Source organism: Ralstonia sp. 1138, from assembly GCF_040544795.1.
In the GTDB taxonomy this organism is placed as follows: domain Bacteria; phylum Pseudomonadota; class Gammaproteobacteria; order Burkholderiales; family Burkholderiaceae; genus Ralstonia; species Ralstonia flatus.
Genome location: NZ_JBEPKQ010000001.1, coordinates 1483904 through 1595659 on the forward strand (window position 1 = coordinate 1483904; position 111756 = coordinate 1595659).

At 65.3% G+C, this 111756-nt stretch carries 112 protein-coding genes (2 of these 112 only partly in view); 68 read left to right on the forward strand and 44 right to left on the reverse strand.

The features are described 5' to 3' along the window. Positions 1-562, reverse strand: the 5' portion of a protein-coding gene (locus tag ABIC76_RS06525; RefSeq protein ID WP_354533375.1) for a DedA family protein/thiosulfate sulfurtransferase GlpE. It extends 416 nt beyond the left edge of the window; only the first 562 of its 978 coding nucleotides appear in the window; it begins with the start codon at positions 560-562; its stop codon lies beyond the left edge, outside the window. Between the two features lie 167 nt (positions 563-729). On the opposite strand from ABIC76_RS06525, the gene ABIC76_RS06530 reads away from it, so the two are divergent. Next, entirely contained in the window at positions 730-1266 is a 537-nt protein-coding gene (locus ABIC76_RS06530) for a GNAT family N-acetyltransferase (protein WP_102065390.1), read from the forward strand. A gap of 298 nt (positions 1267-1564) precedes the next feature. Here the strand turns inward: ABIC76_RS06530 and ABIC76_RS06535 are convergent, their stop codons facing one another. Then, complete coding sequence (locus tag ABIC76_RS06535) at positions 1565-2350, reverse strand: S24 family peptidase (protein WP_180815206.1); 786 nt, start codon at positions 2348-2350, stop codon at positions 1565-1567. Between the two features lie 183 nt (positions 2351-2533). Here ABIC76_RS06535 and ABIC76_RS06540 point away from each other — a divergent pair, with 183 nt between their 5' ends. From ABIC76_RS06540 to ABIC76_RS06635, 20 genes are all read left to right on the forward strand, one after another. Beyond that, a complete protein-coding gene (locus ABIC76_RS06540) occupies positions 2534-2830 on the forward strand; it encodes a hypothetical protein (protein ID WP_037026685.1) in 297 nt (98 codons plus the stop codon). 116 nt (positions 2831-2946) lie between these two features. Then, positions 2947-3390, forward strand: a complete 444-nt coding sequence (locus tag ABIC76_RS06545) for a hypothetical protein (protein ID WP_354533377.1) — start codon at positions 2947-2949, stop codon at positions 3388-3390. 346 nt (positions 3391-3736) lie between these two features. Beyond that, the gene (locus ABIC76_RS06550) at positions 3737-4573 is read left to right on the forward strand and encodes a hypothetical protein (protein WP_354533378.1); all 837 of its coding nucleotides are present in this window, start codon (positions 3737-3739) and stop codon (positions 4571-4573) included. Positions 4574-4722: 149 nt separating this feature from the next. Continuing rightward, complete coding sequence (locus ABIC76_RS06555) at positions 4723-6255, forward strand: phage tail protein (protein ID WP_102065386.1); 1533 nt, start codon at positions 4723-4725, stop codon at positions 6253-6255. A gap of 84 nt (positions 6256-6339) precedes the next feature. Continuing rightward, positions 6340-6771, forward strand: coding sequence for a hypothetical protein (locus ABIC76_RS06560; RefSeq protein WP_027679910.1), 432 nt, complete (start codon positions 6340-6342; stop codon positions 6769-6771). Continuing rightward, positions 6771-7130, forward strand: a complete 360-nt coding sequence (locus ABIC76_RS06565) for a hypothetical protein (protein ID WP_147215490.1) — start codon at positions 6771-6773, stop codon at positions 7128-7130. The genes ABIC76_RS06560 and ABIC76_RS06565 overlap by 1 nt, the downstream gene beginning before the upstream one ends. A 32-nt stretch (positions 7131-7162) precedes the next feature. Next, complete coding sequence (locus ABIC76_RS06570; RefSeq protein ID WP_257878166.1) at positions 7163-7297, forward strand: hypothetical protein; 135 nt, start codon at positions 7163-7165, stop codon at positions 7295-7297. Beyond that, entirely contained in the window at positions 7294-7698 is a 405-nt protein-coding gene (locus ABIC76_RS06575; RefSeq protein ID WP_316890701.1) for a hypothetical protein, read from the forward strand. Before ABIC76_RS06570 ends, ABIC76_RS06575 begins: the two co-directional genes overlap by 4 nt. A gap of 34 nt (positions 7699-7732) precedes the next feature. Beyond that, complete coding sequence (locus ABIC76_RS06580) at positions 7733-9688, forward strand: phage tail tape measure protein (protein WP_354533379.1); 1956 nt, start codon at positions 7733-7735, stop codon at positions 9686-9688. A gap of 6 nt (positions 9689-9694) precedes the next feature. Then, positions 9695-10657 (forward strand): hypothetical protein, encoded by a 963-nt coding sequence (locus ABIC76_RS06585; RefSeq protein WP_316890705.1) that lies wholly within the window; start codon positions 9695-9697, stop codon positions 10655-10657. 50 nt (positions 10658-10707) lie between these two features. Further along, entirely contained in the window at positions 10708-11799 is a 1092-nt protein-coding gene (locus ABIC76_RS06590; protein WP_354533380.1) for a phage late control D family protein, read from the forward strand. Beyond that, on the forward strand, positions 11796-12464 hold the full coding sequence (locus ABIC76_RS06595; protein WP_316890707.1) for a phage baseplate assembly protein V: 669 nt from the start codon (positions 11796-11798) through the stop codon (positions 12462-12464). Before ABIC76_RS06590 ends, ABIC76_RS06595 begins: the two co-directional genes overlap by 4 nt. After that, a complete protein-coding gene (locus ABIC76_RS06600) occupies positions 12461-12841 on the forward strand; it encodes a phage tail protein (RefSeq protein ID WP_102065379.1) in 381 nt (126 codons plus the stop codon). Before ABIC76_RS06595 ends, ABIC76_RS06600 begins: the two co-directional genes overlap by 4 nt. Beyond that, complete coding sequence (locus ABIC76_RS06605) at positions 12838-13977, forward strand: baseplate J/gp47 family protein (RefSeq protein WP_354533381.1); 1140 nt, start codon at positions 12838-12840, stop codon at positions 13975-13977. Before ABIC76_RS06600 ends, ABIC76_RS06605 begins: the two co-directional genes overlap by 4 nt. Continuing rightward, entirely contained in the window at positions 13977-14645 is a 669-nt protein-coding gene (locus tag ABIC76_RS06610; protein WP_316890710.1) for a UCP028438 family phage-derived protein, read from the forward strand. The genes ABIC76_RS06605 and ABIC76_RS06610 overlap by 1 nt, the downstream gene beginning before the upstream one ends. A 71-nt stretch (positions 14646-14716) precedes the next feature. Then, entirely contained in the window at positions 14717-16387 is a 1671-nt protein-coding gene (locus ABIC76_RS06615; protein ID WP_354533382.1) for a gp53-like domain-containing protein, read from the forward strand. Positions 16388-16397: 10 nt separating this feature from the next. Further along, positions 16398-16964, forward strand: coding sequence for a DUF4376 domain-containing protein (locus ABIC76_RS06620; RefSeq protein WP_354533383.1), 567 nt, complete (start codon positions 16398-16400; stop codon positions 16962-16964). 62 nt (positions 16965-17026) lie between these two features. Continuing rightward, entirely contained in the window at positions 17027-17437 is a 411-nt protein-coding gene (locus ABIC76_RS06625; RefSeq protein ID WP_260803273.1) for a hypothetical protein, read from the forward strand. Further along, positions 17430-17993 (forward strand): glycoside hydrolase family 19 protein, encoded by a 564-nt coding sequence (locus ABIC76_RS06630; protein ID WP_354533384.1) that lies wholly within the window; start codon positions 17430-17432, stop codon positions 17991-17993. Before ABIC76_RS06625 ends, ABIC76_RS06630 begins: the two co-directional genes overlap by 8 nt. Then, positions 17993-18505 carry a hypothetical protein gene (locus ABIC76_RS06635; protein WP_354533385.1) on the forward strand — a complete coding sequence of 171 codons (513 nt, stop codon included), beginning with the start codon at positions 17993-17995 and terminating at the stop codon, positions 18503-18505. The genes ABIC76_RS06630 and ABIC76_RS06635 overlap by 1 nt, the downstream gene beginning before the upstream one ends. A gap of 44 nt (positions 18506-18549) precedes the next feature. Here ABIC76_RS06635 and ABIC76_RS06640 read toward each other — a convergent pair whose 3' ends face one another. Continuing rightward, positions 18550-18717: a DUF6726 family protein gene (locus ABIC76_RS06640; protein ID WP_175402352.1), complete on the reverse strand. Its 168-nt coding sequence runs from the start codon at positions 18715-18717 to the stop codon at positions 18550-18552. A 420-nt stretch (positions 18718-19137) separates the two neighbouring features. Between ABIC76_RS06640 and ABIC76_RS06645 the strand changes: the two genes are divergently transcribed. The 5 genes from ABIC76_RS06645 to ABIC76_RS06665 all read left to right on the forward strand — a co-directional run bounded on the left by ABIC76_RS06645 (position 19138) and on the right by ABIC76_RS06665 (position 23766). Then, positions 19138-19563 (forward strand): hypothetical protein, encoded by a 426-nt coding sequence (locus tag ABIC76_RS06645; protein ID WP_354533386.1) that lies wholly within the window; start codon positions 19138-19140, stop codon positions 19561-19563. 127 nt (positions 19564-19690) lie between these two features. Further along, positions 19691-19993, forward strand: a complete 303-nt coding sequence (locus tag ABIC76_RS06650) for a hypothetical protein (RefSeq protein WP_354533559.1) — start codon at positions 19691-19693, stop codon at positions 19991-19993. A gap of 89 nt (positions 19994-20082) precedes the next feature. Beyond that, positions 20083-20754: a DUF1345 domain-containing protein gene (locus ABIC76_RS06655; RefSeq protein ID WP_316890717.1), complete on the forward strand. Its 672-nt coding sequence runs from the start codon at positions 20083-20085 to the stop codon at positions 20752-20754. Next, a complete protein-coding gene (locus ABIC76_RS06660; RefSeq protein ID WP_316890718.1) occupies positions 20751-21788 on the forward strand; it encodes an AI-2E family transporter in 1038 nt (345 codons plus the stop codon). The genes ABIC76_RS06655 and ABIC76_RS06660 overlap by 4 nt, the downstream gene beginning before the upstream one ends. A 736-nt stretch (positions 21789-22524) precedes the next feature. Then, the gene (locus ABIC76_RS06665) at positions 22525-23766 is read left to right on the forward strand and encodes an MFS transporter (RefSeq protein WP_354533387.1); all 1242 of its coding nucleotides are present in this window, start codon (positions 22525-22527) and stop codon (positions 23764-23766) included. Positions 23767-23848: 82 nt separating this feature from the next. On the opposite strand, the gene ABIC76_RS06670 is transcribed toward ABIC76_RS06665, so the two are convergent. Then, positions 23849-24904, reverse strand: coding sequence for a hypothetical protein (locus tag ABIC76_RS06670; RefSeq protein ID WP_343548618.1), 1056 nt, complete (start codon positions 24902-24904; stop codon positions 23849-23851). 183 nt (positions 24905-25087) lie between these two features. Further along, positions 25088-25714, reverse strand: a complete 627-nt coding sequence (locus tag ABIC76_RS06675) for a LysE family translocator (RefSeq protein WP_354533388.1) — start codon at positions 25712-25714, stop codon at positions 25088-25090. 101 nt (positions 25715-25815) lie between these two features. Here ABIC76_RS06675 and ABIC76_RS06680 point away from each other — a divergent pair, with 101 nt between their 5' ends. Continuing rightward, entirely contained in the window at positions 25816-26682 is an 867-nt protein-coding gene (locus ABIC76_RS06680; protein WP_354533389.1) for a LysR family transcriptional regulator, read from the forward strand. Between the two features lie 12 nt (positions 26683-26694). Here ABIC76_RS06680 and ABIC76_RS06685 read toward each other — a convergent pair whose 3' ends face one another. The 3 genes from ABIC76_RS06685 to ABIC76_RS06695 all read right to left on the reverse strand — a co-directional run bounded on the left by ABIC76_RS06685 (position 26695) and on the right by ABIC76_RS06695 (position 28583). Further along, positions 26695-26967 carry a CppA family protein gene (locus ABIC76_RS06685; RefSeq protein ID WP_102065366.1) on the reverse strand — a complete coding sequence of 91 codons (273 nt, stop codon included), beginning with the start codon at positions 26965-26967 and terminating at the stop codon, positions 26695-26697. Positions 26968-27096: 129 nt separating this feature from the next. Then, positions 27097-27861: an SDR family oxidoreductase gene (locus tag ABIC76_RS06690; RefSeq protein ID WP_316874585.1), complete on the reverse strand. Its 765-nt coding sequence runs from the start codon at positions 27859-27861 to the stop codon at positions 27097-27099. A gap of 47 nt (positions 27862-27908) precedes the next feature. Then, on the reverse strand, positions 27909-28583 hold the full coding sequence (locus ABIC76_RS06695) for a histidine phosphatase family protein (protein WP_102065364.1): 675 nt from the start codon (positions 28581-28583) through the stop codon (positions 27909-27911). Positions 28584-28815: 232 nt separating this feature from the next. On the opposite strand from ABIC76_RS06695, the gene ABIC76_RS06700 reads away from it, so the two are divergent. Then, positions 28816-30039, forward strand: coding sequence for a M20/M25/M40 family metallo-hydrolase (locus tag ABIC76_RS06700; RefSeq protein ID WP_354533390.1), 1224 nt, complete (start codon positions 28816-28818; stop codon positions 30037-30039). Between the two features lie 82 nt (positions 30040-30121). Here the strand turns inward: ABIC76_RS06700 and copD are convergent, their stop codons facing one another. Then, positions 30122-31051 carry a copper homeostasis membrane protein CopD gene (copD, locus tag ABIC76_RS06705; protein WP_354533391.1) on the reverse strand — a complete coding sequence of 310 codons (930 nt, stop codon included), beginning with the start codon at positions 31049-31051 and terminating at the stop codon, positions 30122-30124. Between the two features lie 4 nt (positions 31052-31055). Then, positions 31056-31433, reverse strand: coding sequence for a copper homeostasis periplasmic binding protein CopC (gene copC / locus ABIC76_RS06710; protein WP_502947841.1), 378 nt, complete (start codon positions 31431-31433; stop codon positions 31056-31058). Positions 31434-31634: 201 nt separating this feature from the next. Between copC and ABIC76_RS06715 the strand changes: the two genes are divergently transcribed. Next, complete coding sequence (locus tag ABIC76_RS06715; RefSeq protein WP_354533392.1) at positions 31635-32756, forward strand: beta-ketoacyl-ACP synthase III; 1122 nt, start codon at positions 31635-31637, stop codon at positions 32754-32756. 28 nt (positions 32757-32784) lie between these two features. Here the strand turns inward: ABIC76_RS06715 and ABIC76_RS06720 are convergent, their stop codons facing one another. The 3 genes from ABIC76_RS06720 to ABIC76_RS06730 all read right to left on the reverse strand — a co-directional run bounded on the left by ABIC76_RS06720 (position 32785) and on the right by ABIC76_RS06730 (position 35670). Continuing rightward, complete coding sequence (locus ABIC76_RS06720; RefSeq protein ID WP_354533393.1) at positions 32785-33897, reverse strand: alpha/beta hydrolase family protein; 1113 nt, start codon at positions 33895-33897, stop codon at positions 32785-32787. Between the two features lie 2 nt (positions 33898-33899). Further along, positions 33900-34739: an AraC family transcriptional regulator gene (locus tag ABIC76_RS06725; RefSeq protein ID WP_354533394.1), complete on the reverse strand. Its 840-nt coding sequence runs from the start codon at positions 34737-34739 to the stop codon at positions 33900-33902. A gap of 76 nt (positions 34740-34815) precedes the next feature. After that, on the reverse strand, positions 34816-35670 hold the full coding sequence (locus ABIC76_RS06730) for a LysR family transcriptional regulator (protein WP_354533395.1): 855 nt from the start codon (positions 35668-35670) through the stop codon (positions 34816-34818). 102 nt (positions 35671-35772) lie between these two features. On the opposite strand from ABIC76_RS06730, the gene ABIC76_RS06735 reads away from it, so the two are divergent. After that, positions 35773-36156, forward strand: a complete 384-nt coding sequence (locus tag ABIC76_RS06735; protein WP_354533396.1) for a tautomerase family protein — start codon at positions 35773-35775, stop codon at positions 36154-36156. A 111-nt stretch (positions 36157-36267) separates the two neighbouring features. Here ABIC76_RS06735 and ABIC76_RS06740 read toward each other — a convergent pair whose 3' ends face one another. Both ABIC76_RS06740 and ABIC76_RS06745 read right to left on the reverse strand, forming a co-directional pair. Beyond that, positions 36268-37227, reverse strand: coding sequence for an SRPBCC family protein (locus tag ABIC76_RS06740; protein WP_354533397.1), 960 nt, complete (start codon positions 37225-37227; stop codon positions 36268-36270). Next, a complete protein-coding gene (locus tag ABIC76_RS06745; RefSeq protein ID WP_027679942.1) occupies positions 37211-37567 on the reverse strand; it encodes an ArsR/SmtB family transcription factor in 357 nt (118 codons plus the stop codon). Before ABIC76_RS06745 ends, ABIC76_RS06740 begins: the two co-directional genes overlap by 17 nt. Positions 37568-37684: 117 nt before the next feature. On the opposite strand from ABIC76_RS06745, the gene ABIC76_RS06750 reads away from it, so the two are divergent. From ABIC76_RS06750 to ABIC76_RS06760, 3 genes are read left to right on the forward strand one after another with little or no spacing between them, the layout of a single operon-like run. Continuing rightward, positions 37685-38572, forward strand: a complete 888-nt coding sequence (locus ABIC76_RS06750; RefSeq protein ID WP_354533398.1) for an alpha/beta hydrolase family protein — start codon at positions 37685-37687, stop codon at positions 38570-38572. Further along, positions 38569-39003: a MarR family winged helix-turn-helix transcriptional regulator gene (locus ABIC76_RS06755; RefSeq protein ID WP_102065356.1), complete on the forward strand. Its 435-nt coding sequence runs from the start codon at positions 38569-38571 to the stop codon at positions 39001-39003. Before ABIC76_RS06750 ends, ABIC76_RS06755 begins: the two co-directional genes overlap by 4 nt. Then, entirely contained in the window at positions 39000-39788 is a 789-nt protein-coding gene (locus tag ABIC76_RS06760; RefSeq protein WP_354533399.1) for an enoyl-CoA hydratase, read from the forward strand. Before ABIC76_RS06755 ends, ABIC76_RS06760 begins: the two co-directional genes overlap by 4 nt. 49 nt (positions 39789-39837) lie before the next feature. Here ABIC76_RS06760 and ABIC76_RS06765 read toward each other — a convergent pair whose 3' ends face one another. Together ABIC76_RS06765 and ABIC76_RS06770 are read right to left on the reverse strand one after the other, a co-directional pair. Continuing rightward, the gene (locus ABIC76_RS06765; protein WP_354533400.1) at positions 39838-40770 is read right to left on the reverse strand and encodes a diacylglycerol kinase catalytic domain-containing protein; all 933 of its coding nucleotides are present in this window, start codon (positions 40768-40770) and stop codon (positions 39838-39840) included. After that, entirely contained in the window at positions 40767-41810 is a 1044-nt protein-coding gene (locus tag ABIC76_RS06770; protein ID WP_102065353.1) for an SPFH domain-containing protein, read from the reverse strand. Before ABIC76_RS06770 ends, ABIC76_RS06765 begins: the two co-directional genes overlap by 4 nt. Positions 41811-41905: 95 nt before the next feature. Here ABIC76_RS06770 and ABIC76_RS06775 point away from each other — a divergent pair, with 95 nt between their 5' ends. After that, the gene (locus ABIC76_RS06775) at positions 41906-42640 is read left to right on the forward strand and encodes an NUDIX hydrolase (RefSeq protein ID WP_354533401.1); all 735 of its coding nucleotides are present in this window, start codon (positions 41906-41908) and stop codon (positions 42638-42640) included. Positions 42641-42686: 46 nt separating this feature from the next. Here ABIC76_RS06775 and ABIC76_RS06780 read toward each other — a convergent pair whose 3' ends face one another. Both ABIC76_RS06780 and ABIC76_RS06785 read right to left on the reverse strand, forming a co-directional pair. Further along, positions 42687-43142 carry a DUF3005 domain-containing protein gene (locus tag ABIC76_RS06780; protein WP_316890743.1) on the reverse strand — a complete coding sequence of 152 codons (456 nt, stop codon included), beginning with the start codon at positions 43140-43142 and terminating at the stop codon, positions 42687-42689. A gap of 73 nt (positions 43143-43215) precedes the next feature. Beyond that, complete coding sequence (locus ABIC76_RS06785) at positions 43216-44634, reverse strand: aminotransferase-like domain-containing protein (protein ID WP_354533402.1); 1419 nt, start codon at positions 44632-44634, stop codon at positions 43216-43218. 249 nt (positions 44635-44883) lie between these two features. On the opposite strand from ABIC76_RS06785, the gene ABIC76_RS06790 reads away from it, so the two are divergent. The 4 genes from ABIC76_RS06790 to ABIC76_RS06805 all read left to right on the forward strand — a co-directional run bounded on the left by ABIC76_RS06790 (position 44884) and on the right by ABIC76_RS06805 (position 49338). Further along, complete coding sequence (locus ABIC76_RS06790; protein ID WP_027679951.1) at positions 44884-45402, forward strand: rhodanese-like domain-containing protein; 519 nt, start codon at positions 44884-44886, stop codon at positions 45400-45402. 47 nt (positions 45403-45449) lie between these two features. Then, positions 45450-46463 carry a serine O-acetyltransferase EpsC gene (gene epsC / locus ABIC76_RS06795; RefSeq protein WP_102065349.1) on the forward strand — a complete coding sequence of 338 codons (1014 nt, stop codon included), beginning with the start codon at positions 45450-45452 and terminating at the stop codon, positions 46461-46463. Positions 46464-46553: 90 nt separating this feature from the next. Further along, positions 46554-47492 (forward strand): family 2A encapsulin nanocompartment shell protein, encoded by a 939-nt coding sequence (locus tag ABIC76_RS06800; protein ID WP_004631502.1) that lies wholly within the window; start codon positions 46554-46556, stop codon positions 47490-47492. Then, on the forward strand, positions 47467-49338 hold the full coding sequence (locus tag ABIC76_RS06805; protein ID WP_354533403.1) for a family 2A encapsulin nanocompartment cargo protein cysteine desulfurase: 1872 nt from the start codon (positions 47467-47469) through the stop codon (positions 49336-49338). Before ABIC76_RS06800 ends, ABIC76_RS06805 begins: the two co-directional genes overlap by 26 nt. A gap of 692 nt (positions 49339-50030) precedes the next feature. Here ABIC76_RS06805 and ABIC76_RS06810 read toward each other — a convergent pair. The 3 genes from ABIC76_RS06810 to ABIC76_RS06820 are packed head-to-tail and all read right to left on the reverse strand — an operon-like array spanning position 50031 to position 52652. Continuing rightward, the gene (locus ABIC76_RS06810; RefSeq protein WP_102065345.1) at positions 50031-50684 is read right to left on the reverse strand and encodes a methionine ABC transporter permease; all 654 of its coding nucleotides are present in this window, start codon (positions 50682-50684) and stop codon (positions 50031-50033) included. Further along, the gene (locus tag ABIC76_RS06815) at positions 50665-51801 is read right to left on the reverse strand and encodes a methionine ABC transporter ATP-binding protein (protein ID WP_354533404.1); all 1137 of its coding nucleotides are present in this window, start codon (positions 51799-51801) and stop codon (positions 50665-50667) included. The genes ABIC76_RS06810 and ABIC76_RS06815 overlap by 20 nt, the downstream gene beginning before the upstream one ends. 20 nt (positions 51802-51821) lie before the next feature. Then, positions 51822-52652 carry a MetQ/NlpA family ABC transporter substrate-binding protein gene (locus ABIC76_RS06820; RefSeq protein WP_502947842.1) on the reverse strand — a complete coding sequence of 277 codons (831 nt, stop codon included), beginning with the start codon at positions 52650-52652 and terminating at the stop codon, positions 51822-51824. 159 nt (positions 52653-52811) lie between these two features. Between ABIC76_RS06820 and ABIC76_RS06825 the strand changes: the two genes are divergently transcribed. After that, positions 52812-54338 (forward strand): M20 family peptidase, encoded by a 1527-nt coding sequence (locus ABIC76_RS06825; protein ID WP_354533405.1) that lies wholly within the window; start codon positions 52812-52814, stop codon positions 54336-54338. Positions 54339-54348: 10 nt separating this feature from the next. Here the strand turns inward: ABIC76_RS06825 and ABIC76_RS06830 are convergent, their stop codons facing one another. Further along, positions 54349-55305 carry a TauD/TfdA dioxygenase family protein gene (locus tag ABIC76_RS06830; RefSeq protein ID WP_102065341.1) on the reverse strand — a complete coding sequence of 319 codons (957 nt, stop codon included), beginning with the start codon at positions 55303-55305 and terminating at the stop codon, positions 54349-54351. A gap of 252 nt (positions 55306-55557) precedes the next feature. Here ABIC76_RS06830 and ABIC76_RS06835 point away from each other — a divergent pair, with 252 nt between their 5' ends. Next, complete coding sequence (locus tag ABIC76_RS06835; RefSeq protein WP_102065340.1) at positions 55558-55920, forward strand: DUF2917 domain-containing protein; 363 nt, start codon at positions 55558-55560, stop codon at positions 55918-55920. Positions 55921-55929: 9 nt separating this feature from the next. On the opposite strand, the gene ABIC76_RS06840 is transcribed toward ABIC76_RS06835, so the two are convergent. Both ABIC76_RS06840 and ABIC76_RS06845 read right to left on the reverse strand, forming a co-directional pair. Next, positions 55930-57372: a heavy metal sensor histidine kinase gene (locus tag ABIC76_RS06840; protein ID WP_354533406.1), complete on the reverse strand. Its 1443-nt coding sequence runs from the start codon at positions 57370-57372 to the stop codon at positions 55930-55932. Then, positions 57372-58046 carry a heavy metal response regulator transcription factor gene (locus tag ABIC76_RS06845; protein ID WP_102065339.1) on the reverse strand — a complete coding sequence of 225 codons (675 nt, stop codon included), beginning with the start codon at positions 58044-58046 and terminating at the stop codon, positions 57372-57374. Before ABIC76_RS06845 ends, ABIC76_RS06840 begins: the two co-directional genes overlap by 1 nt. A 201-nt stretch (positions 58047-58247) precedes the next feature. Between ABIC76_RS06845 and ABIC76_RS06850 the strand changes: the two genes are divergently transcribed. The 4 genes from ABIC76_RS06850 to ABIC76_RS06865 are packed head-to-tail and all read left to right on the forward strand — an operon-like array spanning position 58248 to position 64269. Further along, entirely contained in the window at positions 58248-58601 is a 354-nt protein-coding gene (locus ABIC76_RS06850) for a hypothetical protein (protein WP_354533407.1), read from the forward strand. Next, positions 58601-59872 carry a TolC family protein gene (locus tag ABIC76_RS06855; RefSeq protein ID WP_502947843.1) on the forward strand — a complete coding sequence of 424 codons (1272 nt, stop codon included), beginning with the start codon at positions 58601-58603 and terminating at the stop codon, positions 59870-59872. The genes ABIC76_RS06850 and ABIC76_RS06855 overlap by 1 nt, the downstream gene beginning before the upstream one ends. A 24-nt stretch (positions 59873-59896) precedes the next feature. Then, positions 59897-61087: an efflux RND transporter periplasmic adaptor subunit gene (locus tag ABIC76_RS06860; protein WP_354533409.1), complete on the forward strand. Its 1191-nt coding sequence runs from the start codon at positions 59897-59899 to the stop codon at positions 61085-61087. 11 nt (positions 61088-61098) lie between these two features. Beyond that, positions 61099-64269, forward strand: a complete 3171-nt coding sequence (locus ABIC76_RS06865; RefSeq protein ID WP_354533410.1) for an efflux RND transporter permease subunit — start codon at positions 61099-61101, stop codon at positions 64267-64269. 35 nt (positions 64270-64304) lie between these two features. Here the strand turns inward: ABIC76_RS06865 and ABIC76_RS06870 are convergent, their stop codons facing one another. The 5 genes from ABIC76_RS06870 to ABIC76_RS06890 all read right to left on the reverse strand — a co-directional run bounded on the left by ABIC76_RS06870 (position 64305) and on the right by ABIC76_RS06890 (position 67988). Then, on the reverse strand, positions 64305-64484 hold the full coding sequence (locus tag ABIC76_RS06870; protein WP_102065334.1) for a hypothetical protein: 180 nt from the start codon (positions 64482-64484) through the stop codon (positions 64305-64307). Positions 64485-64521: 37 nt separating this feature from the next. Beyond that, positions 64522-65151 carry a PadR family transcriptional regulator gene (locus ABIC76_RS06875; protein WP_354533411.1) on the reverse strand — a complete coding sequence of 210 codons (630 nt, stop codon included), beginning with the start codon at positions 65149-65151 and terminating at the stop codon, positions 64522-64524. A 153-nt stretch (positions 65152-65304) separates the two neighbouring features. Beyond that, a complete protein-coding gene (locus ABIC76_RS06880; RefSeq protein ID WP_027679964.1) occupies positions 65305-65739 on the reverse strand; it encodes an HIT family protein in 435 nt (144 codons plus the stop codon). 96 nt (positions 65740-65835) lie between these two features. Continuing rightward, positions 65836-67281, reverse strand: a complete 1446-nt coding sequence (locus ABIC76_RS06885; protein WP_354533412.1) for an MFS transporter — start codon at positions 67279-67281, stop codon at positions 65836-65838. Between the two features lie 41 nt (positions 67282-67322). Continuing rightward, positions 67323-67988, reverse strand: a complete 666-nt coding sequence (locus ABIC76_RS06890) for a TetR/AcrR family transcriptional regulator (protein ID WP_354533413.1) — start codon at positions 67986-67988, stop codon at positions 67323-67325. A 229-nt stretch (positions 67989-68217) separates the two neighbouring features. Here ABIC76_RS06890 and ABIC76_RS06895 point away from each other — a divergent pair, with 229 nt between their 5' ends. After that, positions 68218-69474: a branched-chain amino acid ABC transporter substrate-binding protein gene (locus tag ABIC76_RS06895; RefSeq protein ID WP_102065330.1), complete on the forward strand. Its 1257-nt coding sequence runs from the start codon at positions 68218-68220 to the stop codon at positions 69472-69474. Positions 69475-69506: 32 nt separating this feature from the next. Here the strand turns inward: ABIC76_RS06895 and ABIC76_RS06900 are convergent, their stop codons facing one another. Then, positions 69507-70439 carry a 2-hydroxyacid dehydrogenase gene (locus ABIC76_RS06900; protein ID WP_354533414.1) on the reverse strand — a complete coding sequence of 311 codons (933 nt, stop codon included), beginning with the start codon at positions 70437-70439 and terminating at the stop codon, positions 69507-69509. Positions 70440-70707: 268 nt separating this feature from the next. Here ABIC76_RS06900 and ABIC76_RS06905 point away from each other — a divergent pair, with 268 nt between their 5' ends. The 8 genes from ABIC76_RS06905 (at position 70708) to ABIC76_RS06940 (ending at position 82554) form a co-directional block, all read left to right on the forward strand. Further along, complete coding sequence (locus ABIC76_RS06905) at positions 70708-71412, forward strand: glycine zipper 2TM domain-containing protein (RefSeq protein ID WP_354533415.1); 705 nt, start codon at positions 70708-70710, stop codon at positions 71410-71412. Between the two features lie 101 nt (positions 71413-71513). After that, on the forward strand, positions 71514-73358 hold the full coding sequence (locus tag ABIC76_RS06910; protein ID WP_354533416.1) for a methyl-accepting chemotaxis protein: 1845 nt from the start codon (positions 71514-71516) through the stop codon (positions 73356-73358). 739 nt (positions 73359-74097) lie between these two features. Next, positions 74098-76209 (forward strand): glycosyl transferase family protein, encoded by a 2112-nt coding sequence (locus tag ABIC76_RS06915; RefSeq protein ID WP_354533417.1) that lies wholly within the window; start codon positions 74098-74100, stop codon positions 76207-76209. Beyond that, positions 76206-77939, forward strand: coding sequence for an NfrA family protein (locus ABIC76_RS06920; RefSeq protein ID WP_354533418.1), 1734 nt, complete (start codon positions 76206-76208; stop codon positions 77937-77939). Before ABIC76_RS06915 ends, ABIC76_RS06920 begins: the two co-directional genes overlap by 4 nt. A gap of 260 nt (positions 77940-78199) precedes the next feature. Continuing rightward, on the forward strand, positions 78200-79459 hold the full coding sequence (gene wecB / locus ABIC76_RS06925; protein ID WP_354533419.1) for a non-hydrolyzing UDP-N-acetylglucosamine 2-epimerase: 1260 nt from the start codon (positions 78200-78202) through the stop codon (positions 79457-79459). Between the two features lie 9 nt (positions 79460-79468). Further along, positions 79469-79921: a hypothetical protein gene (locus ABIC76_RS06930; RefSeq protein ID WP_354533420.1), complete on the forward strand. Its 453-nt coding sequence runs from the start codon at positions 79469-79471 to the stop codon at positions 79919-79921. A gap of 23 nt (positions 79922-79944) precedes the next feature. Continuing rightward, entirely contained in the window at positions 79945-81663 is a 1719-nt protein-coding gene (locus ABIC76_RS06935; protein ID WP_354533421.1) for a DUF2334 domain-containing protein, read from the forward strand. A gap of 3 nt (positions 81664-81666) precedes the next feature. Beyond that, positions 81667-82554: a hypothetical protein gene (locus ABIC76_RS06940; protein WP_354533422.1), complete on the forward strand. Its 888-nt coding sequence runs from the start codon at positions 81667-81669 to the stop codon at positions 82552-82554. On the opposite strand, the gene ABIC76_RS06945 is transcribed toward ABIC76_RS06940, so the two are convergent. From ABIC76_RS06945 to ABIC76_RS06955, 3 genes are all read right to left on the reverse strand, one after another. Continuing rightward, the gene (locus tag ABIC76_RS06945) at positions 82544-83677 is read right to left on the reverse strand and encodes a mechanosensitive ion channel family protein (RefSeq protein ID WP_354533423.1); all 1134 of its coding nucleotides are present in this window, start codon (positions 83675-83677) and stop codon (positions 82544-82546) included. The genes ABIC76_RS06940 and ABIC76_RS06945 overlap by 11 nt on opposite strands. A gap of 53 nt (positions 83678-83730) precedes the next feature. Then, on the reverse strand, positions 83731-84831 hold the full coding sequence (locus ABIC76_RS06950; RefSeq protein WP_354533424.1) for a GGDEF domain-containing protein: 1101 nt from the start codon (positions 84829-84831) through the stop codon (positions 83731-83733). Between the two features lie 142 nt (positions 84832-84973). Continuing rightward, a complete protein-coding gene (locus ABIC76_RS06955; protein ID WP_354533425.1) occupies positions 84974-86293 on the reverse strand; it encodes an Nramp family divalent metal transporter in 1320 nt (439 codons plus the stop codon). A 233-nt stretch (positions 86294-86526) separates the two neighbouring features. Here ABIC76_RS06955 and ABIC76_RS06960 point away from each other — a divergent pair, with 233 nt between their 5' ends. The 3 genes from ABIC76_RS06960 to ABIC76_RS06970 are packed head-to-tail and all read left to right on the forward strand — an operon-like array spanning position 86527 to position 89259. Further along, entirely contained in the window at positions 86527-87204 is a 678-nt protein-coding gene (locus ABIC76_RS06960) for a response regulator (protein ID WP_004631528.1), read from the forward strand. After that, positions 87201-88688 carry an ATP-binding protein gene (locus tag ABIC76_RS06965; protein ID WP_354533426.1) on the forward strand — a complete coding sequence of 496 codons (1488 nt, stop codon included), beginning with the start codon at positions 87201-87203 and terminating at the stop codon, positions 88686-88688. The genes ABIC76_RS06960 and ABIC76_RS06965 overlap by 4 nt, the downstream gene beginning before the upstream one ends. Before the next feature lie 16 nt (positions 88689-88704). Then, on the forward strand, positions 88705-89259 hold the full coding sequence (locus tag ABIC76_RS06970; RefSeq protein ID WP_354533427.1) for a hypothetical protein: 555 nt from the start codon (positions 88705-88707) through the stop codon (positions 89257-89259). On the opposite strand, the gene ABIC76_RS06975 is transcribed toward ABIC76_RS06970, so the two are convergent. From ABIC76_RS06975 to ABIC76_RS06990, 4 genes are all read right to left on the reverse strand, one after another. Then, positions 89260-89871, reverse strand: a complete 612-nt coding sequence (locus ABIC76_RS06975) for an NAD(P)-dependent oxidoreductase (RefSeq protein ID WP_354533428.1) — start codon at positions 89869-89871, stop codon at positions 89260-89262. It abuts the gene before it with no gap. Positions 89872-89968: 97 nt separating this feature from the next. Next, positions 89969-90406, reverse strand: coding sequence for an Rrf2 family transcriptional regulator (locus ABIC76_RS06980; RefSeq protein ID WP_354533429.1), 438 nt, complete (start codon positions 90404-90406; stop codon positions 89969-89971). Between the two features lie 74 nt (positions 90407-90480). Beyond that, positions 90481-91125 (reverse strand): FMN-dependent NADH-azoreductase, encoded by a 645-nt coding sequence (locus tag ABIC76_RS06985; protein WP_354533430.1) that lies wholly within the window; start codon positions 91123-91125, stop codon positions 90481-90483. Positions 91126-91144: 19 nt separating this feature from the next. Further along, positions 91145-91474 carry a DMT family transporter gene (locus ABIC76_RS06990; protein ID WP_354533431.1) on the reverse strand — a complete coding sequence of 110 codons (330 nt, stop codon included), beginning with the start codon at positions 91472-91474 and terminating at the stop codon, positions 91145-91147. A gap of 323 nt (positions 91475-91797) precedes the next feature. On the opposite strand from ABIC76_RS06990, the gene ABIC76_RS06995 reads away from it, so the two are divergent. Both ABIC76_RS06995 and ABIC76_RS07000 read left to right on the forward strand, forming a co-directional pair. After that, positions 91798-92496 carry an HAD-IA family hydrolase gene (locus ABIC76_RS06995; protein ID WP_102065313.1) on the forward strand — a complete coding sequence of 233 codons (699 nt, stop codon included), beginning with the start codon at positions 91798-91800 and terminating at the stop codon, positions 92494-92496. Then, on the forward strand, positions 92493-93686 hold the full coding sequence (locus ABIC76_RS07000) for an amidohydrolase (protein WP_102065312.1): 1194 nt from the start codon (positions 92493-92495) through the stop codon (positions 93684-93686). Before ABIC76_RS06995 ends, ABIC76_RS07000 begins: the two co-directional genes overlap by 4 nt. Positions 93687-93724: 38 nt before the next feature. On the opposite strand, the gene ABIC76_RS07005 is transcribed toward ABIC76_RS07000, so the two are convergent. From ABIC76_RS07005 to ABIC76_RS07030, 6 genes are all read right to left on the reverse strand, one after another. Next, positions 93725-95050, reverse strand: coding sequence for an NAD(P)/FAD-dependent oxidoreductase (locus ABIC76_RS07005; protein ID WP_354533432.1), 1326 nt, complete (start codon positions 95048-95050; stop codon positions 93725-93727). A gap of 20 nt (positions 95051-95070) precedes the next feature. Next, a complete protein-coding gene (locus ABIC76_RS07010) occupies positions 95071-95790 on the reverse strand; it encodes a cupin domain-containing protein (RefSeq protein WP_102065310.1) in 720 nt (239 codons plus the stop codon). Between the two features lie 48 nt (positions 95791-95838). Beyond that, positions 95839-96333: an Lrp/AsnC family transcriptional regulator gene (locus ABIC76_RS07015; protein ID WP_027679989.1), complete on the reverse strand. Its 495-nt coding sequence runs from the start codon at positions 96331-96333 to the stop codon at positions 95839-95841. A gap of 91 nt (positions 96334-96424) precedes the next feature. Continuing rightward, positions 96425-97825 (reverse strand): aspartate aminotransferase family protein, encoded by a 1401-nt coding sequence (locus ABIC76_RS07020; RefSeq protein WP_354533433.1) that lies wholly within the window; start codon positions 97823-97825, stop codon positions 96425-96427. A gap of 156 nt (positions 97826-97981) precedes the next feature. Next, positions 97982-98914: a 2-hydroxyacid dehydrogenase gene (locus tag ABIC76_RS07025; protein ID WP_354533434.1), complete on the reverse strand. Its 933-nt coding sequence runs from the start codon at positions 98912-98914 to the stop codon at positions 97982-97984. Between the two features lie 28 nt (positions 98915-98942). Beyond that, positions 98943-99830 carry a GNAT family N-acetyltransferase gene (locus tag ABIC76_RS07030; protein ID WP_354533435.1) on the reverse strand — a complete coding sequence of 296 codons (888 nt, stop codon included), beginning with the start codon at positions 99828-99830 and terminating at the stop codon, positions 98943-98945. Positions 99831-100072: 242 nt separating this feature from the next. Between ABIC76_RS07030 and ABIC76_RS07035 the strand changes: the two genes are divergently transcribed. The 10 genes from ABIC76_RS07035 to ABIC76_RS07080 all read left to right on the forward strand — a co-directional run. Continuing rightward, positions 100073-101554: an aldehyde dehydrogenase family protein gene (locus ABIC76_RS07035; protein ID WP_354533436.1), complete on the forward strand. Its 1482-nt coding sequence runs from the start codon at positions 100073-100075 to the stop codon at positions 101552-101554. 204 nt (positions 101555-101758) lie between these two features. Next, positions 101759-102424 (forward strand): haloacid dehalogenase type II, encoded by a 666-nt coding sequence (locus ABIC76_RS07040; RefSeq protein ID WP_027679994.1) that lies wholly within the window; start codon positions 101759-101761, stop codon positions 102422-102424. Between the two features lie 33 nt (positions 102425-102457). After that, positions 102458-103747, forward strand: coding sequence for an NAD(P)/FAD-dependent oxidoreductase (locus tag ABIC76_RS07045; protein WP_354533437.1), 1290 nt, complete (start codon positions 102458-102460; stop codon positions 103745-103747). 81 nt (positions 103748-103828) lie between these two features. After that, the gene (locus tag ABIC76_RS07050) at positions 103829-105448 is read left to right on the forward strand and encodes an ABC transporter substrate-binding protein (RefSeq protein ID WP_354533438.1); all 1620 of its coding nucleotides are present in this window, start codon (positions 103829-103831) and stop codon (positions 105446-105448) included. Positions 105449-105493: 45 nt separating this feature from the next. Further along, complete coding sequence (locus ABIC76_RS07055) at positions 105494-106450, forward strand: ABC transporter permease (RefSeq protein WP_354533439.1); 957 nt, start codon at positions 105494-105496, stop codon at positions 106448-106450. A 28-nt stretch (positions 106451-106478) separates the two neighbouring features. Continuing rightward, positions 106479-107393, forward strand: coding sequence for an ABC transporter permease (locus ABIC76_RS07060; RefSeq protein WP_354533562.1), 915 nt, complete (start codon positions 106479-106481; stop codon positions 107391-107393). 2 nt (positions 107394-107395) lie between these two features. After that, entirely contained in the window at positions 107396-109033 is a 1638-nt protein-coding gene (locus tag ABIC76_RS07065; RefSeq protein ID WP_102065302.1) for an ABC transporter ATP-binding protein, read from the forward strand. A gap of 19 nt (positions 109034-109052) precedes the next feature. Further along, positions 109053-110141, forward strand: a complete 1089-nt coding sequence (locus ABIC76_RS07070; RefSeq protein WP_354533440.1) for a tartrate dehydrogenase — start codon at positions 109053-109055, stop codon at positions 110139-110141. 27 nt (positions 110142-110168) lie between these two features. After that, positions 110169-111638, forward strand: a complete 1470-nt coding sequence (locus ABIC76_RS07075; protein WP_354533441.1) for an NAD-dependent succinate-semialdehyde dehydrogenase — start codon at positions 110169-110171, stop codon at positions 111636-111638. A gap of 70 nt (positions 111639-111708) precedes the next feature. After that, positions 111709-111756: the 5' end (the start) of a winged helix-turn-helix transcriptional regulator gene (locus ABIC76_RS07080; RefSeq protein WP_354533442.1), read on the forward strand. Its footprint extends 354 nt past the window's final position; the window shows 48 of its 402 coding nt (coding positions 1-48); it begins with the start codon at positions 111709-111711; its stop codon lies off the right edge, out of view.

Here is a 111756-nt window from a genome sequence, read left to right on the forward strand (position 1 = left end):
CTACATATACCGCCGCCAGCAACGCGATCAGCAGCACGGCGCGCGTGCCGAGCAGGTCGAGCTGGCGCAGCGCCTGGTCGATGCTGTCGTGGGCTACGCGGCCCAGCAGCAACCACAGCGTGGCCCACACCGCCGAGCCGACGAGGTTGTACAGCGCAAACGTGCTGAACGGCGTGCGCATCGTGCCCAGCAGCGCAGACGACACGGTTGACAAACCCGGAATGAACTTCGCGATCAGCAGCATCGGGGCGCCCCAGCGCTCGAACTGCGTGCGCGTGCGCCGCACGCAGGAATCGGGCGACAGCGACACGCGGCACAGCAGTGCCATGACGTGCCGGCCATAGCGCTTGCCGGCGAAATACCACAGGCCGTCGCCAAGCAGCGCGCCTGACACGGCGGCCGGTGCCAGTTCCATCACGTAAAGCGGTCCGTGGAAGGTGAGTGCGCCGGCCACGAGCAGCGTCGGCACGGCTGGCAGCGGCGCGCCGGCTTGCGTCAGCAGCACATTGAGGAACACGGCAAACGCGCCGTATTCGGCGATCAGGGGAAACAGGTCATGCATGGCAGGAAGGGCGCAGCGGGGCAAATGCGTTTGCCAAGTTACCGCATTCCGGCGCTGCCCGATAGCCATGTCACCGGAATGCGCTCGGCGATCTGCGGTTTGCGTGAAATTGGCGTGACAATGAACACTTCGCATCGCTTCCACATCCTGCCGCCATGTCTTCTGCAATGCCCATCGATGCTTCCCGGTCCGTACGCGAATCGGGTGCCGTTGCCATTCGCCCTGCTACCGAGGCGGATCTCCCGACTATCGTCGGTATCTACGCGCATCACGTGCGTACTGGCACCGCCAGCTTTGAAATCGATGCCCCGGATCTGGCTGAGATGACGCGCCGCTTCCGCGCATTGCAGGATGCTGGCATGCCTTACGTGGTGGCCGAAGCCGGCGGCGTGCTGCTCGGCTACGCGTATGCCGGCCCGCATCGTGCGCGGCCCGCGTATCGCCATACGGTGGAAGACTCCATCTACCTTGATGCCGCCGCGCAGGGGCGGGGCGTTGGGACATTGCTGCTGGAGGCGCTGATCCGCGAATGCCAGACGCGCGGTTTCAAGCAGATGGTGGCCGTGGTGGGCGGCGGCCGCGAAAACCCGGGGTCAGCCAAGCTGCACGCGCGCTGCGGGTTTCGGGAGGTGGGCGTGCTGGAGGCGGTGGGTCACAAATTCGGCCGCTGGCTGGATTGTCTGTTGATGCAGCGGGCCCTGTGAGGCGAAGGAAGGGCCGCCGCGTCGCACGGCCGGCAGGCCCCATGCCGTGCGGGTCGCTTCAAGGATCCGGTGGAGTGTTTCGGTTTCAGTCATTCGATTTGCGTGAGGTGGGCTGAGCGCAGCGCCCTTGACGGGCGGTGCGCACGAATACGGTCAGGTGCGTTCTGTCCCACTATTTTAGATATTTCTAACATTTTGTCAAGAAATGTCTACTGCGGCGGTTTAGAAGCACACCTTTGGGCAAGAAAAAACCCGCCGAAGCGGGTCTGCATGTTGAGAAGCGGGCGCGGGCGTCCGCTCAAAAATCGCCCATGCCGGACCGGTACTTGACCCGGCCGACAATGTCGATGTGCTCCAGCTGCTCGGGTGTCACGATGAACGGATCGTGTTTCTCCTTGTTGTCGCTCACCACCCGGATCGAGCCGTCGGGCAGGCGGAACAACCGCTTCACCAGCATCTCGCCGCAGTAGACCAGGGCGAACACGCCGCCGCCCGTGGGGATGCGCCGGTCCGCCTTGTCGACCACCACCGTGTCGTCATCGAACAGGCGGGGCTCCATGCTGTCGCCGCGCACCTTTACCGCCACGAGGTGCTTGGGGCTGGCGTCCAGCCGGCGGACGTAATCGGCCTGGAACGGCAGCGGTTCCTTCTCTTCAACGTGCCAGGTTTCGCGCCCGTTGCCGGCAGAAAGGGCCACGTCGACATGCGTGATGAGGATGGTCGTCTCGCTCGGCAGTTCGTCCAGGCTGTTGTACGTGGTGATGGGCCGCGCGGGAAAGCCCTTGCTGTGCGCCGACGCGCCTGCGCTTGTGCGGACGAGATCGCCCGCGCTGCCGCCGGCAGCCTGCGCGGCCGCGTCGGAGAACGGTGTGTCCATCACACGGTCGGCAAACCCCAGCTTTTTCTCAAGACGACGTGCGGCGATGTCGCCGATGCTGCGGCCGTCCTGGTAGGTGCGCGACAGGAACTGCGCGACCTGCGAGCGCGAATACCCGTACAGACGCTCGAACGCCGAGCGGTCTCCGTTGACGAGGGTCTGGATCCAGTAGGTCAGCCACTGGCGGCGGTTGTCGTAGATGTCCATGGGTCGCATTAGAGCAAGAAACTTCTAATTTGTGTAGCAGAAGTTTCTTGACGCAACAGTTTAGAACAATCTAAACTTCCTCGCACGACCTGCTTCCCGCCGCAGTCCCCTGCAGGCGGCCTCGGTCGAACCGAATCTTGTTCAATCCGCGCGCCCCGCTCGCGCCGACTGGAGCCTCTTCCCATGACTGTCACCCAAACTTCGATGGATGCTTTTCGACGTAACCGCGCTACGTCTACGGCCAAGCTGCAGTGCGACCGCATCGCCGACTACGTCGCCCGCAGCGGTACCGCCACGATTGCCGAAATCGCGCAGGCGCTGCGCATTGAGAAGTCCAGCGTCTCTGCGCGGCGCAGCGAATTGATCGCCGCCAAGCGGCTCGAGCTGGATGAGGAACGCAAATGCGGCGTCACCGGCCGCTGGGTGCAGTCGGTGCGTGCGGTGGGCGCCGGGCCCGCGCAGGTGCGCGTTTTCCAATAGACGCATGCGTGTTGGCATTCTCGGCTGTCGCCCGTAAGCGCGGCGACTGCGCGAGAGCCTAGTGACGCAACCCAATATCGGCATCAAAAAGCAACGAACACACGAGGACAAGGGACATGGGAATCGAAGACCGTTTGGAGAACTGGAGTCGCGTCGTGCGCGACCCGAGCTGGCAACCGCAGTACTGCGCATCGTGGGCACGCCTGGCCGTCGCCATGCGCGATGCGGAATGCGGCGCGCCGCAAGCCATCATCAGCATCGACGTGAATGACGGCTGGCTGGTCGAGCAGGCGTGGCAAAAAATTGCCGACCCCGTATCCAAGCGGCTGCTGCAGTATCACTACGTGCATCGCATGCCGGCGGAGATGGTGTGCCGCATTCTCGTGCGCAAGTACGGCGCATCGCCGCATACGCTCAAGCACTGGAAGGTGCGGCTTGCGAAGGCGCAGTCGATCATGTCGCACGTCATCGATTCGGAAGTGGCGCGCGCGCAGATGACGAAGGCCGTGCGTGCAGCGGCCGCTGCCGCGACTGTGACGGCGGCTCCGCTGGCCGCCTGAAAATTTTTTCGGAATTTTTTCTTCAGCCCACTTGCACGGTTTATATCCCCTTCGTATTCTGTTTCCCAGATGTTCGATTGCCCTCGCGGCGTAACCGGTTCAGACCGAGACATGCACCCCACTGGGGTGCATTGATTTACCCAGACGAAGCGCAGACATCGCGAAGAAAAGCCCGCCACGCAGCGGGCTTTTTTGTTTCTCGGCTTCGCTTGCTGACGTATTCCCACGCAATACATGCCTCAATGTCGCTACACGGTGACGAACCGTTCGCGGCTGTCTCAATCCTGGATGCAACTCACTCGATCGATCACGCATTGCAGCGCGCATCGATGAAGGCGCTTGTCTTATGGCAGATCTCTCTGACGTTTCCAATGCACTCGTCACGCTGGCCACCGGCGTGGTTTATCCGAACGGAATCAGCCAGCCGTCGATCACGGGCAATCCTGTGGTGGTCTACAGCGGCTGGCCCAACATGACGCAACTGAAGACCGACCTGCAGGCCAACAAGGCCCATGTGTCGATCTTTCCGATCACGAGTCATCAACGTCACGCCAACACTGCGTTCTCGGATTGGACCGTCGCCACACTGCCGGCGAACACGCTGGCCTTGAGCGTGACCGCACAGACCGTCATGGTGAATGGCACCGTCAGCACGCCCCAGAACGTTGTGCTGTTGGTGGACGGCCGCGCATATGCCTATGCCGTGCAGGCCAGCGATACACCGGCCAGCATTGCGACGGCGCTGGCCGCGCTGGTGGCTGTTGACCGCCCGGCAACGGCCGCTGGCTCGTCGATCACCATTCCGAACGCGACATACCTCTCGCCGCGCGTGGGTGGCATCGGCACCGTGCAGCGCGAGACGCGCAGGCAGGAGCGCACCTTCCTGATCTCGGCGTGGGCGAATGGCGCGGCGCCGCGCGACCTTATCGTCGGCAAGATCGATGCGGTGCTCTCGGGGATCGTGCGCCTGACGTTGCCCGACCAGGCTGCGGCGCTGCGTTACAAGCGCGGCCATCAGCATGACGACCTGACGAATGGCATCTACCGGCGCGACCTGCGGTATGCCGTCGAGTACGCAACCATCGTGACCGACACCGCGTACCAGATTGCGACCGGGGTCGAGAACGTGACAGCCGGGGCGTCAATGGGCGCGCAGTTTCCTGTCCGGGCCATCGCGCAGTAGCGCCGTCGTGGTCGCCCATGGCCGGGTTCGCCTGGCCGCATTGCAGTGGAAGTCCATCAACCGTAACCGTGCCGCCCTTTTTGTCCGGGCGGTTTTTTATTGCCGGCCGCCTTCGTGCGGCCATTTTGTTTTCTCACTTGGAGGCACGCATGCCGATCGTCCAGCAGGGCAGCATCAATACCACTGCACTCATCGTTCCGGACCTGTACGTCCAGATTGTTCCGCCGCAGGTCACCCTGCTCAACGGCGTTCCCACCAACGTGCTCGGCGTGGTCGGTACCGCGGCCTGGGGGCCCGTCAACTCGCCGACGCTGATCGGCAACATGGCCATGTACGCGCAGACGTTCGGCGCCATCCAGAACCGCTCCTACGATATGGGCACGGCCGTGGCCGTGGCGGTTCAGCAGGGTGCCAACAACTTCCGCTGCGTGCGCGTGACCGATGGCACCGACACCGCTGCCACGGTGGTCGCGCAGACGAACGGCGTGACGTTCACGGCCAAGTACACGGGTTCGCTCGGCAACACCGTCACGGTGGCGCTGGCGGCAGGTTCGGCTGCCAACACGTGGAAGGTGACCGTGGCCGCTCCGACGCTGGCGCCCGAAGTGTTCGACAACATCGGTGCCGGTCAGACCGGCAATGCGTTGTGGATCGCAATTGCCAACGCCATCAACAACGGCGTGAGCGTGATGCGCGGCGCGTCGCAAATCATCACTGCCACCGCAGGCGCGAGCACCACCGCACCGACGGCCGCCACGCTGCAACTGGCGGGCGGTACGGATGGCGCGGCCACCATCACCGGCGCCGTGCTGCTCGGTCAGGACACCGTGCCGCGCAAGGGCATGTACGCGCTGCGCAACCAGGGCGTGTCGATTGCCATGCTCGCCGACTGCACCGACGCAGCGACGTGGCCGACCCAGGTGGCATTCGGCCTGTCCGAAGGCATCTACATGATCGGCACGGGCCCGAGCGGCGACACCATTGCCAACGCCGTCACGGCCAAGAGCACCGCTGGCATCGATTCGTACGCCTTCAAGCTGTTGTTTGGCGATTGGGTGTATTGGCTCGATACCGTCAACGGTGTGACGCGCCTGGTGTCGCCGCAAGGCTTTGTTGCCGGTTTGCTGGCCAACCTGTCACCGCAGAACAGCAGCCTGAACAAGCAGATCTATGGCGTGGTCGGCACCCAGAAGACGTTCGCCAACCAGAGCTACAGCTCGGCCGAATTGCAGGCGCTGATCCAGGCCGGCATCGATGTCGTGACGAATCCGGTGCCGGGCGGTGCGTACTTCGGTTGCCGTGCGGGGCACAACACCAGCTCGAACGCGCTCACGCAGGGCGACAACTACACGCGCATGACCAACTACATCGCCAGCACGATCAACGCGGGCATGGGCAAGTACGTCGGCCAGCTGCAGTCGGCCACGGTGCGCGCGCAGGCGGCGGCCACGCTGTCGAACTTCCTCAGCTCGATGGAGCAGCAAGGGATGATCGGTGCGGTCAATGGCGGCCCGGCGTTCTCGGTGCAGATCGATGCGAACAACAACCCGATGAACCGCGTTGCGCTGGGCTACATGCAGGCCGACGTGAAAGTGGTCTACCTGTCCGTCATCGAGAAGTTCCTGGTGAACGTGGAAGGCTCGCAGGCCACGGTGATCCGCACGTCGACGGCAAATCAGTAACACACGCATCAAGCGCGTTACCCCTCGCATACCCATCAACCTTCTCGCCCCGCACGACGTGGGGCGTTTCTTTTGGAGAACGTTATGCCGATTCAAGGCTACTCCGTCGGTCGCGACTACACGCTGGTCATCCAGACTGCAAGCGGCACGCTGCAACCGAACAAGATCACCGCATTCAAGAGCAAGCAGGACGTAACCGACGTGCGCGTCAAACGCCTGGACGGCATCACCGACCATGTGCGCTTCTTCGACGGCTGGTCGGGTTCGTTCGACGTGGAGCGCCAGGACGCGACGCTCGACAACTACTTTGCGCAGCTCGAAGCGGGCTACTACGCGGGCCTGAACGAAGCCCCCGCGCAGATCTACGAAACGATCCAGGAGGCCAACGGCTCGGTCTCGCAGTTCCGCTATGACGGTGTGCTGATGACGCTGGCGGACGCAGGCAACCGCGCCGGTGACGCCACCATCAAGCAGTCCGTCAACTTCGTGGCTTCGCGCCGCATCAAGGTGTCCTGATGACCAACGTGACCATCACTCCCTCCGAACAGATCATCAAGGCCGCCGCGAAAGAGCTGGTGGTTGACGATGCACTGGGCCGCAAGATCACGCTGCGCAAACCGAGCCCGCTGGCGAACCTCGACTTTGCCAAGGCCGCGGGTGGCAGCGAGCTGAACATGCTGTACCTGGCGGAGGTCGCGCATCTGAAGTTTGTCTGCGCCATCGATGGTGAACCGGTGCCGACGCCAGCCTCGGAAGCCCAGTTGCGTGCGCTGTATCAGCGCCTGGGCGAAGAGGGCAACGAAGCCGCGCAGCGCGGTGTGGCGGCCAGCTTCATCAACGTTGCCACGTCGGAGTCCGAGCTAAAAAACTCCTGACGAACGGCCCGTTTCACGAGGCGATGTGGCTCGTGCATAACGGTGTTCCGTTCGACGTGGCGTTTTCGCTGGACGACACCATGCGGCAGGCGATGGCGATCAAATGCAGCGAATTCCATGGCGCGCAGTTCGACCTGAAGACGATGTCTTTCAAGGAGCGCGAATGAACCTTTCGTTAGCAGAGATGGCGCGTCGCCTGACCGAGTTGGAGGCGCGTGTGCCGCAAGCGTTGTCGCAGGGGCTGGACGCAGCCGCTGCGGCACTGGAGTTGGCAGCCAGCGCCAAGGCGGTGGAAAGCGCGGTGGCCGCCGGCCTCACAGATGAGGCGCAGGTGAATGCGCTGCGCGATTCCATCGGCCGAGAGGTCAAGGGGTTGGAGGCGGCCATCGGCTCCAACGCCAACCAGGCCGTCGTTCTGGAGCTAGGCAGTGCGCAGACGCCACCGCACCCTTTCCTCGGTGCGGTGGCAGACGCGCAGGCCGACGCGTTGCAAAGGAGTGTGGGCGATGCGGTGACGGCGGTGCTGGAGGGCCGCCCATTGGCTTCCACCGCAAGCGCGCACACGTGAGATCGGTGGCCTCAACAGACGAACAAGGATTCCCATGAGCCTCGATGCTTACAAGATCGGAATACAGATTGCGTTGGTCGATAACGTGTCGCGCGGGTTGTTGGCGATCGCCGCGCAGTTCGAATCCGTCAACAAGAGTGCGGAGAAGTTGGAGACGCGGCTGGAGAGGGTCAAGAAGCTCACCGAGTTCGGCAGCGGCCTGTTCAAGGCCGGCAACGAAGCCGCCCACATGTGGGACAAGCAGGTCGATGCCGCCTCGAAGTACCACGCTGTCCTTGAACGGATCAGTCGCTTTGACGCTGGCGCTGCGGCGGCGAACGAGACGTTCCTCAAAAGGCTCGACATCAAGGGCATGTCGCTCACGGATGTCGGACAGCTGTTTGGCGGAGCACAGACCATTCTGCAGAGTTCGACCCAGGCGCAGGATGTGACGAAACTGCTGGCCCAGGTGCGGACAGCCTTTGGCTCGGCAACCGGCGTCAAGGACGGCGCGCAACTCGACAGCATGGCGTTGACTGCGCTGAAGGTCGCGCAGATGCGCGACGGCGTGATCGGCAAAGACGGCAAGATCGATACGAAGAAGGTGGAAGAGACCTTCAACATGCTCGTCAATACGGCGCTGGCGAGCGGCGGTGGCGTGCTGCCCAAGGACTACCTGGAGGCCATGCAAGGCGGCAAGCTCTCCGGCGCACTGAAGCCGTCAGAGGCCGCCCTGTTTGGGCTGAAGCAGTTCATGCAAGCCAATGGCGGCTCGAAGGCCGGCGTTGAGGCCATGTCGGCGCTCCAAGGCTGGGTGGCAGGGAATATGCCCGCCACGGTTGCGCATGAGCTTGAACGCGTCAAGCTGCTGGACCCCACGGCCGTGCGTCGCGACAAGGCTGGGCACATCACCGGCGTGGATGCGACGGGCGTCAAGGACGCGGAGAGCTTCGCCAAGAATCCGCTCCAGTATTTGTTGGACGAGATCGTGCCGGCGCTGCAGAAGCGCGGATATGCCGGAGACAGTCTCAACGCCAAGCTGGGCAACCTGCTCGGCATACAGGGCGAGAAGACCATCCTGGAGCAGCTTCAGCACGACAAGGAGCGAGCTGGGCTGTACCTCGCCAATGCCGGAAAAGGACCGGGCGCGGTCAAGCTTTACGAGAAGGACAACGAAGGGCTCGAAGGCAAGCTGAAGGACTACGAGGCCAAGAAGGCGAATCTCAATATCGCGCTTGGCGAACATGTTTTGCCGTTGGCGATTGCCGGGTTGGAGAAATTCAATGGCTTGATTGGGGGCATCACGCACCTTGCACAGGAGTTTCCGGGCACAACGAAGGCGATCATGGCGTTCGCCACGGGACTCGCTTTCCTACATAAGGTCGGCTCCACGCTATCGGTGCCTTTGCCGGGCGGCGGCGGAGGGATGCGTGGCGGTGGTTTCGTACGCGGCGTAGCGCGTATGGCGAGGTCTGCAGCCACTGGCGCGCTTCGCCTGGGTGCCGGTGTGGGGCGGGCAAGCCTGTCTATGCTTCGCGCGGGTGGTGGATTGGGCCGCGGCCTGCTGAGCGCAGCAGGGACGCTGATGGAATCGCCGGTTGCGTCGAAGGCTCTGGGAGTGCTGGGGCGGGGTAGCGGCCTTATCAGTGCGGCATACGGCGGCTACAAGCTCGGTGGCTACGTCAACGACAACGTCATCAGCCCATTGATCGAGCGGGTCAGCGGGGTCAAGGGAGCGACGCTGGGCACGTTCCTGTACGACGTACTTCACGGAGACACAGGCAAGAAATTGCCGGCCACCAAGCCGGACTCCAGCCATGGCGCAAGCGCGTCCAGCACCGCCGTGAAGGTCGCCGAGCCCAAGCTCGTCTACCTCAAAGGCGACGTGACCATGGACGGCCGCTCCGTTGGCCAGGTGGTCTGGAAGCAGATCGAAGGGCACCTGGCGCGCCCGCAGACTGGCTCCAGCACTTTCAATACCGGCATGCAGCTCATGCCATCCGGACTCTGATCGACCATGCCCGATTTCGCTCTTAAACTCGGAAACTTCCAGTTCAAGGATCTGGAAGTCCCTGAAAGCATCCCGTTTGGTGGGACGCAGAAACTCGCCATGCACGACTTGGTGGGCGGCACGCGCGTGATCGATTCGATGGGGGCGTTCTGCGGCCCCGTCGAATGGTCCGGATGGCTGCTCGGCAAGGATGCGTTGGCGCGTGCGCGGCAGTTGGACGATCTGCGCGAACGCGGCGCATCGTTGTTGCTGCAGTGGTCCGAAATCTACTACGCCGTCGTCATTCGCGACTTTCGTGCGGATTTTCAGCGTGCCTACAAGATCCCGTACAAGATCACCTGCGAAGTGGCGAGCGATCTGTCGAAATTTGCAGGCAGTGATGCAGACCAGAGCATCGATGGCCAGATCAAGAGCGATGCCGCGGCCGTGACGGACATGGGCAGCGCGATTGGCGACGGCACGTTGTCTGACCTGATCGATTCGGCCAACTCGGCGATCGATACCGTAGCGAGTTTTGCCAACGCAGCGCAGTCCACACTCAGCAACGTCCTGCAGCAAGTGACAGCGGTGCGTGATCGTGCTCAAGCGCTGATCGCATCGGCCAATACCACGCTGACAAAGGTGACGACGCTGGGCGGCATCCTGCCGAATAACCCGGTATCGCAGCAGGTGGAAAAGCTGGCCGGCCAGATGACGTCGGCATTGAACCTGCCGGTGCTGGTTCAGCTTGATCGTGTTGCCGGCCGCATGCAGAAGAACATCGAGTCCGTCTACAAGAGCGCCAAGCATATGGTGACGGTGGGTGGCGATCTCATGAAGATGGCGGCCAAGGAATACAACGACGCGATGGCGTGGACGAGCCTGGCAAAGGCGAACCCGGATCTCCTGTGGGACCCGCTTGTGCAAGGGGTGAAAAACCTGATCGTGCCACCCAACATGGACCGTGCCGGCGGCTTGCCAAAGCCCTAGCGAGCCGCTTTCATCAATCAGACAGCCCCGCAACGCGGGGCTTTTTTCTTATGAGCCTGAACAAGCTACCCGTGATAGCCGGTGTGCGGCAACCGCGCTCGATCGTGAAGGTCGGCGGCGAGCGCATTCCGGCGTGTGTGAGCTGGTCGGTCCTGAGCAATTCGTACGAGCAGGCGGATACGTTCCAGATCACGTTGGCAACAGCTGCCTTGCCGCCAGATCGCGATGCGAACTGGTTTTCCGGTCAGCGTGAATTGCTGGTCGAGATCTTTGCCGGCTTTCCGTCGAACCCCATGCAGTACAACGAGGCCAATCTTGAAAGCCTGATCTATGGCCGTGTCGACGGCGTCGAGCTGGATCCGGTTTCCGCGCAGCTCACGCTGAGCGGCCGCGATTTGACCGCGCTATTTATCGACGAGAAGGTCACGTTGCAGTTCCAGAACCTGACAGCCTCGGAGGTGGCCGCGCGGCTGGCGAGCGCGCATGGTTTGCAGGTTGCGGGGCCGCCCACCAAGCAGCGCATCGGCAAAGCCTATGCGCATGACAACGTAAGCCTGACGCATCAGCAAACCGAATGGGATTTGCTGGCAGCGCTGGCGCGGGCCGAAGGGTTTATCTGTTACGTGGCCGGCAAGACGCTGCACTTCGAACCGCGTCCGCCGGCCGCTGCGGAACCGTACGAGCTGCGCTGGGGGCGCGATGAGAAGGGCAACGCGCAGGCCAACACGGCAACCCTGCAACTGTCGCGCGATCTGACGGTTGCAAAAGGCGTCACGGTCGAAGCGCGCTCGTGGAATGCGAAGCAGGGCAAGCGATTCTCCGCCCGCTACACCAATGCGCCAGGTGGCGATCAGGGCCAGAAGCCGACGCACACCGTGGAGCGCAATGGACTCGACCAGGCTGGAGTCAAGCGCCTGGCCAAGCAGAAGTACGACGAAGTCGCACAGCACGAAATGAAGCTACGCGCCCGCCTGCCTGCAGATCAAATCCTCACGCCCACCGACACGCTCCGGCTGACAGGTACGGGCACCGGTTTCGATCAGGACTACCTCATCGACAGCATCACACGCAGCATGAGCCTGAGCGAGGGCTACGTGATGGACATATCGGCCAAGAACATCAACAAGGGAACGAGCACATGATCCAACAGCTTCGCAACCAGATGGTGCTCGCCGCGATGATGGCGCAGTCGAATCGCGCAGAGAACCGCATGGGCATCGTCACCAGCTACGACCCCGGGACGGCCTCTGCGCGGGTACGCCTCCAACCTGAAGACCCCGCCGACCCAGCGCGCTCGCTGACCGGCTGGATGCCCGTTGCCTCTGCCTGGGTCGGCAATGGCTGGGGCATCGATGCGCCGGTCAGCCCGGGCGATCAGGTGGAGGTGCAGTTCCTGGGCGGCGACATCGAGAACGGCTATATCTGTGCGCGCCTGTTCAGCGACCATGCGCGGCCGACAGGTGCGCAGTCGGGGGAGTTCTTCCTGACGCATGCGTCGGGCTCAAGGCTGCAGTTCCACAACGATGGCACGGTCACGCTCATCAGCGCGGGCACGCTCAGCAGCCAGGCGCCGCAGTGGAATCACAAGGGCCCTGTGCAAATCGACGGCGCCTTGCTGGTCACGCAAACCATCACCGGACAAGCCGGCATGGCGGTGTCGGGCAACAACGGCACCGGCAACTCGATGAGCATCAGCGGCAATACGCAGTTCAGCGGTCAGGTCTCGGCAAATGGGCACCGGATCGACGATACGCATCGCCATACCGGTGTGCAGCCCGGGGCCGGCAATACAGGGAGCGTGGCATGACGCAGCAACTTCTGAACGACGTCAACCACTGGGTGGGGGGCGACATGACCGTGTCGCCCACTGGCGATCTCGGCCTTGCCAGTGCCGACCTGCGGACGCAGCAACGCATCGTGCGGCGCCTCGTCACCAACCCGGGCGACTACATCTTCCACACCGACTACGGCGCGGGACTGCCGCAGAAGATCGGCGAGACGCTCGACGTGCCCGCGCTGCGAGGGTTGATCCGCGCGCAGATCTTGCAGGAAGCCGGGGTCGCGCAAGACCCGGAGCCGCAGGTGGACGTGGCTGCCATCACCGGCGGCGTGAGCGTGCGCATCTTGTACAGCAGCGCGATTACGCGCGAGCCGGTGTCCCTTCAATTCAATGTGAGCAAATGATCGATATGTCCATTCAGACGCAAGACTGGGTGACGCTCGTGCGCAACCAGGTGGCGGCCATCCAGGGCTACGCCAAGGTGCTGGTCGACCTGACCGTCGGATCGGTTCTGCGCGCCGTCGTTGAGGCCAATGCGGCGGTCACGGTTTGGCTGCAAGGGTTGATCCTGCAGGTGCTGGCGATCACGCGGGCGTCCACCTCAAGTGGGTCCGATCTCGATACGTGGATGGCCGATTTCGGTTTGACACGCCTGGCCGCCGTGCCGGCCACGGGCAGCGTCACGTTCTCGCGCTTCACGGTCACGCAGCAGGTGCTGGTGCCGCTGACGGCGGTGGTGCAGACGGGCGACGGCACGCAGCAGTTCAATGTGGTGATCGATACGACCAACCCCGCCTATAGCGCCACGCTCGGCGGCTATGTGATTGCCGCCGGCACGGCCAATGTGAGCGTGCCGGTCCAGGCCGTCACGCCGGGCGCAGCGGGCAATGCGGTAGCGGGCGCGGTGTCCACCATCGTAGGTGCGATCTCCGGTGTGGATACGGTGAGCAATGCAGCGGCCTTCGTCAACGGCGCGGATGCGGAGCCCGATACCGCGTTCCGTTCGCGCTTCATCGCCTATGTTGCGAGTCTGTCGAAGGCGACGAAGACGGCCATCGGCTCCGCCATCGCCAGCGTCAAGCAGGGGCTGACGTATGTGATCCTGGAGAACCAGACCTACGCCGGCCTGCCGCAGAACGGCACGTTCATCGTGATCGTCGACGACGGCACGGGTGGGCCCACGTCAACGCTGCTTGCCAGCGTAAGCAACGCTGTGGATGCCGTGCGCCCTGTGACGAGCACGTTCTACGTATACGGACCTGTCGTCGTCAACGCCACTGTGTCGATGAGTATCGCGACGGCCGCCGGCTATACGCACCAGGCCATTGCTGTACAGGTGCAGGCGGCTCTGCTGGCCTACATCAACAGCCTGCCGTTGGGTGCGGCGTTGACGTATTCGCGGCTGGCGCAGGTGGCGTATGACGCATCGCCAGCTGTCACCAACGTCACGAATACGCTGCTCAACGGCAGCACGGCAGACCTGCCGGCCACGAGCCTCCAGGTCATCAAAACCACGGCCAATTCGATCACGGTGACGTAATGGCAACCGGTGACCAACAAGACATCTTCGCGCGCATACGCGGGTATCTGCCGCGTTGGTTTGGCGATGCGGCGCAGTCGCCGATCATCAACGGGCTGCTGCAGGGCCTGGCTTATAGCGGTGCCTACGTCTACAGCCTGTATGCCTATGCGAAGCAGCAGACGCGCATCCTGACCGCCTCCGACGGCTGGCTCGACATGATTGCGGCGGATTTCTTCGGCCTGTCGATCAAGCGCAGGACCGGCCAGTCCGACGCATCGTTCCGCGCCAACATCGTCGCCAATCTGTTTCGTGAACGCGGTACGCGCAACGCGATCATTCGCGTGCTGACCGACCTGACGGGGCGTGCGCCGACCATCATCGAACCGAGCCGACCCGCAGACTGCGGCGCCTACGATGCGCCCAACAGCGGCTACGGCATGGCGGGTGCGTACGGGCAGGTTTCGCTCACGTATCAGGCCTTTGTGCAGGCGTATCGGCCGCTCGGCAGCGGCATCCCGAACGTGGCCGGCTACAGCATCGTCACCACCGGCTACAGCGCGCCCTCGCAAGGCGAATACGTTGACGCGTCGATGAGCAGCAACACCGTGTCCGACGCTGACATCTACGCCGCCATCGAATCGGTACGGCCAGCGGCCTCGATCATCTGGACGCGCATCAGCTCCTAGGTGCGCACACACGCCATCCTAACCACCGACAGCCCGGCACTACGCCGGGTTTTTTCTTTTGGAGAACAGTCTTGGATCGTCAGATCGTCTACAGCGGCCAGGTGCCGCAAACCACGGACCTGCTGAACACGAACCGGCAGACCATGATCGCGCTGGCAAAGCTCTGCGCTGATCTGTTCGGCACATCCACCGTCATCTCGGGCCTGGGCTGCGTGCCCACCACGCCCGCATCGATGAGCGTGACCGTCAACCCCGGGCAAATCTATCAGCTTGCCAATGTGGACGGCACGCCATACAGCGCGCTGCCGCAAGATACCGCGCACAGCCTGCTGAAGCAGGGCATCCTGATGGACGCGCAGTCCTTCGTCCTCGCGGCGCCGGCCACGTCGGGTTATAGCCAGAACTACCTGATCCAGGCGGCCTACCTTGAGAGCGACGTCAACAACGTCGTGCTGCCGTACTACAACAGCGCGAATCCGTCGCAAGCGTTCAACGGGCCGGGCGGCAGTGGCAATGCACAGCCGACCACGCGGGCGGGGCAAGTGTCGTTGCAGCTCGTGGCCGGCACCGCCGCAGCCACCGGCACGCAGACGACGCCTGCGGTGACGGCCGGCTATGTTGGTCTGGCGGTCGTCACGGTGGCCAACGGCCAGAGCACGATCACCAACGCCAGCATCGTCCCGTATCCGAACGCGCCAACGGCACCGACGGGCGGCTTCCTTGCAGCCATTGGTGAGCGATATTCCAGCATTCAGAACGTCGCCATTTCAAGCACGCTCAGCACGGCGGCGCTCGGCGCACTGGTGAACGTCACGGCCACCGGCCAGACCGTCACGTTGCCCCCCGCAGCTAACTGCCCGAATGGCACGAGCATCTGCGTGACTTACATGCAGGCAAGCGGATCGACCACCGTCACGCGCAATGGCACCGATACGCTGGCGTTCGGCCAAGGCAGCAGCGCAAACAGCCTCACGCTCAATCCCGGCGAGGCGGTGCAGTTTGTGTCGAACGGTGTGAATGGATGGGTAAGTGCCGGCCAGACGTTGACGACGGGGGTGACGCCTGCGCAGTTTGATAGCAGTACGAAGTTGGCTACGACGGCGTTTGTACAGCGTACGGGTAAGCAGTTTTCCGGTGTGACGGCATTTACCGGGGCACTGACCGGCATTGCATCTCACTTGGGCGGCAAGGTGTATGGCTGGTCTTCGACTGTTAACTCGTACAGCGTTCCGAACTCGATGACCTATTCCACTCCGTTAGGCACCACCGTCACGGTCGAGAATTTTGGTTGGCAACCCATACTTGTCGTGCCGCAAGGCAGTGACAAGCTACAGACCGCTACGCAGACACAAGTGGCAACATTCAATGTTCCCTTTGGCACAAGTGCTGAGTTCACTTATGTCGGATCGGGCGTGTGGTTCATCACCGGGACGGCCGTTCTTTCTTCCAGTAGTGATTTCGGTGCTTCCCTTAATGGGGCGGGATACCAAAAACTACCCAGTGGTTTGATTTTGCAGTGGGGATCTACAGGGGCGATCGCTGGGGGAGGCCATGCAACTGTTACGTTTCCTATCGCGTTTCCCAACAATGTCTACAACGTACAAGCTATTGCGCAGTCTTCTGCCGATACCACTGTGAGCATTAGCGGAGGTTGGCAATTGCTGAATGCGGCTTCGTTTACTTTGCGCAATATGTCCACTGTGGGAAGCGCATCGTTTTCTTATTTGGCAATCGGTAATTGAGGGACTTGTCATGACGACTTACTACGCAACATCCACCGGCGGCTTCTACGACTCCGCTATCCACGGCACAGACATCCCTGCCGACGCTATCGACGAATCCAAATGGTCGATGACCCATGCGCAATTGATGGACGCGCAAGCATCTGGAAAGACCATCACCGCTGATGCCGAGGGCAACCCCTTCGCCGTTGATCCAGTCTCGCTCTTGACTCTGAGCGAAGTGCGCGCGGCCCAGGCGACCGAAGCCAGCACCGCCTGCGCCGCCGCCCTCACCACCGGCTTCTCCTCATCCGCCCTCGGCACAGCCCACATCTACCCATCCCAAGACGACGACCAGCGCAACCTCCAAAGCGCCGTCAGCGCCGCGATTGCAGCACCGTCAAACTGGACGACACCCATCTGGTGTGCCAACAGCAACGATGCCTGGTCCTTCACTCCGCACACCGCCGCACAAGTCCAGCAGGTCAACGCGGACTGGCTGGCCCATCGCATTGCTACCCAGCAGAAGTACGCAGACCTGATCGCCAGGGTCAACGCTGCAACCAGCATTGCAGAGGTGCAAGCCATCGACTGGTAAGCACACCCCTCTCAGCAACACAGCCCGCCTTTGCGCGGGCTTTTTCATTTCCGGGAGACACCATGTCAGAACCCATTACCAGCACCGCCGCAGCGGGGGTTGCCGGTGCGGCGGCCTTCAAGGCGCTTGGCGGGTTCGCAGCCGTGGCCGGCGCTGCGACTGTGCTCGCCACCATCGTCGTCATGGTGATGACGTTGCCGCGCGCGCGCGGCGAGTGGGCCGTTGCGCTGATCTCGACCGTCATCGCCAGCCTGGGCGGCGGCGCCACCGTCATCCAGTACTTCGGGGTGGCGCATTGGATCGGCTCGAGCAACGGCGCCATGGCCCTCGGCGGAATCTATTTTGTCTGCGGCCTGCCCGGCTGGGCGTTTGTGCGCTGGGTCTTCAATTTCATCAACAAGCGGCGCGATGCCGACCTCGCCGAGGTCGTCGACGACGTGCGCGAATCCCTGCATAAGGCAAACCATGGCTGAACCGCTTCTGACCGCGGCGCAACTGCGCGCCGTCATGCCCAACGCCGGCGGGCGCGCCGACGTGTTCGCCCCCATCCTGGCCGAGGTGCTGTTGTTTCGGCAGATCAGCACGCCCGCACGCATCGCCGCGTTCCTCGCCCAGGTCGGGCACGAATCGGGACAACTGCGTTACGTGCGCGAACTGTGGGGCCCGACACCTGCGCAGCGCGGCTATGAAGGGCGCTCCGATCTCGGCAACACGCAACCCGGCGACGGCAAGCGCTATCTCGGGCGCGGCCTCATTCAGATCACCGGTCGCGTCAATTACCGTGCTTGCGGCATCGCGCTGGGCCTCGATCTGGAAGCGCAGCCCGAGCTGCTCGAGACGCCCGCGCACGCCACGGCATCGGCCGCGTGGTTCTGGCTGACCAACGGGCTCAACCGCTTTGCCGATCAGGAGACCGACACCGCATTTGTGCAGCTGACACGCCGCGTCAATGGCGGCACCAACGGCCTCGATGATCGGCGCGCGCTGTGGTTGCGCGCCCGCGCTGTGCTGAGGGGAGGGACTGCCTGATGAGCCTGCTCGACCCGCGCTTCTGGGCCGGCGTCATCCTGGCGTTGGCGCTTGCATTCGGCCTCGGCTATGGAGCCGGCGATCTGCATCGACTTCAGGTCGAGCGATCACGCGCGTTGCAAGCCAAGGTGGCCGCCGCGCACACCGAAACCCGCCAAGCCGACGTCAGCGCCCAGGTGGTTGATCGAGCCGCGCAGGCGCAGACGCGCATCCAGACCGTCTTCCGAGACCGCATCCTTTACCGAGACCGTGAGGTGCCCCATGAACTCGTTGTGCACGACGATGCTGCTTGCCGCATCCCTGGCCGTTTTGTCGGCATGTGGAACTCCGCCAACCGCGCCGAGCTTCCCACCGCCGCCGGCCTCCTTGATGAAGCCGCCAGTGGCGTTGTCCTCTCTGACGTTGAAGCCCAGCACGAGCGCGAGGCCGAAGCTTTCCACAGCAACGCTCGGCAACTGAAAGACTTGCAGGATTGGGTGACTCAGCAGCAGGAGGCCGCCAAGCCTCAATAGAGAATAGAGAAGCGACCGAGCTTGCTGCGCCCGGTCAGGCTCAATCAATCGATGATGTCCGCGCAGGCGTCGGTGGGTGCGGCCGCCACATGTCCGACCAGCGGCACCATCTTCAGGCCCGCCGATGCCACGCGGCACGGCGCGGCCACCACACCGCAGCCGGAAATGCATGCAGCACCAAGCAGGGACACAGCGAGCAGAAGGCGTTTCATCGTGGGCGAGTTCGAAAGCGAATGCCGCGCAGTGTGACACAGAGTCCTTCGCCAACCTGTGCGCGTTTGTATCGGGAAATGACAATCTGTGCGCGTTTCAAAACCATGATGCGATGCGTCAGAACGCAACAATGCGACACGTTCGAAGAACGCACAACGCTGACTTTAGGCGAAAAAGTCACACCCTCGGTTTGCGCAAATCGAACCGCCAGCCGTTGCTGCAGGCCGCAAAGCTATTGGTGATGCGGGTTTTCCCGCAATTTCACAAATCGCAACAATAAATTGTCTGTCGCGACATTTATTGTCTGAACAGGCTCGCCTACGATGGCTTCATCGAATGCGGCGCCGCAGCGAAAAAGAAGATCCAGGAAACGCCCGGATCACCTGCCCGACGCGCTGCGCCCATCTGGAGAAGACATCATGAAAGCCCAACGCACCCTGATCGCTGCCCTGATCGCCCTGGCAAGTGTGCCGGCCCTGGCAGCAGCCAAGTTTGACGTGTACACGCAAGGCGCCGCGCAAGTCGGCCAACGCTTCGACGTGTATTCGGATGGCGCCAAGGTTGGCGACAAGTTCGACCCGTACACGCAAGGCGCAAAGGTCGGCGACAAGTTCGATCCGTACACCCAAGGTGCCAAGGCTGGTAGCAAGTTCGACCCGTACACCGAAGGCGCTCTGGCCCGCGTCGGCAAGTTCGATACCTATACCGAAGGCGCCAAGGCTGGCAGCAAGTTCGACCCATACACCGAAGGTGCACTGGCCCGCGCAGGCAAGTTCGACACCTACACCGAGGGTGCCAAGGTCGGTAGCAAGTTCGATCCGTACACCGAAGGCGCCGTGGCCTGAGCCCGGTCTCTCCCGCAAAAACGCCCGCACACAGCGGGCGTTTTTATTTGAGTCACCGGAAAGCGCAATGATTGCGAACTGAGTCGCCCTTGCTGCGTCTCACTCTCATCGCAACCAGGAAGCCATGATGATTCGTTTACGTCGTCCAAACCGCTCCCACCTGTGCCTGGCGCTGGCTGCGGCCGCCATGCTGGCCGGCTGCGCGACCGTCACCCCGGGCCCATTCCAGATCACCGTGCTTGATGCCGATGACACCGTGCTGGAGCAATTCCAGTTCCAGGCCGGCTCGCAGGGGTCGCTCGAGACCGCCATGATCGGCATGTGCCGCGTGTATCCGGATGCCACCGTTATCGCGGAGCAGCTCTCAACGCACGAGCGTCTGCGGGAGCGCTGCAAGCGCTCGTTCGCTTCCATGCTCTCGGCGTCCTGATGCGGCGCTGAAGCGGCTACCATGTCGCCTCATCGGCTGGCGTTGCCGGCCTTGTGTGAACACCCCCGAGGCACGCACTTGAGGCGCATGTGAACCCGCAAGACAAGTCTTCCGAGATTTCCCAGCTTTCCCGCTTCGCTGCGACGCGACCGCGTTTGCTGTCTGCGTTCGCGCTGGGCGCCGTCGCGGTCGCCGTCGTACCGGCGCATGGTTGGCTCGCGCGCCTGCTGCTCGGCTGGGACATCGCCGTGTGGGCGTACCTGATCCTGATCACGGTGATGATGTTGCGCGCCGATCCGCACCGCATCCGCGCCGTTGCCCGCCGTGAAGACGAGCGCGCTTCTGCGGTGCTGACGGTGGTCTGCCTCGGCGTGGTGGCCAGCATGGTGGCCATTGCGTTTGAACTGGCCACAGCCAAGTCGGCGGGGCATGCGCAGACGTCGCACTATGTGTTTACCGGCATCACGGTATTGGGAGCGTGGCTCATGGTGCCGATGATGTTCACGGTGCACTACGCGCATTTGTATTACCGGGCGCCGCACGAGCCGCCGCTGCGGTTTCCCGATGATCAGCTCGAGCCTGATTACTGGGATTTCCTCTACTTCTCTTTTACGATCGCGGTCGCCAGCCAGACGGCCGATGTCAGCATCCGTTCGGGCGCCATGCGGCGGGCGGTGCTGGGGCAATCGCTGCTGTCGTTCTTCTTCAATACGAGCATCCTCGCGCTCTCCATCAACATTGCTGCCGGCCTGTTTTCATGACGATGCTGCCTTCCGAGCTTCCACCCAACCCACACACACGCCCGATCAACGCCATCAGCTATGTGCTGGTGGCCGCCATGATTGGGGCCGTGCTGTGGCTGCATTTGCTGCCGGCCGCCATTGCCGGCTTTCTTGTGTATGCGTTGGCGCGCAAGCTGGAGGCGCGCCTGCGCGCGCGGCACACGGTTTCCAAGCGCGCCAGGGCGATTGCGGTGATCTGTGTGTTCGTGATTGCCGCGCTCATTCTTGCGGCGCTGGGCATCGGGATCGGCCGCCTCGTCGAGCACGGGCATGGGCTGGAAGGCATGCTCACGCGCATTGCCGACGTGCTCGACAACCTGCGCGAGTCGCTGCCAGCGGCGGTCGTCAACTATGTGCCGCAGTCGGTGACCGAGCTGCGTGTGCAGCTGGTGCAGATGATCAAGGAGCACGGCCACCAGGTGTCGACCATGGGTATCGACGGGCTGCGCGCCAGCGCATTGATGCTGGTGGGGCTGATCCTGGGCGCAATGGTGGCTTGGTCGGAAACGCCTGATGCCGAGCACCACAAGCCGCTGGCCGCCGCACTGGTGAACCGGCTGAGCCGGCTGACCGATGCGTTCGAGGCCGTGGTGTTTGCGCAGGTGAAGATCTCGGCGCTCAACACGGCGCTTGCCGCCATCTACCTGCTGGGCGCGCTGCCGCTGTTCGGGCAGCACGTGCCGTATTCCAAATCGCTGATCCTGTTGACCTTCGTGGCGGGGCTGATTCCGGTGGCGGGCAACCTCATCTCCAATACAGCGATCGTGGTGATGAGCGTGACCGCCTCATTGGAACTGGCTGTGGCATCGCTCATCTTCCTCGTGGTGGTGCACAAGCTGGAGTACTTCGTGAACGCGCGCATCATCGGCAGCCGCATCGATGCGCGCGCGTGGGAACTGATTCTCGCGCTGATCGTGATGGAGGCGCTGTTTGGCGTGGGCGGCGTGATTGCCGCGCCAGTGCTGTACGCCTATATGAAACGCGAACTGACGGACGCCGGGCTGATCGGCTGAGTCGTTTCTCGTTGATGCGCGGGGTGACCCGCCAGCGCCCCCGCGCTGACGGCATCGGCAGAAAAGAGCGCGCCCTACGGGACGAGGGGCGCGCAATAACTCGCTGACCGAGAGACGTCAGCGAGCCGAGGGTCGGTACACGGGGACGAAGCGGGCGGCGGGCGCGTGGCGTTGCCGGTGACATCCACGGCTTCGGATGTGACGAAGCAGCAGACGACCCGGTCGTCGAGCAGGGCCTGATAGAAAAGGTCTCCCATCGCGCGGCATAGCGTTCCCGTTAGCAGGATCATCATGGCTTCCCCTCCCATGTTGGCCGATGTGCGGCATCGTCGATGCGGGTCATCGGTTCGGGTTGCGGATCGTCGTGCGCGTGAGTTGCCGCGCACCGGGCTCCGTCAGGCCGTCGGCACTGGCGCTGGCTGGTATTCCGGCGTCGTGCTGCAGTCCATGCTGGCGAGTATAGAAAGCGTCTCCTGAGCGGCCATGCTCCGAACGGAGTAGCCCCGCGCGAGAAAACGGCTAACACGTTAGCTGCCTGCCAGGGCAAGCGGGGCAAGGGTTTGCGGGAAGATGCCCCATGTTTTGGTGAAACCGGCGCGGCGTGGGGTGACGCTTCTGCCCCGACAATAAATTGTCCGGTTTGCGCTAATCGTTGTCGAATTTGCGGTAACACGCCTGCACCGTTTAGGCGCAAGATTGAGCGCTTCCTCGCCCCAACCTCGTGACCTCAAACATCATGCAAACCACCGCAAACGGCACGGCCGCTGCATCGGCGACGCCCGCCGCGCAGGCCGACAAGACCGGCTTTGGCGTGATCGGCGCCATCAGCTTCGCGCACTTCCTCAACGACATGATGCAGTCGTTGATCCTGGCGATCTATCCGCTGCTCAAGGGCAATTTCCATCTCGATTTTTCGCAGATCGGGCTGATCACGCTCACGTATCAGATCACCGCGTCGCTGCTGCAGCCGATGGTCGGGCTCTATACCGACAAACACCCGAAGCCGTATTCGCTGGCGGTGGGCATGGGCTTTACGCTGGTGGGGCTGTTGCTGCTGTCGGTGGCGCCCAACTTTGGCACGGTGCTGCTGGCGGCGGCGCTGGTCGGCACCGGCTCGTCGATCTTCCATCCGGAATCGTCGCGCGTGGCGCGTATGGCGTCGGGCGGTCGTCATGGGCTGGCGCAGTCGCTGTTCCAGGTGGGCGGCAATGTGGGCAGCGCGATGGGTCCGCTGCTCGCGGCAATCATCATCATGCCGTATGGGCAGCACAGCCTTGCGTGGTTCTCCATCGCTGCGCTGATCGCCATCTTCGTGCTGTATCAGGTGGGTGGCTGGTACAAGCGTGAACGCGCTGCAGGCCATGGCCGCAAGGCGGGCGGCCGCGCACATGCCGCGGTCAAGCTGTCGGGCGGGCAGGTCGCGTTTGCGATGACGCTGCTGGTCGTGCTGCTGTTCTCCAAGTATTTCTACCTGGCGAGCCTGAACAGCTATTACACGTTTTTCCTGATCACCAAGTTCCACCTGTCGGCGCAGACGTCGCAGCTGTTCCTGTTCCTCTTCCTGTTCTCGGTGGCAGTGGGCACGATCGTGGGTGGTCCGATTGGGGATCGCGTGGGCCGCAAGGTCGTGATCTGGGTGTCGATCCTCGGGGTGGCGCCGTTCACGTTGCTGTTGCCGTACGCCAACCTGTTCTGGACGGCTGTGCTGACGGTGATCATCGGGCTGGTGCTGGCCTCGGCGTTCTCGGCCATCCTCGTGTATGCGCAGGAGCTGATTCCCGGCAAGGTCGGGATGGTGTCGGGCCTGTTCTTCGGGTTTGCGTTCGGGCTGGGCGGCATCGGCGCTGCGGTGCTCGGCAAGCTGGCCGATGCAACCGACATCTACAACGTCTATCACCTGTGCTCGTTCCTGCCGCTCATCGGTTTGCTGACGGTGTTCCTGCCGGATATCGAACGCAAGCGCCAACAGGCGGCGTAACGCGACACACGTCGCAAACGGATGCAGCGCGGCGGACGTCCCCTCCCGGACGATCCGCCGCTTTGCTTTCTGCTGTTGGGCGTTACTTCTCGACGGCGTGGGTCGGGCCCGGCCACACGCCGGTCATCTCGATTTCGCGCCGGCCGGTCAGCCATTGGCCGAGCGGGCTGGGCCAGCGGAACGAATAGTTGTCGCTGTTCACGACGCCCTGGAACTTCACGTCGACCTGGATATCGGTAGCGTTGAGCGGGATGTTCGCGACCGTTTTCGAGATGCCGCCGCTGAGCGAAAACTCATCGCTGCGCGGGCCTTGCGGCGTGTTGAAACGCAGCTTGATGTGCGTGACGTAGGTGCAGCCCGGCTTGTTGTTGAAGTAGATCTCGAAGCCGCCCAGGCGCGTGATCCAGTTCGGGATCAGCAGGTTGCCGTCGAACGACGCAAAGGTGTAGGCCACCGGAATGGGCGCGGGCGCCTGCTTGCCGGGCTCGAATGGCCACAGATGCTGGTCGACGCTCTTGGTCTGGTTGACCGACACGAACGATCCCTTGCCCGTCGCGCTGCCGAGCATGTCATGCACGGCGCCCGCCGAGCCCGTGATCGAGAACGACGAGTTGTTGTCTTGCGAGCCCACGTTCAGCCCGCTGTTGGCCAGGATCACGCTGGTCACCACGCCGAAGCCCTGCGCGATGTTCCCGCCCGAACCCATGCTGACGGACTGCGCCTGCTCGGCCAGCCACTTGATCGTCTCGGGCCGCGTGAGCTGCGTGAGGTCGCTGATGTACGACTCCGAAGCAATGCCGAATTCCGAGGCGATCGACCCGACCGCCGAGAACTCCCATTTCACTTCCACCCCTGCGTTGATCTTCGTGCCGCTTTCAGGATCGGTGGCCGAGCCATCGAGCTTGACGTTGGTCTCGGTGCGGTGGACGTTGTTGGTCGACAGCTTCCATTGGTTCGGGACGGTGCGCGTGTTGATCGCCACGCCCGGTGTTTCGGGCTTGACGGGCGTGAAGTCGCCGGTGTCGGGCGACACAAAACCGACGGCGCCGGGTTTGATGGTGGGGGCAAGGGTCCAGTTGCCCCAGTAAGCTGCGCGGCCGTTGCGGATGAGGTCGGTGAAGGCGCGATTCCATTGCATGGTTGCACTCCAGGCTTGAGGTTGTGCTGCGAGTCAGCGGGTTTGCGCGGTGGTCTCCATCGCCACGTAGCGATGGGCAGGGCGCGAGGGCACTGTCTCAAACGGGCTGGCGCCTGTTAATGCAGCAGAAGACCTGGGATGGAAGGCATGGGCGCAGGCATGGGAAGGCCGCCGTGCGTGGCATCACGCAAGCCGCGCGAGCCCCAGCGCCAATCCCAAACCGATCAGGATCGCGCCGATCACGCCGTCCACGATGCGTTGCCGCGCCAGCAGCGAACGTCGCAACGCGCCTGACGCAAACACTGCGGCCACCAACGCAAACCACACCGCGTGCGCAGCCGACATGAACAGGCCGTAGCCGAACTGCGCGAGCAGCGGCGTGTCTGGCTGGACAACCTGCGTGTACGTGCTGACCACGAACAGCGTTGTTTTTGGATTGAGCGCATTGGTGAGAAAGCCCATGCGCAGGGCTGCGGACGTCGATAGCGTCGGGATGCCGACGCTGTTACCGGCAGTCTCGCCGCTGGGCAACGGCTTGGCCGACAGCGTCTTCCAGCCAATCCACACCAGGTACGCCGCGCCCACCAGCTTGATGCCTTGCAGAAGCGTTGGCGCATGCGCGATCAGCAGGCCCACGCCGAACATCGTGTAGAACACGTGCACCTGCACGCCAAGCGCAATGCCCAGTGCGCACAGCACGCCGGCGCGCCGCCCATGCAGCAGGCTGTTGCGCGTGACCATGGCAAAGTCCGCGCCCGGGCTGATGACAGCCAGGATCGTGATGATGGCAACAGCAAGGAGTTCGGTCATGTCGGGCGCAATCGCAAAGTGGAGGTGCGCCGATTCTCGAGGCATCCGTCATCGCTGAAAATCGATTTATGATGCTCTTTTTAGGTGAGAAAAACTGATAGATGGCACTGCCTCCACTGAATACGCTGCGTGTGTTTGAGGCTGCGGCACGGCACGGCAGCTTCGTGCGCGCGGCGCAGGAGCTGCACGTGACACATGGCGCGATCAGCCGCCAGATACGGCAGTTGGAAGCGTCGTTAGGCGTGGACTTGTTCGAGCGTCGCAATCGGGCGGTCTTCCTGACATCGGCGGGCGAACAACTGCATGCCGCTGCCACCGATGCGTTCGGAATTCTCACGGATAGCATCGACCGGATTGCGCGCCGGGCAACGTCTTCAGCGCTGGTGGTGTCATGCGAACCGACGCTGGCGATGCGATGGTTGATCCCGAGGCTGTCCCGCTTTCAGGCACGGCATCCGGCCATCCAGGTGCATCTGTTCGCGGCGGGCGGCCCGATCGATTTCGCGCGCAGCGGTGTGGACGTCGCCTTGCGCCGTGATGACTTTGCATGGCCCGCGCACGTGCATGCAGCCCCCATTTGCGACGAGTGGATCGGCCCGGTGCACGCCCCGCAAGCGGATCCCGCCGCGTGCCGCAGGCTGCTGCATACCGCCACGCGCCCCGATGCATGGCAAGCGTGGTGGCGTGCCAGCAGCACGGCCCGACCGCGCGGGCGGTTGCCCGAGGCGCGCTATGAACATTTCTATTTGAGTTTGCAGGCGGCCCTGGCCGGGCAGGGCACGGCCATCGCATCAAAGCTGATGGCCGGTGACGATTTGAAAGATGGGCGGCTGGTCGCGCCCGAAGGGTTCCTGCGCGACGGCTCTGGCTACTACTTGCTGGCCGATGCGCCTATTGCTGCCGAGAGCGCGGCGGGCGCCTGGCTCGCGTGGCTGCGCGAAGAAACCGCCGCCACGCTGGCGGATTAACGTGAAACGGCCTTACGCTGCCGCGTGTCCGCCGCGCAGAATGCCCCGAATGGTGGCCAGATAGGCTTCGCCCACGGCCCGGTTGAGCGGCCGCGCACGGGGCGTCGCGCGTTTGCGCGGCGGCGGCGTCAGGCCCAGCGTGCGGCAGACTTCCGACGCATAGGGCCGCCCGCGCACCTCCATGCGCAACACGACTTCGTTCAGCGCCTGTTCACCCAGACGCTCGCGCAGCCAGAGCACCGTCTGGCGGTCGTACTCGTTTTCGATGCGGATCAGGTCGTCCATGGCAGTGCTGTATAAATTTACAGTTACTGTAAATATATACAGGTATCCACAGATTTCAAGGACGATGTTGCGGCCGCGCCGCAGCGGCGTGACGGGCGACTCGGTTGGTGCGGTAGGCGCCCCGTTTTCTCAGACCGTCATGCCGCCATCGACGACGATGCACTCGCCGTTGGTGTAGCTCGCCGCATCCGACACGAGATAAAGCACCGTGCCCGCCATCTCGCGCGGTTCGGCGTGGCGGCGCAGCGGGATTTCGCTGATCCAGCGGTCGTACGTGGCCTTGTCTTCGAACAGCGCGCCTGCGAACTTGGTCTTGGTCAGCCCCGGCAGCAGCGCGTTCACGCGAATGCCGAACGGCCCGCATTCCTTGGCGAACGCGCGCGTCATGTGGGCCACGGCAGCCTTGGTGATGGAGTAGATGCCCTGCTTGTCGCCCGGGTGCAGCGCGTTGACCGACGCGGTATTGACGATCGCACCGCCGCCCTGGGCCTTCATCATCTTGCCGGCTTCGACCGACATGAAGAAGTAGCCGCGGATGTTCACTTCCACCGTCTTCTCGTAGGCTGCCAGATCCGTGTCGAGGATGTGGCCGAAGTGCGGGTTCGCCGCGGCGTTGTTGATGAGAATGTCGAGCCGGCCGTGCGTGCGGCGGATGGTGTCGAACGCCGCGGCAATGTCTTCCATGCGGCCGACGTGGCAGGCGAGGGCTTCAGCCTTGCCGCCCGCAGCGCGGATGCGTTCGGCCACGATTTCGCAGTCGGCCAGCTTGCGGCTGGACACGATCACGTGTGCCCCTTGTTCTGCCAGCAGCTTGGCAATCTCTTCGCCAATGCCGCGGCTGGCGCCGGTCACAAGGGCAATCTTTCCGGTCAGGTCGAACAGGTTCGTGCTCATGGTGTGCTCCTCCAATGGTGATGTGTTGTGGGCGTCTGCGTGGGCGTTCAGCCGTAGGTCTGGAACGCGCGCCGTGCCGGGTCGTCCAGATGCGGGATGCCATTGAAGGTGGCGAGCTGGAACGATTCGGCGTTGAAGAAATACTGCGAGACGCTGCTGTTGCGGATCTGCAGGTTCAGCGCAATCGCGCTGGTGGGCGGTGCGGCCAGCACCTGCTGTGCGGTCACGGCGATCGGGCCGCCGGAACTGACCGCCAGCACACGCTGCCCACCCCCGGCCTGGATGGCCGTGCGCGCATCGGCCACGCGCTGCTGGAAGGCCGCCCACGTCTCGGGCAGCGGCCCGCGGATCTTGTCGTCCGACCAGAGGTGCAGCACCTGCTTGAGCGCCCGGTAATGGTCGCGCATCGAGCCCGAAGCCAGTTGTGTCAGCTCCGGAAAATCTTCGCCTAGCGCGGCAAACAGCCCTTGGAAGTCGTATTCGTTCAGCCCGGCATGCTGCTCAACCGCCGTGCCTGACATGCCCATGCCGCGCAGGATGCCATCGACGGTCTGTTCATGCCGGCGCAAGGTGCCGCAGATGACGCGATCAAAAACGATGTCCTGCCGCGCGAAATATTCACCGAGCCAGACGCTCTGCTGCTCGCCGCGCTCGGAGAGCCGGTCGTAATCTGCCGCGCCAAACGAGGCTTGTCCGTGCCGCACGAGATAAAGCTCCGCCATCGTCTGCTCGCTGAATCAAAGGGGGGAACCAGATTAGCGAGGCATGCATTATTTGTGAAATTTATTCTTTGAATGACCGGTAATGCATGCAATGAATAGTTGTGCCCCTGCATGAGTTGCGGCGCGAGAGCAAGCTGCGGGTGAGGACCGTGCGCCGCACGCAACATGGCTGCCCGCGCGCGCCGATCTTGTGTGTAATGGCCGTTTCGCCACTCGCTAACAAAGGTCCTGTATGAAACCGTCTCGCCTTGCCGTTGCTGCGTTGCTGCTGTTTGCCTCAGGCCTGTCTTGTGCCGCCGATGCGAATCCCAAAGTGCTGTCCGCCGCCGAGGGCTATCGCGGTGACGCACTTCAACTGCTGGAGCGCCTGGTGAACATCGACTCGGGCACGGGCAACGAAGCGGGTCTCAGCCAAATCGGCACCATCGTGACCGACGAACTGCGCAAGGCTGGCGCCCAGGTGGAAACGGTGTCTGCGGCGCCGGCAGTGGGCAACAACATCCTTGCGACCTGGAAGGGCACCGGCAAAACGCGCATTCTCCTGATGGCCCACATGGACACCGTCTTCAAGGACGGCACTGCCCGCGCCAAGCCGTTCACCATCAAGGACAAGCGCGCCTACGGCCCCGGCGTGATGGACGACAAGGGTGGCGTGGTGGCGGGTTTGTATGCGATGAAGATTCTGCAGCAGCTCGACTTCAAGCAATACGGGCAAGTCACGCTGCTGCTCAACACCAACGAGGAAACTGGCTCGAAGGGTACGCGCGCGTTGATCGAGCGCGAAGCCAAGCAACATGACGTGACGCTCAACCTGGAGCCGGGCCGGCCTGCCGACGGCTTGGTTGTGTGGCGCAAGGGCAGCGGCACCGCGGAGATCGACATCAAAGGCAAGGCCGCGCACGCTGGCGTGGCGCCCGAATCCGGTCGCAACGCCGCCAACGAACTGGCGCACCAGGTGCTGCAAGTCGGCAAGCTGGGCGACAGCGCCAAGCAGACGACCTTCAACGTGACGGTGCTCAAGGCGGGCGATGCGACCAACGTCATCCCCGACCATGCAACGGCGTACGCAGACGTGCGCGTGGCCGTGCCGGAGGAATTCGACCGCGTGGAGCGCGACCTGACGCGCGTATCGGCCAACAAGTTGATTCCGGGCACGGAAGTGAAGACCTCGCTGGTACGCAGCTTCCCGCCGATGCCGCGCAATGACGCATCGGACAAGCTGGCCGCCAAGGCGCAAGCCATCTACGGCGAGATCGGCCGCAAGCTCACGCTCGAGGGCAGCGGCGGCGCCGCCGATTCCAGCCTGTCGGCCGGTGTCGGCACGCCCACGCTCGATGGCTTCGGGATCGTCGGCGGCGGCATCCACACGCCGGAGGAATACGCAGAAGTGGAGAGCGTCGTGCCGCGTCTCTACCTGCTGTCGCGCATGATCATGGAGCTTGCGGCGAACAAGTAAGCGCCGCGCCGACGGTAAGCAACAACGAACGGGTGACGGCGCCGCGCTGTCACCCGTTTTGTTTTGTTGACCGCGTGAGACGCTACGCAGGCACTGGAGAAAGCAGCCCAAGCCACGCGACAAGCGCCAAGATCAGCACGGCGAGGCAGGTTTCCGCCTGCAGGCTTCTATGCAGCGTTTTCACCGCACCCGTGGAATCGCCCGTGCGAATTGCAGCCGCAAGCCGCGGGCTCAATCGATAGCGATTGCCCGCCGCCAGTGCAAGCATCAGCGCAAACAGCGCCAGTTTGCCGAGCAGCAACCGCCCATACGGCGTAGTGAACAGCGCATCGAACGTCGGGCCGGCAACCAGCACATAGTTGACGACGCCCGTCGCAATCAACATCGCGACGATGCACGTGCCGATGGTCGCGAAGCCGCTGGCGGCACTGCTGAGCGTTTGCACCGTATGCGGCGTGCCGGTCCGGCGTGCCGACGACAGCAACACGAAGGCGACCAACGCACCCACCCACATGCCAGCCGCCAGCAGATGCGTCACGTCAGCGGCGAGATGCAGCCCGCCGCGCAAGCCGTCGTCCATGGCACCGTGCCCCGCCCATGCAAGCGTGGCCAGCGCGATGGCGCCCGACGCGGCCAGCCCGATCTGTCGGCGGCGCGCATTTCGGCGCCACGCGATTGCCGTGACGAGACCCGCCGCAAGCACCGCTATGCGCACCAGCCAGGCCGCGCCGACTGCCGTGCCGGTCAGGATCATGTCGAAGACATGGCTGGTCAGTTCGCTGTAGCGTGCGGCGCCGCTCATCGACTCGGCCATCGCCACCACGTCCCAGATCGACAGCACGATGCCGGCCAACGCCGATGCCTCGATCATCCTGCCGTACAGCCGAAAGACGCCCGACGATGGATCGGTCGGCCCGAGCGCGTAAAGGCTGAAAAGCGATACGCCAAAGAGCACCATCAAATCCAGATACAGCGCAAAGCGCAGGGTGACGGCCAGCCAGTCCTCCGGCATCGCGTTACTTCACCTGGAACGTCAGGTTGCCGGCTACGCGGTGCGTGTCTGCGGCCACGACATGCCAGTCGACGCGGTAGGCCCCGGGCGCGAGCGGCTGCGTGGGCGAGACGGTCAGCGTCCGCCCGTCGGTGCTCGTGGCGACCTTGGCGGCCACATTCGTCGGGCCGGAGGCTGCGTTCATCAGCAGCGTGGCGTCGCAGAACTGGGCGACCAGTTTTTCCGAGAAATGGAGCGCAATCTGGGCCGGTGCGGGGCCAACGGACTTGTCGGCGGGACTGGCCGAGAGCAGCTTCGGATGGGCCAGCGCCAGCGAGGCAGCGAGGGCAGCGGCAACGGCCACGCACGCATGGGCGATGCGGAAAGGGTTGAGCATCGGCATTAGAGACCTGCGAAGTTTGGGGGCTGACGACTAGCCTAACGCATTGTTTTCGGCGCAGGGCGCCGAGGCGGGGATGCGCGCCCGCCCATGTGCGCGCTGCAGCGCAACGCCAAAGTAGATGTAAACGACCACATCCCGCAGCCCGCATTGCCGGGCCGATGTGCTATCGTCGCCGCCACGAAAAATTCACAAATTCCGGGTATGCACGACGTCGTTATCAGCGGCACGGGCCTGTGGGTCGCGCCCGAGGTCATCACCAACGAGGAGCTGGTCGCCTCGTACAACGCCTACACCCAGCTCTACAACGCGCAGCACGCTGCGGCGATTGCGGCGGGCGAGCTGCCGGCGCTGGCGGAATCGTCGGCGGAGTTCATCGAGAAGGCTTCGGGTATTCGACAGCGCTACGTGATCGACAAGGCCGGCGTGCTGGACCCGACGCGCATGCGCCCGCGTCTGACGCCGCGCCCGGACGATGCGCTGTCGCTGCAAGCCGAGATTGGCGTGGCCGCTGCGCGCGACGCATTGGCCGCTGCCGGACGCGACGCCGCCGACGTCGACATGCTGCTCTGCGCCACGTCCAACTTCCAGCGCCCGTATCCGGCGTTGGGCGTGGAAATTCAGAACGGCATTGGCGCGGGCGGTTACGCGTTCGACATGAACGTCGCGTGCTCGTCGGCCACGTTCGGGCTGGAGCAGGCCATCAATGCCGTGCGCAGCGGCACAGCGCGCGCCGCGCTCGTGGTGAGCCCGGAAATCACCTCCGGCCACCTCGATTGGAAAGACCGCGATTGCCACTTCATCTTCGGCGACGTGTGCACGGCCGTGCTGGTCGAGCGCGCGGAAGACACGCGCTCTGCGGACGCCTGGCGCGTGCTCGGCACCAAATGCGCGACGAGCTTTTCCAACAACATCCGCAACAACGCCGGCTACCTCTCGCGCAGCGAAGACCGCAACCCCGACGACCGCGATCAACTCTTCCGCCAGGAAGGCCGCAAGGTCTTCAAGGAAGTCTGCCCGATGGCGGCGGAGCACATTGCCGGCCATCTGCAGCAACTGGGCCACGCGCCGGCCGACGTGCGCCGCTTCTGGCTGCATCAGGCGAACCTGGCGATGAACCAGCTGATCGGCAAGCGCCTGCTTGGGCACGACGCATCGGCCGACGAGGCGCCGGTCATTCTCGACGAGTTCGCCAACACGGCATCGGCAGGTTCCATCATTGCGTTCCACCGCCACCGTGCCGACCTGAAGTCCGGTGACCTCGGCATGATCTGTTCGTTTGGCGCGGGCTATTCGATCGGCAGCGTGGCGGTGCAGAAGCAGTAATCGATCTGCACCGAACCGCGGGCGACGCTCAGGTCTGACCGGGCAGCGTCGCCGCAAAAAAATCCAGCGCCCGGCGCACGGCCTGGGCATGCACCGCATCGCGATCGACGCCGGGGTTGTCCTTGCACAGCAGCGGCACATGGGGTGCGGCCCCGGGCAGGCACGTGTCCACGAACGTGTAGTGCGACGCCCCCGGCACCAGCAGCAGATCGGCCTTGGGCAGCATCTTGGCGACGTGTCGCACGTTGGTGTCGACGGGCACGGTGACATCCGCGTCTCCGGCCATCAGCGAGACGGGGATGCTGATGTTGCCAAGCGACGTGGCGTCCATCGCCATGCCCAGGGCGGGCGCCATCGCAAAAACGGCCTTGATGCGTGCGTCGCGGTAGGACGCTCCGGAGCGGGCGAGGGACGCTTCCGTCTGCGGTGACCTTGTTGTGTCGGCAGCGGGGTTGATCTGCGCTCGGGCCATCTCCGGCGGGTGGCAGATGGCGTCCGCCTGTGGCGAGCCGCAGAACGCCATGAAGGCCGCGACATCCGTGCGTGCGCCGGCCAGCTCCAGAACGGTATAGCCACCCAACGAAAAGCCCACGGCGCCGATGCGCGTGCGATCGACATGCGCGCCCAACACGGGATCGGCAAGCACGCCATCCAACATTTCGCTCATATCGGTGGCGCGCTCCCACCAGAGCATGAAGCCGTCGCGCGTGAGCGGTTCAAGCGCCGTGTTGCCCGGGTGGTTCACGCCCGCGACGATGTAGCCGTGCGCGGCCAGGGCAGCGGCCATCCAATCGAGGCTTCCGGCTGTGCCGCCGGTGCCGTGTGAAAGCAGCAGCAGCGGATATTGAGCCTGCGTTGAAGCGACGGGCGCCTCCCCCGCAGATGGCTGCATGCGGAACGGCGACCTGCCCGGCACATCGACGTTGTGCGAAACCTCCGGCACGGAAATGTCCACCGGATACCAGACGTTGGTGATCAGCGCCTGCGTGCGCGCCCCACGCCAATGGCGCTCGGCCTGCGGATGGAATGCGCGGGTGGCTTCACCGACGTGGTACGGCGCAGCAGGCTCATCAGCGGAACCGCCATAGGCCGCACCCACGGCAAAGGCCGCCAGCGCGGCGGCAAGGCAACGACGCAACATCTTCACTCCTTGCGGATGGGGATCATCAGGTCGGTCACGCAGGCGCGCGGCGGGTGGTGCCGCCCGGGGCTGCGATACAGCTCAAGCGCCGGCCGGTCGTCCGGTTCGAAGCCATAGCTGGGGAGGCAGCCGCCATAGAGCGCCTGCATGGTGGGTGCGATCAGCGCATAGGGGCCGATCAGCCGATGGCAAGCGTAGAGACCGCCTTCGATGCGCATCGGTTGCAGGCGACCCGTGATCGCGCGCGGCGCATCGAGGATCACCCCCGCGAAGTATTCGAACGAGCCGGGCGTTTCGGGATCGCCATAGCAGATGCCAATGCGGTCGGGCGCGTCCGCCGATTCCATATCGATGCCGAGCAGTTGCCGCAGCATGACAAACGTCTGACGGATGGTGGCGACGGGGCCGTCGTGGCGCAGGCAGAGCGCGTGCAGCGGCGGCTGTTCGATCAGCTCAATGGGGGGCAAGTCTGCGGTCTCGGTGCTGCGCACATTCAGCGCCTGCTGCCGGGTCTGGAACGCGCGCGGGCTCACGCCGGTGAACTCGCGGAAAGCGCGGGCGAATGCCTGCGGGCTGCCATAGCCGACGTTGAGCGCGACATCGGTGACGGAGTCTTCCGCGCCGCTCAAACGGTGCGCGGCCTGCGCCAGCCGCAGGCGCTGGACGGTCTCGAACACGCCTTCGCCGGTGAGCGCGCGGTAGATGCGGTGAAAGTGAAACGGCGACAGGTGTGCCACCGCTGCCAGGCTCTGCACGGTATGCGGCGCGGCGGGGTCGGCCAGGATCGCCTCGATGACGCGGGCGATGCGGCGGTGGTAGTCGTGTTCAGTGCGGGGCTTCATGCGGCAAAGCATAGTCGCCCCGCAGGCGTCGCGCGGTGCAGCGATTGCGCAAAATGCGCGGGCCAGGGGCGTCCCGCTATCGTCCGCCCGTGGCCCGCAAGGTGGAGGCGAAGGTCCGCAGCGCCTTCTTTGCGGCCGGATCGGCGACCCGCGAATGCAGCACCACGCTGCGCGACGGAAGCGGCGGGAGGCCAAGCGCATCGCCCACATCGATGGTGCCGGCCGGTGCCACGCGTCGGCTGAGTGCCGCCACCGCCAAGCCGGCCGCCACCGCCGCGCCGATGGTGGCTACGCCGCCCCCGATGAAGACCTCTTGCCAGGCGATGCCCGCGGTGTCCAACGCCGTCGTTGCCATCTGCCGGATGCGGCACGTTTCGGTCTGGTTGGCCAGACGGACCGGTTCGCCCGCGCGGTGCTCAAAGTCGGGTGCGGCCATCCAGCCGAAAGGCTCTTCCATGAGGACTTCGCCGTCGGTGCGGCGGTTGTCGTGGCGCAGCACGATGGCGGCATCCAGCACGCCGCCTTCGAACATCTCCACGATTTCCCAGGAACTGGCGATGCGGATTTCCAGTGTGAGCGTCGGTTCGGCCCGGCCCATCTGTCGCAACAGGCGGGGCAGTTCTGCGCCGACGATGTGGTGGCTCATCCCGACCGACAAGCGCCGCCGCTCCACGCCAAACGAGCCCAGCGCGCCTTCGTGCGCCGCGACCAGGTCGCGCGCTGCCGCGAGAAACGCCGCGCCATCCTGCGACAGCCGCACCAGGCGCGGCGTGCGCTCCAGAAGCCGGCGGCCCAGTGCATCTTCCAGCCGCTTGATCTTCAGGCTCACCGCGGATTGCGTCGAATCCATCGCCTCCGCCGCGCGCGTGAAGCTCTTCAGATCGGCCGTCAGCACGAAGGCCTGGACAGCCTCCAGATCGAGCATTCTCATGTTCAATCATTTTGAAATCGAATGATTGAAATATCTTAGGATGTCTTTTTGCAATGAGCAATGTGAGGCATGCTGTGGTCACTGCAAACCAAGGAGTGGACCATGCCCCTCGTTCAAGTGTCGCTGCGGCGCGGCAAGCCTGCCGCTTATCACCAGGCCATTTTCGATGGCGTCTATCGCGCCATGCGCGAGACGTTCAATGTGCCGGAAGACGATCGCTTCATGACGCTGACCGAGCACGACGCGAGCACCTTCAGCGTCAGCCCGACCTACTTCGGCATCGTGCGCAGCGACGACGTGGTAATCATCCAGATCACCGCCAACAACACGCGCAACCTCGAGCAGAAGCAGGCGCTCTATCGCCGCATCGTCGAGCTGCTGGGCGACAAGCCGGGCGTGCGGCCCGAAGACGTATTCATCAACCTCGTAGAGGTGCTGCCCGAGAACTGGTCGTTCGGCCACGGGATCGCGCAGTATGCGAAATGACGCCGCGCCAGGCGCTTCTCGCGCACCTGGGCGGCGTGCTGTGGGGGGCAGTGTTGATCGTCGGCACGGCGGTCACGTTGGCGGCCGTCGCGCGCGACGTATTGCCCAGGCTCAGTCCTTGAGCGAATTGCCCAGCATGTCGAGCAGGAACTGCGTGCCGCGCTCGCGCGATCCGGAATCGTCGTAGCCATCCAGGAAGGCGCCTTGCTCGGTCATGACGAGGTGCGTGCCGCCGGAGCCGTCCTTGGGCTCACGCAACTCCAACGTGGCGAGCGAGGCGGAGATCTTGCGGTCGTCCAGGTGCATCACATACGAATAGACGACGCGTTCGTTCGGGATGACGTCGTGATACAGCGCCTCGAAGCTGGAGACGACACCGCTGTCCCAACGGCCCTTGACGACCTCGCGGCCGCCCGGCGTGGCATCCATTTCACGCACGAGCAGCGTGTAGCCGTTGCCGCCGGCAAACCACTTGGCCTTGGCGGCGGGGTCGGTTAGCGCCTTGAACACGCGCGAGCGCGGTGCGTCGTACGTGCGTTCTACCGTAAAGGTGGCATGCACCACCGAGCGCTGGATGCCATCGGCCACCGGCACGCTTGCGGCTTCGCGTTCCAGCTTGTCGAGCGTCTGCTTCCAGCCTTCGGACGCGCCCTTGATCATCATCTCGGCAATCGGCGCGAGCGGCGTGTGGGTCTGCGTGACTTCCATGCGCGTGCCCCCGCACTCTTCGGCAAAGGTGACGACGGTGTGGGCGTTCATCAGCGGGCGGTTGTCGCCGTCCACAACGTTCATGTCGATGACGAGGCGCGCGTTGGGCACGATCTCCAGAAAGTGGCCGCGCGACCAGTGGTCTTGCCCCTCGGGCGAGCGCATGCACACATCGAACTTGCCCCCCACGCGAAATTCAACCGTTGCATCCGGCACCGTGAAGTGCGTCGGGCAGAACCAGCGCTTGATGTGGTCGGCGGTGCTCCAGGCCTTGAAGACCCAGTCGCGCGAAACGGGGAAGGTGCGTGAGATCACGAGGGGGCGCAGGGTCGTGCCGGCGGGGCTGTCAATGGTCGTCGTCATGCAAGTCTCCTTGGGTTTTGAGCGTTTCCAGATAGGCGCCCAAGCGGTCGAAGTGCTGTTCCCACTCCAGGCGTCGTTGGTTGATCCACTGCTCTGCGAGGCTCAGCGCCTCGGGTTCGATACGGCAAGTCCGCACGCGGCCCACCTTTTCCGATCGCACGAGACCGGAGTTCTCCAGCACCGACAGGTGCTGCATCACCGCGGGCAGCGAGATGTCGAGGGGTTGCGCAAGTTCGCTCACCGACGCCGGGCCGCGCACGAGCTGCACCAGCATCGCGCGCCGGTTGCCGTCGGCCAGGGCCTGGAAGGCGAGATCGAGGGAGGTGTCATGGTTAAGCATGTGGTTAACTATAGCGACTCGGAATAGTTAAGCAAGTACTTTATCTTTCTGTCGTTGACACACCGATTTACTTCGCATACAAAGTAAAACACTTCGCATGCGAACTAAATCGATGTCATGGACAGCACACCGCACACCATTCCCGCCACGGACGGCTATCCGCTCGGCGCCATGCTCTGGACGGCTGCCGGCACGCCGCAGGGCGTGGTGGTCATGCACCCGGCCACGGGCGTGCCGCAGCGCATCTATCAAGCCTTTGCCAAATTCCTGGCCGAGCGCGGCTTCCACACGATGACGTACGACTACCGCGGCATCGGCGCATCGCGGCCCAAGAGCCTGCGACGCTTTGCTGCCCGCATGCGCGACTGGGCGCTGCTCGACGCCGAAGGTGTGATGCGATGGGCAAGGGCGCGCTATCCGGAGTTGCCGCAACTGGCGGTCGGGCACTCGGTGGGCGGCCACGCCATCGGCCTGTGCTGCGCCGACTGGGATGTCGCGGGCGTGGTGCAGGTGGCCTGCCACACCGGCAACTCGCGCTTCATCCGCCAACGCGGCGAACGCTGGCGCGTGGAGCTGATCCTGCGCGGCGTCGGCCCCTTGATGGCGCGGCTGATCGGCTACGTGCCAGGCAAGCGCATGGGCCTGGGCGAAGACCTGCCGGGCGGCGTCGCCATCGAATGGGGCGCATGGGCCGGCATGCCGCGCTACTTTTTCGATGACCCCACACTCGGCGCCATCGAGCGCTTCAACCGTGTCACGCATCCCGTGCTCGTCTACGGCTTTGACGACGACCCGTGGGCCACGCCCGCCGCCATCAACGCGTTGACGATGCACTTCACGAACACGTGGGTCGAGCGGCGGCAGATCACGCCTGTGCAGGCCGGCGGCGCGATAGGGCACATGGGCTTCTTCCGCGCGCAGTTCGCCACCACGCTGTGGCCGGGTCTGGTCGATTGGCTGCGCGAGCGTGCCGCCGCCACACGCAGCGAAGCGGAGGCTGCATGACAGCACCCGACCGCCGCCTTGTGTATCTGATCAGCGTCGGGCAGCGCCGCTTGCAGCGCTGGATTCAATCGCGCACCGGCGAGGGCGTGACCGCCGCGCAATCCGGCCTGCTGTTCTTCCTGGAAAAGAACGACGGCGCGTTGATGCGCGAAGCCGGCGCCGCGCTGGACCTCGGCCCCTCCGCCATGAGCGGCCTGGTCGATCGCTCTGTCGACGCCGGCCTCATCGAGCGCCGCGCCGATGCCAAGGATGGCCGCGCCTGGCAACTCTGGATCACGCCCGCCGGCCGCGACGCTCTGGCCGAAACACGCACGGGCCTGGCTGAGCTGAACGCGCGGCTGACCGAAGGTTTTACCGACGCCGAGATCGACGTCGTCGCACGCTGGCTGGCCAGCCTGCAAACCAAGTTCCCCAACGGAGACGAGCAATGAGTGAACACATCCAGAGCCACCACGCCGACGGCGTGCTGACGCTCACCCTGGCGCGCGCCGACAAGAAGAACGCCATGACCGACGCGATGTACGGCGCGCTGGCCGATGCGCTGAGCGCCGCGGAGCGCGACAACACCGTGCGCGTGGTGCTGTTGCGGGCCGAGGGCGACATGTTCTCCGCCGGCAACGACATCGGCGAATTCGCGTCGATCGCCATGTCCGGCGGCAAGACCAACAAGGGTGACGCCGAGCGCAACGTCGTCCGCTTCCTGCATGCGCTGGCCAGTGCCACGCGTCCGCTGGTGGCGGCGGTGCAAGGCCGCGCGGTCGGCATCGGCACGACCATGCTCCTGCATTGCGACTTCGTGCTGTTGGCGGACAACGCGCAGCTGTCCACGCCGTTCGTCAATCTGGCGCTGGTGCCGGAAGCGGCATCGAGCTTGCTGATGCCCGCGCGCCTGGGCCACGTGCGTGCGTTCGAGATGTTCGCGCTGGGCGATGCGGTAAGCGCCGAATCGGCGCTCGCGTGGGGTTTGGCGAATCGGGTGGTGCCGCTGTACCAGCTCGGCACGGAGGCGCAGGCCATTGCGGCGCGATTGGCGCGTCAGCCGTTGGGCGCGCTGACCGAAACCAAGCGCCTGATGCGCGATGCCGAACTGCTCAAGCAACAGATGGATGCGGAGAGCGCCTGCTTTGCGCGGCGGCTGCAATCGCCAGAGGCGCATGAAGCCTTTCGGGCGTTTGCCGATCGACGGCCGCCCAATTTCAACGCCGTGGCGCACTGAGCGCGGCGGTGTCTCCTTCGGCGGCCCTGGTCCGGCCGCCTTTTTTCATTCAGACAGCCAAGCGGCCTTGCGTGGCTGCCACGGAAATGGTTGCTTCCATGCCGGCGGTGAAACGCAGGTAATCGGCTTCCATGCCATCGGAAAAGATCACGCCGTTCTCCGGCATGCGCGAGCGCAGCTTGAGCGGTTGGTCTGCATCCACATGGCCGAACACGAGCGTGGCTTGCGATGCGCGGCTCGGAAACGGCTCGCGGACGGCGAATGTCAGTTGCGGGGTGTCCCACGGTTCCGGTTCGTAGCGGAAACCATCGCCGCCGGCATGCATGGCGCGTGCGACGCCCATCGAGCCCGTCACGATGCTCTTCAGCCACGCCGTCGAACCCAGCCCCGTGGCGACGATGATGCCCGACGACGATTGCGCTTCACGCCGCTCACCCAGTTCGATTTCATACAGCGCAGACGCATGCGTGCGCGGCCCGATGAAGAGGTCGTTGACGGCGCGCAGCATCTGCCCGTCGGACAGCCGCGCTTCGGCCATCGTCACCGCTTTGGTGGGACGCTTGTCGCGCGCCACGTCGGCCAGCACGGTGCCCAGGTCTTTCGGCTCGAAGGGCAACAGCACGCCGTCCCAGCGTCCGGGCTCGGGGTTCAGGCCGATTAGCGGTTGTCCGTCGAGATACTTCATCGAGTTGGCGACCAGCCCGTCTTGCCCGAGCGCCACGACGATATCGTCCGGCGCAAAGATGAAGTTGGGCAGATAGCCGCGATCCACCACCTGATAGCGGCCCCAGGCTTCCAGCGCGCGCACGGTGATTTCGAGGCTGCGCGCATAGGCGGCGTTTTCGGCCAGGTAGTCGGAAAAATCGGCGCCCAGGTGTTCAAGGTAGAACTTCGCCTGCGCCAGCGTGTGGTGGCGCGCCACCAGCTCTTCAAGTCGGGTGCGGCGCGTCACCAGCACGACCTTGCGGCCTTCGCTGCTCATGATGCGACCCGTGTGGCGGCGTTGGAGGAGGTCGCGTTCATCAACCCTTGCAGCAGGTCCGGCGACACGTTCAATTGGCCGATGCGTTCGGCACGTTCGGCAATGCCGCCAAAGGCCTGCGCGATGAGCTGGCCGGGTTGCATGCCGGCCGCAGCCAGCGCATTGACGATGCGCGGGTCGGCCTTTTCCAGCGCCTGCATGACAGCGGCCACGCGGTAGGCCTCGGCGTCGGCCAGCGTGCGGCTGTTCTCGGCCTGCCCGGCCACGAAGGCCTTGCGCTGGCCTTCGAGTTCCACATCGGCGGCCATCTGTTCGTTGCGCAGGGCGTTCTCCTTGCGCATCAGCGTGGCCTTGGCTTCCATCTGGGTCTCGCGGATCTGGCGCTTCTTCTGCTCAACCGCAATGTCGGTGTCCAGCTCGTTCTGGCGAATGGCGCGTTCGTTTTCCACGGCCGACATGCGACGCAAGTAGACGGCGTCATCCGCGGCCTTGAGGTTGGATTCGCGGGCTTCGGCTTCCAGCGCGCGGGCGATGTCCGGTGTCGGCTTGACCGCCATGACCGACACGCCCAGGATCTCCAACCCTAACGCGGCAATTTCCGGCTGCGCGGCCAATTCGGCTTGCGCGGTGCGCGCGATGGCCGCCGATGCGCGCAGCGCGGCCTTCAGCTCCATCGCCTGCACGGCTTGCTGCACGATCACTTCCACTTGCTGAGCCACGCGATCGCCCAGACGCTTCGGGTCTTCCGACACATAGGTCTGGCCGTTCTTGGCGAGCGAGAAATCCATCATCGCAGCCGTGCGGCGCGGGTCGCTGATGCGGTACGTCACCTGGCCCTGCACGGTCACGCTCTGGAAGTCGGCCGTCACCAGTTCAAGGATGAAAGGGCGGTCCTGGCTGGCTACCGGCACCGCCACCAGCGTGGTCGTCGGGCCGTAGTAGAAGAACGACAGACCCGAGCCTTCGCGCACCACCTTGCCGGCGCGGAACTGCATGAGGTGAACGGTGGGCTGCGACTTGATGAAGCGGATGCCGAACATGATGACCTCCTTGTTTTGTAAGTTGCACAGTACAACTTGTATGGGTTGGACAATACAACTTACTATGGAGGCCGTCAAGAAATATGTGATGCGCCATGGCCACCCGAACTTCCGCGAAGACCTTCCCGCTGCCGTTGACCACCGTCGATGTCGTGATCTTTACGGTGCTGGATGACGTGTTGCGCGTGCTGCTCGTGCAGCGTCCCAATACGGAAGGGGAGCCTTTTCCCGGCGCATGGGCGCTGCCCGGGGGCTTTGTCGATACGGCCGTCGATGCCACGCTGGAAGACTGCGCGCGCCGCAAGCTGCTGGAGAAAACCGGTGTGGGCAGCCCGTATCTGGAGCAGTTGGGCAGCTGGGGCGGGGCGACGCGCGACCCGCGCGGCTGGTCGGCCACGCATGTCTACTTTGCGTTGATGCCCGCGCAGGGCGTGGCGCTCGCCAAGGGCGCCAATGCGGCCGATGTGGCGTGGTTTGCGGTGGACGACGTGCTTCGTGCGCCTGAACTCGCCTTCGACCACGCGGACATCCTGCGCGCCGCCGTCGAGCGTTTGCGCAGCAAGGTCGAATACACCTCGTTGCCAGCCTTTCTGCTGGCCGAGCCGTTTTCGCTGCCGCAGTTGCAGCGCATGTACGAAATCGTGCTCGGCCGCCCGGTCGACAAAAGCGGTTTTCGCACCCGCATGCTGGCTGCCAACTTTCTGGAAGAGTCCGGCGTGGCGGAAGGGGATTCCTACCGTCCTGCCAAGGGCTACCGGCTGATTGACCGCAGCCAGCCGGTCGTTTTTCCGCGCACCTTCAGCCCGCGCGGGGGCGATTCAAATGCCTGAGCGCGAATGGATCAAAGCCCCCGGAGAGACGTGTCAACGCCCCATGCTACGGCTGCTCATCGTCTTCCAGCGAAAACCGCTGCGCAGCGCGTGTGCCGTTGCGGGCCGTTTCATCGACCACGCCGCGCATGACCACCCGCTGGCCGGGCTCCGCAGCGATGGTGGGGCGCCCCTGATTGGGCCGGCTGTCGATCCCGGCGATGGGCGCTTCGGGGTCCGGCTCGGGGCGGCTGTTGTCGAGCGACGCATTCGAGTAGATGACGTTGTCTTGCCACTGTGACGCGCTCTTCGCAGCCTCCAGGCCCTTGCCATCTGTATCGACGGTGTTGTCCGTCGCTTCCGCGCCGGCGGCATCCACGGAAAGGATGCGGCGGGACGCGCGGGCAAGCGGGTCGTCGCGCGGCGAGTCGGGTGGCGGTTCGGTCAGCTTGGCGCCTTCGGGCTGGCGCGTCACGGGTTCTTCGGGCTGAGGCTGCGCTTGGTTGTGCTCGGCGTTGTGCATGATCGGGCTCCTGTGCCGCTGCATGCGGCATGAACCTCTGCAGCGCCGCAACGTGCGTGCCCGGCCTCGTACCTCAGGCGCGCTTGCGGCCCGGCCGGCGCCCGGCTTCTTGCAGGAAGGCCACCGCACGCGGCTCCGTCGCATAGGCGCTGTTGATGCGCACCCACGGCGACACCTCCAGGTTCGGGCGGAAGTAATGCCCGGGTGCCAGCGTCACGCCGTGCTTCTCAGCGGTGGCCGCCAGATCGCGCGAATCTTCCACATGCGGCACACGCGCCCACAGGAAGTTGCCGCCCGACGGATGGTGAAACACCTCCCAGCCCGCATCGGCCAACACGTCCAGCGATGCGATGACGGAGTCACCTGCGCGCTGGCGCAGGCGCTCCACATATTTGCGATAGGCGCCGCGCTCCAGCAGCGTGCTGACCACGGCCTCGGCAAAGCGCGAACCGCCCACGCTGGTCAGCATTTTCACGTTGGTCAGGTCATGTACCAGCTCGCGCTTGGCAATCAGGTAACCCACCGGCAGCGATGCGGACACCGTCTTGGAAAACCCGCCCACGTAGATCACATGATCGAGCTGGTCCAGCGTGGCAAGCCGCGCGGTCGGATCGGCTTGCAGGTCGGCAAAGATGTCGTCTTCGAGAAACGTGAAGCCGTGGCGCCGCGCCAGCTCAAGCAGGCGGAACGCGACCGGCGGCGACACGACCGAGCCCGTGGGGTTCTGCAGCACGCTGTTGATGAAGAACAGCTTGGGGCGGTGCTCGCGCAACATCGCTTCGGTGACTTCCACGTCGGGCCCGTCGCTGCGGCGCGGAATGCCGACCAGCTTCACGCCGTGCAGCCGCAGCAGCCCAAACACGGTGTAGTAGCCCGGGTCTTCCACGAAAACCGTGTCGCCGGGTTTGAGCAGGTGCCGCATCACCAGGTCGATGGCCTGGCTCGTACCGGCGGTGATCAGCACATTGGGTTGGTCGGCCTGGATGCCGAGCTGGCGGGCACGCATCATGACCTGATGCCGCAGCGCCGTGTTGCCCAGCGGCGAGGAGTAGTCGATCACCGCGTGCGTGTCGGTGCGTGACACCTGGCGGATGGCCTGCGTCAGGCCATCAACGTCGCGCCAGTCGGCCGGCACGAACCCGCCGCCGAGCTTGAGCATGCCGTCGGGGTAGCTGAACTGCTCGAAGATGTGCTTGGACTCGGCCTCCGCCCGGCGTGGGTCGGACCAGCCGCGCCCGTCGCGCCCGGTCAGGTTGCTCTCCGCCACGTAGAAGCCCGAGCCGTGACGCGAGTCCAGCAGCCCGAGCGAGACCAGCCGGTCATACGCCTCGATCACGGGAAAGCGGCTGATGCCATAGTCGGCCGCCAGTTGCCGGATCGACGGCAGCTTGGCGCCGGGCCGCACGTCGTTGTCGCGAATCCACGCCTGCACGCCGGACACGATCTGGTCGGCAATCGGTACGCGGGTGCTGGCATCGATGAGGAGTTTCATGGCGCGGGTCGGGTCGGTGGGGCGGAAGATGCCGAACAGTCATCTCAAACTGTTCGGCAGTGTTCGTATTGTAGTGGGACCGCGTGCAACGGAAAGCCGATCGCCCCGGCGAGGCGCCAGGGGCTCGCTTATGCATTCGGCAACCATCGAAGGGCGGTTTTATTCGTTTTGGCAAATATCACCCACGGCTAGAGTGGGCTTGTCCGTCACTCATTGCGCGCTCGTTGCGATTTTTCAGTCGGAGGTTCGATGTCTGCCACCACCATTCAAACTGCGCCACGCGACCCGGCTGTGCAGGCCGTGCTCGATAGCGTGCTGTCTACCCCCTCGTCAACGCTGCTGGAGCGTGCACGCAGCCACGCCAGCGCGCAGGGGCTGCGCTATGCAGGCGGCCTGACGCCGGCCGAAGCGTGGGCCTTGGTCAGCCGTGGCGATGCCGTACTCGTGGACGTACGTACCGCAGAAGAACGGAAGTTCGTGGGTCGTGTACCGGATACGCCGCACGCGGCCTGGCAGACCGGGCCTGCCATGATCAAGAACCCACGCTTCCTGCGCGAGCTGGAGAAAGCCGCGCCCAAGAGCGCCGTGGTGCTGCTGCTGTGCCGCAGTGGCAAACGCTCTGCTGCCGCAGCGGAAGCCGCCACCGCTGCCGGATTCCAGAACGTGTTCAACGTGCTGGAAGGCTTCGAGGGCGACCTCGACGAGCAGCAGCAGCGCGGCGAAGCCGGCGGCTGGCGCCGCTGGGGCCTGCCCTGGCAGCAGGACTGAGCGCCGCGGCACCGCCGACAACCAAACCAAAAAACAGGGGAGCGACGATGAGCGATCGCGTCATCGCGGGGAGGCCTGCGCCCGCGCACGACCCAGGCTGGCAATTGGACCGCATCGTCAGCGAGCTGCGTGCGGCCCGGGCCGATTGGCGCGCCCGCAACGGCCGTACCGAAGTCACGGGCCGCGAGTTGCCCTCGCGCGAGGCGGTGCGGCAGATTCTCGAGGCGCTGCGTGGGGCACTGTTCCCCATGCGGCTCGGTCCCACGGACCTGCGTGAAGAAAGCGAAGACTTCTACGTCGGCCATACGCTCGACGCGGCACTCAATGCGCTCGTCGCACAGGTGCGGCTGGAGCTGCGTCACACGGTGCGCCAGGCGCGTGCCGTGGATCGGGATCCCGATGCCGAGGCGGTGCAACTCGTGCGCGACTTCGCGTCGGCACTGCCCACGCTGCGTCGCCTGCTCGACACCGACGTGCTGGCTGCCTACCACGGTGATCCGGCAGCACGCAGCGTCGACGAGGTGCTGCTGTGCTACCCCGGCATCCTCGCCGTCATCCATCACCGCATTGCCCATCACCTGTACCGCGCAGGCTTGCCGCTGCTCGCGCGCATGGTGGCCGAGACCGCGCATGCCGACACCGGCATCGACATCCACCCCGGCGCGCAGATCGGCAGCGGCTTCTTCATCGATCACGGTACGGGCGTGGTGATTGGTGAGACCGCCGTGATCGGCGAGCGCGTTCGTATCTACCAGGCGGTGACGCTGGGCGCCAAGCGCTTTTCCGCCGATGCCGATGGCCACCTCGAGAAGGGCGCCCCACGCCACCCGGTGGTGGAAGACGACGTCGTCATCTACGCCGGCGCAACCATCCTCGGGCGGATCACCATCGGGCGCGGGTCTTCCATTGGCGGCAACGTCTGGCTCACGCGCAGCGTGCCGCCCGGCAGCAGCGTCACCCAGGCAAACGTGCAGAGCGGCATTCAGGACGGCGTTCAGGACGCCGTTCGGGACCCTCGGCCGCACACGCACAGCGACAGCGAGGCACACCCCGCCCGCTGATCCGTCTGACGCGCCCTTCCCACCGGTTTTTTCCACCGCACCCGCCAGAGAAACGGGGGCATTTTTTCAAATGAAGTTGGGAGTCATTGCATGGCAGAAGCAGATACCCAGGACGTGCGCACTGCGCTAGGCGACAGCGCCGCACGCCAATTGGCGAACGCGACCAAGACCGTTCCGCAGCTCTCCACCATCAGCCCACGCTGGCTGGTGCACCTGCTGCAGTGGCAGCCGGTGGAGGCCGGCATCTTCCGCCTGAACCGCGTGAAGAATCCGCGCGATGTGCGCGTTGCCTGCTCGCAGCGCGACGAGGCAGAGCTGCCGCAGACCTTTGTCGACTACGACGAACATCCGCGCGAGTACTTCCTCAACGCGGTGACGACGGTGCTGGACGTGCATACGCGTGTCTCCGATCTGTACAGCAGCCCGCACGACCAGATTCAGCAGCAGCTGCGCCTGACCATCGAGACCATCAAGGAGCGTCAGGAAAGCGAGCTGATCAACAACCCCGACTATGGCCTGCTGGCCAACGTGGACGAAACGCAGCGCATCTCCACGCTCACCGGCGCGCCCACGCCTGACGACCTGGATGAGCTGATCACCAAGGTCTGGAAAGAGCCGGCGTTCTTCCTTGCGCATCCGCTGGCGATTGCCGCGTTTGGCCGCGAATGCACACGCCGTGGTGTGCCGCCGCCGACCGTCAGCCTGTTCGGCTCGCAATTCCTGACCTGGCGCGGCCTGCCGCTGATTCCGTCGGATAAGGTGCCCATCGACGAGAACGGCCGCACGAAGATTCTGCTGCTGCGCGTGGGTGACAAGCGCCAGGGCGTGGTCGGCCTGTATCAGCCGGGTGTGGCGGGCGAGCAGAGCCCGGGTCTGTCGGTGCGCTTCATGGGCATCAACCGGAACGCCATCGCGTCGTATCTGATTTCGCTGTATTGCTCGCTGGCCGTGCTGACCGAAGACGCGCTGGCAGTGCTCGAAGACGTGGAGATCGGCAAGTACCATGACTACCCCGACACCTACAAGTAATGCGCCCGGCGTGAGCGGCCTGGCACCGCCGGCGGGCGATGTGCCGGCAGGTTTGCCGGACGTGGCCGCGCTGGCGCAACTCGCCAACGCGTTCTTCACAGCGCTGCCCGGTCGTGAGCCGGAGCCCGCTATCGACCTGGCGCCGGCCGGTACGTCGCCGCAACTCAGTGCGTTGCCCGTTGCGGAGGCCGCACCGATTGCATCACAGGTGCCTGTGCTGGGCGTGCCGACGCAGTACGCGGCAGCATTGCCGCAGGCGGCATCTGGCCACGGTTTGACGGGGCCTGCGCATTCCGTCTCGGCACCGAGTTCGCCGTACTACTTCCTGGGTGAGGCGAGCGGTTACCAGTCTGCCGTGCCGCACGCAGGCGTGGCGGCATCCGAAGCAGGTGTGCCCGAGGACCGTGTCTCGGCGCAGCCGTTTCAGCTGCCGGGCACCGATGCGCTGGCACGGTTGATCGACGGCGCATCCGGCACGCCGCCCGCGGGGCCGGATGCATTGCGGCAGCCGGGCGGGGCTGCGCAGGCGGGGCAGTTCTACTTCCTCGCGCCTGCCGGCGGCGCAGCCGCACCCACGCTGGAGGCACCGCGCAATACGAGGGACGAGCAGAGCCACCAGCCGCATCGCGTTGGCGCCTTCGATGTGCATGCCGTGCGGCGGGATTTTCCGATCCTGGCCGAGCGCGTCAATGGCCGGCCGCTGATCTGGCTGGACAACGCCGCCACCACGCACAAGCCGCAAGCGGTGATCGATCGGCTGGCGTATTTCTACGCGCACGAGAACTCCAACATCCACCGCGCGGCGCATGAGCTGGCCGCGCGTGCGACGGATGCGTACGAGGGTGCCCGCAACAAGGTTGCGCGGTTCCTCGGTGCACGGTCGGCAAGCGAGATCATCTTCGTGCGCGGCGCCACCGAGGCGATCAACCTCGTTGCGCAGACGTTTGGCCGCCAGCACATCGGTGCGGGGGACGAGATCATCGTCTCGCACCTGGAGCACCACGCCAACATCGTGCCGTGGCAGCAGCTGGCCGCGCAGGTGGGCGCGCGCATCCGCGTGATTCCGGTGGACGACAGCGGGCAGGTGCTGCTGGATGAATACCGCAAGCTGCTGAGCAGCCGGACGAAGCTGGTGTCCGTCACGCAGGTGTCGAATGCGCTGGGGACGGTGACGCCCGTGCAGGAGATCATCGCACTGGCGCATGCGGCCGGCGCGCGCGTGCTGGTGGACGGCGCGCAGGCGGTCTCGCACCTGCGTGTGAACGTGCAGGCGCTGGACGCGGACTTTTACGTGTTCTCCGGCCACAAGGTCTTCGGGCCGACCGGCATTGGCGTGGTCTACGGCAAGCAGGATCTGCTCGACACGCTGCCGCCCTGGCAGGGCGGCGGCAACATGATTGCCGATGTCACGTTCGAGAAGACGCTGTACCAGCCGGCACCCGCGCGCTTCGAGGCCGGCACCGGCAATATTGCTGATGCGGTGGGGCTGGGCGCTGCGCTCGATTACGTCGAGCGCATCGGCCTGGAGCACATCGCGCGCTACGAGCACGACCTGCTGGTCTATGCCACGCATGGGCTGTCGCGCATTCCTGGTGTGCGGTTGATTGGCACGGCTGCCAACAAGGCAAGCGTGCTGTCGTTCACGCTGGCCGGGTACCGCACGGAAGAAGTGGGCGCGGCGCTCAACCGCGAAGGCATTGCCGTACGGTCGGGTCATCACTGCGCGCAGCCGATCCTGCGGCGCTTTGGGGTGGAGGCGACGGTGCGGCCATCCCTGGCGTTCTACAACACGTGCGAGGAGGTGGATGAACTCGTGCGCGTGGTGGGGGCGCTGGCCCGGCGGTGAGGGGTTTTGGGCTGTTGAAGAAGAACGCCCTGTTGGTCCGATGCATCACGGGCTGGCGGGGCGTTTTTTTGTTTTGGCTTTTGGCTTTTGGCTTTTGGCCTTTGGCGGGGCGGGGGTTGGTGGTGCATCTCTTTTTCTCCCCCTGCCGGGGGCGACTCACTTTCTTTGTCTTGCCAAAGAAAGTAAGCAAAGAAAGGCGCGCCCAAGATGGCGACTTCCCCTTGGATTTTTGTAACCGGGCGGAGACGGGGAAAACTCGCTGCGCTCAGACAGTTCCCCGTCTTTTTTCCGCCCGCTTACAAAAATCCAAGGCGCCATCTAGGGCAGGAACGTCAAAGGCCACACCGTCGGTGTGCTGGGCTAGGTGGCACTGGTTTGCTGCTGTTGTTGCTCGCTTTGCTTCGCGTGGTGTTGGTGGTTCCCGCTGCGCTGGTGAATCGACGGTTTGGCCTCTCCCTGCCCTATGCGGCGCCTTGAATTTCTGTTGCAAGGAGGAAAAAGAGGGGAGGCCTGTCTGAGCGCAGCGAGTTTGCCTCCCCTCCCTCCTTGCGACAGAAATTCAAGGAGGGGGTCGCCGCATCGGGCGCGCCTTTCTTTGCTTACTTTCTTTGGCAAGACAAAGAAAGTGAGTCAGCCCCGGCAGGGGATGAAACCACGAATGAACCACTAGCAAAAAAAAGATCAACACGCCCTCAACGCGCCTTCAACCGCCGCACCGAGAAATCCCCCACCCACTGCACCAGGCTCACCAGCCCGATGAGCACCACGATCACCACCGCCATGACGGTGGTGTCGAAGCGCTGATAGCCGTAGCGGATGGCGATGTCGCCCAGCCCGCCTGCGCCGACGGCGCCCGCCATGGCCGATGCGCCAATCAACGACACCACGGTCAGCGTAAAGCCGCCGATGATGCCGGGCAGCGCTTCGGGCAGCAGCACGTGCCAGACGATGTGGCGGCGTTCGCAGCCCATGGCCTGCGCGGCTTCCATCAGGCCGCGGTCGACCTCGCGCAGGCTGATCTCGGCAATGCGCGCGAAGAACGGCGTGGCGCTGATCGACAGCGGCACGACCGCTGCCCATACGCCAATCGTTGCGCCCACCACCAGCCGCGTGAACGGCAGCAGCGCCACCAGCAGGATGATGAACGGCGTGGCCCGAAAGCCGTTGATGAGCGCGCCCAGCACGCGGTGCACGCGCGGCGATTCCAGCGCATTGCCCGGCGCCGTCAGCACCAGGATGAGCGCCAGCGGAATACCGGCCAGCACGGCGATCAGCGCGGAGGCCGACACCATCGTGAGCGTGTCGAGCAAGCCCTGCCAGATGCGATCAATCGTGAGCGGCGACATAGCCGAGGCTCCGGGTGTGTTGGGACAACTGCAGCGCGGCGAGTACGTCGGCCGAGAGCGTGCTGCCCGCTGCTGCCACCAGCAGGCGCCCTTGCGTGCGGCCCTGGATGCGGTCAAGGTCGGCGCGCACCAGGCGGGTGGGTTGGTGCAAGGCCTGGGCAATCTGCGCGAGTTCCGGCACGGCGGCGGCGCCGGTGTAGCTGAGTTCGATCAGTTGCTCGAACGGAGCGCGCGCGGGCGGCGTGGGCTGCAACCGCAAGGCCACGTCTTCGGGCAGGCCGCCGCGCAGCGGCTCGAGCAACGCCCGTGTGGCGTCGTGCTGCGGGTCGCCAAAGACGCGCCATACGGGGCCTTGCTCGGCAATGCGGCCGGCTTCGAGCACGAGAACGTTGTCGCAGATGTCGCGGATCACGCCCATCTCGTGCGTGATGAGCACGATGGTCAGCCCCAGGCGGCGGTTGATGTCGCGCAGCAGGGCGAGGATGGCGTCGGTCGTCTCGGGGTCGAGCGCGGAGGTGGCCTCATCGCACAGCAGGATTTCTGGGCGATGCACGAGCGCGCGCGCAATCCCCACGCGCTGCTTTTGCCCGCCGGACAGGCGCCCCGGATACACGTGCTGCTTACCCTCAAGCCCCACCAGTGCGAGCAGCGCATCCACGCGCTGTGCGATTTCGGCAGCCGGCACACCAGCCACCTTCAGCGGCAGCGCGACGTTTTCCCATACCGTCTTGGCCGAAAGCAGGTTGAAGTGCTGGAAGATCATGCCGATGCGCCGGCGCAGCTGCACCAGTGCGGCCCTGCCGAGGGTGCCGACGTCGACGCCGTCCACCAGCACCTGCCCGCTGGTGGGCTGTTCCAGCCCGTTGATGGTGCGCAGCAGGCTCGATTTGCCCGCACCGCTGCGCCCGATGATGCCGAAGATGCCTCCAGCCGGTATGTCGAGGTCGATGCCTTGCAGTGCATGCACATCGCCCGCCGCTGCGCGATACGTCTTGCCGACGTTGCGGAACGTGATGGTGCCGGCAGTGGGGGCGGAGATTGCGGCGTCGGCGTGTCTGGCATGCGGCGCGATCGAGTCGGTCCAGAGGTGCGCGGGGTTTGAGACGAGTGTGGTCATGGCCTTGGCGCTTTACCGTTTCACCGTTTCACCCAGGGCAGAGTGAAGAGCTTGTCGTCGTTGGCATAGGACGTGCGCACTTGCTGGCGCACGGCTGGCGAATCCTGGTACAGCTTGATGAAGCGGGCGATGCGTGGGTCGCTGGCGTTGTCGTTGCGGGCAACGAAGCGGATGGCGAAGTACTCGTCGTCGATGCCGGAATACAGCAGGCCGGCGCTCGCGATGTCCGGTTTGCCCGCGTTGACGAAGTGCGCGGGGTAGCCCTGGGCAAGGTCCACGTCATCCAGCGCGCGTACAAGCTGCGGGCCTTCGATTTCGACAAACTTCAGCTTCTTCGGATTGGCGACCACGTCGTTGAGCGTGCCGCGCGCACCCACGCCATCGCGTAGTTTGATCAGCCCCGCCTTCTGCAGCAGCAACAGGCCGCGGCCTTGATTGACAGGGTCATTGGCCACGGCCACGCGCGCGCCGTCCTTCAGATCGCTCAGGCGTTTGATCTTGCTGGAATACAGGCCGATGTTGCCCAGCACGCCGATGCCGACGCTCTTGAAGGCATAGCCGCGTTCCTTGATCGCGTTGTCGAGAAAGGCCTGGTGCTGGAAGTAGTTGAGATCCAGATCGCCCGAGGCGAGTGCGACGTTGGGGGTGGTCCAGTCGGTCAACTCGACCACCTTGACTTCCAGCCCCTGCTTGCGGGCTTCGGCGGCGGCCACCTCCACGGAATCGGCCAGCGCACCCGGCGTGACGCCGATGCGCAGCGGTGCCGCCTGTGCGGCAGCTGTCATGCCGAGGCCAGCGAGGGCCATCACGGCCGGAGCGATGAAATGCGCGAGTCGTTGTACGAGTTTCATGGGCGTGGGGCATGGTTGCCGCAAAAGGAACATGCGGTGATTCCAGCATGGCAACCGGCCCTATTCCCACGAATATTTGCGTAGATGGTTACTCGGTCTGGGTTAGGGCGATACTTGCGGTCGGCCGTGCCGTTCAACCAAAAAGGAGGGGACTTTTCAATGCATGCATCTTTCAAACGTCGCCGCACGAGGGCGGGGCGGGTGGTGGGGCGTCTGCTGTTGGCAATCGCCGTCATCCTGGTGGGCCTTGCGGCGGTTGTGGGGGTGAATACGTGGCGACACGACTCGCGCCAGCTGGATGTGCCGGCCGTCACGCCGGTTGCGGTGGATGGCGCGGCCGCTGCGGCGCACCTGGCCGAGGCCGTGCGCGCACGGACCGTGTCGAGCGCGACCGATGCGCAACTGAATGCCGACCAGTTCCGCCAGCTGCACGCCATGCTCGCGGTGCGCTACCCCAAGGCCCACGCCGTGCTGCAGCGTGAGCAGGTGGGCGACTTCGCGTTGCTCTACACCTGGAAGGGCACTGACCCGTCGCTCAAGCCCATCATGCTGATGGCGCACCAGGATGTCGTGCCGATCGCTCCGGGCACCGAAGGCGACTGGACCCAGCCCCCCTTCGACGGTGTGGTGAAAGACGGCATGGTCTGGGGCCGCGGCGCGTGGGACGACAAGGGCAACCTGATCTCGCAGATGGAAGCCATCGAACTGCTGGCGGCCAGCGGCTTCAAGCCGCGCCGCACCATTCACCTGGCCTTTGGCGCCGACGAGGAAGTGGGCGGCGACCGCGGCGCCAAGCAGATCGCCGCGCTCCTTAAATCGCGCGGCGAGCGTCTCGACTTCGTGATCGACGAAGGCCTGCTGATTACCGAAGGCGTACTGCCGGGGCTGACCAAACCGGCGGCGCTGATCGGCGTGGCGGAGAAGGGCTTTCTCTCCGTGCAACTCAAGGTCGGGGCCACGCCGGGGCATTCGTCGATGCCGCCGCCGCACGGGCAGAGCGCCATCGCCATGATGAGCGCCACGCTCAAGCGGCTGGATGACGATCAGTTGCCCGCCGGCATTCGCGGTGTAGCGCAGGAGATGTTTGCAACGCTGGCGCCCGAGATGCAGGGCTTCAGCCGCGTGGCACTGTCCAACCTGTGGCTGTTCGGGCCGCTGGTGCAGAAGCAACTGGAGGCGTCAGGCAGCTCCAACGCCATGCTGCGCACCACCACCGCGTTGACCATCGTGCAGGCCGGCAACAAGGACAACGTGCTGCCCGGCCGCGCCGAGGCCACGGTCAACTTCCGCCTCCTGCCCGGCGACACCATTGCCTCCGTCACCGCGCATGTGGAAGACGCCGCCAAGGCGGCCGCGCCCAACGGCAAGTTCGAACTGAGCCGGTTGCCCGGCTCGAGCGAAGCCTCGCCGGTGTCGCCCACGCAGTCGGCGTCGTATCAGTTGATCAACAAGACGGTGCGCGAGCTGTTTCCGGGCACGGTCGTGGCGCCCGGCCTGATGATCGGTGCGACGGATTCGCGCCACATGATCGAGATTGCCGACCACGTGTATCGGTTTTCGCCGGTGCGCGCCAAGCCGGAAGACCTGCCGCGCTTTCATGGCACCAACGAGCGGATCACCGAGGCCAACCTGGTGGAGCTGATCCGGTTCTATCACCGGCTGGTGCAGCAGGCGGCCGGAGCTTGATATCAGCAGGTCAGTGGGCATTGGCCAGCAGCGCGTCGATGTGCGCGTCGTTGGTGGCTTCGGGGCGGCGCAGTTGCGTGCTGCGGCTGCCGTCCACTGAGATGGCCGTGTCGCCGTGCACGGTCACGCGGCGCACCAGGCGCGGCTGGTTGCCGTAATCGTTGATGGCGTAGTGCTGCGTGGCGCGGTTGTCCCAGATGGCGACGTCGTGCTGGCGCCATTGCCAGCGCACGGTGTTGTCCAGCCGCGTCACGCGGTTCTGCAGCAGTTCGAACAGCCGCGTCGATTCGCTGCCCGGCAGGCCGGTGAAGCGCTTGACGAAATGCCCGAGCAGCAGGGCGCGCTCACTGGTCTCGGGGTGCACGTGTACCACCGGGTGCGAGGCTTCATACACCGAGGCGGTAAAGACATCGCGGTGGTGCCGCAGGCGTGCGCTGTCGATCTGCGTGCGTTCGGCACCGTAGTCGTAATCGTTGGTGTGCACGGCCCAGAGCTGCTCGGCAAGCTGCTTGAGCGGGTCGGGCAGTTGCTCATAGGCGCGGGCGGTGTTGGCCCAGACCGTGTCGCCGCCGTAAGCGGGAATCGTCACCGCACGCAGGATCGATACCTTCGGAAACGCATCGAGAAACGTCACGTCGGTGTGCCACGAGTCGGCACGGCCGCCGCCCTTCGACGCGTCGAGTTCAAACAGCTGCGTGCCGGTGGGCGCCGGCACGGTCGGGTGGGCGACGATGCGGCCGAAGCGCTTGCCGAAGGCCTGGTGCCTGTCATCGTCCAACTGCTGTTGGTCGCGAAAGAACAACACCTTGTACTTGAGCAGCGCCGCATACAGGCTCGCGAATGTGTCTTCCGCCAAGTCGGCGCCGAGCTTGAGGTCGAGCACCTCCCCGCCGATATGTCCGGCCACGCGGCGTACGCGCAGGGTGCCGAACGTGGTGTCGATGGCGGCGTTGTGATCGTCTGGCATGGCGGCTCCGGCAGAAATGGCGATGGATCATGCTAGCCACCCGATGCCCGGCCGAAAACGAACGGTTTGACATATCCAAATGCAGTTCTGTCGGTCATGCCGATGAACTGTTCGCGAAAGATGCTGAACAGTTCAGCCAAACTGTTCACAACTGTTCATGTCAACCGGTTGCGCTGCCGCGCAAGATGGAACCGTGCCGATCCGCAGTCTCCATAAAAACCCACCACGAACCCCGGCACAGGAGTCTCAATCATGCGCGAAATCAGAATCTTCGAACTCGACCGGCCGGGCGTGCCGGTGAGCTGGCGGTCGGCACGGGCCCAAACCATCGCCGCACAAGCCGGGCTGTTGTGGGTCACGCAAGAGCATCAGCGCCAGGACATCTGGCTCAAGCCCGGGCAGGCGATCGACGTGCCGGCGGGCGTGCGCTTCTGGCTGTCGGGTGAGCCGATGGACGGCACGCCGGCGCGCTTCTCGGTGACCGAAGACATCAATGCGCCGCGCCGCCTGCTGCGTTTTATCGGCGCGATGGTCGTGGCTGCATATCGGCAGGTTCTGCGCGACGACGGGCAGGATGCCGCGCGTATACCGTCGGCGCAGCGGATTGGCACCTGAAGCCTGGCGTCAAGCCGGAAACACGAGCCGGAACTCGGTCCGCCCACCCGGCGGGCTGCTGGGCTGCACGCTACCGCCGTGCAGGTCCATGATGGTCTTGACGATGGCCAGTCCCAACCCGGTCGACTGGCTTGATTGCGCCCCAGACTGCGCACCCGACTGCGCCCGCGAGGGGTCGCCCCGGTAGAACCGTTCGAACAGCAGCGGCAGGGCGGTCGGCGGAATGCCCGGCCCAGGGTTGTGCACGGCGATTGCGATGCCCTGCGGCGCTGTCTCGATCGTCACGTCGATGCGCTCGCCGGTAGGCGTGTGACGCAGCGCGTTGTCGAGCAGGTTGTTGATCGCCCGGCGCAGCAACGTGGCGTCTGCGTGCAGCCGCGCATCGCCGCGCACGTCGATGGTGATGTCGCGATCGGCAGCCACTGCCTCGAAATAGTCGACCAGCACCTGCACTTCGTGCCGCGCATCCAACGGCTCGATGGACAGCGCCACGCGGGCATGGTCGGCGCGTGCCAGAAAGAGCATGTCTTCGATCATGTGCGACAGGCGCGCGTATTCTTCCAGGTTGGATTCGAGCACGCTGCGGTATTCCTCGCCCGTGCGCGGGTGCGCGAGCGTGACTTCGGTCTGGCCCACCAGGTTCGCCAACGGCGTGCGGAAGTCGTGCGCCAGGTCCGCAGAGAACTGCGACAGCCGCGCAAAGCCGTCCTGCAGGCGCGTGAGCATGGCGTTGAGCGATGCCAGCAGGTCGGCCAATTCGCGTGGCGCGCCTTGCAGCGTGAGACGGGTGTCGAGCTGGCTCGGCACCACGGCCGCAGCCTGGCTGCCGATACGCGCCAACCCCCGCAGCGTGCCCCGCACGAGCAGCAGGCTCAGCAACGCCACCGCCGCCACGCCGCCCATCACGGCAAACACGATGTGGCGCTGGTACTGGGTCAGCAATGCCGCGCGGCTGTCACCATCCTGCGCGACCAGCACGATCACTTTCGCGTTGTTCTGGCCCAGCCAGGCCTCCGCCGCTGCGGCGCGCGAGGCCATGCCGGTCATCGACGTCCAGGTCTGTACGGCAGACTCCGACGGCGGCTCCGCAGCCGCCACCACGGGCGGCATCGTCACGTGCTCGCCTTCGGGGTTCACCTCGACCAGCGTGCGGCCTTCGGGCGTGGCAATGCGCAGGATCAATCCATCGTGGCCCGACACCACATCGGTATAGCGGTGCGCGGTACGCACCAGATCGTCGGCGCTGGGTGCCTCGCTGGCGAGGTGGCGCAGCTGGGCGATCTTGCCGAGCAGCATGGCGTCGTCGGTCGCGCGCAGCTGTGCGTTGAGCGCGAAGTACAGATACGTGCCAGCTGCGGTGAGCGTGACCGATGCCACCACCACAAACGCCAGCACGAGCCTGCCCGCAAGCGATGCAGGCCAGCGCATGGGCGAACGGCCGAGCGACGCCATCAACGGCCCACCGCGTCCAGCACGTAGCCCATGCCGCGCAAGGTGTGGATCAGCTTGTGCTCGAACGGATCGTCCACCTTGGCGCGCAGACGCCGGATCGATACATCGACCACGTTCGTGTTGCTGTCGAAATTCACGTCCCACACTTGCGAGGCGATCAGCGAGCGCGAGAGGACCTCGCCCGCGCGCCGCGCCAGCAGATGCAGCAGCGCGTATTCCTTGGCGGTGAGGTCGATGCGTTGTCCTGCCCGCGTCACGCGGCGCTTGATCGTGTCGATCGTCAGGTCGGCAATTTCGAGGATCTCGCTTTCGCGCAGCGGGCCGCGCCGCAGGATGGTCCGCACGCGCGCCACCAGTTCGGCAAAGGCGAAGGGTTTGACGAGGTAATCGTCCGCGCCCAGTTCCAGGCCCTTCAGGCGGTCGGCCAGTTCGTCGCGCGCGGTCAGGCACAGCACCGGCGTGCTTTTGCGGCGGCGCAGTTCCTGCAGCACCTGCCAGCCGTCCATGCCGGGCAGCATGATGTCGAGCACGATCAGGTCGTAGTCATGCTCCATGGCCTGGAAAAGGCCATCGGGGCCGGTGCGGGCGAGGTCGGCCACAAAGCCGGATTCCGTCAGGCCCTTGAGCAGGTAATCGCCCGCTTTGGGCTCGTCTTCAACAATGAGCAGTCGCATGGTGAAAAGTGGCGCGCTGGGGGTCTGCGCCAATGCCGCCACGATATGCCAAAACCTCGGGCCCGGGCACAAAGATGACAAGTTTGTCATCTTCGAGTCATGCCCGCGTGGTGCACCGCTCCCTAGACTGGCCCCACTGACATCGCCCCCCCCCCCAATCCCCCTTGTTTGCTGATGTCAGGCCTTTCCAAGGAGATCCTCATGGCGATTCGATTCCAACGCGTGCTTCCCCTGGCTGCCCTGGCCGCAATGCTGGCAACCGGCACGGCCGTGGCCGCGCAAGGCGATCACGATGCGTGCTGCGCACCGCAAGCCACGTCGATGCCCGCGCCGCTGGCCAAGGCCGGCGCCCGCGACCCGTACACCGATGGCGCCCGGACCGGCACGCGCGACCCCTATACCGATGGCGCAAAGGCCGGCGCGCGTGATCCGTACACGGACGGTGCAGCGCAAACCGTGCTCGATGCCCGCGTCGGCACACGTGACCCTTACACCGATGGCGGCCTGAGCAGCCCGCGCAGCCCGGATCCGTACACCGACGGTGCGATTGCGTAATGCGCGGTTTCCAGCCCGCCGGGGTAGCCCTCGCATGCCTTCTGGCCGCCCCGTTGGCCACCGCAGCGGCGACTGACCCCGTCGCTCCGGTGGCCGTTTCCATGTCGGGTGCCTCCGCGGTTGCGGCAACGGAGCGCGTGACGCTGCAGCAGGCCGTTGAGCGTGCGCTGCAGACGCATCCGGCGCTGGCCGCTGCGGGCTATGAAGTGGCCGCCAGCGAAGGTGCGCTCGACCAAGCCCGCCGGCTGCGCAATCCCGAAGCGGCCTTCACGACGGAAGACGTCCGCCGCGACCGCGCCACGATGACGGCCCAACTCAATATCCCGTTGGAACTGGGCGGCAAACGCGGTGCCCGCACACGCGCCGCAGAAGTGGCACGAGACGCCACCGCGCAAGATGCGGCCGTGCTGCAGGCCGAGTTGCGTGCGGATGTCACGCGGGCCTTCTTCGACTTGGTGATCGCCCAGGAGCGTTTGACGCTCGCGCAGGCGTCGGACGCGTTGGCCGCTCAGGCAGAATCCGCCGCCGCGCGTCGCGTGCAGGCAGGCAAGGTGTCGCCCGTGGAGCAGACCAAGGCCGGCGTGGCCCGCGCCAGCGCGGCCATCGAACTGCGTGATGCGAATGCTGAGTTGCTGGTCGCCCAGCGCGCCTTGGCGGCCTTCTGGGGCGCGCCTTCTGCCGCGCCCGAAGCCGACGGGAGCGCAGAGACGCTGCCCATCGTGCCGCCCGAAGCGCGTCAGGCCACCGGCACGCTGGAAAACACGCCCCGCGCTATCCGCGCCCGTCTGGAAATCGACCGCCGCCAGGCACTCGCGAACGTGGAGCGCAGCAAGCGCGTGCCCGACGTGACGCTCACGGTGGGCGCCAAGCGCGACAGCGCCGCGAACAACAACATGGCGGTGCTCGGCATTGCCGTGCCACTGCCGTTGTTTGATCGCAACCAGGGCAGCCAGCTTGAAGCGCAGCGTCTGGCCGACAAGGCGTTTGAAGACTACCGCGCGCTGCAGCTTGAACAGAACGCCACGCTGGCGCAGGACGTGGCGCGGCTCGACGCAGCGCGCGCCGCTGTGCAGTCGCTGCGGCAAGACGTGTTGCCCGGCGCGCAGCGCGCGTATGACGCCGCACGCATCGGCTTTGACGCCGGCAAGTTCAACTTTCTCGATGTGCTGGATGCCCAGCGGACGCTGTTCCAGGCGCGCGCGCAATACCTGGCCGCACTGTCGCGCGCGCATCAGGCGGCTGCCGGCATCGATCGCATCCTCGGCCGGTAGTGCGGCCTTTCTCTTTCTGCTGACATGACACTTCCACCGCAACAACGGCGCGCCATCGCGCTCATCGTCGTGCTCGGGGCGCTGGCCGCGGTCGGGCTGTGGTTCGGCATGGGCGCACGCCAGGCTCCGACGTCCGATGCTGAGGCAGCACCTGCACCGGCTGCCACCGAGCAGGCCGAGGCACCCCACGCCGAGACGCTCGCCATGACGGCCGAAGCCATCGCCAATGCCAAGATCGGTGTGGACACCGCCGGGGCTGCCGACTTGCGAACGCAGGTGGTCCTGCCCGGCGAGATCCGCCTGAACGAAGACCGCACCGCGCACGTGGTGCCGCGCGTGGCGGGTGTGGCCGAGAAGGTGGCAGTGGAACTGGGCCAGCCGGTGACGCGCGGCCAACTGCTGGCCATGCTCTCCAGCCCCGCGCTGTCGGATCAGCGCAGCGAACTGCAGGCCGCTCAGCAACGCCTTGCGCTCGCGCAGGAAACACACGCACGCGAAAAGCGCCTCTGGGAGCAGGGCATCGCCGCTGAACAGGATTACCAGCAGGCGCGCACGTCGCTTCAGGAAGCGCGCATTGCCGCGGACAACGCCCGCCAGAAGCTGACGGCCATTGGTGCCGCACCGGCGGGTTCGGCGCTGAATCGCTTCGAGTTGCGTGCGCCGTTTGATGGCGTCGTGGTCGCGAAGCACCTGTCGCAGGGTGAGGCCGTGCAGGCGGAGACAGCCGTTTTTACCGTGGCGGACCTGCGCACCGTATGGGCGGACTTTTCCGTCACCGCCAAGGACCTGGAAGCGGTCACCACCAACGCTGCCGCCATCGTGCGCGCCACGGCCACGGGCACCGCCGTGCAAGGCAAGGTCTCTTACGTTGGCACCTTGCTGGGCGAACAGACCCGCACCGCGCCCGCCCGCGTCACGCTCGACAACCCGAAGCTCGCTTGGCGGCCCGGCATGTTCGTCAACGTGTCGGTCGAATCGGGGCGCGTGCAGGTGCCCGTGGCCGTGCGCGCCGATGCCGTGCAGACCGTCGATGAGAAACCGTCGGTGTTTGTGCCCGTGTCCGCCGGCTTTGAAGTGCGCCCCGTCAAAACGGGCCGCACCGACGGCACCTGGACGGAGATTCTCGAAGGGCTTCCCGCCGGCACGCGCTACGCCGCGACCAACAGCTACGTGCTGAAGGCCGAAGCCGGCAAGTCAGCCGACCACGGTCATTGAAAGGAGGCGCCATGTTTGAACGCCTCTTGCGCACCGTCATCGCCCAGCGCTGGCTGGTGCTGCTGGCCGTGCTGGCCGCCGCCGCGTTCGGCGCGTACAGCTATACGCGTCTATCGATCGACGCGGTGCCGGACATCACCAACGTGCAGGTGCAGATCAATACGCCGGCACCGGGCTATTCCCCGCTGGAGACCGAACAGCGCATCACCTATGCGCTCGAAACCGCCATGGCTGGCTTGCCCAAGCTGGAGCAGACGCGCTCGCTCTCGCGCTACGGCCTGTCGCAGGTGACGGTGATCTTCAAGGAGGGCACCGACATCTATTTCGCACGCCAGCTGGTGAGCGAACGCCTCCAGGCCGCAAAGGAGCAGTTGCCCGATGGCATTTCGCCGAGCATGGGGCCGGTCTCCACCGGCCTGGGCGAAATCTACCTGTGGACCGTAGAGGCCGACGCCAATGCGCGCAAGCCCGACGGCACCGCCTACACCCCCGCCGACTTGCGCGAGCTGCAGGACTGGGTGATCCGCCCGCAGATCCGCAATGTGCCGGGCGTGACGGAGGTCAACACCATCGGTGGTTTCGCCAAGGAATTCCTGGTGGCGACGAGCCCCGAACGCCTGGCGTCATACAAGCTCACGCTGGCCGATGTGGTCACCGCGCTGGACCGCAACAACGCGAACGTCGGCGCTGGCTATATCGAGCGCAAGGGCGAGCAGTACCTCGTGCGTGCGCCTGGCCAGTTGCGCGATGCGGCCGACATCGGCAACGTGGTGCTCGCCAGCCCCAACGGCACGCCGGTGCGCTTGCGCGACGTCGCCAGCATCGAAAGCGGCAGCGAACTGCGCACGGGCGCCGCTACCAGCAATGGGCGCGAGGTGGTGCTCGGCACGGCGTTCCTGTTGATGGGCGAGAACAGCCGCACCGTCTCGCAAGCCGTGGACAAGCGCATGCAGGAGATTCGCAAGACGCTGCCGGCGGGCATTCGCGTGGAGTCGGTGTACGACCGCACGGTGCTCGTCGACAAGGCCATCGCCACGGTCAAGAAGAATCTGCTGGAAGGCGCCATTCTCGTCATGGCGGTGCTGTTCCTCTTCCTGGGCAACCTGCGTGCAGCCGTGCTGACGGCGCTGGTGATTCCCTTGTCGATGCTGATGACGTTCAGCGGCATGGTGTCGGCCAAGGTGAGCGCCAACTTGATGAGTTTGGGTGCGCTGGACTTCGGCATCATCGTCGACGGCGCGGTGGTGATCGTCGAGAACTGCGTGCGGCGCCTTGCGCATGCGCAGGAATTGCGCGGACGCCCGCTCACGCGCGCCGAGCGCTTCGACGAGGTATTTGAAGCCGCCCGCGAAGCGCGCCGCCCGTTGCTGTATGGCCAGCTCATCATCATGGTGGTGTACCTGCCGATCTTTGCGCTCTCGGGTGTGGAAGGGAAGATGTTCCACCCGATGGCGATCACGGTGGTGCTGGCGCTGGCTGTGGCCATGATTCTCTCCATCACGTTTGTACCGGCCGCCGTGGCCTTGTTCATTGGCGAGCGGGTCGCCGAGAAAGAGAACCGCCTGATGGGTTGGGCGCGCCGCATGTATGCGCCGCTGCTCGAACGGGTGCTGGCCGCGCCGGCCGTGGTGTTGACGTTTGCCGCGGTGGCGGTGTCGGTCTCGGTGGTGGCAGCCACGCGCCTGGGCGCCGAGTTCGTGCCCAACCTGAACGAAGGCGATCTTTCCATCCAGGCCATGCGCGTGCCGGGCACCGGCCTGGCGCAATCGCTGGACATGCAGATGCAGATCGAGCGCACGCTCAAGACGAAGTTTCCCGAGATCGAGCGTGTCTTCGCGCGCACCGGTACCGCAGAGGTCGCGACCGACGTGATGCCGCCCAGCATCTCCGACGGCTACATCATGCTCAAGCCCGAGCGCGACTGGCCCGCCGGCCCCGATGGCAAACGCCGCAACCGGGATCAGTTGCTGGCCGACATTCGCACCACGGTCGAAGCGCTGCCCGGCAATGCGTACGAGTTCTCGCAGCCGATTCAGTTGCGCTTCAATGAACTGATTTCGGGCGTACGCAGCGACGTGGCCGTCAAGCTCTTCGGCGACGACATGGGCGTGCTGGAAGCCCAGGCCAAGCGGATTGCGGCGCAGCTGGGCAAGCTGGCCGGCGCTGCCGAGGTGAAGATCGAACAGACCGGCGGCCTGCCTTTTTTGAACGTCGACATCGATCGCGACAAGGCCGCGCGGTATGGCCTCTCCATCGGCGCGATTCAGGACACGGTGTCCGCTGCCATTGGGGGTAAGGATGCGGGCACGGTATTCCAGGGCGATCGTCGTTTCGGCATCGTCGTGCGGCTGCCGGAAACTGCGCGCAGCGACCCGGCTGCGCTGGGACGCTTGCCGCTGGCATTGCCCAACGGGCAGGGTTACGTGCCGCTGTCCGATGTGGCCACGCTCGACGAGGTGACCGGTCCCAACCAGGTCAGCCGCGAAGACGGCAAGCGTCGCATCGTCGTCAGCGCCAATGTGCGCGGGCGCGACATCGCCTCGTTCGTCGAAGAAGCGCAGGCGGTGCTTGATGCGCAGGTGCGCCTGCCAACCGGTTACTGGATGGCGTGGGGCGGGCAGTTCGAGCAGTTGCAGTCGGCCACCGGGCGCCTGCAGATCGTGGTGCCGCTGGCGCTGGCCATGGTGTTCACGCTGCTGTTCATGATGTTCGGCAACCTGAAAGACGGCTTGCTGGTGTTTTCCGGCATTCCGTTTGCGCTGTCGGGCGGCATCCTGGCGCTGGCGTTGCGCGGTATTCCGTTGTCGATTTCCGCGGCGGTGGGCTTCATCGCGCTGTCGGGCGTGGCAGTGCTCAACGGGCTGGTGATGCTGAGCTTCATCCGCAGCCTGCGCGAGAGCGGCAAGCCCGTCGACGAGGCCATACGTGAGGGCGCGCTTACGCGCTTGCGTCCGGTGCTGATGACCGCGCTGGTGGCATCGCTGGGCTTCGTGCCCATGGCACTGGCAACCGGCACGGGCGCTGAAGTGCAGCGACCGTTGGCCACGGTGGTGATCGGGGGGATTCTGTCGTCGACGGCGCTGACGCTGCTGGTGCTGCCGGTGTTGTATCAGCTGGCCTATCGACGGGGCGCGCAGCCAGGAAGAGGGGACGCACCCGCGCCCGAAGCGTCATCCGCCTGACTGCGGTGCGTCCTTTCTGGCTCGGTGTGCCGCGCTCAACGCCACAGGCCGGCGATGTGCAGCAGCGCTGCGCATGCGCCGACCGCTACGAGGAACAAGCCCGCCCCGATGGGCGAACCCCAGCCATACCAGCTCAGGGCCTTCTCGGCATTCGGGTCGAACGGGATGGATGGCGAATGCGTGTCGCGCGACACGGTTTGCGATGAGGTCTGCATGACGACTCCGGTTTCACTGCGTTGACGGCGGACCGGCTCAGGCCGGCCCGGTAGTGGAGGCGGTCTTCTCGGCCGCCGCGCGCTGCTGATGCCAGCCGCGCCAGAGGTCCAGCCCGCCCAGCGTGCCGGCCTCCATCTGGGTGATGAGTCCGATCACGAACTGACGTTCTGCCAGCAGCAGCGCGCGCTGGTACTCGGACTCAATCAGAAACAGTTGCGGCACTTCCTGTGCGGCACCCGTCGTCAGCTCGGCATCGACTTCTGCGATGAGCGGATCGAGGCGCGCCAGGCGGTCGCGCAGCAGGTCGATCACCTGATCGGGCGGCAGTGCGGGCAGCAGCGATAACCCGGCTTCGAAGCGCAGGTATTCCTTCTCCGGCCAGGCGATCCATTCACGCAGCCAGTCGTTCATCTCGGCGCGGCCGGCAGGGGTGATGGCGTAGACGGTCCGCTCCGGGCGAGCGCCATCCCGCACGGTTTCGGTTGGCACGATCAGCGCGGCGGCTTCCAGCGAATCGATCACGGTGTACAGCGAGCCGTAGCGCAGCTTGATGCTTTTCTCCTTGCCCCGTGCACGCATGGTCGACGCCATCTCATACGGATGCATCGGTTTTTCAAACAGCAGCACAAGGACCGCAAGGGCCAACGGACTGGTCGGACGCTTCATATTTGCTCGGTTGCGTATATCCGTTGACGAATATACGCAGCCGGCTGGGTAAACGCAAGAACGATGCGGAGTCGGTACAGCGGGGGGAGCGAGATTGACAAGGGAGGAAGTTCGCGAGGCCGGCTGGTGCGGCCTCGGCGTGTGGGGTGAAGCTTATTCGGCCTGCAGTGCGGCGATGATCTTTTCGGCTTGGGCCTTCAGCTTGTCGGTGTCGGCCTGCACGCGGGCGTGCGGTTGCAGCGGGGTGTCGCTGTAGCGCGGCAGCACGTGAAAGTGCACGTGCGGCACCGTCTGCCCGGCAGCGCTGCCGTTGAGCTGGAAGATCGCGATGCCCGGCGGCGTGAACGCGGCGCGCACGGCGCGCGCCAGCTTGCGCGTGGTGCGGATGGCAGCCGATGCGGCATCGTCGGACAGGTCGAACAACTCGGCCGCGCCTTCCTTGGGCAGCACCAGGACGTGGCCGTCGGCCTGCGGCATGATGTCCATGAAGGCGATGGTGTGGTCGTCTTCGTACACCTTGATGCAAGGCAGCTCGCCACGCAGGATCTTGGCGAAGATGTTCTGGTTGTCGTAAGTCGCGTCAGGCATGAAGTGTCTCCAGTAAGCGGGAAATGCACGGGAAAGCGCTGCGCGAAAGTATATAGGCGACCGGCGGCGACGCGCCGCGCCCAGGTTTAGCGCAGATCAAGCCGGGGTGTCGTCGAGCGACAACGGCGCAGCCACGTGTTCCAAGGGTTTGCGCTCCGCCGCCGTCCCCCAGCGCGCCTGCACCGCGGCCGCCAGCAGCATCAGCACGGCACCGAATGCATAGCCCCCGAACACGGCACCGCGCGAGTGCGTATCGATCAGCCAACCGAACAGCGCAGGCCCGGCCACGCCGCCCAGCCCGGTGCCCACGGCGTAGAACAACGCGATGGCAAGGGCGCGCACCTCGAGCGGGAAGGTCTCGCTCACCGTCAGATACGCCGAGCTGGCGGCGGCCGATGCAAAGAAGAACACCACGGTCCACGCGATCGTCTGTGTAGTTCCATCGAGCACACCGGCCTTGAAGAGCGCGCCGCTCACCAGCAACAGCAGGCCGCTGATCGCATAGGTGGCGCCAATCATCGTGCGCCGGCCCACTACGTCAAACAGACGCCCGAGCAGCAACGGCCCGAGAAAATTGCCCAGCGCGAACGGCAGCAGGTAGGTGCCGACCTTCGTCGCGGGCACGTCGTAGAAATCGGTCAGCACCAGCGCGTAGGTGAAGAAGATGGCGTTGTAGAAGAACGCCTGCGCTGCCATCAGCGCGAGGCCCACCAGCGCGCGTTGCCGGTGCTGCACGAACAGCACGCGGGCCACTTCGGCCAAGCGCGGATGGCCGCGGCTGCGCATGCGCAATGCGGGCAGCGGCGCGGTATCGAAGCGATGGCCGCGTGCGGCGATTTCGCTTTCGATATCACGCACGATGGCCTGCGCTTCTTCATGCCGGCCGCGCGTGATGAGCCAGCGTGGGCTTTCCGGAATCCAGAAACGCATGACCAGAATGATGAGCCCCAGCACTGCGCCGATGAAGAAGCACAGCCGCCAGCCCGTATCCACGCTCATGTGTGCGGGGTCCAGCAACCACAACGAGGCGCCCGCGCCGAACGCCGCCCCGACCCAGAACGTGCCGTTGATGGCGAGGTCCGTCCAGCCGCGCACGCGTGCGGGCGTCAGCTCCTGGATGGTCGAATTGATGGCCGCATATTCGCCGCCGATCCCTGCGCCGGTGAGCGCACGAAACACGACGAGGCTGGCAAAGCTCCACGAAAATGCCGTGGCGAACGTGGCGAGGATGTACACGCCCAACGTGATGAAGAACAGCTTGCGGCGGCCGAGCCGATCCGTCATCCAGCCGAACAGCAGCGCGCCGAGCACCGCCCCGATCAGATAGGCACTGCTGGCAATGCCGACCTGCGCATTGGTGAGATGCAGGGCTGGGCTTTGCTTGAGGGCGCCCGCCACGGCACCGGCCAGCGTCACCTCCAGGCCGTCGAGCAGCCACGTAATGCCCAGCGCAATGACCACGCGTGTGTGAAAGCGGCTCCACGGCAGACGATCGAGCCGGCTGGGCAGGTCGGACGTGTGGAAGGCTGGCGATTCGGGCATCGCGGCGCACTCGAGCTGGAATGCGCACGACGCAGCACGAATTATTCCCGCACAGGTGCGGCCGAGTCTTCTTGCGGTGCGCCGGCGAGCAGCGTGTCTTCAAAGAAGCGGCGGCGCGCGTCCTTGTCGGGCTTGCTGCCCTGGTGCCAGAGCGTGGCCTCCGACAGCTGGTAGGCGTACAGCATGAAGGCGCGCGTCTTGGCGTCCTTGCGCGTAAAGCCGATCGCCTGGAAATGCTGGACGTAGTAATCCATGCGGTGTTCATCGACGGCTTCGACGGCCTCTTGCGCCATCGGGTCGCGCCGCGCCCAGGCGCGGATGGCGAACTCGATCATGGCGGTGCGGCGCGCGCTGCGTCCGCGAAACGGCAGTGCCAGCAGATCGCGCACCAGGCCCTGCACCGATGCGTTCTGCCGCTCCAGCTTGGGGCCGATGCGTGTGCGCTCGCTCCAGTCTTGCAGCACTTGGTGCAGCAGATCGTCGCGGTTCTTGAAGTGCCAGTAGAAACTGCCGCGCGTGACGTCCAGCTGCTTGGCGAGCACGTCCACGCGCACCGCATCGATGCTCTTGGTCACGAGCAGATCGGTGGCGGCGCGCACCCAGTCGTCGGGCGTGAGCTGGGCACGCGGCGCGGCCGGGGCGGAGGTTTCGGCATCGACGTCGACGGCAGCTTCGTGTTCGTCGATCAGCAAGGAAGGCTTGGGCATGAAGGCGGATTCTAGTCCCGCTGACAGGGCTGTCCAGCGCTTAAATCATGCTGAGGCCCCCAGGTTTGCGCGGGTTGACACGGCAATAAACGCACTCCTACCATGCACATACGTTTGTGTATGGAAGGATCGAGCTACCGTAAGCCTCGGTTTGCGGTTTAGTACAAGAACCATGCTCGACGATGCCTTCTGCACGGCGTCTAACGATAAGACATCAGGAGACATTTGCATGAAGGCATTCCGACTCGCGCTGTGCGCGGCGGCAGCAGTTGGCACATTCGCGGGCGCATTCTGCCCGAGCACCGTCCACGCCGAGACCGTCAAGATCGCGTGGATTGATCCGCTATCCGGGCTGATGGGCGCGCTGGGCCAGAACCAGCTTCGCAGCTGGCAATACGCGGCCGATCTGGCCAACCAGCAGAACTGGAGCGGCAACGGCACCAAGTTTGAAGTCGTCGGTTTCGACAACAAGGTGTCGCCGCAAGAAAGCCTGACGATCCTCAAGCAGATCACCGACCAGGGCATCCGCTACGTCGCGCAGGGCGACGGTTCCAGCGTGGGCATGGCGCTGCAGGACGCGATCGCCAAGTACAACGACCGCAACCCGGGCAAGGAGATCATCTATCTCAACTACGCCGCGGTCGATCCGGACATGACCAACAGCAAGTGCAACTATTGGCACTTCCGCCTGGACGCCAACTCCGACATGAAGATGGAGGCCCTGACCAGCTACCTGGCCAAGGACCCGAACATCAAGAAGGTCTATCTGCTGAACCAGAACTACTCGTTCGGGCACCAGGTGGCGCGTGCGGCCAAGGAATACCTCAAGCGCAAACGCCCGGACATCCAGGTGGTGGGTGAAGACCTGCACCCGCTGGCACAGGTGAAGGACTTCTCGCCGTATGTCGCGAAGATCCGCGCATCGGGCGCCGATACGGTCATCACCGGCAATTGGGGGAGCGATCTGGCACTGCTGATTCGCGCATCGAAGGATGCGGGCCTCACCACCAACTTCTATACGTACTACGCAGGCACCACCGGCGTGCCCACGGCGATGGGTGCCTCCGGCGCCGACCGTGTGAAGGTCATCAGCTACTTCGCCCCGAACGACGGCAACGCCAAGACGAGCGCCGTGCTCGACGGCTTCAAGAAGAAGTACAACGATGACTTCTTCAACGCCGATGTCTACACCGGCATCGCCTTCCTGGCCAAGGCCATCAAGACGAGCGGTTCGGCGGAGCCGGCCAAGGTGGCCAAGGTGATGGAAGGCATGACGGTCGATGGGCTCAACGGCCCGATCGAGATGCGCAAGACCGACCACCAGGCCCAGCAGACGCTGTACGTGACCACCTGGGTGAAGGCCGACGGCAAGAAGATCAAGTACGACCAGGAAAACACCGGCTACGGCTGGCGCACCGATGTCACGCTGGAACCGCACCTCGCGGCCCAGCCGACGTCGTGCCAGATGAAGCGTCCGGCGTCGTAACCGCGTGATCGACGTGTCCCCGGGTCAGTTCATTAGACCGGGGACACCACGCCTGTGCCCGCCAGGTGTCCGCGGGCGTTCTCCAGAAATCGATCCACCGTCGCCTGCACCGATTCCGGCGACCAGCCGGCAATGTGCGGCGTCAGCACGACCTGCTCCAGGTCCAGCAGCCCGGCCGGCGGCTTGGGCTCGCTCTCATACACATCCAGCCCCGCGCCGCCCAGCTTGCCTGCGCGGATGGCCGCTTCCAGCGCCGCCGTATCCACCACGCTGCCCCGCGCAATGTTGACTACGTAGCCGTTCGGGCCCAGCGCCTCCAGGATCGTCTGGTCGACCAGATGCTTCGTCTGCGCACCGCCCGGCGTGGCAACGATCAGGAAGTCGGCCCAGTCGGCCATGTCCTTGAGCGCATCGAAGTAGCGGTATGACACGCCTTCGCGCGGCTTGCGATTGTGATAGCCGATCTGCATGTCGAAGCCGGCCGCGCGGCGCGCGATCTGCATGCCGATGGTGCCCAGGCCGACGATGCCCAGTCGCTTGCCGCATACGCCGGGCTGCAGCGGAATGTCGTCGCGCCAGACGCCGTTGCGTGTGGACCGGTCCAGCTTGGGAATGCCGCGCACGGTAGCCAGCAGCAAGCCAAAGGCGTGGTCGGCCACGCAGGCATCGTTGGTGCCGGCGCCGTTGGCTACGGCCACGCCACGCGCGCGGGCGGCCTCCACGTCGATGTTCTCGTAGCCGGCGCCCAGCGCGCAGGCAAGTTCCAGCTTGGGCATCGCGGCAATCTCCGCGCCCGTCAGGCCCGTCGAGCCGTTGGTGAGGACGATGCGGACATCCTGCCCGTGGCGCGCGATCGCCGCGTCGCGTTCGGCGCGGGTGGGCGCATGGATGACGTGGAAATGTTCAGCGATCTGCGCCACGTTATCGGGCGTCATCGCAATGAGGAGCAGCAGGGTCGGTTGCATGAGTAAGGAGGGGAGGCGGAGCGCAAGAATAGGGAGACGCCAGTAAACAGGTGCGTCGCGCGGCGCTTGGCGATGATAACGCGCGACCCGCCCGCCTTGCTGGAAGCCATGCCCCGCATGCGGTTACACGCCGTTACCGATGAGCAGGTTTGGTTGCACGGGTTTGCCGGACTGCGGCATAGACTTTGCGGCAAGAGGCGCATGGCCGCAGGCCGCAGGGCAGACCGCAGGTCGGCCCAGACGCCTCGTTCACCAGACGGGAATCATCATGCGAGCAACGAACAAGTCGGACCGTGCAGGGCACGCAGCGCGTTGGGTGGCAGCGGCCGCATTGGCCGCCGTGGCAGCCGGGCTGACGGGCTGCGTGACGGCGCCGGCGTACCCCGGTTATGGCGCGGGCTACGGTGCAGGGTATGCCGCGGGCAGCAATGCTTACGCGAACAGCACAGGCCCGACCACCTACAGCAGCGGCTATACCAGCGGGTACGACAACACGTACAACAACGCGTACAACAACGGCTACGGCAGCTATGACCCCAACGCGCCGCAGCCCTATCCGCAACAGCCTGCGCCGGCGTACTCGCAGCCGAACTATTCGCCGTATCCGAGCAGCAGCGACCCGTCTTATCAGGCGCCGGCGGATAACCGCTACGGCGTTGTCGAATACGTCGAAGCCGTGCCGGTGCGCGGTCAGCCGAGCGGTGTGGGAGCGGTGCTGGGCGGCGTAGTGGGTGGCTTGCTGGGCCACCAGGTGGGCGGCGGGCGCGGCAACACCGTGGCCACCATTGGCGGCGCCGTGGCCGGCGCCATGGCGGGCAACGCCGTCGAGGGCAACACGATGGTCGGCCAGACCTACCGCGTCACCTTGCGGCTGAACGACAACTCGCGCGTCACGCTCACGCAGAACAATCCGAACGGCTTGCGTACGGGGGATCGCGCCCGTATCGAAAACAACATGGCTGTGCCGTACTAGCCACATCGTGCATGGGCGGCCGCCCGGCCCGGCGCTGAACGGGCTTCAGAAACGGCACGGGGCGGCCGATATAGCGGGGGCAATAACCCGCGGTGACTCCCATGCTCAATCGACTTTCCATCCGTTTCCGACTCAACGCAGCGCTGGCGGTCCTGGCCGCGCTACTGGCTGCCACAGGCACCATCGGCGTGGTCGGAATGCGCGCGTCCGACGCGAACATCAACGAGATCTACACCAATCAGCTTGCTTCGACCTCGCTGGTCGGCAAGTCGCAGCTGAATGCGGCGATCGTGCGTACAACGCTGGATCGCGCGGTCTTCCATCCGGATGCGGCCGACGTGCCGGCCATCCTCGACAAGGCCAACGGCTACCGCGCCAAGTCTGACGACGCGTGGAAGCAATACAAGGCGCTGCCCATGAACGCGGATGAAGCGCGCCTGGCCGCCGACATGGAAGCCAAGCGCAACGCGCTCTTCCGCGACGGCATCGAACCGTTGATGAGCGCATTGCGCGCCCGCGATGCCGCAGCCGCCGACAAGGTGGTGATGAATGTCATCCCGCCGCTGTCCGTGGCGCTGACTGCCGCTGCCGACGCGTTGGACCGCAGCCAGGTCGAACAGGCCAAGGCCGCTTACGAAAGCGCGGCGGCCCGCTCGCACGCGTTTCTGATGCTGATCATTGGCGCCATCGTGGTGGGCATTGCAGCGGCGCTCGGCTGCGCATTCGGCCTGCACCGTGCGATCTCGGTGCCGCTGTCGAAGATGCTGGGGCACTTCAGCGCGATCTCGAACGGCAACCTGACCGAACGCATCACCGTCAGCAGCAAGGACGAAATGGGCGCGCTCACGCAAGGTCTCATCGACATGCAGAACGGCCTGATCCGCACCATCCTGACGATGCGCGGCGGTAGCGAATCCATCGCCAGCGCGACCAAGCAGATCGCGGCCGGCAACATGGACCTTTCGCAACGTACCGAAGAGCAGGCGTCGTCGCTGGAGGAAACCGCATCGAGCATGGAAGAGCTGACGAGCATCGTGCGCCAGAACGCTGACAACGCGCGTCAGGCCAGCCAGCTTGCGGGCAATGCATCGGACATCGCTGTCAAGGGTGGCGAAGTGGTCGGCCGGGTGGTGGACACCATGGCCGGCATCAACGACAGCAGCAAGAAGATCGCCGACATCATCGGCGTGATCGAAGGTATTGCCTTCCAGACCAACATCCTGGCGCTGAACGCGGCAGTGGAAGCGGCCCGTGCGGGCGAGCAGGGCCGCGGCTTTGCGGTGGTGGCCGGCGAGGTGCGCAGTCTCGCGCAGCGGTCGGCCACGGCGGCCAAGGAAATCAAGGAACTCATCAGCGATTCGGTTGGCCGCGTTGAAAACGGCACGACGCTCGTGGCCGAAGCGGGCGACGTGATCGACGAGGTGGTGGTCGCCGTCAAGCGCGTGACCGACATCATGGGCGAGATCAGTTCGGCATCGGACGAACAGAGCGCCGGTATCGAGCAGGTCAACCAGGCCGTCACGCAGATGGATGAGGTGACGCAGCAGAACGCCGCGCTGGTGGAAGAGGCGGCGGCCGCTGCGCAATCGCTGGAGGAGCAGGCCGGCGTGCTGCGCGAGGCCGTGGCGTCGTTCCGGCTGCCGGCGGCGGGTGCGCATGCGGGGCCGGTGGTGGCTCCCGTTTCTGCCAACGCCGTGAACGTTGCGAAGGTGGCGCCTGCGGTATCGGCGGCGGTTTCGTCCAGCACGACAGCGAAACCGGTCGCGCGCAAACCGGCCGCAGCGACGGCACGTACAGCGCGCAAGCGACTGGCAGCGCCCGTCAAGCCGGCGGCTGTGCCGGCTCCGGAGGCGAAGGCAGCGCCTGCCGCGGCAGTTGAACCCAAACCAGGCAAACTTGCCCTGGCTGCGGCGTCCAGCGATGCCGACGACTGGGAACAGTTCTGACACGCAAGCCGACACGCTCTTTTCAACAAGCCGCGCCCTGAGCGCGGCTTTGTGTTTCAGCGCTGCAACCGATTTGCCGAATTGCTTGGGCCGATGTTGTCGGTCCGGCCGGCACTTTGCGCGGGGCAGTCGCTGCCGCTTCGCTCGACCGCGCCGTCGGCCGTCTCCGAAGGGCGTTTCGTCTGGCAGACCCTTTGCGCATCAGGCTTTGCAGCCTGCATGCCGCCGCACGCCACCGTCCATGCGCCACCATGCGCGCCCCGCCCGTCAGGTGCACTTCGCGCTCCCCTAACCCAAACACCCTGCACTTGATCACCCACCACCTCCGTCATTTGTATGGAGGCCTTGTCCACTGCCCGGACGAATGTCCATCACGCCAGACCGCATTGCATGCCTTGGCGGTGATCTCGGCACGCGTGCCGCGTGCGTCTTGCGTTCACACATGCAACAACCCGACGCATCCATTCCCCGCCTGAAGGCGTATGCGGCGTGCTGCACCGCATAACGGCGCGCTTCGGCGGGTGTTGGTATGGTCCTCGCGTTCCTCCTCGCGAGAAGCAGGCTAAAGGGCGACGCATCGGTCCGATGGACAGCAGGCGATTGGGCCGGATGCCGCGGCGCAAGCGGTTGCGTCGCACGTCGAAGAAGACCTTGGGGGAAGCATGAGCGCCACAGCGCAAGGCGGGGGTTACGCCGGACACTGGCAACGCGCCCATTGGGCCGGGGCAGGGGAGCAGCCATGAGCGATCTGTCATGGGAGCTTTACCTCGCCTTGCTCAACACCTTGACGGTGGCGACCACGCTCGTCATCTTCATCAGCACCGCCGACGACTTTTTCCTGGATGCCTTCTATTGGGTGCGCGAACTGTGGCTCTGGCCGCAGCGCGGCCGCACACCCGTCACGATCTCGGCGCAATCGCTGCGCGAACGTGAAGAGCAATGGCTCGCCATCATGGTGCCGGCGTGGAAGGAGTACGACGTCATCGCCAAGATGGTCGAAAACACCCTGGCGACGATGGAGTACACGCGCTTCATCATCTTTGCCGGCGCGTACCGCAACGATGCAGAGACCACCACCGAGGTCGAACGCATGGTGCGCCGCTACCCGGGCCGCGTGGTGCGCGCCGCCGTCACGCACGATGGCCCGACATGCAAGGCCGACTGCCTGAACACCATCATCCAGACCATCATCCGGCACGAGGCCGGGCACGGCATCCGCTTTGCGGGCGTGATCATGCACGACTGCGAAGACGTGATCCATCCGCTGGAGCTGAAGTACTTCAATTACTTCATCAGCGATCAGGATCTGGTGCAGCTGCCCGTGCTGTCCCTCGAGCGCAAGTGGTACGAGTGGGTGGCCGGCACCTACATGGACGACTTTTCCGAAACGCACCAGAAAGACCTCGTGGCGCGCCAGGCGCTGACCGGCACGGTGCCCGGCGCCGGCGTCGCGCTCTGCTACAGCCGGCGGGCGATCGAAGCCGTGATGAAGGTGCGCGGCGATTCTCCGTTCAACACCAGCACGCTCACCGAAGACTACGACTTCAGCTTCCGCCTGCGCGAACTCGGCATGCGCGAAGCGTTCGTACATTTCCCGATTTGCGAGAACGCGGAGCCCGCGGAAGACGCGGACGGCAAGCCACGCACACGCTGGCGCCTGGGGCGCCGCAGGGGGGCTCGCCCCCAACTGCTGGCTACGCGCGAGTACTTTCCCAGTACCTTCCGTACGGCTTACCGGCAGCGCGCGCGCTGGGTGCTCGGCATCGCGTTCCAGGGGTGGTTGCAGATGGGGTGGAATGGCAACCTCATCACCCGCTACATGTTCTTCCGGGATCGCAAGGGCGTGCTCACGGCGCTCTTCTCCATCCTGGCCTATGTGCTGTCGCTGAACTATCTGGCGCTCGGCGCGCTGATGGCCAAAGGCGTGATCACGATTCCCGATGGAACGTTCGTGGTCGGCAGCATCTGGATGCAGGATCTGCTCGCCATCAACGCGGCGCTGCTCTTCAACCGGTTGGCGCAGCGCGTGTACTTTGTCGGTCGGCTCAACGGCCCGCTGCAGGGCGTCCTGTGTCTGCCCAGGCTGGTGGTCAACAACTTCATCAACTTCTTCTCGGTATGCCGGGCGTGGAAGATCTTCCTGATCTACTGCCTGACCGGCAAGCCCATCGCCTGGGACAAGACACAGCACACCTATCTGTCGAACGACGCGCTGGGCCGCACGCGCTGCAAGCTGGGCGAAACGCTCATCAAGTGGGAAGTCCTCACGCAGGCACAGCTCGATGCCGCCCTCGCCATCCAGAGCCAGACCGGGCGCCGGCTGGGGCAAGTGCTGGTCGAGCAGGGTTTGGTCACGCCCGACACGCTGGCCGATGCGCTGGCCGAGCAGGTCGACCTGCCGCGCGTGAGCCTGACCAACGTGGTGCTTGGCGCGCTGGCCGATTGCCTGCCGCGTGACCTCGCCGTGCGGCATCACGTGGTGCCGTTCTCGATTGGCGAAGACGGCTCGCTCAACATTGCCGTGTCGGAGCTGCCCAACGGCGAAGTACTCGAAGAGCTGGCCCGTGCAGCGGGCCGCAAGGTCGCCTGCTTCATGGCGTGCGACCACGAGATGTCGGCCGAGCTGGCGCAGATGGCCGACCCCAACCGCCGTGCCACGGTCGTGTTCGGGCCGTCGGCGCATTCGGCCATGTTGGCCGTCGAATCCATGACGGGCGCCGGCCCAGGCATTGCAGCCAGCACGGCACCCGCACCCGAGGCTTCCACCATCCCCCCGATTTCTGTGCCGCCGGACTTGCCCCCTGGGCCAGATCCTCGGCCCAACCCATCTGTTGCGGGAGGTGTGGCATGACACACGAGAGAGCCAACCGTTTAACCGTACGCCGTTTGCGCTGGCCGATTGCCGCGGCAGTGTGGGCGCTGTGTCATGGCGTATCGCTCGCCGAGCAGCCCGCGCCATTGCAGCCCGATGCCTACTTCCGCGCCGACCGCGCCTATCGCGCCATCGACGCCAACAAGCTCGACGATGCCGAAGCCGCCACGCGCGCGGCATTGGCTGCGCAGCCAGACAGCGTGCAACTGAACCTGCTGCTCCTGGACGTGCTGACGCGCAAGGGCCAGCTGGATGCGGCACGCGCGCAGGCCGATGCGCTGCTGCTGAAGTATCCCGACGAGCCCCGTGTGTTCGCGCAGCACGGCTTCCTCGCGCAGAAAGCGAACGACCCCGCTGTCGCTGAACAGGACTTTGCACACGCCGTGCAAGGTACCGACTGGACCGCCCAGGAGCAGCGCAACCTGCATCTGGCCTGGTCGGACAGCGCATATTCCGCCAAGCACCCGCAGGCTGCCATCGATGCGCTCAGCGGCATGAAGGACGAGCCCGATGCTGATGTGCAACTGCGTCTCGCCCAGTCGCGCCTGCAATTGGGCGATCGCGATGGCGCAACGCAGGCCGCCACGCTGGCGGCCGAACATGCGACCGACCCGGCGCGTCAACGCTATGCCAAGGCGCTGCTTGCCCAGGCGATGGCGCCCGAAGCGCAGGGCGACGCCACGTCTGCCAATGACCCGCGCGCGATCGGCCAGCGCGAGTTGAACGAGGCCTACAGCCACCTGCGCGCGCGCGACGATCGTGCCGCGCTGGCAGCGTTCCAGCGGGGCTTTGCCACGGGTCAGGGCAGCTGGACCCACTACGCCGATGCCGCCTATGCGGCAAAGCGCCAGGGCGACAATCCGACCGCCATCAAGCTCTTCCGCGAAAGCCTCGACCGTGCCGATGCAGACGCCAAGAGCGACAGCGGCGGCAATGGCGACGACCGCCTACCAGCAGACCGCCGATTCGGCTACCGGCGCGAAGTCGAGCAGATGCAGCGCAACTTCGGCATGGTCATCTCGGGCGCGTATCAAACCTCGGCGTTCGGTTTGCCAAACACCGTGAGCGTGGGCCAGGCGGGCGCAGAGGTGTACTGGCAGCCACCCGGCATCGGCTATCGCGACGGCAGCATCTTCCAGGTCTTTGCGCGTGGCTACGACAACGTGTACGACCGCAATGGCAACACCGGCTTGCCCACCGCGCAGGGTTCGGTGGGCGCACGCTACAAGCCGATCAAGGACATCAACCTGGTGTTCACCGCCGAGCGGCTTTTCCGCATCGGGCAACTGACGACCAACGACACGCTGCTGCGCATCGGTTTTTCGACCGACCAGGGGCTCGACCTGCAGGTCACCAAGCCGCGCTGGCAGACCTGGCAGGTGTATGGCGAGGGCGCTTATTTCCTCAACCAGGGCCGGATGATCATCAGTACCGAAATGCGCTACGGACACACGTGGCTACTGAACTCCATCAGCGATCGGCTCACGGTCTACCCGCACGTCGTGCTGGCGGGCGATCACGACAACAAAGCGATCGATCGCCAGCTTGCGCTGAGTGTCGGCCCAGGCATCAACTTCCGCTATTGGTTTCGCGAGTCGCACTATGCGGCACCGGCCAGTTGGCTGGATTTGACCGTGCAATACCGCTTGCCGTTAACGCACGCGGATCGAGCAAAGGGGGTAGTCGCGCGGGCCATTCTTTGGTTCTAAGGCAACCCCGGATTCAAGCAGACCCCAGTCAGAGGTGTCGCAGATGAAACGTTTTTGACCGCCGAGGGAAACGGGTAACGAAGAGAAACGGCAGCGGCGTCCGTTGGATGGCGTCGCGGCGCCATGGTGAGTCAAAGCGGGATGCATGGCACGGCCTTCGCTCAATGGTGAAGTCTGCCCGGCGTCAGAAGCGATACGCGCGTCCTCGCGCCCGTCGTGCTTTGCAGGCGCGCCGGAGCAGACGACAGGGGAGTGCAGTGATGATGGGGAAAATTCTGACCGTATTCGGCACGCGCCCGGAGGCCATCAAGATGGCCCCGCTCGTGCAGGTATTGCAGGCCGAGGCAGGCTTCACGTCGGCGGTCTGCGTGAGCGCGCAGCACCGGCAGATGCTGGATCAGGTGCTCGAACTCTTTGGCATCGTGCCGGAGTTTGACCTCAACCTGATGCGGCCTGGGCAGACGCTGTCCGATATCACGTCCAACGTGCTGGGCGGCATCGACGGCGTGCTCGACGCCTACAAGCCCGATGCCGTGCTGGTCCACGGCGATACGACGACCACGCTGGCGGCAAGTCTGGCCGCGTTCTACCGGCGCATTCCGGTCGGGCATGTGGAAGCGGGTTTGCGTACCGGCAACATCTGGTCGCCATGGCCCGAAGAGCTGAATCGGCGCGTGACCGATTCGGTCACCACGTGGCACTTCGCGCCCACGGCCGAATCGCGCCAGAACCTGCTCGACGAGGGCATCGATCCGGAGCAGGTCACGCTCACCGGCAACACCGTTATCGATGCGTTGCTGGCCGTGAAGCAACGGCTGGACGACGATGCCGCGCTGTCGGCGCAGATGGCGGCGCGCTATCCGTTCCTGGAGGCCGGCCGGCGGATGATCCTGGTGACAGGCCACCGCCGCGAGAACTTCGGCGAACCGTTCGAGAACTTCTGCGTGGCGCTGCGGCTGCTGGCGGCACACCATCCGGATGTGCAGGTCGTGTATCCCGTGCATTTGAACCCGAACGTGCAGCAGCCGGTGAATGCCATCCTTTCCGGCCACGACAACGTTCACCTGATCGCGCCGCAGGACTACCTGCCATTCGTCTACCTGATGGATCGCGCCTACCTGATCGTCACCGATTCCGGCGGCATTCAGGAAGAGGCGCCCGCGCTGGGAAAACCGGTGCTGGTCACGCGCGATACCACCGAGCGCCCCGAGGCCGTTGCATCGGGCACCGCGCGGCTGGTGGGCACCGACACGCAGCGCATCGTCGACGAGGCCGAAACGCTGCTGTGCAACCCCGCCGAATACGAACGCATGGCGCAGGCCCACAACCCCTATGGCGACGGCCACGCCTGCCGGCGCATTGTCGATGCGCTGAAGAACGCCTTCACCACGCAGCCGCAGAAGGCAGCGCGCGGCCCGCAAATCATTCGCAAACCGGCCACCGAGGCCGAGATCATCGATCTGGAAGCGGCGCGTGCCACCGCGCAAGGGTCGTCAACACAGCACCGCCTGAACGGTTAGGAGGCTTTGATGAAAGCGAAGCAAATCGGGGGCGGCGTATTGGTTGCCTCCGCACTTGTCGCCGGTTGGCTGATCGTTGCGCCACCGGGTGCCCGGGAGGGTGGCGTACCCGCCATCGTGACCGGCGCGACAGACCAGCGCACCCCCGGCGCCGACCCGGACAAGAAAGCCCCACCGCCCGCGTCTTCAAAGGCCACGGCCATGGCTGCGCAACCCATGCAGCCCACCGTTGTGGCAGCAGCAACACCCAGACCCGTGACTGGAGGCGCGCGCGCCTACGGCTACGGCGTCATGGATGAGAACGGACAGGTCATCCCACCGCCACGCCCGGCAGTCGTGACCGAAGTCCGCCCCGGCATGCCGGAAAACGAGACGACAGGTACAGACCGTGGCCACGATCGTGGCCCCAACTTCAACCTCGGGCTCTACCGCCAAGCGGACGGCTCGTTCTATCGCCCATGATTGCCATGAGCCGGAGAGTCATCATGAAGACATTGCTACGAAAGTTCCTGTGCGCGCTCGTCTTTGCGGGTGGCATGCTGGGCGTTTCGCTGACAGCGCCAGTGCAGGCCGCCACCTGCACGATCGGGCTTGGGCCCATCTGTGTGACGATCGGTGGATCGGCATCGGCGCAAACCGCCCCCGCCCCGATGCTGGTGCTATACGACGCCCCGCCGAACGATCAGTACACCAACCTCGGCAAGTCGTACGCGATCATGCTGTACAACCTGCTCGCGCACTTCAACACCACCATCACGCTGCTGCCCGTGCAGAACTACACGGCCGGCATGACCGAGCAGTACACCGCCATCTTCTACATGGGGAGTTACTACAACAATCCCATCCCGGCGGCGTTTCTGTCGGATGTGACGACCACGCAGAAGACGGTGGTCTGGTTCAAGTACAACCTGTGGGAACTTGCCTGGAACACGGCGTATCCGTTCACCTCGCGATACGGCATCACGTTCTCCAACCTGGCGGGCATGAATGCGGCGCCGTCGGCCAGCGCACCGAATCCTGGTTTCTTTGACACGATCACGTACAAGAACCAGGCGATGACGAAGTACTACGCTTTCAACGCCACCACCGGGGCAATTTCCGCAGACCCCGATATTGGCGTGACGGCGGTGGCCGATGCCACCAAGGCGACGAGCCTCGTTACGATCACCAACTCGGTGACCAAGGCGACGGCTCCGTATGTGATCCGCTCGGGCAACTTCTGGTACTTCGCCGACATGCCGTTCTCGTACATCGGACCGCGAGACCGCTACCTCGTGATGTGCGACATGCTGCATGACATCCTGGGGACCAATGCGCCGACGCTGCATCGTGCGCTCGTGCGTCTGGAAGACGTCAACGCCACCAACACGGTGACGTCAATCAACACCCTTACGGATTTCCTGTACAGCAAGAAGATTCCGTTCTCGCTTGCCACCATCCCGCTGTACAAGGACCCGAACGGGGTCTACAACGGCGGCGTTGCGCAGACGATCCACCTGGTCAATGCAACGGGGCTCAAGTCGGCACTCAACCATGCGTTGCCGCGCGGCGGGAAGATCCTGATGCACGGCTACACGCACCAGTACAGCAACATCCCGAACCTCATCAACGCCGTCAGTGCGAACGACTTCGAGTTCTGGCTCGCCACGCAGAACCGGCCCGTGAACGAAGATTCAACGCAATGGGCAGCAGGGCGATTGTCGTCGGGGCTGCTGGAGTTCCAGCTCAATGGCTACGCGCCGTTCGCGTGGGAGGCGCCGCACTATCAGTCGTCTCCGCTAGCCATCAAGGCGGTGCCGCAGTACTTCAAGAACACGTATCAGCGCGTGGTGTATTACACCTCCGACAATCCGCAGACGCTGAATGCATCGACGCCGGGTCATGATTTCTCGGTTGGCCAGTTCTTCCCGTACATCATTCAGAAGGACTACTACAACCAGCGCATCATTCCGGAAAACCTGGGCAACGTGGAATACAACATCTGCAATATCGATCCGTCGTCGTGCCTGACCTACACCGCACAGGACATTCTGACCAATGCGACGTATGCGCAGGTGGTGCGAGACGGTTTTGCCTCGTTCTTCTTCCACCCGTTCTGGCTGGAACCGGAGATCGGCACGCCGGGCTATGCGGATTTCCAAACCATCATCAACGGCATCACCGCGCTTGGCTTTACGTGGGTGGATGCCAGCACGGCGCAGTAGGCCATGCTGCGGATGCGCTCGGGTCTGGCGGCGGCCATGCTGGTCTTGAGCGCATCCACCCAAGCTGCAGGGCCGGTGGGCGCGATGCCTTCCGGCCCTGCGCCGTTGTATGGCGTGACGATCGATGCGGTCGACAACGTGCCCGCCGTGGTCGACGCGCTGTCGCACCTGTCGCGCACGCCCACGGTGCGCGTCGTTTTTGATGAGGGCATGGATGCGCCGCATTACGTCGGGCCCGTGGTCGCCATTCGCGACGTGGCTTACGTGATGGGCGAACTGGCCGATTCCTCCACGCTCAAGCAATACACCGCGCCGCAACTGCGCCAGCGCGCCGCCGCATACCTGCACACGCTGGGCAGCAACGTCGACGTTTGGGAGATCGGCAACGAGATCAACGGCGAGTGGACGGGCACCACGCGCGACGTCGTCGACAAGACGATGGCCGCCTACGAGGTCATCAAAGCGGGCGGCGGCCGCACCGCGCTCACGCTGTACTACAACGAAGGCTGCGCCGAGCAGCCGTCCCGCGCGATGTTCGATTGGGCGCAGCACAACCTGCCGCCACGCCTGCGCGATGGCCTGGACTACGTGTTCATCAGCTTCTATGAGGACGACTGCAAGATCGCGCCGCCCGATTGGAACGCCGTGTTCACCCGCCTGGGAGAACTGTTTCCGCACGCCGCGCTGGGCTTTGGCGAAGTCGGGACGCGGCATGCCATGCGCAAGACGGCGCTCCTGACGCATTACTACGGGCTTGCGATCGCGCATCCGCGATTTGTCGGCGGGTACTTCTGGTGGTACTTCCGGCAGGACATGGTGCCGCGTTCGAGGCCGCTGTGGCGCAGCCTCGATGCGGCGTTTCTCAGCATGCCTGCAGCCGTCAACCGCTAGCCCGCGCGCTCACGCGCTGTGCATTGGTGGGCGGGTTGCGATCTGCCAACGCTTCGGGGCCAACCGGCTCACCATCACGCCGCACCAGCTGGATCGTTCGCGTGGGCAGGGCGAACGAGGTGCCCAGATTTTCCAGCCCTTCCAAGATCGTCAGGTTGATGCGCTGCTGGATATCCATGTACAGATTGAAGTCCGGATCGGTCACGAAATACACGACCTCGAAGTTCAGCGCGTTCTCGCCAAACTCCTTGAAGTGCGCACGATCGAAACGCGTGTTGCCGGCGGCTTCCACGGCATGGCGCACGATGTCCGGAATCTTCTGCAGCTGCGCCGCGCGCGCATCGTAGGTCACCCCAAAGGTGAAGACGATGCGTCGTTCCGACATCCGTTTGTAATTGTGAATCGTGCTTTTGAGCAGCGCCGTGTTGGAAGCGATGATCTCTTCGCCCGACAGGCTGCGGATGCGGGTGGTCTTGAGCCCGACGTTCTGGACGGTGCCGGCAATCGATTCGAAGACGATGAAGTCGCCGATCTCGAATGGCTTGTCCAGCCCGATCGCCAGCGACGCAAACAGGTCGCTGAGGATGCTCTGCACCGCCAGCGCCACCGCCACGCCGCCCACGCCCAGGCTGGCAACGAACGCCGTGATGTTGACGCCCACGTTGGCCAGGATGGCCAGCAGCAGCATCGACCACAGCGCAAATCGCAGCACCCACGCCGTCATCGACGTGATCACCGGGTTGCGCGTCGCGTGCGTCTGTGTCGACAGCCGGTCGCGTGCCCACAGCTTCACGCCGCGGTTGAGCCACAGGGCAATCTGAAAGCCGATGATGACGAACCAGATGTGGTCGAGCTTGTTGGCAATGCGCGTGGGCAGGTCGATGAAGTACGAACCGGCAAGCAACGCGGCCAGTGCAATGAAGAGCGGATGCGTATCGCGCAGCACTGCGGTGACGAGAATGTCAAAGCGATGACCCGTACGGCGGGCGCGCGCATCAAGACGGTTGCAGATGAGGCGCAACACGCTTGAGAGCACTGCATACGCGGCGATGACAGTCAACGTGGCGGCGGCCCAATCGCGGGCCGGCACGCGCAGGAAGGTGTGGGCGTTGAGCCACTCCATGGGTTTCTCCGTGCAGAAAACACGGATGCTGCGCCGCACATAGCGTGCCTGCGCTACGGCCGCAGCGTTGCCGCCGGGTCCGCGTCGGTCGATACACACACACGGTTGCGGCCCTGGCGCTTGGCCTCCATCAGGCCGAGATCGGCATCGGCCAGCAGCCGCGCAAGGTCTTGCCCGGGGCGCAGCGCCGCGGCGCCAACGCTTACCGTCAGGGGCCCAACGGGCGTTTGCGTGCGGGCTACAGCAGTCTTGAGCCGTTCGACCACCGCAAGCGCGCCGGTCAGGCCGCAGCCCGGCAGCAGCACGGCAAACTCGTCCCCGCCCAGGCGGCCGAACAGGTCGGCCGGGCGCAGCACACCCGCCAGCGCATCGGAGAGCGCGACGAGTGCTTCGTCGCCGGCGGCGTGTCCCCACGTATCGTTGATGGATTTGAAGTGATCGACGTCGAGGTACAACGCGCACAATGGCTCGGCATGATGCTGCGCGCGCTCGACCGCAAAGCTGCCGAGTTCGAAGAAGCGCTGCCGCGCGAGCATGCCGGTCAGGTGGTCAGTGTTGGCGCGATCGGCCAGGCTGCGTTCGGCCGCAAAGTGCCGGGCCATGGCGCGCAGCAGGTAGTGGTGAATGACCGCGGCTGCGGCAATGCAGATCGGCAGATAAAGCACCAGACCGAGCCAGCCGTGGCGGATTGCCGCGGCCGGTTCCGGCGCGATGAGCAGCGCGACGAGCGGCCCGGCCGCGCACATCACCATGGCGATGCAGAAATCGCGCCGGGTGAGCCAGGCGGGACTGGTGGCAAGCGGCATCAGATAGAACGCCGGGAGAACCCATTGGAGCCCGGCCTGATAACCGAACGCGATGATGGCCACCTCTTCGGCAAACAGGTGTGTGAGCGCCAGCAGCCCCCACAGGCCGGTATGCCGATGCCGCTGCGCCGTCACGACGATTGCCATCAGCACAAGCAGCAGTCCGAGCAACGGCTCGGGCCGATGCAGCAGCCCGACCGACCATCCGAGCATGATCGCGAAGCCGTAACCGAGCACGCCGCATTTGCTCAGCGCGAGAATCATCGGCACAAAATGGCGCGCCTGATAGTCGAGCGAAGTCGTGCGGGCGTCGGGCAGGTCGGAAGCGGTAGGCAGGTTCGCGCTCAAGGCAGGACAAGGAAGGCCTTCTGGCGCGACGGGATGATGCGGGCGCGGGCGTGGCCGGATTGCGCAACAAAGCGCGCATTCTAATGGCGGCGGGCGGCCCCGTGCGCGGATTTTTAGTGGGGGGATTCCCGCAATGCGCGTATCAGCCCGCCAGTACCTGCCACACCAGCCATACATTGGCGACGCCGATAACGACGAACAGGCCCCACGCCAGCCACGACGTTAACCGGCTGTTAACAAAGACGCCCATCAGGGTGCGATCGCCCGTCATGCGGATCAGCGGAAACATCGCAAACGGCAACTGCAGGCCGAGCACCACCTGACTGATGACGAGCAGCTTGCCGATGGCGTGGTCGCCCAGCATCGCCACGCCGATGAAGGCTGGAATCAATGCTAGGGCCCGCGTGATCAACCGCCGCTGCCAGCAGGGCATGCGCAAATCGAGGAAGCCCTCCATGAGGATCTGCCCCGCGATGGTGCCGGTAAAAGTCGAGCTTTGCCCCGCCGCCAGCAACGCGATACCGAACAGCAGCCCCGCCAGCGCCGTCCCGACGATGGGCTCCAGCAGGTGGTAGGCATCCTGGATGTCCGCCACGTTCTGATGGCCATGCGCGTTGAATGCCGCTGCGGCCAGGATCAGGATTGCGCCGTTCACCAGCAGCGCCAGCCCCAGCGACACGATGGTGTCCAGCCGTGACAGGCCGATGGCCTCGCGCTTGGCGGCTTCGGTGTTGGCCGTCATGCGCGTCTGTACGATGGACGAATGCAGGTACAGGTTGTGCGGCATCACCGTCGCGCCCAGGATGCCGATCGCCAGGTACAGCGGCTCGCGCTGGCTCACGGCCTGCCACGACGGCATCAGCCCGGCCGCCACCGAAGGCCAATGCGGCTTGATGAGCACCAGCTCAACGAAGTAGCAGAGCCCGATCGTGAGGATGAGCCCCAGCACGATGGCTTCCAGCTGGCGAAAGTTCTTGCCCTTCAGGCCCAGCACGATCAGCGTGTCCAGCGCGGTGAGCGCCACGCCCCACAGGATCGGCACGCCCAGCAGCAGGTGGAAGGCCAGCGCGCAACCGAGTACCTCAGCCAGGTCGCACGCAATGATCGACAGTTCGGCCAGCAGCCACTGCACGCGCAAGGCACCGCGCTGATAGCGGTTGCGCGACGCGCGCGCCAGATCCATGCCGGTGACGATGCCCAGCCGGGCCGACAGGCACTGCAGCACCATCGCCGCCAGGCTGGAGAGCACCACCACGAACAGCAGCGCATAGCCGTAGCGCGAACCGGCCTCGATGTCGGTGGCCCAGTTGCCCGGGTCCATATAGCCGACCGACACCAGCAGCCCCGGCCCCGCAAAGCGCAGCAGCTTCTTCCACAGCGGCAGGCCGGGCGGTACGGCAACGGTGCCGCGCACCTCTGAAGGACAGAAGGGCGCGGTGGCGGTGGTGGGCAGGCGGAACATGCGCGGTGGATTAAGGAAAATGCAATCGGAATTTCGGAATGATAGCTAAATGCCACGTTGCATGCCCGAAGCCGCGCCGGGGATGTGTTCGTGGGGCGACTTCCTCGTCACGTGTCTCCACACATTTAAGGCAAAGCTCAGTCCGTTGCGGTAGATTTCGACCTTCGCCGGCGCCTGTTTTCCAGGTGCCGGTTGTCCGTTTACCGTCATTACCGCCGCCGAGATTCCCGCGCATGAACGCCATCCTCCTTATCGAAGACGATTTGCCGCTGGGCACTGCGCTGGCCCGCGCGCTGCGTCAGGCCGGCTACAACGCGACCTGGGTGCGCCGCCTGGTCGACGCGCAGAAATGGATCACCACCAACACCTTCGAAGCCATCGTGCTCGACCTGGGGTTGCCCGATGGTGAGGGCCATACCTTCCTGGAAGAGCTGCGCGCGGCGCACAGCGACGTGCCCGTCATCATTGCGAGCGCGCGCGATGCGCTGTCGGAACGCCTGAAGGGACTCGATTCCGGCGCGGACGATTTTCTCGTCAAGCCGTTCCCTGTGGACGAACTCATCGCCCGCCTGCGCGCCGTGCTGCGTCGCCATGCCGGGCAGAGCACCAATCAGTGGAACGTCGGCAACCTGGTGGTGGAGCCCTCGCAGAAGCGCGTGACGCAAGAGGGCCAGGTCATCGAACTCACGCCGCGCGAATACCAGCTGCTGCTCGAGCTTGTGCGCCGCGCCCACCGCTGGGTGCCGCGCGAAACGCTGATGGATGCGCTCTATCGCGAGGGCGACAGCGTCAGCGCCAACGCGCTCGAAGTCGTCATCCACCACCTGCGCCGCAAGCTCGGCAACGAAACCATCCAGACCATTCGCGGTGTCGGCTACATGATCGGCGGCAACCGCGGGGCCGCCCAATGAAGCTGGCGGTTCCAGCCATCCTGCGGGTTCGCTCGCTGTCGTTTCGCCTGTATGTGCTGATCCTGCTGGCGCTGGTGTTGATGCTGCTGGTGCAGCTCGTCATCGCGCATCTGGAAATCTCGCGCACCAACAGCCGCCAGGTGGTGAGCGATCTGCGCATGTCGGCGCAGGCCTATGCGGACCTCACCACGCTCAACATGGATGACGTGCCGCGCCGCGAAGAATTCCTGCGCCGCCTCACCGACATCAAACTGGGTTTGTCGCTGCCCAACATCCTGCCGGGCGAATTCCGCTACGTGCTGTGCGATCGCGCCGGCACCGTCATCACCGCGTTGCCCGGTGCGCCCACCATGCCATGCGGCAAGGCGCACGGCACCGTCGTCGAGATCATGCTGGAAGGCAAGCCGTGGCGCAGCTACACGGTCGACAGCGTCGACGGCAAGATTTCCGCCACGGTGGCGCAGCCGCTGACGGCCTACGAGCGCGCCATTCGCGATCTCTTCCAGGAAGTGGCGGTGGCGCTGGCCATCCTGGCGAGCGCGCTGATGGTGATGGTCGGCTGGGCCGCGCACCAGGGCCTCAAGCCCTTGCGCACGCTGACGCGTCAGGTGGAGGCGCGCGACTCCGCCGACCTCGACCCCGTGCAGAGCGTCGAACATGCGGAGCTGAAACCGCTGGTTGAAGCCTTGAACGGGTTGTTCGCGCGCGTGCGTCGCGGCATCGAGGCGGACCGCCGTTTCTTTGCCGATGCCGCGCACGAACTGCGCACGCCGCTCGCCGCCATTCAGGCGCAGGCGTATGTCGTGTCGCATTCCGACAGCGAAGACGATCGTTCGACCGCGCTGCGCGAGTTTGATCGCGGCATTTCGCGTGCAACGCAGTCGCTCGCCAAGCTGCTCGCCATCGCCCGGCTGGACGCGCGCCGCGTCGAGGCGCAACTTGCGCAGGGCGCGTTGTCCGACCTGGCAGGCTGCGCGCGCAGCGGGGTGATCCAGCAGGCGTCGCGAGCCGAGCGTCGCAACATCACGCTGTCGTACGACGGCGCCAACCAGGCGTGGGTCTCGGTCTCGCATGAAGACGCTGCGACGCTGGTGGAAAACGTGCTCGACAACGCCGTACGCGAAACACCCAACGGTGGCGAGGTGCGCGTGGCCGTCAAGCGCATCGAGCAGGCCGGCGCACCCATGGTCGAACTGCGCATTGAAGACTCCGGCCCCGGTATCCCGCCCGACGAGCGCGATCGCGTGTTCGAGCGTTTCTACCGCCCGCGCACCAGCCAGTCGCAGGGCAGTGGCCTGGGCCTGGCGATCGTGCGCCGTATCGTTGAATTGGGGAATGGCTCGGTGGCCATCGAAGACGGCCTGGCCCATGCAGAAGGCAGGGGCTGCGCGATCGTGATCCGCCTGCCTGCGCTGGATTCCGCGCCCGAGCCGATCGAGCCCGACGATGCGCCTCCCGGCATGGCCGACACGCCCAGCCATTGATTGGCGCGGCTCGCGCTTGGTTGTCCTGGCACTGGTGGCGCTGGGGCATCTGATGCTGCTGGCGTGGTGGCGCGATCGGCCGATGCCGATTCCGCACGATGCATTCCCGGTGCTGCAAGGGCAGTTGCTCAGCCTCGAGATTCCGCATGCGCCGACGCTGCAGGCCGAGCGCAGCCGGCCGGCGGCAGCGCAGTTGCCTCCAACCCATTCCATGCCGCATTCGACCGAGCCAGCTCAGAACCGTATGCCTGCCGCGCCGGCGGGTGCCGATGCGGTTGAGGCGCGCACGCTCGATCTGGGCGCACCACCGATGCCCAGCCCGCACGCGCGGTCCCATGCCGAAAACAACATCGCCCAGAGCACTGGGCGCGGTACGGGCCACGCCTTCGGGCCAGACGTCGCCTCGTCGCCACGCGCTGCAAGGCCGATCGAGGAGTCGCGCGGCGCTGCGGGCCGCTGGCAAGCCCGCGTGGAAGTGGGCGGCAGCGCTTACTGCCTTAGCGCGCAAGACCCAAGCCTGCGCCGCGATCCCTTTGAAAAGGCACTGGCCGTGCCTTCCCTCTGCCGCTGATCAGTAACCGACCGTGAAACGCTGGCGCGGGTGCGCCGGCTTTTCCGTTTCGTCGAGGAAGGCGATGGCGAAATCCTCCATCGAAATCCAGGGCTTGCCGTTCGCATCCACCAGCAGCGAATCCTTGCCGACGCGGAAGTGCCCCGTGCGCTCGCCCGGCTCGAAAATGGCCGACGGCGAAACGAAGGTCCAGTTCAGCTCGGTTTCCTTGCGCAGCGCATTGAGGAAATCGCGGCCGGCCGAGGCTTCTTCAAAGTACTCCTTGGGAAACTGCGGCGTGTCGATCAGCGCGACGCCCGGTGCCACTTCGAGGCTGCCGGCGCCACCCACGACCAGCAGGCGCGGCACGGCGGCCTTCTTCACCGCTCCAACGATCTGGTCGGCATTGGCCTGCAGGAAACGCACGGTGCTGTAGGCCACATCGTTGCCGGCAAGCGCGGCCACGAGCGCCGCCTGGTCAGCCACGTCGACATCCTTGGTCGTCAGGCCGGCACGCGCCGGCAGCTTCGAGGCGGTGCGCGCAATGGCCGTCACCTGGTGGCCGCGGCGCAGCGCTTCGTCGATCAGGCGGGTGCCCACGCGCCCCGTGGCGCCGATGATTGCGATCTTCATGGTCAATTCCTTGTGGTCGGTCTGGGTGGTTGAAACGTTATATGTAATTAATGCAGTTACATATAGGGATAAAAAAATAGGCCGGCATGCGGCCCGGCTAGGCCCGACGGCGGCGGCGCTGCGCGTGCCCTACCTCGCTGAGAATGCTGGCGATGGTCTGCGCAGCCAGCTCGGCTTCCAGCGCGGCCTGCGCGCGCTCCGTCACGCGCTCCAGCACGCCGGTGATCTCGCGGCCGACCTCGCACGCCGGGTTGGGCGTGTTGGGCGGCAGCGCAATCAGCACCGGAGATTCCACCACACGAAAGACGTCGAGCAGCGTGATGCGATCTGCCTGCCGCGCCAGCGTGGCGCCGCCTGTTGCGCCCATCTGCGAGGTCACAAAGCCAGCGTCCGCCAACTGCGCCACCAGACGCCGGATCAGCGCCGGGTTCGTGCCCACGCTGCCAGCAATGAGCGAAGACGGCACCGGCCCCTCCGCGCTGGCAAGCAGGGTGAGGATATGCACGGCGACGGCAAAGCGGCTGCTGGTAGACATGGAGTTAGGCGCCAAAGTGTAACCATGTTAGATACACTTTGGCGCGCAGTCAACCCGGCAATCAGACGTGCATTTCAGAAGGCTGCGCCCAATGCCGCCGCCCGCGCTTTGGCATCGGCCTTGGTGGCTGCAAGCAGATCGGGCGCCGTGAGCGTGGGGGCGGCACTGATTTCGGTCACGTCTTCAATGCCGAGAAAACGGAGCCAGCGGCGCAGATAGGGCTTCTGGAAATCGTCCGGCGATTCGCTGGCACCCTCCTTGTGTGCGGCGTACGCCCCAGCGCTGGCGTAGATGAGCGCCGCCTTCTTGCCCGAGAGCAGCGCCTGATAGCCCGTGGCGGGCGACCAGTTCCAGTTCTGCCCCGGCAGCGTCACCACATCAATGAAGTGCTTGAGCCGATACGGCACACCGAAATTCCACATCGGTACGGAAAAGAGGTAATGGTCGGCCGCGTTGAACCGCTGCGCTAACGCCACGGCGCGCTGCCATTGCGCACGCTGCTGCGGCGTGGCGGTCTGGGTGCGCAAGACGGCAAACTTGGCGCCGATCATGTCGGCGTCGAACTCGGGCAGGTCGATGTCCCGGCTCCACAGGTCGATCGTGTCCATCTCGTGGCCGGGGTGCGAGGTGCGGTACGCGTCGAGAAAATGCTTGGCCACGTCGATGGAGTGGGACAGCGTTTTCATGGGTGATGCTTCGATATAAAGCAGGCGGGTCATGCTGGGCTCCTGATACGTTTTACGCAGCGTTGAAGAAGTTGAGGCCCACCGTGCCGACAATCACCAGTCCGATGCAGGCCAGGCGCGCGGGCTGCACGCTCTCGCCAAAGAGCACGATGCCCAGCACCGTCACGCCCACCGAGCCGATGCCCGTCCAGATGGCGTAGGCGGTGCCTGCGGGCAGGCCGCGCATGGCATGCGTGAGCAGGAAGACGCTTGCAAGCGCCGTCACGATGCCGAGCACGCTAGGGATGGGGCGCGTCCAACCTTGCGCAAATTTGAGCGAGACCGCCATGGCGATCTCCACAGCCCCGGCTGCCAGCAGCCAGAGCCAGGCGGTTTGAAGCATGGGACCTCCGAGATGTCCGCTGCCGGGCCGGCAAGCGGATGCGTTGCGATGCACTCAGAGTAAGGACGGCGCGGTGCGGCAACAAGTACGCACCTGGAGGTAACCACCAGGGGCGGCGCGGGTATGGGTGTCAGGGCATCCGGGCGTCCGGGCGCCCACCAAACGATCTGTACGCCGCGTCGGCAAAAACGCAATTCGCTGCCGTGTCGCGGCGCCCGATCGGCACCATCGTCGGCACCGCTGCTCCTAAGCTAGACGCCATGCAAGGCGGCTTGCCGCCATCCTTGGATTCATTCTGGCGTTCAACCATTAGGAGCGTTGTCATGGCCCTTCGGGATTTCAAAGTGCTGACTTTCGACGTCGTCGGAACGTTGATCGATTTCGAGGGCGGCATGCTCGCCTACCTGCGCCGTGCGGTGCCCGACAGCAAGATCACCGACGAGGATTTTCTTGGCGCCTACCGGGCCGCGCGCAAACGCGGCCAGACCGAGTGGTACCCCGACGACCTGGTGCCGTGCTGGCACATCGTCGCGCAGCAGCTTGGCTTGCCCGATACCGATGCGCTGGCGCGCGGCTTTCGCGATTCGGTAGCCGAATGGCCGGCGTTTCCCGATTCGGTGGAGGCGCTGCAGCGGTTGGGCAAGCGTTTCAAGCTCGTCACCATGACGAACGCGCAATCATGGGCGCTCGATCATTTCCAGCGGACGCTGGGCGCCCCGTTCGACCTGCTGCTCAGCTGCGACGACGCCCTGTGCGAAAAGCCCGATGCGCAGTATTTCGCCTATGCACGCGGCCGCTATGAAGGCGCGTGGGGCTTCAAGCAGGCCGACAACCTGCACGTGGCGCAGAGCCAGTACCACGACATCGGCATCTCGAAACGCCTCGGCATCACCACCTGCTGGATCGAGCGCCGGCACGGAATGAAAGATTCCGGCGGCACCATCGAATCCGAGCACACCGTGCCGGATTACCACTTCCATACGCTCGCCCAGTTGGCCGATGCGGTCGAGGCTGGAGAATGAAGCGCGACGACATTGCCGCCCCCGTCGCCGATCTGCTGCCGGACCTCGTGGCACTGCGCCGCGACCTGCATGCGAATCCGGAGCTTGCCTACGAAGAACACCGCACGGCGGGCATCGTCGCGCAGTCGCTGCGGGTATTGGGTCTGGCGGTGGAAGAAGGCATCGGCGGCACCGGCGTGGTGGGCACGCTGCGCGGCGGCCGGGGCACGCGCAGCGTTGCCCTGCGCGCCGACATGGACGCGCTGCCGATGGTGGAGCTGGGCCGCTCAGCGCACGCGAGCCGCATGCAGGGCAAGCACCACGGCTGCGGGCATGACGGCCACACCAGCATGCTGATCGGCGCTGCGCGCCAGCTTGCGCGAACGGGCATCGACGGCACCGTCCACTTCATCTTCCAGCCGGCCGAAGAGGGTCAGGCCGGCGCGCGCCGGATGATCGAAGACGGCCTGTTCGAGCGTTTTCCGTGTGACAGCGTCTACGCACTGCACAACTGGCCGGATCTACCGCTCGGTCATGCGCAGACACGGCCCGGCCCGATCATGGCGGCGGCAGACCGGTTCGACATCACCGTGCGGGGCCGTGGCGGGCATGCGGCCCAGCCTCACCACACGCCGGATGCCATCCTCGCCGCCAGCCAGTTGGTGGCGCAACTGCACACCATCGTGTCGCGCCGGATCGACCCGAACGAATCGGCGGTGCTGTCCGTCACACGCATCGAAGGCGGCCACAGCCACAACGTGCTGCCGGCCGAGGTGCGCATCACCGGCACCGTACGTAGCTTCGATGCGGTATCGCAGGATCGCATCGAGGCGGCGCTGCGGGACACGGCCAACGGCATCGCGCTGAGCAGCGGCACGCAGATGGAAGTGGATTACCGCCGCTATTACCCGGCGACCATCAACACGCGGCCCGAAGCGCTGCTCGCGTTGGATGCGGCGCAGGCGATCGGCCTGGAGGCCGCAGAGGCGCCACGCGCTGCCTTCACCTCTGAAGACTTTGCTTTCATGCTGCAGCGCAAGCCCGGCGCCTATCTCTGGCTCGGCCAAGGTCGTGCAGATGCCGGCCCCGATGGCGAATACCCGCTGCACCACCCGTGTTACGACTTCAACGACGACGCGTTGCCGCTGGGCGTGCGCTGGTTCTGCGAGGTCGCCCGCCGCGCGTTGGCCGCCGTTCCATCTGCTGCTTGAACTGCGGCCATGCGCGTCGCCCTTTCGATATTGCGGCCTTAGAAATCCGCGACCTTGCCCCAGGCCGAGTGCTTGAAGCGCGCAGGGTCGTAGGGGGCCGGGTCGAAGATCGGCTTTTCGCCGGTCACCAGATCCGCGATCAGATGGCCGGCACCGGGGCCGATACCGAAGCCGTGGCCCGAGAAGCCCGCGGCCAAAATGAACCCAGGAATCTCCGGCACCTCGCCGATACCGGGCACGCCGTCCGGCGTGTTGTCGACGAAACCGGCCCAGGCGTTGGCGATGCCCGCTTGGCCCAGCACCGGCAGCAGTTCGACGGCGCGGTTGTAGGTTTGCTTGACCGCTGCCGCATCGGGCCGCGGGTCGAGAATGCGCATGCGCTCCATGGGCGTCGGGGCATCGAGCCGCCACCGCGCGAGTGTTTCGTGGCCCGCGCGAATGCCTTCCAGGCCGCCGGGGAACACATTGCGCCAGCGCTTCGCGAACATCGGCAGAAACTGCGGCGCGAAGCGCAGCAGCTGTGCCGTCGGGTCCACGCGTCCGCGGCCGCTGATGGCCAGGTTGTAGCTGCCATCGCTGCGGCGGGTGATGGATACGCGTGCAGTGTGCAGGGCGTCAGGCACTGGCTCGGTCACCCCCGTCACACGCACGATGGACTGGCGAACGGTCGCCTGCGGAAAACGAATGCCCAGTTGGCGACAGAACGACGAGGCCCAGGCGCCGCCGGCAAACACCACGGTGCGGGTCTTGATGGTTCCGGCTTCGGTGACGACGCCGCTCACGCGGCCGCCCTCGATTTCAATGCCGCGTGCGGCGCAATTCTGGTGAACGGTGCCGCCGAGCTTCATGAGCGCAGCCGCCACAGACGGTGCAGCCTTGGCCGGGTCGGCCGTGCCGTCGCTCGGTGAGAACACGCCGCCCTTCCACGCGCGACCGGTCAGGCGGCCACGCTCGGAGGCTTCCTGGCTGCTCAGCATGTGCGTGGTCACGCCGGCCGTCTTTGCGAAATCGCGCCACTTCGTCCAGCGGGCAAGTTCTTCTTCGTCGTTGCTGAGATAGAGCAGGCCGCAGCGGCGGAAGCCCGTGTCTTCGCCCGTGTCGGCGGCAAACTGCTCCCACAGTTCGAGGCTCTTGGTGGCCATCGGCAGTTCACGCGCATCGCGGTTCTGCTGTCGGCACCAGCCCCAATTGCGGCTCGACTGTTCGGCCCCGATGCGGCCCTTTTCGACCACGGCCACCGACACGCCGCGCCTGGCCAGGTAGTAGGCAGCAAAGACGCCGATGATGCCGCCGCCGATCACGACGACGTCGGCCTGCGCTGGAAGGGGAGAGGCGCTCTCGATGAGGCGCAACGGTTGAGACATGACTCGCTTTCCTCGTTCGTTCAGGCCTGGGCGTTTTGCACCACGTAGAACTTGGCGACGCGCTCCGTGCTGAGCCATCCGATGGCGGTGCCCTGCGGCACGAAGATGGCATCGCCGGCACTCACGGACAGCGCGCTGCCATCCGGGCCAGCGAACTGCACACCGCCATCAAGCACGTACATGAACTCGTTCACCGGATGCGCGCGGACGATGCGGTGATAGGGCGTCGAGTCCCAGGTGCCGGCGCGGTATTGCGTTGGCTCGTCGGTGAAGACGTTGTCGCTGCGGCACTGCGGAACTGGCCCGATCAGGACTTCCGGCGCCGGGCCGCCCGAGGGTTTGAAGTCCGCATCGGCGTGCAGCGGGATGAGCGCAGGCGTGGTCGGTGTGTTGATGACAGCAGCGCAGAACACGAATCGAACGCCCGTGGCAGCCTCGATGCGCACGGCCGTGCCGGATGCGATGACCGCGCCCGCGCCCGGGCCGATCACGTGCGGTGCAGAGCCCGGCGCGGTGAGCGTCAACTCGCCCTCCACGACGGCGAGCGTCTCGGTATGGGGAAAGCGCGCGACCTCCCGTTCGCCGACAAAGCTCGCCCGGCCGGCGCTCATCGCGTTGGGTCCTTCCCAGGCAATCTCCCGTTCTTGCGCGAAGGGGTCGTCGGGGTTCAGGGCGGCAGGCCGGAACGCGGTTGAGATTGGGGCGCCATCGGCGCGATGCAGCATCAGGGCGGTTGTCATGCAGGTTGTTCCTCACCGCATCCAGCAGTGGACTCGGTTTCGAGGGCGTCAGCGTTGGTTGGGAAAGAGCCGTTCGATCGGACAGTGCGTTTTGATGAACGGCGATTTGATGACGATGTAGCTGAAATATTTGGCAATGCCGATGTTGCGTTCCAGCAGCTCTTCAATCACCTCCTGGTAGTGATTGACGCCGCGCGTGATGAAGCGCAGCAGGTAGTCGTAGCCGCCGGAGAGCAGGTGGCACTCGAGCACCTCGTCCACCTCCCGGATGGCCGCTTCGAAGCGCACGAAGGTTTCGCGGTGGTGGTCCGACAGCGTGACTTCGGTGAAGACGGTCAGCGTGTCGCCGAGCTTTTCCAGGCGGATGTGCGCGCCGTAGCCGGAGATGTAGCCGGCTTGCTCCAGGCGCTTGACGCGGATCAGGCATGGGCTGGGCGACAGGCCCACGGCGTCGGCCAGGTCCACGTTCGTCATGCGCCCGTTCTTCTGCAGTTGGGCGAGGATGCGCAGGTCCAGACGATCGATCTTGAGAGCTTCGGTCATGGCAGGGGCGAAGGCGTGGAAGATAGATCCGATTCTGCGGCAGCCGGTGTCTTTTGTGTCAGCTTGTTGGGGCCTGTTGCTACCGGTTGCATCAGGCGAGCGCCGCACGCACGGCCGGCATGGCCAGCACGTCGTCGAGCGTCTTCTTCAGGCGCGCGAGCAGTTGGGCGAATTCGTCTTCGGTGTAGGTCAGCGCGGGGGCGAAGCCGAGGATGTTGTCGCCAAACGCCCGGAACACGAGACCGTTGCCATAGGCAGCCGCGGCAATCAGGTTGGGCAGGCCAAGTGCGGCATCGAAGCCGCGCTTGGTGGCCTTGTCGCTCACCAGTTCCAGTGCGCCTAGCAGGCCGCGATGACGCGAGTCGCCCACCAGCGGATGCGTGAGCAAGCCGTCCAGTCCGGCCGCAAAGCTGGCCGCGCCGCGCTGGCCGTTGGCGAGGATGCCGCCTTCTTCGTACAGGCGCAGCACTTCAAGCGCCACCGCTGCGCTTACCGGATGGGCCGAATACGTGGCACCGTGGCCGATCGGCACACCGGCCGGCGCGCCGTCGGCAATGCCGGCGTAGATCTGGTCGGAAATCAGCGTCGCGCCCATCGGCACGTAGCCTGCCGTGAGCCCCTTGGCCATCGTCATGATGTCCGGGTCGACGCCTTCGGCATCGCAGGCAAACATCGGGCCGGTGCGTCCGAAACCGGTGATGACTTCGTCCACGACGAACAGGATGCCCAGTTCGCGCGTGGTGTCGCGCATGGCTTTGAGCCAGCCCTTGGGCGGGACGATCACGCCGCCGGAGCCCTGGATCGGCTCGCAGAAGAACGCGGCGACGTTGTCCGCGCCCAGTTCCGCCACCTTGGCCCGCAATGCCGCCACCGATGCCGCGATGATGCCTTGCGCATCCGCCGGGTTGGCCGCGCGGTATGGGTTGGGCGAGGGGATGTAATGCTGCGTCGGCAGCGGCAGGTCGAAACCGCGATGGAACGCAGGCAGCGCCGTCAGCCCCGCGCCGGTAGACGACGAGCCGTGATACCCGCGCTCCAGCGAAATGAAATGCTTCTTCGTCGGCTTGCCGATGGCATTGAAGTACTGGACGATGAAACGCACCGCCGCGTCCACCGCCTCGGACCCACCCAGCGTGAGATAGACGTGATTGAGCGAGCGCGGCGTGATCTGCACGAGCTTGTCGGCCAGGCGGATGGCGGGCTCGCTGCTGAAGTGAAAGTAGCCCGTGGCGTAAGGCAGGCGGCGCATCTGCTCGGCGGCGGCCTGCACCACGCTCTCCTGGCCATAGCCGACGTTGACGCACCAGAGGCCCGCAAAGGCGTCGAGCAGTTCGTTGCCGTGCGCGTCAGTCAGCCACGCACCGCGTCCGGATGTCAGCACGGTCGGCCCGCGTTGCTCGTGGGTGCGCCAGGCGGCCACCGGGTGGATCAGGTGTGCGCGGTCGATGGCGTCAAGCGAGGCAAGCTGGGGCAGATCGGTGAGCTGGGTCATGGCAGAGTCCGTTCGTGCAGTGAAGGCAATCAATGGACTCAAGAGTAGGCTGTGCGGCCTGAGGCTTGGTGCTGCTTTGCGCGGGAAGAACGCAGCGTGCTGCTGTTGTTCGGCGCGCAGCAGCAGATCGTGCGGCGCGCCGTTTGATGCATGGTTTCAGTAGCCGAGCGAACGGTCCACCAGCCCGACCATGGGTTCGCCGGCGGTGAAGCGGCGCAGGTTGTCGATCACCACCGCTGCTGCGGAAAGCGGCTGCGTCATGCTGGCAATGTGCGGTGTGATGTGGACGCGCGGATGGCGCCACAACGCATGGCCGGCGGGCAGCGGCTCGGGGTCGGTCACGTCGAGCATGGCTTCGCTGAGCTGCCCACTGTCGAGCGCTGCAAGCAGGTCGTCGTTCACCAGCTGCGGGCCGCGGCCCACATGCACCAGCGCGGCGCCTTGCGGCAGTTGGCCGAACAGCGCTGCGTTCAGCACACCGCGCGTGGCATCGGTCAGCGGCATCAGGCAGATCAGGATGTCGGTGCGCGCCAGGAAGGCGGCGAGTTCCTCTTGCCCGGCAAAGCACTGCACACCGTCGATGGCATGGCGCGATCGGCTCCAGCCCGCGCAGTCGAAACCGAACCCCTGCAACTGCGCCAGCACGGCCTGCCCCAGCGAGCCGAGCCCCAGCACGCCAATGCGGCGTTCATTGGCGGGCCGCACCGGCAGCGGACGCCATTGCTCGGCCTGCTGCTGACGCCGGTAGGCAGGAATATCGCGGTGCAGGCTCAACACGGCATGCGTGACGTACTCCACCATGCCGCGCACGATGCCGGGCTCGACCATGCGCACCACGGGCAGCGTGGGCGGCAACGCTGCAAAGTTGAATTGATCGACCCCCGCGCCCGAGGAGAACAGCACCTCCAGGTGCGGAAACTGGGTCGCGATATCGGCGGGCGGCTCCCAGGCTGCAAGAAAGCGCACCCGCAGCGGATCGCCGATGTCGGGCCAGATGCGGAACTCGATGTCGGGCGCGTGCTGGCGGAACACCTCGGCCCATTGCCGGCCGCGGACGGGGTCGGACTTGTAGAGGAAAGTGGTCGTCACGATATGGTGTTGGCGCGGTGTTCGAGGTTCAACCCATCGCCTGGGTCACGATGGCAAACAGCGTTGGGCCGCCGGGCGGCGTGGTGAGCGGCGCGCCGCGCACCATGGTGGTGGGGGCGTCCACGCGCAGCAGGCCGATGCTCTCCAGCCACTCCGCCAGGCCGCTGTCGAAATCGATGTCGATGCGGGTGAAGTGGCCGGCGTTGATGCCCGCCAGATGCGCGATCAGTGCCTTGGCGCTCTCGGCGTCGGGGGCGACCACGGGGCCGATGGCGTGGCCGCGTCCGAATCGGCGCAGCATCGCGAAACCGCGCGCCTCGCCGTCATCGTCCAGTACGACGCAGGCGTCTGCGCTGGCGAGCAGATCGTCGATCAGTGCATCGCGCGGCATGCCCCGTGCCTGGGCGTCGAGCCGGCGCAAGTCCGCAGCCTCATTGAGCCCAGCAGGGCGCAGGCGCCAGCCGGCGGGCAGGGCGATCAGCGGCGTGGGTTGCGCAATGCCCTGGTGCTGGCGCATCTCGCCGGTGCGCACAAAGCCCAGTCGCTCATAGAGGCCGCGTCCTTCTGCGGTGGCATGCAGCAGCACGGTGTGGTTGTCCAGACCGTCGAGCAGCGCGCTCATCAGGCGATGGCCGATGCGCCGGCCCTGGCATGCGGGCGTCACGATCACCAGCCCGATGGTGGCGTGGCGCGGGCCCCAGCGCCAACGTTGCGCGGTGGCGATGATCTGGCCGTCGCGCTCGGCCACGATGCCCTCCGCGTGCGCAAAACTCTGCGCCCAGTCGGCCGGGCGGTGCGGCCAGCGCTGCTCTTCCGACAGGGCGTGCGTCTGGGCCAGATCGTCGGCGGTCATGGGGCGCAGCACTACGCCGTCGTCGGCGGGCGGGTGCTGGGCGGGTACGGACGAGGAAGACATGGGAGGTTCCTTCCGGCGAAGGATGAGGGTGGCACCGGCACTTATCTTGGACGACATCGCGGCCCGGAGCCAGATCGAATTCGGGTTTGCCCGCAATTTGCAAGCATCGTCTGCGCAGGGTGTGGCTTTCGCAATTCGATGCGGTAGCGCCCTCGGTTACGAAACCAAATGCCGAGCCTTCCTGCCTAGCATCAATGACCTCATTTCGATATGGGCGCCGGGCTTCGGCGCCTCCCAATTTCGTGGCCAAATTCGACCCCCAGACCATTCGCGTGCCCTCCAGCCATTTCATCGGCGGCAGGCTTGTGCCCGACGCGGGCCGCATCACCGTGCGTCGCCCTTCCGACAACGCCGTGCATGCGGAGCTGCCGCTGGCGGACGCTTCCACCGTCGACGCTGCCGTGCAGGACGCCTGGCAAGCCTGGCGCACGACGGACTGGGCGCGCCGTGCCCCGCGTGACCGGGCGCGCGTGCTGCGCCGGTGGGCCGACCTGATCGACGCCGACGTGGCCAACATGGCGCCGCTCGAGGCCGTGTGCTCCACGCGCCCGCTGCGCGACGCCGCTGCCTGGGACGTGCCATTCACCGCCGAAGGCCTGCGCTTCTTTGCCGAATACGCCGACAAGCTTGGCGGCGACGTGGCGGCCACGCGGCACGACAACCTTGGCATGGTGGTGGCCGAGCCGTATGGCGTGGTCGGCGCGATCACGCCGTGGAATTTCCCGCTGGTGATGGTCTCGTGGAAGGTCGGCGCGGCGCTGGCCGCCGGCAACGCAGTCGTGCTCAAGCCTTCCGAATTGACGCCGTATTCGGCCATCCGGTTGGCTGAACTCGCCATCGAAGCAGGCGTGCCGCCAGGCCTCTTCAACGTGGTGCAGGGCGACGGCCGCACCACGGGCGACGCACTGACGCGGCATCCGTTGATTTCCAAGATGACCTTCACCGGCTCGACCCGCACCGGCGCCGCCATCATGGCGACCTGCGCCTCGCATGGCCCGAAGCCCGTCACGCTGGAGCTGGGCGGCAAGAGTCCGCAGCTCGTCTTTGCTGACGCGCCGGATATCGACCGGCTGGCGGGCCTTGTCGCAAGCGCCATCACTGGCAACGCGGGCCAGGTGTGCGTGGCCGGCTCGCGGCTGATCGTGCAACGGCAGATTGCCCAGGCATTGATCGAACGCATCACCGCCCGCTTTGCCGCGCTGCGGCCCGGCGCCACCTGGGACGACGCCGCCACGCTGCCGCCGATCATTTCGGCCGCGCAGGCGGGGCGCATTCTCGACATCGTGGAGCGGTCGCGCGATGCCGGCGCGCAGGTGCGCTGCGGCGGCGGCCTGTTTGGCGACGGCCCCGGCGGGGCGTATTTCCAGCCCACGCTGCTCGAAGGCGTGCGCGCAGACAACCCGGCCGTGCAGGAAGAAATCTTCGGCCCCGTGCTGACCGTGCAGACCTTCGATGACGAAGAGGAGGGCCTGGCACTCGCGGCGCACGAACACTACGGTCTGGCTGCCGGCGTGCACACCGCAGACATCGGACGCGCGCTGCGCGCCATGCGCGGCATTGCGGCGGGCACGGTGTGGATCAACCGCTATGGGCGCAGCGCCGATTTCGTCATTCCCACCGGCGGCTATCACCAATCGGGTATCGGCAAGGATCTGGGCCGGCAAGCCGTGGAGGCCAACCTGCGCTTCAAAAGTGTGCTGATCGATTTTGCTGCGACGCATTAACGTGCCTTGGCGGTGCGCGGGGCACGCCAGCGGTGCAGACCGCATGGCATGCCGCGAGTGCCATTCGAAACAGCAGCTTTCTCACGTGAGACCGCGCATTTCCCTACAACCGTTGCGAGTCTGCGTGCTTCAATGATTTCGTCATAACCGTGCTGCAAAGACGGCATAACGGCAGCCACCTTCAGGACCTGAGGACCTCACACCATGACCTTCCGCCCCAAGTACATCACCTTTGACTGCTATGGCACGCTCACGCGCTTTCGCATGGGCGAGATGACGCGCGAGTTGTTTGCAGACCGTATTCCGGCCGAGCAGATGGAGCAGTTCATTGCCGACTTCACCGCCTACCGCTTCGACGAGGTCCTGGGCGACTGGAAACCGTACGAGGTGGTCCTGAAGAACGCCGTGCGCCGCCTGTGCAAGAAATGGAAGATCCAGTACTTCGACACCGACGGCCAGGCCTACTACGACGCGGTGCCGACGTGGGACCCGCATGCCGACGTGCCGGCAGGTCTGGCCAAGGTCGCCAAGGAAATCCCGCTGGTGATCCTGTCCAACGCCGACGACGCGCAGATCCAGAAGAACGTGGCAATGCTCGGTGCGCCGTTCCACCGCGTGTACACCGCACAGCAGGCCCAGGCCTACAAGCCGCGCCTGAAGGCGTTCGAATACATGTTCGATTCGCTCGGCTGCAACCCGGAAGACGTGCTGCACGTGTCATCCAGCCTGCGCTACGACCTGATGTCGGCCGACGACCTCGGCATCGTCAACAAGGTGTTCGTCAACCGTGGCCACGGGCCGGGCAATCCGGCGTACCGTTACACCGAGATCCAGGACATCGGCGGCCTGCCCGGTGTTGTTGGCCTCTAAGCCGAGTCTGCATCGTCGCCCCACATGACCTCCATGAAACTCGACTCCTACTGGAACGACTCGGTGCCCGCGCTGGCGCTGGACGCGCACGATCTGCCGGCGCAGGCAGACGTGGTGATCGTCGGCGGCGGTTTCACGGGGTTGTCGGCGGCGCTGGCGCTGGCCCGGCGCGGCGCCAGCGTGGTCGTGCTGGAAGCGGGCGAGCGGGTGGCGCCCGAGGCGTCGGGGCGCAACGGCGGTCATGTGAACAACGGCCTGGCCGTCGACTACGCCGACCTGGCCGCCAAGGTTGGCATCGACCGCGCCCGTGCGTGGTATCACGCCTACGACGCCGCCGTGGACACGGTCGAGCGCATCGTGCGCGACGAGGGCATCGCCTGCGACTTCCAGCGCAACGGCAAACTCAAGCTCGCCACCAGGCTGTATCAGATGGACGCCCTGCAACGCAGCGCGGACCGGCTGATTGCGGATGGTGTGGATCGGGATGTCGAGATACTCGATGCCGCCCGCGTGCGCGCGGAGGTGCAGAGCGAGCGCTTCCAAGGCGGCTTGCTCTACAAGCGCAGCGGCCAGATGCACATGGGTCGTTTCGCGCAAGGCTTGGCCATGGCGGCGCAACGCCAGGGCGCCCAGATTCATACGCGCACTTGCGTGCAACGCGTCGAGCGTGTGCAGGGGCAGGTGCATCGCATCCACACCACGCGCGGCACGGTGCTGGCCAAGCAGGTGCTGCTGGCGACCGGCGCGTCGCGTCATGGCGGTTACGGCACGTTCGGCTGGCTGCGTCGGCGCATCGTTCCCATCGGCAGCTTCATCGTCACCACCGAACCGCTCGGTGCGGAGCGTGCGCACGCGTTGCTGGCAGCGCGCCGCACGTATGTGACGGTGGCGAATATCCACCATTACTTCCGCCTCACGCCAGACCACCGGCTGGTGTTTGGCGGCCGCGCACGCTTTGCGGTGTCGAGCCCGCAGCAGGATGCGGTGAGCGGCGAAATCCTCCGCGCCGGCCTGACGGAAACCTTCCCGCAGTTGCGCGATGTGCGCCTCGATTACTGCTGGGGCGGGCTCGTCGACATGACGCAAGACCGCCTGCCGCATGCGGGTGAGCGTGACGGCTTGTTCTATTCCATGGGGTACAGCGGGCATGGCACGCAGATGTCCGTGCACATGGGCGAGCGCATGGCCGAAGTCATGGCGGGCGACGCTGCTGCCAACCCGTGGCGCGATCGCGCGTGGAGCGCCATCCCCGGTCACTTTGGCCCGCCGTGGTTTCTGCCCGCGGTCGGCATGTACTACCAGCTCAAGGACCGATTTGCCTGAGCGGCGCCGCACACGCAGTCTTCCGCAGTATCCACGATCGCAACGCATTCCATTCAGACCAGATCCATCAGGAGCCCCACCATGAGCGACAGCCATAACGAGTTCGAGAACCTTGTCGGTCCCGCCGAAAGCCAGCGGGTGATGGCGTCGCTCAAGCGCGGTGCCTCGCGACGCGACGTGTTGAAGATGCTGATGGCCGGTGGCATGCAGGCCACCTTGGCCGGCAGCCTGGCGGGCACGGCCGTCAGCGTGTATGCACAGACGCCGCGCCGGGGTGGGCGCATCCGCGTGGCGGCCGCCACCGCAGCAGCGACCGACACGCTCGACCCGGCCAAGCAGTCGAACCAGAACGACTACGTGCGGTGCAACATGGTCTACAACGGCCTGTTTGTGCTGGACGGCAGCCTGACGCCGCGTCCTGCGCTGGCGGAGTCGTACCACACGGCAGATGCCAAGACCTGGGTGCTGGCACTGCGCAAGGGCGTGACGTTCCACGACGGCAAGGCTCTGTCCCCGGCGGATGTGGTGTATTCCGTCATGCGTCACAAGGATCCGGCCACCGCCTCGAAGGCCAAGGTGCTGGCCGACCAGATCGAGAGCGTCAAGGCGACCGGCCCGAACGAAGTGACGGTGGTGCTGACCGCCCCGAACGCCGACTTGCCGGTGATCCTCGGCACCTTCCACTTCCATATCGTCAAGGACGGCACCACCGATTTCAGCGCCGGCATCGGCACCGGCCCGTACAAGATCAAGGAATTCAAGCCTGGCGTACGGACCGTCGTCGTGCGTAACGACGGGTACTGGAAACCGGGCAAGCCGTATCTGGACGAGATCGAGTTCGTCGGCATCGGCGACGAAAGCGCGCGCGTCAATGCGCTGCTGTCGGGCGGGATGGACCTGGTGGCGTCCGTCAACCCGCGTGCCGTGGCGCGTGTGAAGAGCACACCCGGCTATGCGATCTTCGCGACGCAATCGGGACAGTACTCCGACCTGATCATGCGCAAGGATACCGGCCCGGGTGCGAACCCCGATTTCGTGATGGCGATGAAGTCTTTGTTCGACCGCGAACAGATGAAGAAGACCATCGCACTGGACTATGCGGTGCTGGGCAACGACCAGCCGATCGACCCGACCAACCGCTTTTATTTCAAGGAACTGCCGCAGCGCGCGTTCGATATCGACAAGGCGAAATTCCACCTGCAGAAGTCGGGCGTGACGGGCAAGATTCCCGTTGTGGCATCGCCGGCGGCACAGTATTCGGTCGAAATTGCGCTGGTGCTGCAGCAGGCCGGTCAGCGCATCGGTCTGGACCTCGACATCAAGCGCATGCCGGCCGACGGTTACTGGTCCAACCATTGGCTGAACAGCCCGGTCGGCTTCGGCAACGTCAACCCGCGCCCGAGTGCCGACACCATCCTCACGCAGTTCTTCAAGTCCGATGCGGCCTGGAATGAATCGCGCTGGAAGAGCCCGAAATTCGATCAGCTGCTCACCGCCGCCCGCGCCGAAACCGACGTCGCCAAGCGCAAGCAGATGTATGCCGACATGCAGACGATGATCCACGGAGAGGCCGGCATTGGCATTCCGCTGTTCCTGGCCAGCATCGACGGGCACACGACCAAGCTCAAGGGCCTGGCGCCGATCCCGCTGGGCGGCCTGATGGGCTATTCGTTTGCCGAAAACGTCTGGCTTGATGCCTGACGGCGCGGTGGTGGCGTTCTTGCGGAAGGTGATGAAGGGGCTGTCATGAATCGAGTCATCCTTAAGCTGCTGATGCGGCGCGTGGCGTTGGCGCTGCTGTCGTTGCTGGCGGTGTCGGTCATCGTGTTCTCCATCACCGCTGTACTGCCCGGCGACGCCGCGCAAGAACAGCTGGGGCAGGACGCCACGCCCGAAGCCCTGGCCGCCCTGCGCGCGCAGATGGGCCTGAACGTGCCGGCGCCGCAACGCTATGCGCACTGGCTCGCCGGCATTGCGCGCGGTGATCTCGGGCAGTCGACCACCACGCAGATGCCGGTGGCCGAACTCGTGGCAAGCCGCTTGCCGAACTCGCTCCTGCTGGCGGCGGTGACGGCGCTGTTCTCGGTGCCGATTGCGCTCAGCCTTGGTGTTGCCTCCGCCGTCTGGCGCGGCTCATGGTTCGACCGGGTGGCGTCGACCGCCTCCGTGGCCGTGGTGTCGGTGCCGGAGTTTCTGGTGGCAACGCTGGCGGTGCTGGTGTTTGCCGTTAAGCTGCGCTGGCTGCCGGCGCTGTCGTACGTCAACGACATCGAATCGCTCGGCCAGATGCTGCGGGCCTTTGCCATGCCGGTGCTCAGCCTGTGCTGCGTAATCGTCGCGCAGATGATGCGGATGAGCCGGGCTGCCGTCATCGACCAGCTCGAAGCGCCGTACATCGAAATGGTGCGTTTGAAAGGCGCCTCGCCGATGCGCGTCGTGCTTGCGCATGCCTTGCCCAATGCCGTGGGGCCGATCGCCAATGCGGTGGCGCTGTCGCTGTCGTACCTGCTGGGCGGCGTGATCATCATCGAGACGATCTTCAACTACCCCGGGATCGCCAAGCTGATGGTGGATGGCGTATCGCAGCGTGACATGCCGCTCGTGCAGGCCTGCGCCATGATTTTCTGCGCGGGCTACCTGCTGCTCGTGACCGCGGCCGATGTGCTGGGCATTGTCGCCAACCCGCGTCTGCGCCACCGTTGATGCTGATCCTATGAACAAGAGCCTGACGATGGAAACCACGCCAACTTCCCCTACGTTGCCGGCCGGCACGCCACCCGCGCCGCCTGCACCGCGCCACCCCGTACGGCGGCTGCTGAGCAGCTTCGGTGTCACGGGCCTCATCGGCCTGGCCGTGCTGGTGTTCTGGGTGCTGGCGGCGCTGGTCGGCCCCGCGCTGCTGCCCGCGCATCTGATCACCAGCGGCGACGGCAACGGCGATGTCTTCGGGCCCATGAGCGCGGCCCACTGGTTCGGCACCGACTACCTCGGCCGCGACATGTTCGTCCGCGTGGTGGAAGGTGCTCGCTACACGGTGGGTGTGGCGCTGGTTGCCACCGTGCTGGCAAGCGGTACAGGCACGGTGCTTGCGCTGTTCGCCGCCGCCATGGGCGGGCTCGTCGACGCCACGCTGAGCCGCGTGCTCGATACGCTCACCGCCATCCCGAGCAAGATGTTCGCGCTGCTGATGGTGGCCGGCTTCGGTTCTTCGGTGACGATGCTCGTGGTGACTGCCGCGATCATCTACGTGCCCGGGGCGTATCGCATCGCACGCTCGTTGGCAGTCAACATCAACGCGCTCGACTACGTGACCGTGGCGCGCACGCGCGGCGAGGGGACGCTATACATCATGCTGCGCGAGATCCTGCCGAACATCCTCGGGCCCATGCTGGCCGATCTGGGGCTGCGCTTCGTGTACGTCGTGCTGCTGCTGGCGAGCCTGAGCTTTCTGGGCCTCGGCATTCAGCCACCGTCGGCCGACTGGGGCTCGCTGGTGCGCGAGAACATCGGCGCGCTGCCGGATGCGGGCGCTTCCGTCATCGTGCCGGCGCTGGCCATTGCCAGCCTGACCATCGCCGTCAACATCGTCATCGACAACCTGCCGGGCCGGGGTCGTTCCGGGGCCCGCGAACGCGGAGGGCGTTGAACATGGGTGCGTCCGTCGTCGTAGAAGGCCTGCGCATTACCGCAGGCGAACAGACCCTCGTAGACAACCTCAGCTTTGCCATCCAGCCCGGCGAAGTGCTGGCGCTGATCGGCGAGTCGGGGTCCGGCAAGACCACCACTGCGCTGGCGCTCATGGGCTATGCGCGCCGTGGCTGCGAGATCGCATCGGGCAGCGTGCGCATTGGCGATATCGATGTGTTGCACCTGCCGCCCGCTGAGCAGCGCGCGCTGCGCGGGCGCACCGTCGCCTACATCGCGCAGAGTGCGGCCGCGTCGTTCAACCCCTCGCGCACGATCCTGGATCAGGTGGTGGAGCCGGCGCGCATTCACGGCACGATGTCGCGCGCAGAGGCTGAAGCCAAGGCCGTGGCGTTGTTCCGCGAACTGGCGCTGCCCAATCCCGAAACCATTGGCGAGCGGTATCCGCACCAGGTGTCGGGCGGGCAGTTGCAGCGGCTCATGGCGGCCATGGCGCTCATCATCGATCCGGATCTGGTGATCCTGGACGAGCCGACCACCGCATTGGACGTGACCACCCAGATCGAAGTGCTGCGTGCGTTCCGCCGCGTGGTGCGCGAGCGCCGCGCCACGGCGGTCTATGTGAGCCACGACCTGGCCGTGGTGGCGCAGATGGCCGATCACATCCTGGTGCTGCGCGGCGGCCAGATGCAGGAGATCAACCCGACCGCGCACATTCTTGCCACGCCCGATCACGACTACACCAAGAGCCTGCTGGCTGCGGCACGGCCAAAGGCGCGCCCGGCAGAGCACTGCCTGGGCGAGGGCGAATTGCTGCTCGATGTGCAGGGCCTGGGCGCCGGCTACGGGGCGGTGGACGCCAAGGGCCAGCCCGCCACGCGCATCCTCGACGACATCAACTTCAAGCTCTATCGCGGGCAGGCCATCGGCGTGATCGGTGAATCGGGCTCGGGCAAGACCACGCTGGCGCGAGCCATTGCCGGGCTGATTGCGCCGTGCGAGGGCAACATGACGTTCGCGGGCCGTGAACTCAAGCCGCTGCTTGCCAACCGGAGCCACGAAGAGCTGCGGCGCATCCAGATCGTCTTCCAGATGGCCGACACGGCGCTCAACCCGTCGCACTCCATCGAACGCATTCTGGCGCGGCCGCTGCAGTTCTATAAGGGGCTGAAGGGCGAGGCGTTGCAGCGGCGGATTCGCGAGCTGCTGGATCTCGTGCGCTTGCCGCACAGCGTGGCGCAACGGCTGCCGGGCGGTCTATCCGGAGGCCAGAAGCAGCGCGTGAACCTGGCGCGTGCCCTGGCGGCCGAGCCCGATCTGATCCTGTGCGACGAAGTGACTTCTGCGCTTGACACGGTGGTGGGCGCCGCAGTGCTCAACCTCATGGCAGACTTGCGGCGCGATCTGGGCGTGTCGTACCTCTTCATCAGCCACGATCTGCACACGGTGCGTGCGGTGTGCGACGAGATCGTCGTCATGCAGCACGGCCGCAAGCTCACGCAGGTGACGCGTGCCGATTTCGATCGCGGCCCGCACCATCCATACTACGAACAGCTTGCCAACTCGGTGCCCGAACTGCGCCAGGGCTGGCTTGACGAGCGGGACCGCACGGTGGCCCATGCCGCGGCGGTCTCCATCTAACAGAGAAAAAAGGAACGACATGATTCCCGCATTCCGCATCGCGATCATTCCAGGAGACGGCATCGGCAAGGAGGTGATGCCCGAAGGCCTGCGCGTCATCCAGGCGGCGGCCGAGCGCTTTGGCTTCGAGCTTGAGTGCCACACCATCGATTGGGCCAGCTGCGACTACTACCAGCAGCACGGCCAGATGATGCCCGACGACTGGAAGGCGCAGCTCAAGGGCATGGATGCGATTTTCTTTGGCGCGGTCGGCTGGCCGGCCACGGTGCCCGATCACGTTTCGCTGTGGGGTTCGCTGCTCAAGTTCCGCCGCGAGTTCGACCAGTACATCAACCTGCGCCCCGTGCGCCTGTTTGAAGGCGTGCCGTGCCCGCTCGCCAATCGTAAGCCCGGCGACATTGATTACTACGTCGTGCGCGAGAACACCGAAGGCGAATACACGTCGCTCGGCGGCATCATGTACGAAGGCACCGACCGCGAGATCGTGATCCAGGAATCGGTCTACTCGCGCAAGGGTGCAGAGCGGCTTCTCAAGTTCGCGTTCGACCTTGCACAAAGCCGCCCGCGCAAGCACGTGACGCTCGCCACCAAAAGCAACGGCATCGCCATCAGCATGCCGTGGTGGGACAAGCGCGCCGAGGAAGTCGCGCAACACTATCCCGACGTCACGCTCGACAAGCAGCACATCGACATCCTGACCGCGCGCTTCGTGCTGCAGCCGGGCCGCTTCGATGTGGTGGCCGCCACCAACCTGTTCGGCGACATCCTTTCGGACCTCGGCCCCGCGACGACCGGCACGATCGGCCTGGCGCCTTCGGCCAACCTGAACCCCGATCGCACGTTCCCGTCGCTGTTCGAGCCGGTGCACGGCTCGGCGCCGGACATCTACGGCAAGAACATCGCCAACCCGATCGCGATGATCTGGTCGGGCGCGTTGATGCTGGATTTCCTGACGCAAGGGCAAGGCGCGGGGCGTGCGGCGCACGACGCCATCGTCGCGGCCATCGAAGCCGTGTTGAAGAACGGCCCGCGCACGCCGGACCTGGGCGGCACCGCCAACACCACGCAGGTGGGCGAGGCGATTGCCGCGCACGTTGCGGGTGCGTGATTTTCAATTGCTGTGGACCAAAAGACGATGTCTCTCTCACTCGATCGCGCGGACCTGATCCGCAGCGCCAACTACATCGCCGGCGAATGGCTGAGCGCAACCGGCCCGCTGTTGGACGTGACAAATCCTGCCACCGGCGACCTCATCACACGCGTGCCCGACTCCGGCGCGGATGAGGCACGCGCTGCCCTGGACGCCGCGCATGCCGCCTTCCCGGCGTGGCGCAAGGTGCCCGCCAAGCAGCGCGCGCAGATCATCAAACGCTGGAACGATCTGGTGGTGACGCATCAGGACGATCTCGGCAAGCTGATCTCGCTGGAGCAGGGCAAGCCGCTTGCCGAAGGCAAGGGCGAGGTGGCCTACGCTGCGAGCTACATCGAATGGTTTGGCGAAGAAGCCACGCGCATGAACGGCGAGGTCATTCCCGCGCCCGTGCCGGGCCGGCGCATGTTTGCGCTCAAGGAGCCGGTGGGCGTGGTGGCGGCCATCACGCCGTGGAACTTCCCGGCGGCGATGATCGCGCGCAAGATCGCCCCGGCGCTCGCTGTGGGCTGCACCGTCGTCTGCAAGCCCGCCGAAGACACGCCGCTGACATCGCTCGCGCTCGTGCGCCTCGCACAGGAAGCCGGCGTGCCGCCGGGCGTGCTGAATATCGTGACCGCCTCGCGCGAGCGGACGCCTGAAGTGGTGGACGTTTGGCTGGACGATGGCCGCGTGCGCAAGATTACGTTCACCGGCTCCACGCCCGTCGGTAAGCATCTGGCGCGCCGCAGCGCCGACACGCTGAAGAAGCTGTCGCTCGAACTTGGCGGCAATGCGCCCTTTATCGTGTTCGAAGATGCCGACGTCGATGCCGCCGTGGATGGTTTCATGGCGGCCAAGTTCCGCAACGGCGGGCAGACCTGCGTGTGCCCGAACCGCGTGTTCGTGCACGACGCGGTGCACGATGCGTTTGCCGCCAAGTTGGCCGCACGCGTGGCCGCGCTCAAGGTTGGGCCGGCCGCCGACCCCGCTTCGCAGATCGGCCCGATGATCAACGCGCGTGCGGTCGAGAAGATCGACCGGCACGTGCAGGACGCCATCGCAAAGGGCGCCAAGGTGTTGACCGGCGGTGCGCGCCTGACCCAGCTCGGCGCCAACTACTACGCACCCACGGTGCTGATCGACGCCGATGCCACCATGGCCTGCGCCTGCGAAGAAACCTTCGGCCCCGTCGCACCGCTCACGCGCTTCACCACCGAAGACGAGGTGATTGCCGCTGCCAACGACACGCCGTTTGGGCTGGCCGCCTACTTCTACAGCCAGAATGTGCGTCGCATCTGGCGCGTGGCGGAAGCGCTGGAGACCGGCATTGTCGGCATCAATGAAGGCGCGTTGGCGGCCGAGGCCGCGCCGTTTGGCGGCGTGAAGGAATCCGGCTACGGCCGTGAAGGGTCCGTCCACGGGCTGGACGACTACCTCCACACCAAGTACGTCTGCCAGGGCCAGCTCGACTGACGGGGCGCGTTGCAGGGCGGCACGATTGGCGGTACGGTCACGCGTATCCCAATCGTGTTCCGGAGGCCCCATGGCCGACAACCTGGCTCCGTCCTCATCTGCAACGCCGGAAAGTCCC

Bases quoted from the DNA above. Each gene is read 5' to 3' on its own strand.
- ABIC76_RS07015 (WP_027679989.1), bottom strand. From the start codon at position 96,333: ATGACCGAAGCTCTCAAGATCGATCGTCTGGACCTGCGCATCCTCGCC.
- ABIC76_RS06725 (WP_354533394.1), bottom strand. From the start codon at position 34,739: ATGAAGCCCCGCACTGAACACGACTACCACCGCCGCATCGCCCGCGTC.
- ABIC76_RS06770 (WP_102065353.1), bottom strand. From the start codon at position 41,810: ATGTTCGGCATCCGCTTCATCAAGTCGCAGCCCACCGTTCACCTCATG.
- ABIC76_RS06730 (WP_354533395.1), bottom strand. From the start codon at position 35,670: ATGAGAATGCTCGATCTGGAGGCTGTCCAGGCCTTCGTGCTGACGGCC.
- ABIC76_RS06590 (WP_354533380.1), top strand. From the start codon at position 10,708: ATGAGCCTGAACAAGCTACCCGTGATAGCCGGTGTGCGGCAACCGCGC.
- ABIC76_RS07030 (WP_354533435.1), bottom strand. From the start codon at position 99,830: ATGTCTTCCTCGTCCGTACCCGCCCAGCACCCGCCCGCCGACGACGGC.
- ABIC76_RS06960 (WP_004631528.1), top strand. From the start codon at position 86,527: ATGAACGCCATCCTCCTTATCGAAGACGATTTGCCGCTGGGCACTGCG.
- ABIC76_RS06780 (WP_316890743.1), bottom strand. From the start codon at position 43,142: ATGCACAACGCCGAGCACAACCAAGCGCAGCCTCAGCCCGAAGAACCC.
- ABIC76_RS06875 (WP_354533411.1), bottom strand. From the start codon at position 65,151: ATGAAGCGTCCGACCAGTCCGTTGGCCCTTGCGGTCCTTGTGCTGCTG.
- ABIC76_RS06625 (WP_260803273.1), top strand. From the start codon at position 17,027: ATGTCAGAACCCATTACCAGCACCGCCGCAGCGGGGGTTGCCGGTGCG.
- ABIC76_RS06695 (WP_102065364.1), bottom strand. From the start codon at position 28,583: ATGGCGGAGCTTTATCTCGTGCGGCACGGACAAGCCTCGTTTGGCGCG.
- ABIC76_RS06685 (WP_102065366.1), bottom strand. From the start codon at position 26,967: ATGGACGACCTGATCCGCATCGAAAACGAGTACGACCGCCAGACGGTG.
- ABIC76_RS06585 (WP_316890705.1), top strand. From the start codon at position 9,695: ATGCCCGATTTCGCTCTTAAACTCGGAAACTTCCAGTTCAAGGATCTG.
- ABIC76_RS06920 (WP_354533418.1), top strand. From the start codon at position 76,206: ATGACACACGAGAGAGCCAACCGTTTAACCGTACGCCGTTTGCGCTGG.
- ABIC76_RS06530 (WP_102065390.1), top strand. From the start codon at position 730: ATGCCCATCGATGCTTCCCGGTCCGTACGCGAATCGGGTGCCGTTGCC.
- ABIC76_RS06805 (WP_354533403.1), top strand. From the start codon at position 47,467: ATGACTACCCCGACACCTACAAGTAATGCGCCCGGCGTGAGCGGCCTG.
- ABIC76_RS06815 (WP_354533404.1), bottom strand. From the start codon at position 51,801: ATGACCACACTCGTCTCAAACCCCGCGCACCTCTGGACCGACTCGATC.
- ABIC76_RS07060 (WP_354533562.1), top strand. From the start codon at position 106,479: ATGGAAACCACGCCAACTTCCCCTACGTTGCCGGCCGGCACGCCACCC.
- ABIC76_RS06905 (WP_354533415.1), top strand. From the start codon at position 70,708: ATGCGAGCAACGAACAAGTCGGACCGTGCAGGGCACGCAGCGCGTTGG.
- ABIC76_RS06600 (WP_102065379.1), top strand. From the start codon at position 12,461: ATGACGCAGCAACTTCTGAACGACGTCAACCACTGGGTGGGGGGCGAC.
- ABIC76_RS06985 (WP_354533430.1), bottom strand. From the start codon at position 91,125: ATGACCCGCCTGCTTTATATCGAAGCATCACCCATGAAAACGCTGTCC.
- ABIC76_RS06800 (WP_004631502.1), top strand. From the start codon at position 46,554: ATGGCAGAAGCAGATACCCAGGACGTGCGCACTGCGCTAGGCGACAGC.
- ABIC76_RS06555 (WP_102065386.1), top strand. From the start codon at position 4,723: ATGCCGATCGTCCAGCAGGGCAGCATCAATACCACTGCACTCATCGTT.
- wecB (WP_354533419.1), top strand. From the start codon at position 78,200: ATGATGGGGAAAATTCTGACCGTATTCGGCACGCGCCCGGAGGCCATC.
- ABIC76_RS07045 (WP_354533437.1), top strand. From the start codon at position 102,458: ATGAAACTCGACTCCTACTGGAACGACTCGGTGCCCGCGCTGGCGCTG.
- ABIC76_RS06845 (WP_102065339.1), bottom strand. From the start codon at position 58,046: ATGCGACTGCTCATTGTTGAAGACGAGCCCAAAGCGGGCGATTACCTG.
- ABIC76_RS06910 (WP_354533416.1), top strand. From the start codon at position 71,514: ATGCTCAATCGACTTTCCATCCGTTTCCGACTCAACGCAGCGCTGGCG.
- ABIC76_RS06690 (WP_316874585.1), bottom strand. From the start codon at position 27,861: ATGAGCACGAACCTGTTCGACCTGACCGGAAAGATTGCCCTTGTGACC.
- ABIC76_RS06660 (WP_316890718.1), top strand. From the start codon at position 20,751: ATGACGATGCTGCCTTCCGAGCTTCCACCCAACCCACACACACGCCCG.
- ABIC76_RS06620 (WP_354533383.1), top strand. From the start codon at position 16,398: ATGACGACTTACTACGCAACATCCACCGGCGGCTTCTACGACTCCGCT.
- ABIC76_RS06850 (WP_354533407.1), top strand. From the start codon at position 58,248: ATGGCGATTCGATTCCAACGCGTGCTTCCCCTGGCTGCCCTGGCCGCA.
- ABIC76_RS06855 (WP_502947843.1), top strand. From the start codon at position 58,601: ATGCGCGGTTTCCAGCCCGCCGGGGTAGCCCTCGCATGCCTTCTGGCC.
- ABIC76_RS06990 (WP_354533431.1), bottom strand. From the start codon at position 91,474: ATGCTTCAAACCGCCTGGCTCTGGCTGCTGGCAGCCGGGGCTGTGGAG.
- ABIC76_RS06955 (WP_354533425.1), bottom strand. From the start codon at position 86,293: ATGTTCCGCCTGCCCACCACCGCCACCGCGCCCTTCTGTCCTTCAGAG.
- ABIC76_RS06535 (WP_180815206.1), bottom strand. From the start codon at position 2,350: ATGGACATCTACGACAACCGCCGCCAGTGGCTGACCTACTGGATCCAG.
- ABIC76_RS06605 (WP_354533381.1), top strand. From the start codon at position 12,838: ATGATCGATATGTCCATTCAGACGCAAGACTGGGTGACGCTCGTGCGC.
- ABIC76_RS06565 (WP_147215490.1), top strand. From the start codon at position 6,771: ATGACCAACGTGACCATCACTCCCTCCGAACAGATCATCAAGGCCGCC.
- ABIC76_RS06650 (WP_354533559.1), top strand. From the start codon at position 19,691: ATGATTCGTTTACGTCGTCCAAACCGCTCCCACCTGTGCCTGGCGCTG.
- ABIC76_RS06745 (WP_027679942.1), bottom strand. From the start codon at position 37,567: ATGCTTAACCATGACACCTCCCTCGATCTCGCCTTCCAGGCCCTGGCC.
- ABIC76_RS06640 (WP_175402352.1), bottom strand. From the start codon at position 18,717: ATGAAACGCCTTCTGCTCGCTGTGTCCCTGCTTGGTGCTGCATGCATT.
- ABIC76_RS06840 (WP_354533406.1), bottom strand. From the start codon at position 57,372: ATGGCGTCGCTCGGCCGTTCGCCCATGCGCTGGCCTGCATCGCTTGCG.
- ABIC76_RS06870 (WP_102065334.1), bottom strand. From the start codon at position 64,484: ATGCAGACCTCATCGCAAACCGTGTCGCGCGACACGCATTCGCCATCC.
- ABIC76_RS06965 (WP_354533426.1), top strand. From the start codon at position 87,201: ATGAAGCTGGCGGTTCCAGCCATCCTGCGGGTTCGCTCGCTGTCGTTT.
- ABIC76_RS06540 (WP_037026685.1), top strand. From the start codon at position 2,534: ATGACTGTCACCCAAACTTCGATGGATGCTTTTCGACGTAACCGCGCT.
- ABIC76_RS07075 (WP_354533441.1), top strand. From the start codon at position 110,169: ATGTCTCTCTCACTCGATCGCGCGGACCTGATCCGCAGCGCCAACTAC.
- ABIC76_RS06580 (WP_354533379.1), top strand. From the start codon at position 7,733: ATGAGCCTCGATGCTTACAAGATCGGAATACAGATTGCGTTGGTCGAT.
- ABIC76_RS06680 (WP_354533389.1), top strand. From the start codon at position 25,816: ATGGCACTGCCTCCACTGAATACGCTGCGTGTGTTTGAGGCTGCGGCA.
- ABIC76_RS06550 (WP_354533378.1), top strand. From the start codon at position 3,737: ATGGCAGATCTCTCTGACGTTTCCAATGCACTCGTCACGCTGGCCACC.
- ABIC76_RS06890 (WP_354533413.1), bottom strand. From the start codon at position 67,988: ATGCCCAAGCCTTCCTTGCTGATCGACGAACACGAAGCTGCCGTCGAC.
- ABIC76_RS07055 (WP_354533439.1), top strand. From the start codon at position 105,494: ATGAATCGAGTCATCCTTAAGCTGCTGATGCGGCGCGTGGCGTTGGCG.
- ABIC76_RS06885 (WP_354533412.1), bottom strand. From the start codon at position 67,281: ATGCCCGAATCGCCAGCCTTCCACACGTCCGACCTGCCCAGCCGGCTC.
- ABIC76_RS06645 (WP_354533386.1), top strand. From the start codon at position 19,138: ATGAAAGCCCAACGCACCCTGATCGCTGCCCTGATCGCCCTGGCAAGT.
- ABIC76_RS06895 (WP_102065330.1), top strand. From the start codon at position 68,218: ATGAAGGCATTCCGACTCGCGCTGTGCGCGGCGGCAGCAGTTGGCACA.
- ABIC76_RS07040 (WP_027679994.1), top strand. From the start codon at position 101,759: ATGACCTTCCGCCCCAAGTACATCACCTTTGACTGCTATGGCACGCTC.
- ABIC76_RS06635 (WP_354533385.1), top strand. From the start codon at position 17,993: ATGAGCCTGCTCGACCCGCGCTTCTGGGCCGGCGTCATCCTGGCGTTG.
- ABIC76_RS06675 (WP_354533388.1), bottom strand. From the start codon at position 25,714: ATGACCGAACTCCTTGCTGTTGCCATCATCACGATCCTGGCTGTCATC.
- ABIC76_RS06825 (WP_354533405.1), top strand. From the start codon at position 52,812: ATGCATGCATCTTTCAAACGTCGCCGCACGAGGGCGGGGCGGGTGGTG.
- ABIC76_RS06790 (WP_027679951.1), top strand. From the start codon at position 44,884: ATGTCTGCCACCACCATTCAAACTGCGCCACGCGACCCGGCTGTGCAG.
- ABIC76_RS06915 (WP_354533417.1), top strand. From the start codon at position 74,098: ATGAGCGATCTGTCATGGGAGCTTTACCTCGCCTTGCTCAACACCTTG.
- ABIC76_RS06945 (WP_354533423.1), bottom strand. From the start codon at position 83,677: ATGGAGTGGCTCAACGCCCACACCTTCCTGCGCGTGCCGGCCCGCGAT.
- ABIC76_RS07070 (WP_354533440.1), top strand. From the start codon at position 109,053: ATGATTCCCGCATTCCGCATCGCGATCATTCCAGGAGACGGCATCGGC.
- ABIC76_RS06900 (WP_354533414.1), bottom strand. From the start codon at position 70,439: ATGCAACCGACCCTGCTGCTCCTCATTGCGATGACGCCCGATAACGTG.
- copC (WP_502947841.1), bottom strand. From the start codon at position 31,433: ATGCCGATGCTCAACCCTTTCCGCATCGCCCATGCGTGCGTGGCCGTT.
- ABIC76_RS06715 (WP_354533392.1), top strand. From the start codon at position 31,635: ATGCACGACGTCGTTATCAGCGGCACGGGCCTGTGGGTCGCGCCCGAG.
- ABIC76_RS06995 (WP_102065313.1), top strand. From the start codon at position 91,798: ATGGCCCTTCGGGATTTCAAAGTGCTGACTTTCGACGTCGTCGGAACG.
- ABIC76_RS06545 (WP_354533377.1), top strand. From the start codon at position 2,947: ATGGGAATCGAAGACCGTTTGGAGAACTGGAGTCGCGTCGTGCGCGAC.
- ABIC76_RS06810 (WP_102065345.1), bottom strand. From the start codon at position 50,684: ATGTCGCCGCTCACGATTGATCGCATCTGGCAGGGCTTGCTCGACACG.
- ABIC76_RS06735 (WP_354533396.1), top strand. From the start codon at position 35,773: ATGCCCCTCGTTCAAGTGTCGCTGCGGCGCGGCAAGCCTGCCGCTTAT.
- epsC (WP_102065349.1), top strand. From the start codon at position 45,450: ATGAGCGATCGCGTCATCGCGGGGAGGCCTGCGCCCGCGCACGACCCA.
- ABIC76_RS06975 (WP_354533428.1), bottom strand. From the start codon at position 89,871: ATGAAGATCGCAATCATCGGCGCCACGGGGCGCGTGGGCACCCGCCTG.
- ABIC76_RS07005 (WP_354533432.1), bottom strand. From the start codon at position 95,050: ATGTCTCAACCGTTGCGCCTCATCGAGAGCGCCTCTCCCCTTCCAGCG.
- ABIC76_RS06940 (WP_354533422.1), top strand. From the start codon at position 81,667: ATGCTGCGGATGCGCTCGGGTCTGGCGGCGGCCATGCTGGTCTTGAGC.
- ABIC76_RS06610 (WP_316890710.1), top strand. From the start codon at position 13,977: ATGGCAACCGGTGACCAACAAGACATCTTCGCGCGCATACGCGGGTAT.
- ABIC76_RS07050 (WP_354533438.1), top strand. From the start codon at position 103,829: ATGAGCGACAGCCATAACGAGTTCGAGAACCTTGTCGGTCCCGCCGAA.
- ABIC76_RS06700 (WP_354533390.1), top strand. From the start codon at position 28,816: ATGAAACCGTCTCGCCTTGCCGTTGCTGCGTTGCTGCTGTTTGCCTCA.
- ABIC76_RS06980 (WP_354533429.1), bottom strand. From the start codon at position 90,406: ATGTCTACCAGCAGCCGCTTTGCCGTCGCCGTGCATATCCTCACCCTG.
- ABIC76_RS06740 (WP_354533397.1), bottom strand. From the start codon at position 37,227: ATGACGACGACCATTGACAGCCCCGCCGGCACGACCCTGCGCCCCCTC.
- ABIC76_RS07010 (WP_102065310.1), bottom strand. From the start codon at position 95,790: ATGACAACCGCCCTGATGCTGCATCGCGCCGATGGCGCCCCAATCTCA.
- ABIC76_RS06560 (WP_027679910.1), top strand. From the start codon at position 6,340: ATGCCGATTCAAGGCTACTCCGTCGGTCGCGACTACACGCTGGTCATC.
- ABIC76_RS06935 (WP_354533421.1), top strand. From the start codon at position 79,945: ATGAAGACATTGCTACGAAAGTTCCTGTGCGCGCTCGTCTTTGCGGGT.
- ABIC76_RS06820 (WP_502947842.1), bottom strand. From the start codon at position 52,652: ATGAAACTCGTACAACGACTCGCGCATTTCATCGCTCCGGCCGTGATG.
- ABIC76_RS06760 (WP_354533399.1), top strand. From the start codon at position 39,000: ATGAGTGAACACATCCAGAGCCACCACGCCGACGGCGTGCTGACGCTC.
- ABIC76_RS07000 (WP_102065312.1), top strand. From the start codon at position 92,493: ATGAAGCGCGACGACATTGCCGCCCCCGTCGCCGATCTGCTGCCGGAC.
- ABIC76_RS06785 (WP_354533402.1), bottom strand. From the start codon at position 44,634: ATGAAACTCCTCATCGATGCCAGCACCCGCGTACCGATTGCCGACCAG.
- ABIC76_RS06865 (WP_354533410.1), top strand. From the start codon at position 61,099: ATGTTTGAACGCCTCTTGCGCACCGTCATCGCCCAGCGCTGGCTGGTG.
- ABIC76_RS06880 (WP_027679964.1), bottom strand. From the start codon at position 65,739: ATGCCTGACGCGACTTACGACAACCAGAACATCTTCGCCAAGATCCTG.
- ABIC76_RS06930 (WP_354533420.1), top strand. From the start codon at position 79,469: ATGAAAGCGAAGCAAATCGGGGGCGGCGTATTGGTTGCCTCCGCACTT.
- ABIC76_RS06720 (WP_354533393.1), bottom strand. From the start codon at position 33,897: ATGTTGCGTCGTTGCCTTGCCGCCGCGCTGGCGGCCTTTGCCGTGGGT.
- ABIC76_RS06835 (WP_102065340.1), top strand. From the start codon at position 55,558: ATGCGCGAAATCAGAATCTTCGAACTCGACCGGCCGGGCGTGCCGGTG.
- ABIC76_RS06755 (WP_102065356.1), top strand. From the start codon at position 38,569: ATGACAGCACCCGACCGCCGCCTTGTGTATCTGATCAGCGTCGGGCAG.
- ABIC76_RS06595 (WP_316890707.1), top strand. From the start codon at position 11,796: ATGATCCAACAGCTTCGCAACCAGATGGTGCTCGCCGCGATGATGGCG.
- ABIC76_RS07065 (WP_102065302.1), top strand. From the start codon at position 107,396: ATGGGTGCGTCCGTCGTCGTAGAAGGCCTGCGCATTACCGCAGGCGAA.
- ABIC76_RS06750 (WP_354533398.1), top strand. From the start codon at position 37,685: ATGGACAGCACACCGCACACCATTCCCGCCACGGACGGCTATCCGCTC.
- ABIC76_RS06630 (WP_354533384.1), top strand. From the start codon at position 17,430: ATGGCTGAACCGCTTCTGACCGCGGCGCAACTGCGCGCCGTCATGCCC.
- ABIC76_RS06575 (WP_316890701.1), top strand. From the start codon at position 7,294: ATGAACCTTTCGTTAGCAGAGATGGCGCGTCGCCTGACCGAGTTGGAG.
- ABIC76_RS06830 (WP_102065341.1), bottom strand. From the start codon at position 55,305: ATGCCAGACGATCACAACGCCGCCATCGACACCACGTTCGGCACCCTG.
- ABIC76_RS07020 (WP_354533433.1), bottom strand. From the start codon at position 97,825: ATGACCCAGCTCACCGATCTGCCCCAGCTTGCCTCGCTTGACGCCATC.
- ABIC76_RS06670 (WP_343548618.1), bottom strand. From the start codon at position 24,904: ATGCAATGGAATCGCGCCTTCACCGACCTCATCCGCAACGGCCGCGCA.
- copD (WP_354533391.1), bottom strand. From the start codon at position 31,051: ATGCCGGAGGACTGGCTGGCCGTCACCCTGCGCTTTGCGCTGTATCTG.
- ABIC76_RS06860 (WP_354533409.1), top strand. From the start codon at position 59,897: ATGACACTTCCACCGCAACAACGGCGCGCCATCGCGCTCATCGTCGTG.
- ABIC76_RS06775 (WP_354533401.1), top strand. From the start codon at position 41,906: ATGGCCACCCGAACTTCCGCGAAGACCTTCCCGCTGCCGTTGACCACC.
- ABIC76_RS06765 (WP_354533400.1), bottom strand. From the start codon at position 40,770: ATGAGCAGCGAAGGCCGCAAGGTCGTGCTGGTGACGCGCCGCACCCGA.
- ABIC76_RS06665 (WP_354533387.1), top strand. From the start codon at position 22,525: ATGCAAACCACCGCAAACGGCACGGCCGCTGCATCGGCGACGCCCGCC.